Origin of the sequence: Serratia sp. BNK-4, from assembly GCF_048685115.1 — a bacterium.
GTDB classification, from domain to species: domain Bacteria; phylum Pseudomonadota; class Gammaproteobacteria; order Enterobacterales; family Enterobacteriaceae; genus Serratia; species Serratia bockelmannii.
This window is the reverse complement of record NZ_JBLQTM010000001.1, coordinates 4,933,434-5,047,276: the sequence shown is the minus strand read 5'-3', so window position 1 is coordinate 5,047,276 and position 113,843 is coordinate 4,933,434. Positions and strand designations below refer to the sequence as shown.

At 60.7% G+C, this 113,843-nt stretch carries 98 protein-coding genes, 4 tRNA genes and 1 other RNA gene (2 of these 103 cut by a window edge); 30 read left to right on the top strand and 73 right to left on the bottom strand.

Features of this window, described 5'->3' with window-relative positions; translation table 11 throughout:
• A protein-coding gene (locus ACMGGW_RS23925) for a dienelactone hydrolase family protein (RefSeq protein ID WP_025304915.1) crosses the window boundary here: on the top strand, window positions 1-738 show its 3' portion. It extends 90 nt beyond the left edge of the window; only the last 738 of its 828 coding nucleotides appear in the window; its start codon lies beyond the left edge, outside the window; it ends in the stop codon at window positions 736-738.
• A gap of 84 nt (window positions 739-822) precedes the next feature.
• Here the strand turns inward: ACMGGW_RS23925 and metE are convergent, their stop codons facing one another.
• The gene (metE, locus tag ACMGGW_RS23920; protein WP_072070321.1) at window positions 823-3,111 is read right to left on the bottom strand and encodes a 5-methyltetrahydropteroyltriglutamate--homocysteine S-methyltransferase; all 2,289 of its coding nucleotides are present in this window, start codon (window positions 3,109-3,111) and stop codon (window positions 823-825) included.
• A 90-nt stretch (window positions 3,112-3,201) separates the two neighbouring features.
• Between metE and metR the strand changes: the two genes are divergently transcribed.
• Complete coding sequence (metR, locus tag ACMGGW_RS23915; protein WP_016929455.1) at window positions 3,202-4,146, top strand: HTH-type transcriptional regulator MetR; 945 nt, start codon at window positions 3,202-3,204, stop codon at window positions 4,144-4,146.
• A gap of 15 nt (window positions 4,147-4,161) precedes the next feature.
• Here metR and ACMGGW_RS23910 read toward each other — a convergent pair whose 3' ends face one another.
• Window positions 4,162-5,022: a carboxylate/amino acid/amine transporter gene (locus tag ACMGGW_RS23910; RefSeq protein ID WP_025304913.1), complete on the bottom strand. Its 861-nt coding sequence runs from the start codon at window positions 5,020-5,022 to the stop codon at window positions 4,162-4,164.
• Between the two features lie 151 nt (window positions 5,023-5,173).
• On the opposite strand from ACMGGW_RS23910, the gene ACMGGW_RS23905 reads away from it, so the two are divergent.
• Window positions 5,174-5,503: a hypothetical protein gene (locus ACMGGW_RS23905; RefSeq protein ID WP_043137515.1), complete on the top strand. Its 330-nt coding sequence runs from the start codon at window positions 5,174-5,176 to the stop codon at window positions 5,501-5,503.
• Here ACMGGW_RS23905 and ACMGGW_RS23900 read toward each other — a convergent pair.
• The 12 genes from ACMGGW_RS23900 to ACMGGW_RS23845 all read right to left on the bottom strand — a co-directional run bounded on the left by ACMGGW_RS23900 (window position 5,484) and on the right by ACMGGW_RS23845 (window position 17,769).
• Complete coding sequence (locus tag ACMGGW_RS23900) at window positions 5,484-6,440, bottom strand: AEC family transporter (RefSeq protein ID WP_025304911.1); 957 nt, start codon at window positions 6,438-6,440, stop codon at window positions 5,484-5,486. The two genes, ACMGGW_RS23905 and ACMGGW_RS23900, sit on opposite strands and share 20 nt — an antisense overlap.
• Window positions 6,441-6,500: 60 nt before the next feature.
• Window positions 6,501-7,238 (bottom strand): glycerophosphodiester phosphodiesterase, encoded by a 738-nt coding sequence (gene ugpQ, locus ACMGGW_RS23895; protein ID WP_025304910.1) that lies wholly within the window; start codon window positions 7,236-7,238, stop codon window positions 6,501-6,503.
• Window positions 7,238-8,308, bottom strand: a complete 1,071-nt coding sequence (locus ACMGGW_RS23890) for a sn-glycerol-3-phosphate import ATP-binding protein UgpC (protein WP_043137521.1) — start codon at window positions 8,306-8,308, stop codon at window positions 7,238-7,240. The genes ugpQ and ACMGGW_RS23890 overlap by 1 nt, the downstream gene beginning before the upstream one ends.
• Window positions 8,309-8,313: 5 nt before the next feature.
• Entirely contained in the window at window positions 8,314-9,159 is an 846-nt protein-coding gene (gene ugpE / locus ACMGGW_RS23885; protein ID WP_025304908.1) for a sn-glycerol-3-phosphate ABC transporter permease UgpE, read from the bottom strand.
• Window positions 9,156-10,043, bottom strand: coding sequence for a sn-glycerol-3-phosphate ABC transporter permease UgpA (gene ugpA / locus ACMGGW_RS23880; protein ID WP_015376293.1), 888 nt, complete (start codon window positions 10,041-10,043; stop codon window positions 9,156-9,158). Before ugpA ends, ugpE begins: the two co-directional genes overlap by 4 nt.
• 78 nt (window positions 10,044-10,121) lie before the next feature.
• Window positions 10,122-11,441 (bottom strand): sn-glycerol-3-phosphate ABC transporter substrate-binding protein UgpB, encoded by a 1,320-nt coding sequence (gene ugpB / locus ACMGGW_RS23875; RefSeq protein ID WP_049209367.1) that lies wholly within the window; start codon window positions 11,439-11,441, stop codon window positions 10,122-10,124.
• Between the two features lie 187 nt (window positions 11,442-11,628).
• On the bottom strand, window positions 11,629-12,816 hold the full coding sequence (locus ACMGGW_RS23870; protein WP_025304906.1) for a PLP-dependent aminotransferase family protein: 1,188 nt from the start codon (window positions 12,814-12,816) through the stop codon (window positions 11,629-11,631).
• A gap of 43 nt (window positions 12,817-12,859) precedes the next feature.
• Window positions 12,860-13,561, bottom strand: a complete 702-nt coding sequence (gene livF, locus ACMGGW_RS23865) for a high-affinity branched-chain amino acid ABC transporter ATP-binding protein LivF (RefSeq protein WP_025304905.1) — start codon at window positions 13,559-13,561, stop codon at window positions 12,860-12,862.
• A 1-nt stretch (window position 13,562) separates the two neighbouring features.
• A complete protein-coding gene (livG, locus tag ACMGGW_RS23860) occupies window positions 13,563-14,333 on the bottom strand; it encodes a high-affinity branched-chain amino acid ABC transporter ATP-binding protein LivG (RefSeq protein WP_025304904.1) in 771 nt (256 codons plus the stop codon).
• Window positions 14,330-15,613, bottom strand: a complete 1,284-nt coding sequence (locus tag ACMGGW_RS23855) for a high-affinity branched-chain amino acid ABC transporter permease LivM (RefSeq protein WP_025304903.1) — start codon at window positions 15,611-15,613, stop codon at window positions 14,330-14,332. Before ACMGGW_RS23855 ends, livG begins: the two co-directional genes overlap by 4 nt.
• Window positions 15,610-16,536 carry a high-affinity branched-chain amino acid ABC transporter permease LivH gene (gene livH, locus ACMGGW_RS23850; protein ID WP_015376290.1) on the bottom strand — a complete coding sequence of 309 codons (927 nt, stop codon included), beginning with the start codon at window positions 16,534-16,536 and terminating at the stop codon, window positions 15,610-15,612. Before livH ends, ACMGGW_RS23855 begins: the two co-directional genes overlap by 4 nt.
• Window positions 16,537-16,653: 117 nt before the next feature.
• Window positions 16,654-17,769, bottom strand: coding sequence for a branched-chain amino acid ABC transporter substrate-binding protein (locus ACMGGW_RS23845; RefSeq protein ID WP_004934358.1), 1,116 nt, complete (start codon window positions 17,767-17,769; stop codon window positions 16,654-16,656).
• A gap of 405 nt (window positions 17,770-18,174) precedes the next feature.
• Between ACMGGW_RS23845 and panM the strand changes: the two genes are divergently transcribed.
• From panM to ACMGGW_RS23830, 3 genes are read left to right on the top strand one after another with little or no spacing between them, the layout of a single operon-like run.
• Window positions 18,175-18,567, top strand: coding sequence for an aspartate 1-decarboxylase autocleavage activator PanM (panM, locus tag ACMGGW_RS23840; protein ID WP_049209366.1), 393 nt, complete (start codon window positions 18,175-18,177; stop codon window positions 18,565-18,567).
• Window positions 18,564-19,781 (top strand): DUF3142 domain-containing protein, encoded by a 1,218-nt coding sequence (locus ACMGGW_RS23835; RefSeq protein WP_149570521.1) that lies wholly within the window; start codon window positions 18,564-18,566, stop codon window positions 19,779-19,781. Before panM ends, ACMGGW_RS23835 begins: the two co-directional genes overlap by 4 nt.
• A 43-nt stretch (window positions 19,782-19,824) precedes the next feature.
• Complete coding sequence (locus ACMGGW_RS23830) at window positions 19,825-21,837, top strand: hypothetical protein (RefSeq protein ID WP_420279540.1); 2,013 nt, start codon at window positions 19,825-19,827, stop codon at window positions 21,835-21,837.
• Window positions 21,838-21,901: 64 nt separating this feature from the next.
• On the opposite strand, the gene rpoH is transcribed toward ACMGGW_RS23830, so the two are convergent.
• From rpoH to ftsY, 4 genes are all read right to left on the bottom strand, one after another.
• Window positions 21,902-22,759, bottom strand: coding sequence for an RNA polymerase sigma factor RpoH (rpoH, locus tag ACMGGW_RS23825; RefSeq protein WP_004934345.1), 858 nt, complete (start codon window positions 22,757-22,759; stop codon window positions 21,902-21,904).
• Window positions 22,760-23,076: 317 nt separating this feature from the next.
• Window positions 23,077-24,030, bottom strand: a complete 954-nt coding sequence (gene ftsX, locus ACMGGW_RS23820; protein WP_025304898.1) for a permease-like cell division protein FtsX — start codon at window positions 24,028-24,030, stop codon at window positions 23,077-23,079.
• Window positions 24,020-24,691, bottom strand: a complete 672-nt coding sequence (gene ftsE, locus ACMGGW_RS23815) for a cell division ATP-binding protein FtsE (protein WP_004934337.1) — start codon at window positions 24,689-24,691, stop codon at window positions 24,020-24,022. The genes ftsX and ftsE overlap by 11 nt, the downstream gene beginning before the upstream one ends.
• Before the next feature lie 5 nt (window positions 24,692-24,696).
• Window positions 24,697-26,277 carry a signal recognition particle-docking protein FtsY gene (gene ftsY, locus ACMGGW_RS23810; RefSeq protein ID WP_148123041.1) on the bottom strand — a complete coding sequence of 527 codons (1,581 nt, stop codon included), beginning with the start codon at window positions 26,275-26,277 and terminating at the stop codon, window positions 24,697-24,699.
• A 242-nt stretch (window positions 26,278-26,519) separates the two neighbouring features.
• Here ftsY and rsmD point away from each other — a divergent pair, with 242 nt between their 5' ends.
• A complete protein-coding gene (rsmD, locus tag ACMGGW_RS23805; protein ID WP_025304896.1) occupies window positions 26,520-27,140 on the top strand; it encodes a 16S rRNA (guanine(966)-N(2))-methyltransferase in 621 nt (206 codons plus the stop codon).
• The gene (locus tag ACMGGW_RS23800; protein WP_004934327.1) at window positions 27,130-27,402 is read left to right on the top strand and encodes a DUF1145 family protein; all 273 of its coding nucleotides are present in this window, start codon (window positions 27,130-27,132) and stop codon (window positions 27,400-27,402) included. Before rsmD ends, ACMGGW_RS23800 begins: the two co-directional genes overlap by 11 nt.
• 3 nt (window positions 27,403-27,405) lie before the next feature.
• On the opposite strand, the gene ACMGGW_RS23795 is transcribed toward ACMGGW_RS23800, so the two are convergent.
• Window positions 27,406-27,762: a DUF2500 domain-containing protein gene (locus ACMGGW_RS23795; RefSeq protein WP_025304895.1), complete on the bottom strand. Its 357-nt coding sequence runs from the start codon at window positions 27,760-27,762 to the stop codon at window positions 27,406-27,408.
• Between the two features lie 159 nt (window positions 27,763-27,921).
• On the opposite strand from ACMGGW_RS23795, the gene ACMGGW_RS23790 reads away from it, so the two are divergent.
• On the top strand, window positions 27,922-28,548 hold the full coding sequence (locus tag ACMGGW_RS23790; RefSeq protein ID WP_148123040.1) for a lysoplasmalogenase: 627 nt from the start codon (window positions 27,922-27,924) through the stop codon (window positions 28,546-28,548).
• Window positions 28,549-28,588: 40 nt separating this feature from the next.
• On the opposite strand, the gene ACMGGW_RS23785 is transcribed toward ACMGGW_RS23790, so the two are convergent.
• Together ACMGGW_RS23785 and ACMGGW_RS23780 are read right to left on the bottom strand one after the other, a co-directional pair.
• The gene (locus tag ACMGGW_RS23785) at window positions 28,589-28,966 is read right to left on the bottom strand and encodes an AprI/Inh family metalloprotease inhibitor (protein WP_025304893.1); all 378 of its coding nucleotides are present in this window, start codon (window positions 28,964-28,966) and stop codon (window positions 28,589-28,591) included.
• 54 nt (window positions 28,967-29,020) lie between these two features.
• Entirely contained in the window at window positions 29,021-30,484 is a 1,464-nt protein-coding gene (locus ACMGGW_RS23780; RefSeq protein WP_025304892.1) for a serralysin family metalloprotease, read from the bottom strand.
• A 682-nt stretch (window positions 30,485-31,166) separates the two neighbouring features.
• Here ACMGGW_RS23780 and ACMGGW_RS23775 point away from each other — a divergent pair.
• Window positions 31,167-33,485 (top strand): zinc/cadmium/mercury/lead-transporting ATPase, encoded by a 2,319-nt coding sequence (locus ACMGGW_RS23775; RefSeq protein WP_148123039.1) that lies wholly within the window; start codon window positions 31,167-31,169, stop codon window positions 33,483-33,485.
• Window positions 33,486-33,565: 80 nt separating this feature from the next.
• Here ACMGGW_RS23775 and tusA read toward each other — a convergent pair whose 3' ends face one another.
• A complete protein-coding gene (gene tusA, locus ACMGGW_RS23770) occupies window positions 33,566-33,811 on the bottom strand; it encodes a sulfurtransferase TusA (RefSeq protein WP_025304890.1) in 246 nt (81 codons plus the stop codon).
• 219 nt (window positions 33,812-34,030) lie between these two features.
• On the opposite strand from tusA, the gene ACMGGW_RS23765 reads away from it, so the two are divergent.
• The 3 genes from ACMGGW_RS23765 to ACMGGW_RS23755 all read left to right on the top strand — a co-directional run bounded on the left by ACMGGW_RS23765 (window position 34,031) and on the right by ACMGGW_RS23755 (window position 35,809).
• Window positions 34,031-34,690 (top strand): 7-cyano-7-deazaguanine/7-aminomethyl-7-deazaguanine transporter, encoded by a 660-nt coding sequence (locus ACMGGW_RS23765; protein WP_025304889.1) that lies wholly within the window; start codon window positions 34,031-34,033, stop codon window positions 34,688-34,690.
• Between the two features lie 40 nt (window positions 34,691-34,730).
• Window positions 34,731-35,165, top strand: a complete 435-nt coding sequence (locus tag ACMGGW_RS23760) for a GNAT family N-acetyltransferase (RefSeq protein WP_420279536.1) — start codon at window positions 34,731-34,733, stop codon at window positions 35,163-35,165.
• 80 nt (window positions 35,166-35,245) lie between these two features.
• On the top strand, window positions 35,246-35,809 hold the full coding sequence (locus ACMGGW_RS23755; RefSeq protein ID WP_025304887.1) for a DcrB family lipoprotein: 564 nt from the start codon (window positions 35,246-35,248) through the stop codon (window positions 35,807-35,809).
• 35 nt (window positions 35,810-35,844) lie between these two features.
• On the opposite strand, the gene glpC is transcribed toward ACMGGW_RS23755, so the two are convergent.
• Genes glpC through glpA form a run of 3 tightly spaced genes read right to left on the bottom strand, consistent with a single transcriptional unit; the run spans window position 35,845 to window position 39,948 of the window.
• Window positions 35,845-37,044: an anaerobic glycerol-3-phosphate dehydrogenase subunit GlpC gene (gene glpC, locus ACMGGW_RS23750; protein WP_043142203.1), complete on the bottom strand. Its 1,200-nt coding sequence runs from the start codon at window positions 37,042-37,044 to the stop codon at window positions 35,845-35,847.
• A complete protein-coding gene (glpB, locus tag ACMGGW_RS23745) occupies window positions 37,041-38,309 on the bottom strand; it encodes a glycerol-3-phosphate dehydrogenase subunit GlpB (protein ID WP_197832522.1) in 1,269 nt (422 codons plus the stop codon). The genes glpC and glpB overlap by 4 nt, the downstream gene beginning before the upstream one ends.
• The gene (gene glpA / locus ACMGGW_RS23740; protein ID WP_025304884.1) at window positions 38,299-39,948 is read right to left on the bottom strand and encodes an anaerobic glycerol-3-phosphate dehydrogenase subunit A; all 1,650 of its coding nucleotides are present in this window, start codon (window positions 39,946-39,948) and stop codon (window positions 38,299-38,301) included. Before glpA ends, glpB begins: the two co-directional genes overlap by 11 nt.
• A 364-nt stretch (window positions 39,949-40,312) precedes the next feature.
• Here glpA and glpT point away from each other — a divergent pair, with 364 nt between their 5' ends.
• Entirely contained in the window at window positions 40,313-41,668 is a 1,356-nt protein-coding gene (glpT, locus tag ACMGGW_RS23735; protein ID WP_025304883.1) for a glycerol-3-phosphate transporter, read from the top strand.
• Between the two features lie 82 nt (window positions 41,669-41,750).
• Window positions 41,751-42,830, top strand: a complete 1,080-nt coding sequence (gene glpQ, locus ACMGGW_RS23730; RefSeq protein WP_197832515.1) for a glycerophosphodiester phosphodiesterase — start codon at window positions 41,751-41,753, stop codon at window positions 42,828-42,830.
• Between the two features lie 54 nt (window positions 42,831-42,884).
• Here glpQ and yigL read toward each other — a convergent pair whose 3' ends face one another.
• Complete coding sequence (gene yigL, locus ACMGGW_RS23725) at window positions 42,885-43,682, bottom strand: sugar/pyridoxal phosphate phosphatase YigL (protein ID WP_025304881.1); 798 nt, start codon at window positions 43,680-43,682, stop codon at window positions 42,885-42,887.
• A 4-nt stretch (window positions 43,683-43,686) separates the two neighbouring features.
• Window positions 43,687-44,730: a lysophospholipase L2 gene (gene pldB, locus ACMGGW_RS23720; protein ID WP_043142212.1), complete on the bottom strand. Its 1,044-nt coding sequence runs from the start codon at window positions 44,728-44,730 to the stop codon at window positions 43,687-43,689.
• Window positions 44,731-44,878: 148 nt separating this feature from the next.
• Here pldB and rhtB point away from each other — a divergent pair, with 148 nt between their 5' ends.
• A complete protein-coding gene (gene rhtB / locus ACMGGW_RS23715) occupies window positions 44,879-45,499 on the top strand; it encodes a homoserine/homoserine lactone efflux protein (RefSeq protein ID WP_060434791.1) in 621 nt (206 codons plus the stop codon).
• Between the two features lie 48 nt (window positions 45,500-45,547).
• On the opposite strand, the gene rhtC is transcribed toward rhtB, so the two are convergent.
• The 3 genes from rhtC to pldA are packed head-to-tail and all read right to left on the bottom strand — an operon-like array spanning window position 45,548 to window position 48,935.
• Complete coding sequence (gene rhtC, locus ACMGGW_RS23710) at window positions 45,548-46,168, bottom strand: threonine export protein RhtC (RefSeq protein WP_049203601.1); 621 nt, start codon at window positions 46,166-46,168, stop codon at window positions 45,548-45,550.
• A 12-nt stretch (window positions 46,169-46,180) separates the two neighbouring features.
• Window positions 46,181-48,013 carry an ATP-dependent DNA helicase RecQ gene (gene recQ, locus ACMGGW_RS23705; protein WP_025304878.1) on the bottom strand — a complete coding sequence of 611 codons (1,833 nt, stop codon included), beginning with the start codon at window positions 48,011-48,013 and terminating at the stop codon, window positions 46,181-46,183.
• A 43-nt stretch (window positions 48,014-48,056) separates the two neighbouring features.
• A complete protein-coding gene (gene pldA, locus ACMGGW_RS23700; RefSeq protein ID WP_025304877.1) occupies window positions 48,057-48,935 on the bottom strand; it encodes a phospholipase A in 879 nt (292 codons plus the stop codon).
• Between the two features lie 203 nt (window positions 48,936-49,138).
• Between pldA and ACMGGW_RS23695 the strand changes: the two genes are divergently transcribed.
• Entirely contained in the window at window positions 49,139-49,609 is a 471-nt protein-coding gene (locus ACMGGW_RS23695; protein ID WP_016929489.1) for a thioesterase family protein, read from the top strand.
• Window positions 49,610-49,675: 66 nt separating this feature from the next.
• On the top strand, window positions 49,676-50,563 hold the full coding sequence (rarD, locus tag ACMGGW_RS23690) for an EamA family transporter RarD (RefSeq protein ID WP_025304876.1): 888 nt from the start codon (window positions 49,676-49,678) through the stop codon (window positions 50,561-50,563).
• A 16-nt stretch (window positions 50,564-50,579) separates the two neighbouring features.
• Here the strand turns inward: rarD and corA are convergent, their stop codons facing one another.
• Entirely contained in the window at window positions 50,580-51,530 is a 951-nt protein-coding gene (corA, locus tag ACMGGW_RS23685) for a magnesium/cobalt transporter CorA (protein WP_004934262.1), read from the bottom strand.
• A 444-nt stretch (window positions 51,531-51,974) separates the two neighbouring features.
• Here corA and ACMGGW_RS23680 point away from each other — a divergent pair, with 444 nt between their 5' ends.
• A complete protein-coding gene (locus ACMGGW_RS23680; protein ID WP_004934257.1) occupies window positions 51,975-52,448 on the top strand; it encodes a WbuC family cupin fold metalloprotein in 474 nt (157 codons plus the stop codon).
• A 45-nt stretch (window positions 52,449-52,493) separates the two neighbouring features.
• On the opposite strand, the gene uvrD is transcribed toward ACMGGW_RS23680, so the two are convergent.
• The 6 genes from uvrD to lptM all read right to left on the bottom strand — a co-directional run bounded on the left by uvrD (window position 52,494) and on the right by lptM (window position 58,171).
• Complete coding sequence (uvrD, locus tag ACMGGW_RS23675) at window positions 52,494-54,656, bottom strand: DNA helicase II (protein ID WP_025304874.1); 2,163 nt, start codon at window positions 54,654-54,656, stop codon at window positions 52,494-52,496.
• Between the two features lie 78 nt (window positions 54,657-54,734).
• On the bottom strand, window positions 54,735-55,451 hold the full coding sequence (gene yigB / locus ACMGGW_RS23670; protein WP_025304873.1) for a 5-amino-6-(5-phospho-D-ribitylamino)uracil phosphatase YigB: 717 nt from the start codon (window positions 55,449-55,451) through the stop codon (window positions 54,735-54,737).
• On the bottom strand, window positions 55,451-56,362 hold the full coding sequence (xerC, locus tag ACMGGW_RS23665; protein ID WP_021504817.1) for a tyrosine recombinase XerC: 912 nt from the start codon (window positions 56,360-56,362) through the stop codon (window positions 55,451-55,453). The genes yigB and xerC overlap by 1 nt, the downstream gene beginning before the upstream one ends.
• Window positions 56,359-57,072 (bottom strand): DUF484 domain-containing protein, encoded by a 714-nt coding sequence (locus tag ACMGGW_RS23660; protein WP_025304872.1) that lies wholly within the window; start codon window positions 57,070-57,072, stop codon window positions 56,359-56,361. The genes xerC and ACMGGW_RS23660 overlap by 4 nt, the downstream gene beginning before the upstream one ends.
• Window positions 57,069-57,893: a diaminopimelate epimerase gene (dapF, locus tag ACMGGW_RS23655; RefSeq protein WP_025304871.1), complete on the bottom strand. Its 825-nt coding sequence runs from the start codon at window positions 57,891-57,893 to the stop codon at window positions 57,069-57,071. Before dapF ends, ACMGGW_RS23660 begins: the two co-directional genes overlap by 4 nt.
• A 71-nt stretch (window positions 57,894-57,964) precedes the next feature.
• Entirely contained in the window at window positions 57,965-58,171 is a 207-nt protein-coding gene (gene lptM / locus ACMGGW_RS23650; RefSeq protein WP_004934241.1) for an LPS translocon maturation chaperone LptM, read from the bottom strand.
• 78 nt (window positions 58,172-58,249) lie between these two features.
• On the opposite strand from lptM, the gene cyaY reads away from it, so the two are divergent.
• A complete protein-coding gene (gene cyaY / locus ACMGGW_RS23645) occupies window positions 58,250-58,570 on the top strand; it encodes an iron donor protein CyaY (RefSeq protein WP_025304870.1) in 321 nt (106 codons plus the stop codon).
• Between the two features lie 36 nt (window positions 58,571-58,606).
• On the opposite strand, the gene ACMGGW_RS23640 is transcribed toward cyaY, so the two are convergent.
• A complete protein-coding gene (locus ACMGGW_RS23640) occupies window positions 58,607-61,159 on the bottom strand; it encodes a class I adenylate cyclase (protein ID WP_019452546.1) in 2,553 nt (850 codons plus the stop codon).
• Window positions 61,160-61,475: 316 nt separating this feature from the next.
• On the opposite strand from ACMGGW_RS23640, the gene hemC reads away from it, so the two are divergent.
• From hemC to hemY, 4 genes are read left to right on the top strand one after another with little or no spacing between them, the layout of a single operon-like run.
• Entirely contained in the window at window positions 61,476-62,417 is a 942-nt protein-coding gene (gene hemC / locus ACMGGW_RS23635) for a hydroxymethylbilane synthase (RefSeq protein WP_041037210.1), read from the top strand.
• Complete coding sequence (gene hemD, locus ACMGGW_RS23630; RefSeq protein ID WP_049209355.1) at window positions 62,414-63,154, top strand: uroporphyrinogen-III synthase; 741 nt, start codon at window positions 62,414-62,416, stop codon at window positions 63,152-63,154. Before hemC ends, hemD begins: the two co-directional genes overlap by 4 nt.
• A gap of 22 nt (window positions 63,155-63,176) precedes the next feature.
• Window positions 63,177-64,301, top strand: coding sequence for a uroporphyrinogen-III C-methyltransferase (gene hemX, locus ACMGGW_RS23625; protein WP_016929498.1), 1,125 nt, complete (start codon window positions 63,177-63,179; stop codon window positions 64,299-64,301).
• A gap of 3 nt (window positions 64,302-64,304) precedes the next feature.
• Window positions 64,305-65,501 carry a protoheme IX biogenesis protein HemY gene (hemY, locus tag ACMGGW_RS23620; protein ID WP_004934228.1) on the top strand — a complete coding sequence of 399 codons (1,197 nt, stop codon included), beginning with the start codon at window positions 64,305-64,307 and terminating at the stop codon, window positions 65,499-65,501.
• 704 nt (window positions 65,502-66,205) lie between these two features.
• Here the strand turns inward: hemY and ACMGGW_RS23615 are convergent.
• From ACMGGW_RS23615 to trxA, 20 genes are all read right to left on the bottom strand, one after another.
• Window positions 66,206-66,334: non-coding RNA, RtT sRNA (locus ACMGGW_RS23615), on the bottom strand.
• 35 nt (window positions 66,335-66,369) lie between these two features.
• Window positions 66,370-66,446, bottom strand: a tRNA-Pro gene (locus ACMGGW_RS23610).
• Window positions 66,447-66,520: 74 nt separating this feature from the next.
• Window positions 66,521-66,607: transfer RNA gene (locus tag ACMGGW_RS23605), tRNA-Leu, on the bottom strand.
• A 41-nt stretch (window positions 66,608-66,648) separates the two neighbouring features.
• Window positions 66,649-66,724 (bottom strand) — tRNA-His (locus tag ACMGGW_RS23600).
• 63 nt (window positions 66,725-66,787) lie between these two features.
• Window positions 66,788-66,864: transfer RNA gene (locus ACMGGW_RS23595), tRNA-Arg, on the bottom strand.
• Window positions 66,865-66,999: 135 nt separating this feature from the next.
• Window positions 67,000-68,403 (bottom strand): bifunctional threonine/serine APC transporter ThrP, encoded by a 1,404-nt coding sequence (thrP, locus tag ACMGGW_RS23590; RefSeq protein ID WP_025304867.1) that lies wholly within the window; start codon window positions 68,401-68,403, stop codon window positions 67,000-67,002.
• 366 nt (window positions 68,404-68,769) lie between these two features.
• Window positions 68,770-69,510 (bottom strand): lipopolysaccharide N-acetylmannosaminouronosyltransferase, encoded by a 741-nt coding sequence (wecG, locus tag ACMGGW_RS23585; RefSeq protein ID WP_025304866.1) that lies wholly within the window; start codon window positions 69,508-69,510, stop codon window positions 68,770-68,772.
• A 14-nt stretch (window positions 69,511-69,524) separates the two neighbouring features.
• On the bottom strand, window positions 69,525-70,892 hold the full coding sequence (wzyE, locus tag ACMGGW_RS23580; protein WP_049295057.1) for an ECA oligosaccharide polymerase: 1,368 nt from the start codon (window positions 70,890-70,892) through the stop codon (window positions 69,525-69,527).
• On the bottom strand, window positions 70,889-71,974 hold the full coding sequence (locus ACMGGW_RS23575) for a TDP-N-acetylfucosamine:lipid II N-acetylfucosaminyltransferase (protein WP_141997004.1): 1,086 nt from the start codon (window positions 71,972-71,974) through the stop codon (window positions 70,889-70,891). Before ACMGGW_RS23575 ends, wzyE begins: the two co-directional genes overlap by 4 nt.
• Window positions 71,971-73,221: a lipid III flippase WzxE gene (wzxE, locus tag ACMGGW_RS23570; RefSeq protein ID WP_025304863.1), complete on the bottom strand. Its 1,251-nt coding sequence runs from the start codon at window positions 73,219-73,221 to the stop codon at window positions 71,971-71,973. Before wzxE ends, ACMGGW_RS23575 begins: the two co-directional genes overlap by 4 nt.
• Window position 73,222: 1 nt before the next feature.
• Complete coding sequence (gene rffA, locus ACMGGW_RS23565) at window positions 73,223-74,353, bottom strand: dTDP-4-amino-4,6-dideoxygalactose transaminase (protein ID WP_049203642.1); 1,131 nt, start codon at window positions 74,351-74,353, stop codon at window positions 73,223-73,225.
• Complete coding sequence (gene rffC / locus ACMGGW_RS23560) at window positions 74,340-75,071, bottom strand: dTDP-4-amino-4,6-dideoxy-D-galactose acyltransferase (RefSeq protein ID WP_043142245.1); 732 nt, start codon at window positions 75,069-75,071, stop codon at window positions 74,340-74,342. The genes rffA and rffC overlap by 14 nt, the downstream gene beginning before the upstream one ends.
• Window positions 75,049-75,930 (bottom strand): glucose-1-phosphate thymidylyltransferase RfbA, encoded by an 882-nt coding sequence (gene rfbA / locus ACMGGW_RS23555; RefSeq protein WP_043142249.1) that lies wholly within the window; start codon window positions 75,928-75,930, stop codon window positions 75,049-75,051. The genes rffC and rfbA overlap by 23 nt, the downstream gene beginning before the upstream one ends.
• A 48-nt stretch (window positions 75,931-75,978) precedes the next feature.
• Window positions 75,979-77,052 carry a dTDP-glucose 4,6-dehydratase gene (rffG, locus tag ACMGGW_RS23550; protein WP_197832514.1) on the bottom strand — a complete coding sequence of 358 codons (1,074 nt, stop codon included), beginning with the start codon at window positions 77,050-77,052 and terminating at the stop codon, window positions 75,979-75,981.
• On the bottom strand, window positions 77,043-78,305 hold the full coding sequence (gene wecC, locus ACMGGW_RS23545) for a UDP-N-acetyl-D-mannosamine dehydrogenase (protein ID WP_049203647.1): 1,263 nt from the start codon (window positions 78,303-78,305) through the stop codon (window positions 77,043-77,045). The genes rffG and wecC overlap by 10 nt, the downstream gene beginning before the upstream one ends.
• Entirely contained in the window at window positions 78,302-79,432 is a 1,131-nt protein-coding gene (gene wecB / locus ACMGGW_RS23540; protein WP_043142254.1) for a non-hydrolyzing UDP-N-acetylglucosamine 2-epimerase, read from the bottom strand. Before wecB ends, wecC begins: the two co-directional genes overlap by 4 nt.
• 86 nt (window positions 79,433-79,518) lie before the next feature.
• On the bottom strand, window positions 79,519-80,571 hold the full coding sequence (wzzE, locus tag ACMGGW_RS23535) for an ECA polysaccharide chain length modulation protein (protein ID WP_033631474.1): 1,053 nt from the start codon (window positions 80,569-80,571) through the stop codon (window positions 79,519-79,521).
• A gap of 27 nt (window positions 80,572-80,598) precedes the next feature.
• On the bottom strand, window positions 80,599-81,696 hold the full coding sequence (wecA, locus tag ACMGGW_RS23530) for a UDP-N-acetylglucosamine--undecaprenyl-phosphate N-acetylglucosaminephosphotransferase (RefSeq protein ID WP_025304855.1): 1,098 nt from the start codon (window positions 81,694-81,696) through the stop codon (window positions 80,599-80,601).
• 296 nt (window positions 81,697-81,992) lie between these two features.
• Window positions 81,993-83,252 (bottom strand): transcription termination factor Rho, encoded by a 1,260-nt coding sequence (gene rho / locus ACMGGW_RS23525; protein ID WP_004934188.1) that lies wholly within the window; start codon window positions 83,250-83,252, stop codon window positions 81,993-81,995.
• A 400-nt stretch (window positions 83,253-83,652) separates the two neighbouring features.
• The gene (gene trxA / locus ACMGGW_RS23520; RefSeq protein WP_025304854.1) at window positions 83,653-83,979 is read right to left on the bottom strand and encodes a thioredoxin TrxA; all 327 of its coding nucleotides are present in this window, start codon (window positions 83,977-83,979) and stop codon (window positions 83,653-83,655) included.
• Window positions 83,980-84,110: 131 nt separating this feature from the next.
• Between trxA and rhlB the strand changes: the two genes are divergently transcribed.
• Both rhlB and ppx read left to right on the top strand, forming a co-directional pair.
• The gene (gene rhlB, locus ACMGGW_RS23515; RefSeq protein WP_025304853.1) at window positions 84,111-85,397 is read left to right on the top strand and encodes an ATP-dependent RNA helicase RhlB; all 1,287 of its coding nucleotides are present in this window, start codon (window positions 84,111-84,113) and stop codon (window positions 85,395-85,397) included.
• A gap of 5 nt (window positions 85,398-85,402) precedes the next feature.
• Complete coding sequence (gene ppx / locus ACMGGW_RS23510) at window positions 85,403-86,899, top strand: exopolyphosphatase (RefSeq protein WP_043142260.1); 1,497 nt, start codon at window positions 85,403-85,405, stop codon at window positions 86,897-86,899.
• Window positions 86,900-86,931: 32 nt separating this feature from the next.
• Here ppx and rep read toward each other — a convergent pair whose 3' ends face one another.
• Window positions 86,932-88,956, bottom strand: a complete 2,025-nt coding sequence (gene rep, locus ACMGGW_RS23505) for a DNA helicase Rep (protein ID WP_043142264.1) — start codon at window positions 88,954-88,956, stop codon at window positions 86,932-86,934.
• Between the two features lie 109 nt (window positions 88,957-89,065).
• Here rep and ppiC point away from each other — a divergent pair, with 109 nt between their 5' ends.
• A complete protein-coding gene (gene ppiC / locus ACMGGW_RS23500; RefSeq protein WP_004934175.1) occupies window positions 89,066-89,347 on the top strand; it encodes a peptidylprolyl isomerase PpiC in 282 nt (93 codons plus the stop codon).
• Window positions 89,348-89,373: 26 nt separating this feature from the next.
• Here ppiC and ACMGGW_RS23495 read toward each other — a convergent pair whose 3' ends face one another.
• The 9 genes from ACMGGW_RS23495 to bcsR form a co-directional block, all read right to left on the bottom strand.
• Window positions 89,374-90,876 carry a M16 family metallopeptidase gene (locus ACMGGW_RS23495; RefSeq protein ID WP_025304850.1) on the bottom strand — a complete coding sequence of 501 codons (1,503 nt, stop codon included), beginning with the start codon at window positions 90,874-90,876 and terminating at the stop codon, window positions 89,374-89,376.
• A gap of 260 nt (window positions 90,877-91,136) precedes the next feature.
• On the bottom strand, window positions 91,137-92,423 hold the full coding sequence (locus ACMGGW_RS23490; protein WP_016929514.1) for a dicarboxylate/amino acid:cation symporter: 1,287 nt from the start codon (window positions 92,421-92,423) through the stop codon (window positions 91,137-91,139).
• Window positions 92,424-92,696: 273 nt separating this feature from the next.
• Window positions 92,697-94,703 (bottom strand): biofilm formation regulator HmsP, encoded by a 2,007-nt coding sequence (gene hmsP / locus ACMGGW_RS23485; RefSeq protein WP_025304849.1) that lies wholly within the window; start codon window positions 94,701-94,703, stop codon window positions 92,697-92,699.
• A 228-nt stretch (window positions 94,704-94,931) separates the two neighbouring features.
• Window positions 94,932-98,405 (bottom strand): cellulose synthase complex outer membrane protein BcsC, encoded by a 3,474-nt coding sequence (gene bcsC / locus ACMGGW_RS23480; protein ID WP_197832513.1) that lies wholly within the window; start codon window positions 98,403-98,405, stop codon window positions 94,932-94,934.
• Window positions 98,387-99,499, bottom strand: coding sequence for a cellulose synthase complex periplasmic endoglucanase BcsZ (gene bcsZ / locus ACMGGW_RS23475; RefSeq protein ID WP_025304847.1), 1,113 nt, complete (start codon window positions 99,497-99,499; stop codon window positions 98,387-98,389). Before bcsZ ends, bcsC begins: the two co-directional genes overlap by 19 nt.
• A 5-nt stretch (window positions 99,500-99,504) precedes the next feature.
• Window positions 99,505-101,811 (bottom strand): cellulose biosynthesis cyclic di-GMP-binding regulatory protein BcsB, encoded by a 2,307-nt coding sequence (bcsB, locus tag ACMGGW_RS23470; RefSeq protein ID WP_197832512.1) that lies wholly within the window; start codon window positions 101,809-101,811, stop codon window positions 99,505-99,507.
• Between the two features lie 62 nt (window positions 101,812-101,873).
• Window positions 101,874-104,477 (bottom strand): UDP-forming cellulose synthase catalytic subunit, encoded by a 2,604-nt coding sequence (gene bcsA, locus ACMGGW_RS23465; RefSeq protein WP_060434820.1) that lies wholly within the window; start codon window positions 104,475-104,477, stop codon window positions 101,874-101,876.
• Window positions 104,474-105,214, bottom strand: coding sequence for a cellulose biosynthesis protein BcsQ (bcsQ, locus tag ACMGGW_RS23460; RefSeq protein WP_025304844.1), 741 nt, complete (start codon window positions 105,212-105,214; stop codon window positions 104,474-104,476). Before bcsQ ends, bcsA begins: the two co-directional genes overlap by 4 nt.
• A gap of 3 nt (window positions 105,215-105,217) precedes the next feature.
• Window positions 105,218-105,409: a cellulose biosynthesis protein BcsR gene (bcsR, locus tag ACMGGW_RS23455; protein WP_025304843.1), complete on the bottom strand. Its 192-nt coding sequence runs from the start codon at window positions 105,407-105,409 to the stop codon at window positions 105,218-105,220.
• Window positions 105,410-105,598: 189 nt separating this feature from the next.
• On the opposite strand from bcsR, the gene bcsE reads away from it, so the two are divergent.
• From bcsE to bcsG, 3 genes are read left to right on the top strand one after another with little or no spacing between them, the layout of a single operon-like run.
• Window positions 105,599-107,167, top strand: a complete 1,569-nt coding sequence (gene bcsE, locus ACMGGW_RS23450; protein WP_197832511.1) for a cellulose biosynthesis protein BcsE — start codon at window positions 105,599-105,601, stop codon at window positions 107,165-107,167.
• Window positions 107,154-107,357: a cellulose biosynthesis protein BcsF gene (bcsF, locus tag ACMGGW_RS23445; protein WP_004934139.1), complete on the top strand. Its 204-nt coding sequence runs from the start codon at window positions 107,154-107,156 to the stop codon at window positions 107,355-107,357. Before bcsE ends, bcsF begins: the two co-directional genes overlap by 14 nt.
• On the top strand, window positions 107,354-109,009 hold the full coding sequence (gene bcsG / locus ACMGGW_RS23440; protein WP_049209226.1) for a cellulose biosynthesis protein BcsG: 1,656 nt from the start codon (window positions 107,354-107,356) through the stop codon (window positions 109,007-109,009). Before bcsF ends, bcsG begins: the two co-directional genes overlap by 4 nt.
• Before the next feature lie 298 nt (window positions 109,010-109,307).
• Here the strand turns inward: bcsG and dppF are convergent, their stop codons facing one another.
• The 5 genes from dppF to dppA all read right to left on the bottom strand — a co-directional run.
• Window positions 109,308-110,297: a dipeptide ABC transporter ATP-binding subunit DppF gene (gene dppF / locus ACMGGW_RS23435; protein ID WP_015376237.1), complete on the bottom strand. Its 990-nt coding sequence runs from the start codon at window positions 110,295-110,297 to the stop codon at window positions 109,308-109,310.
• Complete coding sequence (gene dppD / locus ACMGGW_RS23430) at window positions 110,294-111,274, bottom strand: dipeptide ABC transporter ATP-binding protein (protein ID WP_004934132.1); 981 nt, start codon at window positions 111,272-111,274, stop codon at window positions 110,294-110,296. Before dppD ends, dppF begins: the two co-directional genes overlap by 4 nt.
• Before the next feature lie 15 nt (window positions 111,275-111,289).
• Window positions 111,290-112,192, bottom strand: a complete 903-nt coding sequence (gene dppC, locus ACMGGW_RS23425) for a dipeptide ABC transporter permease DppC (protein WP_025304838.1) — start codon at window positions 112,190-112,192, stop codon at window positions 111,290-111,292.
• Between the two features lie 11 nt (window positions 112,193-112,203).
• On the bottom strand, window positions 112,204-113,223 hold the full coding sequence (gene dppB / locus ACMGGW_RS23420; RefSeq protein ID WP_038630050.1) for a dipeptide ABC transporter permease DppB: 1,020 nt from the start codon (window positions 113,221-113,223) through the stop codon (window positions 112,204-112,206).
• 170 nt (window positions 113,224-113,393) lie between these two features.
• A protein-coding gene (dppA, locus tag ACMGGW_RS23415; RefSeq protein WP_025304836.1) for a dipeptide ABC transporter periplasmic-binding protein DppA crosses the window boundary here: on the bottom strand, window positions 113,394-113,843 show its final stretch. It continues 1,158 nt past the right edge of the window; only the last 450 of its 1,608 coding nucleotides appear in the window; the start codon falls outside the window, past its right edge; the stop codon is at window positions 113,394-113,396.

The window sequence follows — 113,843 nt, the reverse complement described above, 5'->3', positions numbered from 1 at the left end:
GACGAACAGGGCATTCACGCCGGGCAAACGACCATCCCTTCTCAGGGCGACGCGCTGCCGGCCTATGTCGCCAAACCCGCCGACCATAACGGCCCCTTCCCCATCGTGCTGGTGGTACAGGAAATCTTCGGCGTCCATGAGCACATTCAGGATCTGTGCCGTCGCCTGGCCAAGCAGGGCTATCTGGCAATCGCGCCCGAGCTCTATTTCCGTCAGGGCGACGCCAACGACTACACCGATATCGGCGAACTGTTCCAGCAGTTGGTGACCAAGGTGCCGGATCGTCAGGTGCTGTCGGATCTGGATCACGCCGCGCACTGGGCTATCCGCCACGGCGGCGACGCCGGCAAGCTGGCGATCACCGGTTTCTGCTGGGGCGGCCGCATTACCTGGCTGTACGCGGCGCACAACCCGCAGTTGAAGGCGGCGGTCGCCTGGTACGGCAAACTGGTCGGCGAGAAAACGCTGAATTCACCGAAGCATCCGGTCGATGTCGCCACCCACCTGTCAACGCCGGTGCTGGGGCTGTATGGCGGGCAGGACAGCGGCATTCCGCTGGAGACGGTGGAAACCATGCGTCAGGCGATCCGCGCCGCCAACGCCGAGGCCGAAATCGTGGTATATCCTGGCGTCGGACACGCATTCAACGCCGACTATCGCCCCAGCTACAACGCCGAAGCGGCGGAGGACGGCTGGCAGCGCATGCTGGCGTGGTTCGCCCAGCACGGCGTCAAATAATTTCCCGCGCATAAAAAAGGGCGCCGAAGCGCCCAATCATCACACCAGTAAATCTATAAGCGGCGGTTTACCCGCCGCACGGCATCACGCGTGCTCGCGTAGGCGCTGCGCCGCCAATACCATGTTGGCCAGCGACTGCCGGGTTTCCGGCCAGCCACGGGTTTTCAGGCCGCAATCCGGATTGACCCACAGACGTTCCGCCGGGATGTTCTGCGCCGCTTTACGCAGCAACGCTTCAATCCATTCCACGCTCGGCACGTTCGGCGAGTGGATATCGTAGACACCCGGCCCGATTTCGTTCGGGTATTCGAACTCTTTGAAGGCTTCCAGCAGATCCATATCGGAACGCGAGGTCTCGATAGTGATCACATCGGCGTCCAGCGCGGCGATGGAGTCCATGATGTCGTTGAACTCGCAGTAACACATGTGGGTGTGGATCTGGGTGTCATCCTGCGCCACGGCGGCATTCAGTTTGAAGGCGTCCACCGCCCAATTCAGGTAGGCGGCCCAGTCGGATTGGCGCAGCGGCAGCCCCTCGCGCAGCGCAGGCTCGTCGATCTGGATGATGCCGATACCGGCTTTTTCCAGATCTTCCACCTCGTCGCGCAGCGCCAGCGCAATCTGCTTGGCGATCACTTCGCGGGTCACGTCTTCACGCGGGAACGACCAGCACAGGATGGTCACCGGCCCGGTCAACATGCCTTTTACCGGCTTGTCGGTCAGCGACTGGGCGAATTTGGCCCATTCGACGGTGATGGCTTCCGGGCGGCTGACGTCACCGATGATGACCGGCGGCTTCACGCAGCGGGAGCCGTAGCTCTGCACCCAGCCATTCTGGGTAAACACGAAGCCGTCCAGGTTCTCGCCGAAATATTCCACCATGTCATTGCGCTCGGCTTCACCGTGCACCAGTACGTCAAGCCCGAGGCGTTCCTGCTCGACGATCGCCTGTTTGATGTGCTCACCGATGCTGGTGCGGTAGTTGTTGCCGTCCAAACGGCCCTGTTTGAAGTCCAGACGCAGGCCGCGGATCTCGGTGGTCTGCGGGAACGAACCGATGGTGGTGGTCGGCCAGGCCGGCAGGTTGAAACGCTCGCGCTGCGCCCTGGCGCGCTCGGCGTAAGCGCTGTGGCGTTCGCTGTCCTGCGCGGTGATCGCGGCCAGCCGGCGCTCAACCTGTGGGTTATGCACGCGGCTCGACTGACGGCGGGCGCGGATCGGCGCGCTGTAGGCGTCCAGTTCAGCCTGTTTCGTCGTGTCAGGCGCGTTCAGCGCCGAGCTTAATAGCGCCAGCTCGGCGCATTTTTGCAGCGCGAAGGCGAACCAGCTTTTCACTTCTTCGTCCAGACGGCTTTCCACGCTCAGGTCGATCGGACTGTGCAGCAGTGAACAGGAGGAGCCAATCCACAGCGGGCGGGTGCCCACCAGCGGCTGCAGACGTTCAAACCAGCGGCTCAGATCGGCGCGCCAAACGTTGCGGCCGTTGATCACCCCCAGCGACAGCAGCCAGTCTTGCGGCAATGCGGCGCTCAGCGTGGCGATATCGTCATGACCGGCGACCAGATCGACATGCAGCCCCTGCACCGGCAGCGTGCGAATGGTGTCGAGGTTGTGGCCTACGCTGTCGAAATACGTGGTCAACAGCAGCTTCACCTGCCCCTGCAGCGCGTCGTAAGCCGGTTTGAACGCGTCCAGCCAGGCTTGCGGCAGCTCCAGCACCAGTGCAGGCTCGTCAATTTGCACCCACTCGACGCCGCGCTTCGCCAGCTCGGCCAGCACCTGCTGGTAAACCGGCAGGATCTCTTTCAGCAGCGACAGGCGGTCGAACGGCTCGCCCTTCACTTTCCCTAACCACAGATAAGTCACCGGGCCAAGCAGCACCGGCTTGATGCGATGGCCGAGCGCCAGCGCTTCATCCACTTCGTCCAACAGCTGAGTCCAGCCCAGTTTGAACTGCTGGCCTTGCTGGAATTCGGGCACCATGTAGTGATAGTTGGTGTTAAACCATTTGGTCATTTCCGCCGCGGCCGCCGGCTCGCCGGTCGGTGCGCGGCCACGGCCGATGCGGAACAGCGTGTCCAGGTCGATCGAGCCATCCGCATTCTGATGGCGCGCCGGCACGTTGCCCAGCAGCAGGCTGGTGGTCAACACATGATCGTACCAGGCGAAATCGCCGACCGGCACCAAATCCACCCCGGCCTGCTGTTGCTGTTGCCAATGACGAGCGCGCAGCTCGCGGCCAACCGCCAACAGCTCTTCCTGCGTTGAGTTGCCGGCCCAGTAGCTTTCCTGAGCTTTTTTCAGCTCACGTCGTAGCCCAACGCGAGGAAAACCCAGTGTGTGATTCAAAATTGCCATCGTCATATTCCCCATTTAGCCGTCCAGATGTTTACACATCCATAATCAGCAGGTACTGTATTAACCACAAGCGCAATTTATTCACTGTCAATGTGAAGGACTCTCATGATCGAACTGAAACATTTACGGACGCTGCAGGCCCTGCGCAACAGCGGTTCGCTGGCGGGGGCGGCGGCCCAACTTCACCAGACGCAGTCTGCCCTGTCGCACCAGTTCAGCGATCTTGAGCAACGTCTGGGCTTCAAGCTGTTCGTGCGCAAGAGCCAGCCCTTGCGCTTCACCGCCCAGGGCGAGATCCTGCTGCAGCTGGCGGAGCAGGTCCTCCCGCAGATCCAACAGGCGCTGCAGGCCTGCCACGAGCCGCATCAGACCACGCTGCGCATCGCCATCGAATGCCACAGCTGCATTCAGTGGCTGACGCCGGCGCTGGACAACTTCCGCCAGCGTTTCCCGCAGGTGGTGATGGACTTCACCTCCGGCGTCACTTTCGATCCGCAGCCGGCCCTGCAACAGGGCGAGCTGGATCTGGTGATGACGTCGGATATTCTGCCGCGCAGCGGCCTGCACTATTCGCCGATGTTCGATTTCGAGGTGCGTCTGGTGCTGGCGCCGGATCATCCGCTCGCCGGCAAGCCGCACATCGAGCCGGAAGACTTGAGCGATGAAACACTGTTGATTTACCCGGTGCAGCGCCAACGGCTGGATATCTGGCGGCATTTCCTGCAGCCGGCGGGCGTCAACCCGGCATTGAAGAACGTCGATAACACGCTGCTGCTGATCCAGATGGTATCGGCGCGGATGGGGATTGCGGCGCTGCCGCACTGGGTGGTGGAGAGTTTCGAACGGCAGGGGCTGGTGGTGACCAAAACCCTGGGTGACGGCCTGTGGAGCCGCCTGTACGCCGCCGTGCGCGACGGTGAACAGCGCCAGGCGGTGACCGAAGCCTTTATCCGCTCGGCCCGCCAGCACGCCTGCGATCATCTGCCGTTCGTGCGCGACGCCGCACGCCCTGGCGCGACCGGCGCCAAAGCGTTGGCGGCCGGCGTATAAACTGCCGGCCCCCGTTTAGCCGAGCTGCTTCGGCGCCACCCAGCGTCGATGCACCCACAGTGAAGCGACGATCACCGCCCCGCCGATGATAAAGCTCGGCCAGTGCGGCTGCTGCTGCCAGATGGCCAGATTGACCAGCAGCCCGGCCGGCACATGCATGTTGTTCATGATGCCGAGCGTGCCGGCATCGACCTGCGTCGCGCCATAGTTCCACATGAAGTAACCCAGTCCCGACGCCACCACGCCCAGCCAGATCAGCACGCCCCACTGCAGGTTGGTGGTTGGCAGCTGCTGCGGGTTACCCCACAGGAACCAGGCCACCACCGCCACCACCGCCGCCCCCAGGTAGAACCAGGAAAAGGCGGTGTGCTGCGGCAAGGGGTGCACTTCCATCAGGCGCTTATAGCCGACCATGCCGATGGCGAAGCTGATATTCGCCGCCTGCACCAACAGCAGCCCCCACCAGAAGTGTTCACTCAGTTGGTGATAGCGAATGATCGCCGCGCCCAGCACCGCCAGCAGCGCGCTGAAGACGTAGCCCCAACGCAGGCGTCGGCCGCTCAGCAAATCGTAGATCAACGTGATATACAACGGCGTCAACACGGTGAACAGCAGGAATTCGGGTACCGTCAGGTAGAGATAGGCGCGGAAGCTGAACAGGTACATGATGCCCAGCTGGAAGGCGCCCACCAGCATATACAGCAGGATCACCTTGAGTTTGATGTTGCGCCAACGCAGAAACGGCAGAAACACCAGCGCCGCCAGCCCGATGCGCACCAGCGCCGAGAATCCGCTGTCGACGTGGCCCGCCAGGTACTCGCCAATCAGGCTGAAAGAAAATGCCCACAGAATGGTGGTTATAACCAAAAGCAGCACGATGGGTTCACCCTAAAAAGACCGAAAGGGCGATTGTAACGGAAGATGGACGCCTAAGGGGATGAAAGGCAGTTTACATCTGAACAAAAGACAAACTACCGGCAAAATTTCACCGTTGGGTTAGGCTTAATAGAAAGGCGAGGTAACCATCATGAAAACGTCTCACATTCTGTTCGCTCTGCTGTTGCTGCCTGGGTTGGCGGCGGCGGCCAACGGCGTAACCGACCTGCGCTCACAGCAGCAGTTACTCAACCAAAACAACCAGCAAGCGCAGCAACAGCGCCTGTTGAACAACCGGCAGATGGATCAACGCCGCCTGCAGCAACAGCGGCAGTTCGACAATCAGCGGCAACAGCTGATGCAAACCACGCCGAACGGCGGGCAACTGCTGCCTAACGGCAATCAGCCGCGCGATCCGTTCAATCGCACCGCGCCGGCGGTGCCACAGGCGCCGATGCCGGCTACGCCCTCACGCCCATAACGGTGAGGATCAGCGGCGTGGTGATCGCCGCCAGCACGGTAGACATCACCAGGCTGGTGGCGGCCGGGCCGGTGAGCGTATTGAACTGGCGCGACATCAGGTAGACGTTCACCCCCACCGCCATCGATCCAAGTAGCACAACAACGCGGGTTTCCATCGGCGGCAGATCCATCATCCAGGCCAGCAGCCAAATCACTAGCGGCTGCACCAGCAACTTCAGCACGCAGATGGCGCTGCTCAGCTGCCAGCCTTCGCTGATGCGGTACTCGGCAAGCCCCATGCCAAGCACCACCAGCGACAGCGGCGCCGCCACCTGGCCGAGCATGCTGACCGGTCGATCGACGAAGTCCGGCAGCGGCAAGCCGGTCAGGCTAAACAGCGTGCCGGACAAAATGCCGACGATCAGCGGGTTGGTCAGCACGCTGCGCGCGGTTTTAGCGAAACCACTCAACGTCGGCGAGCCGTTGCGCGCCCATTCGATCGACACCGTCACCAGCGTCCACAGGATCAGGCCGTTGAACACCAGCACCAGCGCCACCGACGGGATCGCCGCCTGCCCCAGCATTACGCTGGCGATAGGTAAACCGAGCATCACGTTATTGGAGAAAATACCGCCTAACGCAAACACCGATCCGGCGACGCCATCCAACCGGAAGAGGTGCCGGGCGACCAGGCGGCCAAGCACAAATACGATCAGGCAACTGCCAAAGAACGCGATCAGCAGCCGGGCGTCGACCGCCGGGCGCTGCGAGAAGTCGCACATCATGCGAAACAGCATGGCGGGCAAGGCGAGGGAAAACACGAAGCGCGTCAGGCCATCGGTGATGCTGGAGGGCCATTTCCCCCAGCGAATCAGCCCATAACCCAATGCGATCAGGACGAACAGCGGTAAAGACAGCACGATCTGGTGCCACAGTGACAGGATAAAGCCAGGCATCGCATTCCTTCCGGTGGTGCGGCGGCAAGGCTTGTCGTCGCGGGATTCATCGGCGCCGGATTAAAAAGCCGGGCCAATCAAATCTATCCGGTCGGTGCAAATGCAGTCAACGCCCCAGTCGAGCAGCAGGCGCGCGCGATCCGGTTGGTTGACGGTATACACCAAAATACGCAGCCCGGCGTCTTTCAACGCTTTCACCCGCTCGGCGGTCAGCGCTTTGTGGTCGATATGCAGCGAGACGCAGTCCAGACGCTCCGTCAGCTCGCGCCAGTTGTCGTCCCAGGCCTCCAGCAGCAAGCCGCGCGGCAAATCCGGCACGGTGCGCTGCGCCGCCGCCAGCGCTTCTACCGAGAAGGAAGAAAGCAGCGGATCGGTCTGCCCTTGCCACAGCAACCGCGCCGCCAGCGCCACCACCCGGCCGGTTTCATCGTCGCTGCCGGTGGTCGGTTTGATCTCGATATTGGCCATCAGGCCGTGTTCCCGGCAGCGTTCCGCCACCTCCGACAGCAGCGGCAACCGTTCGCCCTTGAAGGCCGAGCTGTACCAGTTGCCGGCGTCCAGCTGCACCAGTTTGTCCCACGGCAGCTCGCCCGCCACGCCCCAACCGTTGCTGGTGCGATCCAGCGTGTCGTCGTGCAGCAGGAAAATTTGCCCGTCCTGCGCCAGCTTGGCGTCGAACTCGATCATCTTGTGGCCGTGGCGCGCGCCGACGTCGATCGCCGCCAGGGTATTTTCCGGCGCCAGAGAACCGCCGCCGCGGTGGGCGACAATATGAGGGTAAGGCCAGGGTCTTGTCATCAATCCATCCGTAATCCGCTGTGGGTGTCAAAGAAGTGCAGCGCCTGAGCAGGCAGCTGCAAATATAGCGTACTGCCCGCCGTCGGCAAGGTTTCATGCGACAGCCGCGCGATCACCCCGTGACCGCCCCACTGGCCGTGCGCCAGATTGTCGGCTCCCAGCAGTTCCAGCGTCTGCAGCTGCAGCGGCACGCCCTGGCCTTGCGCCACCAATTGAATATGCTCCGGCCGAATACCCAGCGTCAACGGCCGCCCCGCCCACTGCGGCTTGGCCGCCGGCAGCGGCAGCGTCATGCCGTCCGCCAACAGCAGCTGGCCGCCGTCGGCGCTCAGGGTGCCGGGCAGCAGGTTCATCGCCGGCGAGCCGATAAAGCCGGCGACGAACAGCGAAGCCGGCCGTTGGTACACTTCACTCGGGGTGCCGATCTGCTCTGCCACGCCCTTATTCATCACGATCACCCGCTGCGCCAGCGTCATCGCCTCCACCTGGTCGTGAGTCACGTACAGGCTGGTGGTTTTCAGACGGCGGTGCAGCTGTTGCAGCTCCAGGCGCATCTGCACCCGCAGCTTGGCGTCCAGGTTGGACAGCGGCTCATCGAACAGGAATACCGCCGGTTCGCGCACGATGGCGCGCCCCATCGCCACCCGCTGGCGCTGGCCGCCGGAAAGTTCGCGCGGTTTGCGCTTGAGCAGCGGCTCCAGCTCCAGGATGCGCGCCGCTTCCTCCACCCGCTGGCGGATATGCTCCTTGCCGAAACCGCGGATCTTGAGGCCGTAAGCCATGTTGTCGTACACGCTCATGTGCGGATAGAGCGCGTAGTTCTGGAACACCATCGCGATGCCGCGATCCTTGGGCTCCAGATCGGTCACGCGCCGGGTATCGATATAGATATCGCCGCTGGTAGTGCGCTCCAGCCCGGCCACCATACGCAGCAGCGTAGATTTGCCGCAGCCGGACGGGCCGACCATCACGATGAATTCACCGTCCGCCACGTCGAGGTCGATCTGTTTGATCACCGGCGTTTTACCGTCGTAAGACTTGGTGACCGCCTGTAGTTTTAATCCTGCCATCGTCGTTATTTCTCGCTATCAACCAGACCGCGCACAAACCAGCGCTGCATCAGAAGCACCACCGCCAGCGGTGGCAATAAAGTTAGAATCATCGCCGCCATCACCTGGTTCCACTGGGTCGGCGCGCCGGAAGTGGAGATCATGCTCTTGATGCCCGCCACCGCGGTGCCCATCGAAGCGTCGCTGGTGATCAGGATCGGCCACAGATATTGGTTCCAACCGTAGATAAAGGTGATGACAAACAGCGCCGCCAGATTGGTTTTCGACAGCGGCAGCACGATGTCCCAGAAGAAACGCATCGGCCCGGCGCCGTCGATGCGCGCCGCCTCCAGCAGCTCATCCGGCAGCGTCATGAAGAACTGGCGCAGCAGGAAGGTAGCGGTGGCCGAGGCCATCAGCGGCAGCGTCAGGCCGGTATAGCTGTCCAGCAGGTTGAGGTTGGAGATCACCTCCACCGTCGGGAAAATGCGCACTTCCACCGGCAACATCAGGGTGAGGAAAATCAGCCAGAAAAACAGGCTGCGCAGCGGGAAACGGAAATACACGATGGCGTAAGCCGACAGTACCGACACCGCGATTTTGCCGCAGGTGATCGCCAACGCCATGATCACGCTGTTGAGCAGCAGCAGCGAGAACGGCACCTTGAGGTTGCCCACGCCGCCCTGCCAGATATTGCGAATGTTCTCCCACAGGTGGCCGCCGGGCACCAGCGTCATCGGCACCTGAAACACCTGTTTGTCATCCAGCGTGGCGGCGACAAAGGCCACGTACAGCGGGAACAGCACCACCAGCACGCCGATAACCAGCATCACATGGCTGAAGATGTCCAGCCCGCGTCGATTCTCAATCATTGATAGCGCACCTTACGTTCAACGAAGCGGAACTGGATCACCGTCAGGCCGATCACCAGCAGCATCAGGATCACCGACTGTGCGGCGGAGCTGGAGAGATCCAGCCCGGCAAAGCCTTCGCGGTAGATCTTGTAGATCAACGTGGTGGTGGACTGCACCGGCCCGCCGCCGGTGGCGGCGTCGATCACCGGGAAGGTATCGAAGAAGGCGTACACCAGATTGACCACCAGCAGGAAGAAGCTCACCGGCGCGATCAGCGGCAGCACCAGATGGAAGAAGCGCCGCACCGGGCCGGCGCCATCGATGGCTGCCGCTTCCACCAGCGAACGCGGGATAGACTGCAGCGCCGCGAGGAAAAACAGGAAGTTATAGCTTATCTGCTGCCATACCGAGGCCAGCACCACCAGGAACATCGCCTGGCCGCTGTTTTGCGCATGGTTCCAGTTATAGCCCAGCCCGTTGAGGAAATGGGTGATCAGCCCCAGGCCGGGGTTGAACAGAAAGATCCACAATACCGCCGCCACCGCCGGCGCCACCGCGTAGGGCAGGATCATCAGCGTGCGATAGAGGCGGCTGCCGCGCAGCACGTAGTCCACCAGCGCGGCGAAGAACAGCGAAACCGCCAGCCCGATGCCCGCCACCAGGAAGCTGAAGATCAGCGTGGTGTAGAACGAGTCGAGGTAGTAAGGATCCTGGAACAGCTGTTTAAAGTTATCCAGCCCGACAAACTGGCTGGATAGGCCGAACGGATCGAGGCTCTGCACCGAATACCACAGCGCTTCGCCGGCGGGCCATAAAAAGAAGACGGCGGTAATCAGCAGCTGCGGCAGCACCAACGCATAGGGCAACCAGCTGCAGCCGAAACCGGGACGGGAAGATGACATAGCAGTTAAACCATTGATCGGGTAAGGAAGGATCGGCGTGAAGATGCGAGCCCGGTCTGTCGGGCTCGCGACGCAGGGTTACTTGGTCGATGCTTCGAAGCGGCGCAGCAGCACGTCACCGCGCTGTACGGCGGCGTCCAACGCCTGCTGTGGCGTTTTCTTGCCGGTCCACACGCCTTCCAGCTCCTCATCCACCACGCTGCGGATCTGTGGCATGTTGCCCAGGCGCAGGCCCTTGGTGAACGGCAACGGCGGCTTGTTCAGCATCTGGCGAGTGGCGACGTCGGCACCCGGGTTCTTGTCGTAGAAGCCCTGCTGCTTGGTCAGATCGTAAGCCGCGGTGGTGATCGGCAGATAGCCGGTCTTCTGGTGCCATTCGGCGGCGATTTCCGGCTGCGCCAGGTACTGCAGGAACTCGGCCACGCCCTTGTAGGTGGCGGCGTCTTTGCCGTTCATCACCCACAGACTGGCCCCGCCGATGATGGCGTTCTGCGGCGCGTTTTTCGCGTCGGCGTCGTACGGCATCATGCCGACGCCGTAGTTGAATTTGGCGTAGTGCTTGATGTCCGCCAGCGAACCGGAAGAGGCGGTGGTGATGGCGCAGTCGCCGTTATAGAACTTCTCGGTGGATTCGTCTTTGCGGCCAAAGTAGGTAAAGTCGCCCTTCTTGTTCATCGCCTCCAGCAGCGCGATGTGCTTGACCTGCAGCGGTTGGTTGAACTCCAGCTTGGCGTTGGTGCCGCCGAAACCGTTGTTTTCACTGGCGAACGGCACGCCGTGCCAAGCGCTGAAGTTCTCCAGCTGGATCCAACCCTGCCAGCCGCTGGCGTAGCCGCACTTCATGCCGGCCTCACGCAGCTTGGCGGTATCCGCCGCCAGCTCCTGCCAGGTTTTCGGCGGCTGGTCCGGGTTTAGGCCGGCCTTTTTGAAGGCATCTTTGTTGTAGTACAGCACCGGCGTGGAGCTGTTGAACGGCTGCGACAGCAGATGTCCGCTCTTGTTGTCGGTGTAATAGCCGGCCACCGTCGGCACGAACACCGACTCGTCGAAGTTGATGCCGGCCTCTTTAAACACTTCATAGACCGGTTTGATGGCTTTGCTGGCCATCATGGTGGCGGTGCCCACCTCGTAAACCTGCAGGATCGCCGGCGCCTTGCCGGAGCGGTAAGCAGCGATGCCCGCCGCCAGGCTCTGTTCGTAGTTGCCTTTATAAACCGGCACAATCTTGACGTCGCTGTGCGACTGATTGAAGCGATCCGCCAGGGAATCCACTTCCTTACCCAGTTCACCTTCCATTGAATGCCAGAACGGGATTTCTGTCGCCGCCAGCGCCTGAGTGCTGACCGCCAGGGTCAACGCGACGCACAGCGTGGTTTTGCGAATAGCGTAGGTGAGCATGCCTAACTCCTGAAAAAGCTGGTGTAAAAGCGCGTGAGCGAAAAGAATCAGTTTTTTGTTCGGAAGCTAACATGCCATGCGCGGATGACAGAAAAATAACCGTTATATGACAGCCACATGACGGCAAGGTGAAGTGAAGATGGCGGTTTGATGTCGGCGGCGGGCATGGGCTCCGCCGCCGCGAGGATTACAGCGAACGGCGCAGGCGCGCCACCGCTTCTTGCATCTGCTGCTCGGTGGCGGTGGCGAACGACAGGCGGAAGGTTGAACGATCCGGGTTGTCGGAGAAGAAGTATTCCCCCGGCACGAACACCACACCCTGCTGCAAGGTCGTGTTCAGCCATTCGGTGGCGTTGAACGGCTGGCGGAAGCGCGCCCACAGGAACATGCCGCCCTTCGGCTTATCGAAGGTGATGTAGTCGCCCAGCTCCTGCTCCACCAAACCGGCCAGGATCTCGCCCTTTTGCTTGTAAGCGGCGCGGATCTTGTCGATCTGCGCCGGCAGGCGATCCAGGCCGAGATAGCATTCGACGATGCTCTGCGACAACGCGCTGGCGTGCAGATCCGCCGCCTGTTTGATGATCGCCACTTTGTGCAGCAGGAACGGCGGCAGGATCGCCCAGCCCAAGCGCAGGCCCGGCGCCAGGATCTTGGAGAAGGTCGAGGTATAGATGATGTGGTCAGTGTTGCCCAGCACCTGCTGTGACACCTGATGCAGCGTCGGGTGGCGCTCTTCGGTGAAACGCAATTCGCCGTACGGATCGTCTTCGATGATCAGGAAGTTATGTTCAGCAGCCAGCTTCACCAGCAGTTCACGGCGCGCGGCGCTGAGGGTGATGCCGCTGGGGTTGCCGAAGTTCGGCACCACGTACACGCCCTTGATGCGCTGGGTTTTCAGCAGCTCGGCCAGCTCTTCCACCACCATGCCGTCGCTGTCGGACGAGACCGACATGATGTTGGCCTCCGCCAGCTCCAGCGTTTGCAGCGCCGCCAGGTAGGTCGGGCGCTCCACCACGAACACATCGCCTGGGTTGACGATGGCGCGCATCACCAAATCCAGAGCCTGCTGAGAGCCGGCGGTGACCATTACCTCTTCCGCGCCAGCGGTGACGCCGCGCTCGGCGCACAGCGCGCAAATACGCTCACGCAGCAGCGGGCTGCCTTCGGTCAGGCCATACTGGAACGCGCTTTTCGGCTGTTCGGTGATCGCCTGCTGGGTGGCGATGCTCAATCCTTCGAAATCGAACAGCGCATCAGAGGGGATGCCGCCCGCCAGCGAAATGACGTGTTCCATCTTGCTGTGCTTAAGCAATTCACGGATGGCCGAACTTTTTACGTTAACGATGCGCTGCGCGAGTAACCCTTCTGTCTTCATTTCTTCTTCTCGTACCTGATTATTTTAATTCGTAGGGGGCGGATTAACCGCCCAGATACGCCGACCTCACTGCTTCGTTGGCTAACAATGCAGCCCCCGTATCTTCCAACACCACGCGGCCGTTTTCCAGCACATAACCGCGGTCCGCCAATTTCAGCGCCTGATTGGCGTTTTGCTCCACCAGGAAGATGGTCATGCCCTCTTCCCGCAGTTGCTGAATGATGTCGAAAATCTGCTGGATAATGATCGGCGCCAGCCCCAGCGAGGGCTCGTCGAGCAGCAGCAGCTTCGGCTGACTCATCAGCGCGCGGCCGATGGCCAACATCTGCTGTTCGCCGCCGGACATGGTGCCGGCACGCTGGCTTCGGCGCTCCAGCAGGCGCGGGAACAGCGTGAACACCCGTTCAATGCGCTGTTGATACTGCTGGCGATCGGCGAAGAAGCCGCCCATCGCCAGGTTTTCTTCCACCGTCATGCGCGAGAAGACGCGCCGCCCTTCCGGCACGATCGCCACCGCTTCGCGCATGATGCGCGAGGTTTGCCACTGGGTGATGTCCTGGTCCTGAAAGACGATGCTGCCTTCGCTGGCGCGCGGTTCGCCGCACAAGGTGCCGAGCAACGTGGTTTTACCGGCGCCGTTGGCGCCGATTAACGTCACGATTTCGCCCTGACTTATCGTGAGACTGACCTGATGCAGCGCCTGAATTTTGCCGTAATGGGCGGATACCTGATTGAATGACAACATATTATTCTTCGCCCAAATAAGCCCGGATCACGTCCGGGTTGTTGCGGATCTCCGCCGGTGTGCCCTGCGCCAGCGGCGTGCCCTGATTCACCACGTAAATGCGGTCGGAAATGCCCATCACCAGCTTCATGTCGTGCTCGATCAGCAACACCGAGACCTTATGCCGATCGCGCAGCTCGACGATCAGGTGATCCAGCTCGTCGGTCTCTTTCGGGTTGAGGCCGGCGGCCGGTTCGTCCAGCATCAGCAGCTCCGGCCGGGTCACCATGCAGCGGGCGATCTCCAGCCGCCGCTGCTGCCCGTAGGCCAGGTTGCCCGCCGAACGGTTGGCCATCTCCAGCAGGCCGACGCGCTCCAGCCACTCCGCCGCACGCGCCAGCGCCTCAGCTTCGGCGCGGCGGAAGGCCGGAGTTTTCAGCAGCCCGGCGAACACGCCGCTTTTCAGGTGCTGATGCTGCGCCACCAGCAGGTTCTCAATCACCGTCATTTCACGGAACAGCCGCACATGCTGGAAGGTGCGCACCACGCCCATGCGGGCGATGGCCTGCCCCGCCAACCCTTCCAGGTGGCGATCGCGCAATTTGATGGTGCCGCCGGTCGGGCGGTAAAAACCGGTCAGGCAGTTGAACACCGTGGTCTTACCGGCGCCGTTGGGGCCGATCAGCGACACGATTTCGCCTTCGTTCAGCGTCAGCGCCACATTGTTGACCGCCAGTAGCCCGCCGAAACGCATCGACAGGCCCTCTACCTGCAGTAAAGGTTGAACGCTCATGCCTGTTCCCCCTTGCCCGCGTGAATGTCCGCCGCCTGCAGCTTCAACTGCGGCCGTTTCATCGGCAACAGCCCCTGCGGCCGCCAAATCATCATCAGCACCATCAGCGCACCCAGCAGCAACATGCTGTACTCATTCAGATCGCGCATCAGCTCGCGCGACACCACCAGCAGGATTGCCGCCAGAATGACCGCGAACTGCGAGCCCATGCCCCCCAGTACGACGATCGCCAACACGAAGGCCGACTCGACGAAGGTGAAGGATTCCGGGCTGACGAACCCCTGGCGCGCGGCAAACAGCGTGCCGGCAAACCCGGCGAAAGCGGCGCTGATGGTAAAGGCGGTCAGCTTGATGCGCGTCGGGCTGAGGCCCAGCGAGCGGCAGGCGATCTCGTCTTCGCGCAGCGCTTCCCAGGCGCGCCCGAGCGGCATGCGCAGCAGGCGGTTGATGACGAACAGCGTCAGCACCACCAGCAGCAGCGCCACCAGGTACAGGAATACGATGCGATCGCTCGGATCGTATTTCAGGCCGAAGAAGTTATGGAAGGTATCCCAGCCGCCGTCGCGCAGGCTGCGGTTGAACTCCAGGCCGAAGAAGGTCGGTTTCGGGATCTGGCTGATGCCGTTCGGCCCGCCGGTGATCTCGGTATTGTTCAGCAGCAGGATGCGCACGATTTCGCCGAAGCCGAGCGTCACGATCGCCAGATAGTCGCCGCGCAGCCGCAGCACCGGGAAACCGAGCAGGAAGCCGAAAGCGGCGGTGACGATACCCGCCAGCGGCAGGCTCTCCCAAAAGCCGAGGCCGTAATAGTGATTCAGCAGCGCATAGGTGTAGGCGCCGATGGCGTAGAAACCGCCGTAGCCGAGCACCAGCAGACCGGACAAGCCCACCACCACGTTGAGGCCGAGGCCCAGCATCACGTAGATCAGCGTCAGGGTGGCAATATCCACCGTGCCGCGCGAGACCAGGAACGGCCAGGCGACCGCCGCGACGATGAGCAAAGCCGCCAGCAGCTTTTGCCGCGGCGTGGTGCCGTCGAAGCTCGGCAGCACGAACGCCGGGCCGGAGACTTTTTTCAATCCCTGCTGCAGCAGCGGGCGCAACAGCTGGAAGAAAAAGACGATGACGCAGCCGATGCCGATCCACATCCAGCGCACTTCCGCCGCGCCGTGCACCACCAGCTTGGTGCCGTCCAGGCTGAGCTGCATGCCCATCAGGAACGACGCCATCACGAACAGCACCGCCGTGGCGATCAGCGCATTGAGCAGATTGAGTTTCATACTTTCTCAACCTCCGGACGCCCGAGGATGCCGGTCGGCATGATCAGCAGCACCACGATCAGCAGCGCGAACGACACCACGTCTTTGTATTCGGTGCTCAGGTAGGCAGAGGTCAGCGCTTCCGCCACGCCCAGTACCAGGCCGCCAATCATCGCACCGGGAATGCTGCCGATGCCGCCCAGAACCGCGGCGGTGAAGGCTTTCATACCGGCCATAAACCCGATGTAAGGGTTGATGACGCCGTAGAACTGGCCGAGCAACACCCCGGCCACCGCCGCCATCACCGCTCCGATAACGAAGGTCAGCGAGATCACCCGGTCGGTGTTGATGCCCAGCAGGCTGGCCATCTTCAGATCTTCCGCACAGGCGCGGCAGGCGCGGCCCATGCGTGAATAGCGGATAAACAGCGTCAGCGCCAGCATCGCCAGGAAGGTCACGAGCCAGATGGTCAGCTGCATGGTGCTGATGGTGGCGGCGAAGCCGTTGCTTTCTCCCAGCACCCACTGGCCGGTCACTAGGCTAGGCAGCGCCAGATCGCGTGAGCCCTGCGTCAGGCTGACGTAGTTTTGCAGGAATATCGACATGCCGATGGCCGAGATCAGCGCAATCAGGCGCTTGGAGTTGCGCACCGGCTTGTAGGCCACCCGTTCGATGCTCCAGCCGTAGGCACTGGCGATAACGATCGAGACCAGGAACGCGGCGCCGATCAGCAGCCAACCGACGTCGATGCCGAGCATCATCAGGGCGGCGATAACGATAAAGGAGACATAGCTGCCGATCATGTACACCTCGCCGTGGGCGAAGTTGATCATGCCGATGATGCCGTAAACCATGGTGTAACCGATGGCGATCAATGCATAGGTGCTGCCCAACGTTAAGCCGTTGAACATCTGCTGCAGAAAATAGAGGAGTTGCTCTGACATACTCTGAACCCTTGGCTGCGAACCCCGCCGGCGCAGAACCGGCGGGTAAAGGGAGACGGGGCCGGCAAGCCGACCCGCCGGGCGCAGCGGGCTGCGCCCCACCCTAATCATTATGGCTTATTTGATCGGTGTGGACGTGCCGTTGGCATGCCATTCGAACACGCCGAACTCGAAGCCTTTCAGATCGCCCTTGTCATCCCAGGTCAGCGGCCCCATCACGGTGTCCACCGGCTTGCCGGTTTTCAGATCCTTGACGATGTCCGCCGGCTCCTGGCTGCCGCTGCGCTCCATGCCGGTGGTCAGCGACTGCAGCGCAGCATAGGTGGTCCAGACGAACGGGCCGGTCGGATCCAGCTTCTTGGCTTTCAGCGCATCGACGATCGGCTGGTTAGCAGGCACCTGATCGTAGCGTTTCGGCAGCGTCACCAGCATGCCTTCCGAGGCGGCGCCGGCGATGTTGGACAGCGAGGAGTTGCCCACGCCTTCCGGCCCCATGAAGCGAGTGGTCAACCCGGCCTGCTTGGCCTGACGCAGGATCTGGCCCATTTCCGGGTAGTAACCGCCGAAGTACACGAAGTCGATATTTTCTTTCTTCAGGCGCGCCACCAGGGTGGAGAAGTCTTTGTCGCCGGCGGTGATGCCTTCGAACATCGCCACTTCGGTGCCCTGTTTTTTCAGGCTGTCGCGCACCGAGCGCGCCAGGCCTTCGCCGTATTGCTGCTTGTCGTGCACCACGGCGATGCGCTTCGGCTTGATGTCGCTGAGGATGTATTTGGCGGCGGTCGGGCCCTGATCCGAATCCAGGCCGGTGGTGCGCAGGATCATCTTGTAGCCACGGGTAGTCAGATCCGCGTTGGTGGCCGCCGGGGTAATCATGATCACGCCTTCGTCTTCATAGATATCGGACGCCGGCTGGGTGGATGAGGAGCACAGGTGGCCGATCACGTAGCGAATACCGTCGTTGATCACCTTGTTGGCGACCGCAACTGCCTGTTTCGGGTCGCAGGCGTCGTCGTATTCCACGCCGACCAGCTTGTCGCCCTTGATGCCGCCCTTGGCGTTGATGTCGGCAATCGCCTGGCGCGCGCCGGTAAACTCCATGTCGCCATACTGCGCGACCGGGCCGGACATTGCCCCGACGATCGCCACCTTGATGTCTTTCGCCATGGCCGCCTGGCTCATGGCCATCGCAATACAACCCGCCAGCAGTGCCTTACCTGTTGTTAATTTCATCCGCAAATCCCCATCTGTCGTTGTGAACGTACCTGTTGTGTTTGCCTGCGCCCGATCGTTATTGACCGCTTTTGTTATAAGTAATAATGATTTAGGCGTTTTGTCGGCATTATTTTCTAATAAGACTTTATTTTTCATGCCATTAAACAGGAATTTTCTTCTGCAAATCAACTTCATCTGGCAGAAACAAGCGGTGTAAACAGGATAAAATTCGAATTAAATCTGCGCTCTTTACCTTTAGGCGTAGTGCGTTGTGCTGGTTAACAATCCGTTTACTAACTATTTACTCGGAAAATGCCCCGTGCAAAAAACATATTGCACAGTAATCGTACAGAAAAACTTACACAACGCTCTGCACAAGATCTATTACACTGTCGACATCATTTAGCTGCGCGGAAATTCTGCATGAAACTGACCATCGAGCGCCTAACCGCGCTGTCCCCGCAAGACCTTATCGACCTCGGTAAAATTTGGCCGCACCAGCAGCCGGAACAGTGGCAAGGCTGGCTGAGCGACGGCAAGGCGCTGTTTGCCGCCCGCTTCAACGAGCGTCTGCTGGGTGCGGTGAAAATTGCGCTGCAGGACGACCGCGCCGAACTACAGGATCTGCTGGTACGCGAAGTGACGCGCCGCCGCGGCGTCGGTCTTTATCTGGTGCAGGATGCACAGCGTCAGCTGCCGCAGGTCGCCCACTGGCAGCTGTCGACCGCCGGCCTGGCGCCGCGTGAACGTGGGGAAGTCGATAACTTCATGCGCGCCTGCGGCTTCGCGCCGCAGGGCGATCTCTGGCAAAAATGAAGCGCCGGCTGGCGGCGCTGGTCTTGATTGCGCTGGGGTTGGCGGCCTGGTTCGCCGGGCGCCAGCAGGCGCAGCGCCTGGCCTCAGGCTGGGATCAGCAGGTTTATGTCTGGCAGCGAGTTTGGACGCCGCAGCACGCCGATGCGCTGGCGAGCAGCCGCGATCTGTTCGCCAAGCTGCGGGTGCTGGCGTTGCAGGTGCATCCGCGTGAAGGCTGGCGGGAAATCCCGGCCGATCTCAGCCTGCTGAAGCAGGACGGCCGCCCACTCTGGCTGGTAGCCCGCCTCGACGGCCAACTGCCGCAGCTGGATCAAGAGGCCATTATCCAGCGCCTGCTGGCGCTCACCCAGCGCTGGCAGGCGGCCGGGCTGCCCGTCACCGGCATCGAGATCGATCATGATGCCGCCACCGCCCGCCTGCCGGACTACCAACGCTTTCTGCAGCGGCTGCGCCAACGGCTGCCCGCCGCTTTGCAACTCGGCATCACCGCCCTGCCGGCCTGGATCGGCTCACCCAACCTGCCCGGCGTACTGCAACAGGCCGACAGTTCCGTCCTGCAGGTGCACGCGGTGCTCTCGCCACAGCAGGGGCTGTTTGACGGCCCGCTGGCGCTGCGCTGGGTGCGGCAGTACGCTGCCGTCACACCGAAGCCGTTTCGCGTCGCGCTGCCGGCCTACGGCATGGCGTTGTTGGGTTTTGATGCGCAAGGCGCGCAGGTGGAGAGCGAATCCTCGCTGCGCGTGGCGGGCAACGGGCGCGAGCTGACGGTCGCGCCGCAGCAGATCGCCGATTTTCTGCAAACGCTGGCGCAGCAAACGCCGCCCCGGCTACGCGGCATTCTCTGGTTCCGACTGCCGCTGGCGGACGATCGGCGCGCCTGGTCGCTCGCCACGCTGCGAGCGGTGATCGAGCGCCGGCCGCTGAACGTCGACTGGCAGGTAAAATTTAGGCCTCAGCCACAGCAAAACGGGCTGTATGATCTGATAATTCACAACAACGGGCCGGTGGACGCCCCGCTGCCGCAAGAGGTGGTCATCCGCGCCGACGACTGCCTGGCGGCGGACGCGGTCGGCCACTACCGGCTGGAATCCGCACCGCAACAGCAACGCTTTATTCGCATCAGCAGCGACCAACTGCGCGCCGGGCAATCCCGGCCGTTGGGTTGGCTGCGCTGCCAACAACTGACGCCAGGAGGCACCCTTGTCACACCTTGATTCGCGCGCGGCACGGAACACCCGCCGCCTTCTTCCGCTGGCCATGCTGATCGGCGTCGCACTGCCGCTGAGCGGCTATGCCTGCGGCCCGGATTTCCCTAACCGGCTGCTGATCGACCGCAACGGCACCCTGCTGTATATGCCGGAGGGCAATTTCGCCTTCGAAGCCGGCCGGCTGGTGCCGATGGATAAACAGTTGCCGCACTGGCAAGCCCCGCCGCCGCCGATGCCGCCGAAACCGATGCCGCAATCGCCGGAAACGATCGCGATCGGTAAAATGCGCGCCGCCAAAACGGTGGAAGAGGCTGACGCCGTCAATGCGCAGGGGTTGTCCAACGCCGCGCGTCTCTATCAACTGGGCGCCGTGGCTTTCGCCAGCCACGATCCGCGCGCCACAGACTATTTCCAGCAGGTGCTGAAGCTACCGGCCGCCGAGCAGGGCGACTGGGGACTGCGGGCGCAGTATTCGCTTGGCCGCGTCCTGATGGCTGACCACGGTACACCGGTGAATGAATCCGGTGAAGCGGTTCCCGCCGCCGAGCATCCGCCTAAAGCCGAACTTGAACAGGCGCTGACGGCATTCCAGCAGGTGATCGACCGGGTGAAAAGCGGCGCTGCCGATCCCGATCAGTTGGCGCTGAGCAGCCTTGGGCAGCAGGCGCGCATCCACCTGTGGCTGGGTGACGTCGCCCCCGCCGCCCACCTCTATGCGCAACAGGCGGCGCAGGGCGATCCGAGCGGCGGGCAGTCGCTGCAGTACGTCTCCAGCCTCCTGGTCAACCCCGACCATTTGGACACGCTGAAACAGATTATCGGCGATCCGTTGATCCAGCAGTTGGTGACCATTGAGCTGTTCGCGCGCAGCGGCAACCTGCAAATGGCGGATACCGACGGCAACGGCCGCTCCGCCCAGATCATCAGCCAGATCCTGACGCTGCTGGACGGCTCAGTGAAAAGCGGCTTCGCCGGCAGCGATCGGCTGGCGGCGTTGGCTTACCGTTCGGGGCAGTACCCGATGGCGGCGAGCCTGCTGAAAAACGCCGGCGACAGCGGCCTGGCGTGGTGGCTGCGCGCGAAAATGGCGCTGCGCGACGGCGACGTGAAAGCCGCCACTGCCGCCTACGCCAAGGCGGCAAGCGCGTTCCCCGCCGACGAAAGCTGGGGTGAACAACGCAACGCCGACTTCGTCGCAGAAACCATCGTGCCCGAGTGCCGGGTGGCCGGCGAACAGGCCATCCTGGCGCTGAACCGCGGCGACTATCTGCAGGCGATGGACCTGCTGTATCGCGGCAAAGCGCTCTACTGGGCCGACGTGGCCGACGTGGCGGAGCGGGTGCTGACCGTCGATGAGTTGAAAGGCTTTGTCGATAAGCACGCCCCGGCGCCGACGACGCCGCTCAAGCCGGTTAATCCGGACGACTACGGCGGCCAGCAGATCACGCCGGAAGTGCAGCTGCGCGAACTGCTGGCGCGGCGGCTGATGCGCGTCGGACGAGCGCCGGAAGCGCTGGCCTATTTCGATATCCCCAACTACCGGCAAGCGGCGCAGCAGTTCGCCGACGAACTGAAGGCGGCCAAGGACAAATCCGCCGCGCCGCTGACGCGCGCGCAGGCTTACTATCGCGCCGCCAACCTGCTGCGCGCCCAGGGGCTGGAGTTTACCGGGTATGAGATGACGCCGGATTACGCCATCTATGGCGCCGGCTATTCCTATCTGGGGGATGCGTTCGATACTCGCGAGCTGAAGCATAAAAGCTGGATCGACAGCGCAGAAGCGGCGCGCGCCAAGGCGGCGCTACCGGAGGAAGACAACCGTTTCCTGCACTATCGCTGGCAGGCGGTGGGGCTGGCGCAACAGGCGGCCGATCTGCTGCCGCCGAAGAGCCAGGCCTATGCCGCCGTGCTATGTAACGCTGCCAGCTGGGTTATCAAGCGTGATGCCAAAACCGGCCGTGCGCTTTATCAGCGCTATATCAACACCGGCACCCGTTATCCGTGGGCGGCGAAATTCGGCTACGGCTGCCCGGCGCCGGACTTCACCGCCGTGGCGCCATAACGCCGAATTTCAGGCACTAAAAAGCCCGGCTTGCCGGGCTTTTTTTATCGAATCTCGCATCGACTCAGGCTTCGATCGCCATTTTGAGTTTCTTCATGGCGTTCTTTTCCAGCTGACGCACGCGTTCGGCGGAAACGCCGTACTGATCGGCCAGCTCCTGCAGCGTCGATTTGTTGTCATCATCCAGCCAACGGGCGCGGATGATATGCTGGCTGCGCTCGTCCAGACCTTCCAGCGCATAGGCCAGTTTGTCTGCGGCGTTGCTTTCCCAGTTATCTTCCTCGATGCCTTCGGCGAAGTCCGAGCTTTTGTCCTGCAGGTACAGCACCGGCGCCATCGACTGGCCATCGCGGGCCTCGTCGTCCGGAGTCGGATCGAACGTCATGTCCTGCGCCGCCATGCGAGATTCCATCTCGCGCACGTCTTTGCTGGTTACGCCCAGCTCGCGGGCCACCAGTTCCACTTCGTCCTGGTTGAACCAGCCCAAACGCTGTTTGGTTTTGCGCAGGTTAAAGAACAGCTTGCGCTGCGCTTTGGTGGTCGCCACTTTCACGATGCGCCAGTTGCGCAATACGTACTCGTGGATTTCCGCCTTAATCCAATGCACCGCAAAGGAAACCAGACGCACGCCGACTTCAGGGTTGAAGCGGCGAACGGCTTTCATCAGGCCGATATTGCCTTCCTGAATCAGATCCGCCTGCGGCAGACCATAGCCTGAATAGTTGCGGGCAATATGAGCGACAAAGCGCAGGTGAGACAGGATGAGCTGCTTAGCGGCATCCAGATCGCCCTGATAATGCAGCCGTTCAGCCAGCTCCCGCTCTTCCTCTGCCGTCAGCATCGGATAGGCGTTGGCTGCCCGGATATAGGCTTCCAAGCTACCTTGGGGTACTAAGGCTAAAGTTTGCATTTCTTTGGTCATTCAAACCCTCTCTATGAGAATACAAAATCATGCAGGTGATTATTACAGCGGGGAAATGATTGATTCTACGGCAGTTGCTGAAGCAAAAGCGGTTCCACACGCCGGGCACCTTAACATTTGCTGCAATTTTTGACCGTACTCCGCCCTATAAGTTCACCCTTTTTTGCAAGCATTGTTGCTGACAATACGTGACGAGGGTGCAGGCCGATAGGGAATTTGTGCGCTAAGAAGAGAGGGATGGTGCTGACTTCGCTTGAGGTCACTCTTCTCCCGCAACGCGATCAAAAGCAGCAGGAGAAGAGTATACCAAAAAAATCTTACTGTGGTGTAAATCGGCGTAAATGTTGCACCGTCGCCAGCCAGGCGGCGATCCAGCCGATCATCGCGGAGATGATCAGCAGCAGCAGCGCCTCATCCCAGCCCAGCCCGTGCAGAGTGAAGGTGGTGCCGAATACCTTGGCGACCCCGACGACCACCGACTCCAGCTGCCACACCAGCGCGCCGGAGAGCACCAGCGACAGCAGCGCGCCGGCAAAGCCCAGCATCGCCCCGCCGTTGAGGAACGGCCGCAGAATAAAGCCGTCGGTAGCGCCGATCAGCTTCATCACGTTGATGGTGTCGCGACGGCTGAAGATGCTCAGACGCACGCTGTTGCCGATCACCAGGAACACCGCCACGATCATCAGCACGCCGATGATCGCCGCGATCTGGCCCGCCAGCCCGGTCAGCGCCGCCAGGCGGGCAAACCAGCTGTCATCCATACGCACTTCTTCCACGCCCTGCACCGCCGCTACGCGATCGCGCAGGGTGTTGAGGGTGTCCGAACTCTGGAAGCTCATCTTCGGCGTGACGATCGCCACCGCCGGCAACGGGTTCTCTTCCAGCATGTCCAGCGCGCCGCCAAAGCCCGACCAGTTACGGAACTCGCCGCGCGCTTCTTCACGCGACAGGTAGTTCACCTTCTCCACGCCGGCTTCCGCCTTGATGGCGTCGAGCACTTTCAGCGCCGCGTCGTCATCGAGCGATTTATCCAGGTAGACCGTCAGTTGCGGCGTCGGGTACCACTGGCTGGCCGCGGTGCTGACGTTTTTCCACACGATGTAGCACACGCTCGGCAGCGTCAGGGAAATGGCGATCACCATCACCGTCAGCAGCGTCGCCAACGGCTGGCGCAGCATGTCTTTGATGGCGTTCATCCAGGCATAACGCCACTGTTCGCGCCAGCCGCCGCGCAGCGCCTTGCTCTTGGCGGTTTTTGCGTTATTGGCCATGGTGAGCGCCCCCCTGCATGCGGCCCTGGCTCAGCGTCAGGATGCGGTAATTGCGACGGGCGATAAGCCCGGTGTCGTGCGTCGCCATCAGTACGGTCACGCCGACGCGGTTGAATTCTTCAAACAGGCGCAGAATGCCTTCCGACAGCGCATCATCCAGGTTACCGGTCGGTTCATCCGCCAGCAGCACCGCCGGCTTGTTCACCACCGCGCGGGCGATGCCCACGCGCTGCTGCTCACCGCCGGACAGCTGAATCGGGAAGTTTTTCGCTTTATCCAGCAAACCGACTTTGTCCAACGCGGCGGAAACGCGGCGGCGGATATCTTCGGTGCTGGCGCCGGCGATGATCAGCGGCATCGCCACGTTGTCATACACCGTGCGATCCAGCAGCAGGTGGTGATCCTGGAAGATCATGCCGATCTGCCGACGCAGGAACGGCACCTCGCGGTTTTTCAAACGGCTGATGTCGTGCCCGCCAAACCAGATGTGGCCGGCGCTGGGCCGTTCGATACCGCAAATCAGTTTCAGCAGGGTACTTTTCCCCGCGCCGGAATGGCCGGTCAGAAACGCCATTTCCGCCGGGCGCAGATGGAAATCAACCCCCTGCAGCGCTTGCCGTCCGCCCAGATAAGCTTTACTGACCTGTTCAAAGCGAATCATCCGTATTAATCCTCTCGGGCAAAAAGTGCCTCAATAAAATCGTCAGCCTTAAACGGCCGCAAATCTTCGATGCCTTCCCCGACGCCGATATAGCGGATCGGGATACCGAACTGATCGGCGATGGCGAAGATCACCCCGCCCTTGGCGGTACCGTCCAGTTTAGTCAGCGTGATGCCGGTTAAGCCCACGGCCTCATTAAATAATTTCGCCTGACTGACCGCATTCTGGCCGGTGCTGGCATCGAGCGTCAGCATAACCTCATGGGGGGCCTGGTCGTCCAGTTTTTTCATGACGCGGACGATCTTCTTCAGCTCTTCCATCAGGTGCGATTTATTCTGCAGACGGCCGGCGGTATCGGCGATCAACACATCGATGCCGCGCGCCTTGGCGGCCTGCACCGCATCGAAGATCACCGAAGCGGAATCCGCGCCGGTATGCTGCGCCACCACCGGAATGCGGTTGCGTTCACCCCACACCTGCAGCTGCTCCACCGCGGCGGCGCGGAAGGTATCCCCCGCCGCCAGCATCACCGACTTGCCTTCCGCCTGGAATTGACGCGCCAGCTTGCCGATGGTGGTGGTTTTACCCACGCCGTTCACGCCGACCATCAGGATGACATACGGGGTTTTCCCGCTGACATCCAGCGGCTGATCGACCTTGGCCAGAATTTCGGACATTTCCTCCTTCAGCTTGCCGTACAGCGCTTCAGCGTCTTTCAGCTGCTTGCGGCTGGCGTGCTGAGTCAGGGAGGTGATGATCTTGCGCGTGGTCTCCACGCCGACGTCGGCGATCAGTAGCTGTTCTTCCAGCTCGTCGAACAGGTCGTCGTCGATCTTTTTACCGCGGAACAGCCCCATAAAGCCGGAACCGAGGTTTTGTTTGGTCTTCAGCAGGCTGCGCTTCAGGCGGGCGAAGAAGCCTTCTTTGGTCGGCCTTTCCTGTTCTTGCGCCGCGGCCGGCACCACAGGTTCAAGCGGCGCTTCTTCCGGCTCCGGTTCAGGTTCGACGATTGGCTCGGGTTCAACGACCGGCTCGGGTTCAACGACCGGCTCAGGTTCGACGACCGGCTCGGGTTCAACCACCGGCTCGGGTTCGACGACCGGCTCAGGTTCGACGACCGGCTCGGACTCAACCACCGGCTCGGGCTCAACCACCGGCTCAGGCTCGACCACCGGCTCAGGCTCGACCACCGGCTCAGGTTCGACGACCGGCTCAGGCTCGACGACCGGCTCAGGTTCAACCACCGGTTGCTGCTGCGCCACCACTTGCTCGGTGACGCTGACGATCTCTTCAGCCAACGCTTGCGGCGCCGCCGGATGTTCAGCCGCCGCCGGCAGGTTTTCCGCGATTTGCTCGCCGGCCTGACCGTTATCCCACTCCCCCGGGGTGTCGACGGAGGCGGCAGGTTCAGATTCCTGGGCGGGGAGCTTGTCATCCAGCTTGACGGCGGCCGGTTCAGCCGGCGTCTCCGCGGCCTGAGGTTCCGCCTGCTCTACCGGCTGCTCAGGTTGCTGTTGCTCTTCTTCCTTTTCCTTCTGGCCAAAGCCCAGCCAGGAGAAAAACCCACGTTTCTTATCTTTTGCCATGTTATGACTCTACTCCGTACCGAAGGCTCGCTTACCCTACATACCTGAAGGATATATGCTGACAATAATCCGCCGAGTCTATCACTTTCCCTCGCGCAGCAACACGCATCCGGCATGCTTTCCGGTGTGAAATCAGACAACAACGTTTTACCGTTCCCCCCGACGCCCGTCACCGGTAGAATAGGGACAACTTTTCGTTAACCTCTGCGGCCCCGCGCCGCAAAAGAAATCAAACAACGCTTATGACAAGACTCTCGCCACGGGCCGCGGCCAAAAAGCCGCCCCAGGCCGCAGCCGGACAGATCCGCATCATCGGCGGCCAATGGCGCGGCCGCAAACTCCCGGTGCCAAACAGCCCGGGGCTGCGCCCCACCACCGATCGGGTGCGTGAAACCCTGTTCAACTGGCTGGCGCCGGTGATTCAGGGCGCGCGCTGCCTGGACTGCTTCGCCGGCAGTGGCGCATTAGGGCTGGAAGCGCTATCGCGCTATGCCGGCAGCGCCACGCTGCTGGAATTCGAACGGCCGGTGGCTCAGCAACTGGAAAAAAATCTGGCGCTGCTGCAGGGCAAAGGGGTGGTTATCAACACCAACGCGCTGAGCTGGCTGGCGGGCGACGGTCAACCGTTTGACGTGGTGTTCCTCGATCCGCCGTTTCGCAAAGGCCTGCTGGCGGAGACCGTCTTGTTGCTGGAGCAGCGTGGCTGGCTGGCCGACGAGGCATGGATCTATGTAGAAGCCGAGGCGGAAAGCGCCGCGGCGGACGTGCCTGCCAGCTGGCAGTTGCACCGGGAGAAGGTCGCCGGTCAGGTGGCTTATCGCCTTTATCTTCGTTCGAAAGAGAAAACCGACCATGCTGATTAATCTGGGCCGCCTGCTGATGCTGTGCGTATGGGGCTTCCTGCTCTCTAACCTGTTCCATCCGTTTCCCAAGCCGCTGAAGTATTTCATCGACGTGGCGCTGTTTTTTATGGTGGTGATGCACGGCCTGCAGCTGGTGCTGTTGAAATCCACCCAGCCGAAGGATCAGCCGATCAGCTACTGGCAAGAGGCCAAGATCTTTATCTTTGGCGTGTTTGAGCTGCTGGCCTGGCAAAAGAAACAGCCGCCCATCAAGAAAAAGTGACCGCTACGGCTGAACGGTGAACGAGACGAAGCGCGTGCCCTGCATGTTTAACGTGCCGTGCGCGCCTTTTTCTATCGGGTTGTACTGCCATTGCTTCAGCCGCAGCGTAATGTCTTCACCGCCCTGGTTCGGGCTGAACACCACCTCGTAATACATCGGCTCGTTGACCAACGGCTCGCGCTGCGGCGCACGGGTCTTGGCGACCGGGAAGCTCCGCTTGTCGCTCACCGTCACCTGCAGACTGCGCATCGGCGCACGATCGTTTTCCGCCTCCTGCTGGCGCTGTTTGAAGTAGCGTTGCGTGGCCAGCACGGCGATCAACGCAATGACGGCGACAAAAAATAACGGTGGCTTACTCATCGGTTTCCCATTTCCTTCACGGCCAAATCGGCGTAAACATAGCATTCTCAAGAAAGCATTGTCGATCGTCGGCAGGCTACCTACACTGAAATAAGAAGTGACATGGGTGACAGTTTGGAGCCGGTGGTTGCGGCTCCCTCCTACATAAGGATGACATCAATGAGTTGGCCGTTCCTTGCCGTATTCTTTTCCGGTTGGCTGTTCGTCGACGCCTCTTACCGCGGGCCGCGCTGGCAGCGTTGGGTGTTCAAACCCGTCACGCTGTTGCTGCTGTTGCTGCTTGCCTGGCAGGCGCCGGTGCTCAGCGCGGCGGGTTATCTGATCGTACTCGGCCTGCTGACGACGCTGATCGGCGATGCGCTGCTCCTGCTGCCGCGCGAGCGAGTGCTGTACGCCATCGGCGCCTTTTTCCTGTCCCACTTGCTGTACACCCTGAGTTTCGCCAGCCAGATGACGTTCAGTCTGTTCTGGCCGCTGCCGCTGGCGCTGCTGGCGATCGGTGCATTGCTGCTAGCCACCCTTTGGACCCGGCTGGAAGAGATGCGCTGGCCAATCGTCACCTACGTGGCGATGACGCTGCTGATGGTCTGGCTGGCAGGCGAGCAATATTTCCTGCGCAGCACCGATTTCGGCTTCTCGCTGCTGGCCGGCACCTCGCTGCTGCTGCTGGCCAACGTGGTTTGGCTGCTCAACCGTTACCGCTTCACCTTCCGCGCGGCGGACGCCATCGTGGCTTTCTGTTACTTTTCCGGCCACTTCCTGATCGTGCGTTCGCTCTACCTGTAGAGACCTGCCGCGGGTTCGGCGCGCCGAACCCGTTTCTTCATCAAGCCAGCGCTTTCAACGTCAGGGCATCACCCGCACCCAGCTGATTGCGGTACAGATCGCCGTCGCGCGAGAAGAACGCCAGCGTGCTGCCATCCGCCTGCAGCAGGGCGATGCCGTCCGGCGCCGGGCGCCAGCCCACCACCTCGGCCGCAAATACGCTTTGCAGACAACGCTGCCGATCCACCAGCTGGTAGCCGTTGGTCTCGCTTTGCTCATTGGCCAGAAACTCGATTTGGCATTGCCTTTCGCTGTCGGCTACCTGCCATTGCCCCGCCAGCGACTGCGCGGTCGGCAGCGCCAGACTGCCGGCCATCACCGCACTCGTCACCATCATGCCTCCCGCCGCCAGGGCGGCGCGCGTTAAAGTACCTTTCATACCGGCTCCCACATCACGCCCGGCCGAGACTGCGCCGGGCGCTCCGTTGCTGCGTTACACGATAAAGTCAGTGGCGACGTCTACCTGACCGACGATTTTCACCAGGAAGTCCGGCGCCTGATGCCCCCCGATGTTCACCGACAAATCGGTCACGTTGTTGGACGCGTTGTAGCTCAGCAGCGCTTCACCGGCCGCGCCGCTGAAGTGATCGACGAAGTGAATGAAGTCGCTGCTCTGCGCCTCTTTGTTGAAGAACGACAGATCAATCTTGTCGATCCCTTTCTGGAAGTCGCGGATCCAGTCTGAAGCGCCCGGGGCGGAATCGCTGGCGGCAGAGAACACGAAGATGTCTTTACCGGCACCGCCCCACAGCTCATCCGCCCCGCCGCCGCCGAACAGCACGTCGTTACCCGCGCCGCCTTTCAGCACGTTATTGGCCGCGTTGCCGACGATCACGTCGTTGCCGGAACCGCCAATGGCGTTCTCAATGGTCACACCGGCGGCGATCGACACGTTGCCCTTCAGGCCGCCCACGTCGGAGAACGACTTCTCGTTCAGGTTGATGCGTTGGTTAGCGGTGTAACCGGAGAAATCGAAGGTATCGTTGCCGCCCGCATCCCAGGCCGCAAAGATCACTTTTTGCGAGTTGCTGGTGGTGCTGAGGAAGTCACGACCGGTGTTGGAGTTAAAGCCGTACACGGTGTCGCCGGTGCGGGTCGACAGGTTGGCGCCATACAGGTGCTGAATGGCGGCAATGTCATCCAGCAGCGGAGCCGCGGCGTAATGACCGCCGTTGTCGCCACCGGTATTGGTTTCACTCCAGTAGCTCATCAGGCTGAACTGACGAGTATCTTCCGCGTAAGTGACGTCGCGGTAGGTCGGGTTGCCTTCACCGGCGTTGTAATCGCCCGGGTGGCTCAGGCCCAGTGCATGGCCAATTTCATGGGTGAACGTCTGGCGGCCGTAGTCTTCGGTCGCCGGATGCTTGACGTTGGACTGATTGACGTTGTACCAGGTCTGGCCCCCCAGATCCTGGCCCTGCCAAATGGTGTTCGGCAGGAAGGCGTAGGCCTGGGTGCCGTAATCATAGTGGCCGGGGCGATCCTGGCTGTAGTTGCCGAAGGTGATATTGGCCTTTTGTCCGGCCGCCACTTCGGTGAAGGTGATATTGGCGACGTCGGCCCAGGACTGCAGCGACAGCTTAGCCTGCTGCTGCTGTTCCGCGCTGAACTTGCTCAGCCCGGTGTCGCCGGCGACGTTAGTGGAAGAGAACTTATAATCCGGGAAGGAGAAGGTTAATTTGATCGGCTGGCCAAATACCTTGTATCCGTTCCAGGTTTGGTTCTCGCGGGTAATAAACAGCCCAGCTTGCTCGTTAGAAAATGAATCCTTGCCATTAATCTGAATCCCGTTACCCCGCTCATGATAATGCAGCAGGTCGTCTACAGCATCGTAACCGGTTGTCGCGGCCGCGAGGCTGGATTCAGTAATTTCAATTGCCTTTTTAGTAGATTGCATTGGTTCGATTCCACTCATTACCTGATTGATATCAATCAGACAGATAGACATAACCTCCCCGTAAGCCACGGTTAATGAACCTCAAGCTTGCTGGAAGGGGCTTATGCGCCGTTACCGGCAGTGTGTTAGGTAGAATTAATGCATATATATCAGCAAATAAGATCACCATTAAAAATGGTAATCGATTCCAATTATAGGCAGGACCGTAAAACTGCACATAAAATAATCAACCATTTATTATCGCAACGAAAGTTTGTTATGCTGCTTTTTAGGCTTCTTTACAAAGCAAACGAAACTTGATGAGGATAAGTTGGCACCAAACTTCAATAGCAACGCGGCCTGCAGACTCAAGCGAATCATGCTGGCTTTACTTAGGGGGAAAGGTAAATTTTGCTAAAGCGTTATAGATTAATAACTCTTTATTATTAGGTCGGGCGATTTTTTAGTTTCTATAGGAATATTATTTTCTTATTTAAACTAACGGCAGCGAGCCTTTTCGCCCAAATAGGGGATAAGAAAAGCCGATATATTTAAATTCGCATTATTCATTATTGAATGAATCCCCCTTTTCTACGCCCGAACGCCGTTAGCAATAATTCTCATCCGGCGCTTGACTCTGGAGTGGACTCCAGGGTGTAGAGTCAGCTGAGCAAACCCGTTTAACAGCCCGAAGGGGGACGTTATGCACAATCAGCAAAACCATAATCATCAGGAACATCACCACGCCGAAGGCGGGTGCGGCTGCAACCACAGCCACAGCAAAACGCAGCATGGCTGCAGCAGTGAGCCGAAAAGCGCAGCCGTACAGGCCGAACACGCCCACCATCATCACGATCATGGCGATAGCGGCTGCTGCGCCAGCGCGCCCGACGATCCGGACGAGGAAAGCGACAGGCTGGCCGCCGCTCCCCCTTCCGGCAGCCAACGTTTCAGCTGGAAAGTCACCGGTATGGACTGCCCCAGCTGCGCCAAGAAAATCGAAAATGCCGTCACCGCGCTCCCCGGCGTTGACAGCGCACGCGTATTGTTCGCCACTGAAAAACTGGTGGTCGACGCACAGTCCGATCTCAGCCTGCGGATCCAGGACGCGGTCGCCCAGGCCGGTTTTACCCTGCTCGGCACTCAGACCGCCAAAGATGCCGCGCCAAAAGCCTCGCGCTTCGGCGAATTTGCGCCGCTGCTGTTGTTAACTACCCTGATGGTGGTCAGCTGGGTGCTGGATCGGATTAACCCGGAGCTGGGTCGCATCGCCTTTATCGCCACCACGCTGGTCGGGTTGGCGCCGGTCGCCGCCAAGGCGCTACGTCTGATTCGCTCCGGCACGCCGTTCGCCATCGAAACGCTGATGAGCGTGGCGGCCATCGGCGCGCTGTTTATTGGCGCCACCGCCGAGGCGGCGATGGTGCTGCTGCTGTTTATGGTCGGCGAGCTGCTGGAATCCTACGCCGCCAACCGTGCGCGGCGCGGGGTGAAGGCGCTGATGGAGCTGGTGCCGGAAGATGCGCTGCTGCTGCAAGGCACGGAACGCAAACGCGTGCCGGTCGCCAGCCTGCGCCCTGGCGATGTGATTGAAATCGCGCCCGGCGGGCGCCTGCCGGCCGACGCCGAGCTGCTCAATCCGTTCGCCAGCTTTGACGAAAGCGCCCTGACCGGCGAATCGGTGCCGGTCGAGCGTCAACAAGGGGAAAAAGTGGCCGCCGGCAGCCTGTCCGTCGATCAGGCGGCACAGATGAAGGTGATTTCCGAGCCCGGCAAAAATGCCATCGACCGCATTTTGCAGCTGATTGAAGAGGCCGAAGAACGCCGCGCGCCGATCGAACGCTTCCTCGATCGCTTCAGCCGCTATTACACCCCAGCCATCATGCTGCTGGCCGTCGCGGTGATCCTGGTACCGCCACTGCTGTTCTCGCAGCCGTGGGAGACCTGGATCTATCGCGGCCTGACGCTGCTGCTGATCGGCTGTCCATGCGCGCTGGTGATCTCGACGCCGGCGGCCATCACATCCGGGCTGGCGGCCGCCACGCGGCGCGGCGCGCTGATTAAAGGCGGCGCGGCGCTGGAGCAACTGGGCCAGATTCAAACCATCGCCTTCGATAAAACCGGCACCCTGACCGAAGGCAAGCCGACGGTCACCGACGTGCTGCCCATCGGCGCGCTGACCGAACAACGGCTGTTGCAGCTTGCCGCCGCGGTAGAGGCCGGTTCACATCACCCGCTGGCGCAAGCGATCATCAACCGCGCCGCCGCAAGCGGGGCTGAGCTGCCGCTGGCGCAGGCGCGCCGCGCGCTGGCCGGCGTCGGTGTGGAAGGGATCGTGGACGGCAAGACCGTGCTGATCAGTGCGCCGGGCAAGCTGGCGCCGGGCCTGCTCGCCACACAATGGCAGAGCCAGGTAGACAAGCTGGAAAACGCCGGTAAAACGGCGGTGGTGGTGCTGGAAGACGGCGCGCCCATCGGCTTGCTGGCGCTGCGTGATACGCTACGCAGCGACGCCAAACAGGCGATAGCCGAACTGAACGCGCTGGGTATTCGCGGCGTGATGCTGACCGGGGATAACCCGCGCGCCGCCGCAGCGATCGCCGGCGAGCTGGGCCTCGACTATCGTGCCGGTCTGTTGCCGGAAGATAAGGTCAGCGCGGTCACCGAACTGAGCGAACTGCGCCCGACGGCGATGATCGGCGACGGCATCAACGACGCCCCGGCGATGAAAGCCTCCAACATCGGCATCGCCATGGGCAGCGGCACCGACGTGGCGCTGGAGACCGCCGACGCCGCCCTGACCCACAACCGACTGGTGGGCGTCGCGGAAATGATCCGCATCTCGCGCGCCACCCACGCCAATATCCGGCAAAACATCACCATCGCGCTGGGGTTGAAAGGGGTCTTCCTGATCACCAGCCTGCTGGGGTTAACCGGGCTGTGGCTGGCGGTGCTGGCCGACTCCGGCGCCACCGCGCTGGTCACCGCCAACGCGCTGCGGCTGTTGAGAAAGCGCAGCTAAGCTCTGAAACAAACACGGGCGCGGCATACCGCGCCCGTTGTCATTTGGGGGAAGGAACTTTTAACTCGGCCGCGCCGCCGTTATACGCCTTTACGCAGCAGATAACGGTATGGCGCCTGCTCGGTCTCCTGCGCCACCAGCGTATGCTCCATAAAGCGGCAGAACCCCGGGATATCGCGGGTGGTAGCCGGATCGTCGGCAATAATCAGCAGCGTTTCGCCGTTGTCCATATGGCGCACGGTTTTACGCACCATCATCACCGGTTCTGGGCAACGCAGCCCCAGCGCGTCGAGCGTCTGGTCTGCCTGGGCAAATAAGTCAGTCATGCAATTTTTCTCGTTCAAAACGATCGGCGAACGCTCGCCGCATCTCATTAGCGCCTAGTTTACGCCGGTAGTTTTTCTGCGCAAGATGCGTTAACGTTTGCGTTAAATTTAACCATTGCATTGGTTGCGCAAACGCGTATCATGCCGCCGCGCAGCGTTTTTTGCTGTTTTGACAAGACACACTGGGTTCCCTCACCCCACTGCTAAAAAGGCTACAACATGTATTCGTTTACCGCACAGCAGCGCTTCACGGCGTTGGTCTGGCTTTCGCTGTTTCATATCGCCATCATTACCTCCAGCAACTACCTGGTGCAGCTGCCGATCACCGTTTTCGGCTTCCATACCACCTGGGGCGCCTTTACCTTCCCGTTTATCTTCCTGGCGACCGATCTGACCGTGCGCATCTTCGGCGCGCCGCTGGCGCGACGTATTATCCTGGCGGTGATGGTGCCGGCGCTGTTCATCTCTTATGTGATCTCCACCGTCACCTATCAGGGAGAATGGCAGGGCTTCGCGGCGCTGAGCAGTTTTAACCTGTTCGTGGCGCGCATCGCCGTGGCCAGCTTTATGGCCTATGTGCTCGGCCAGATCCTCGACGTACACGTCTTTAACCGTCTGCGCCAACGCAGCGCCTGGTGGGTGGCGCCGGCGGCGGCGATGTTCCTCGGCAACATCAGCGATACGCTGGCGTTCTTCTTCATCGCCTTCTACAAGAGCAGCGATCCCTTCATGGCCAACAACTGGGTGGAGATTGCGCTGGTGGATTACAGCTTCAAGGTGATGATCTGCCTGCTGTTCTTCTTGCCGATGTACGGCGTGTTGCTGAACATGCTGCTCAAACGCATCGCGGCGCGCAGCGGCAGCCTGCAGCCGAGCTGAGCCATGCTATTCTGGGCGGCCTTATCCTTGGAGGCCGCTCATGACCCCAATCGTCCGCACCACCACGCTCGAAGAAATCCACCGCCTTTATCAACGCATCCCCGAATTCGGCGGCCTGCATAGCCTGGCCGATCTGCAGCAGCGTATCGGCACCGCCCCCGCCAGCCTGTTGATCGCCGAGATAGACGGGCAGCCGGCCGGTTTCAAACTCGGTTATCAACGGCAGGAAACGGTGTTTTACAGCTGGCTGGCTGGCGTGCTGCCGGCATTCCGTCGCCACGGCGTGGCGCAGGCCTTGTTGGCCGAACAGGAACGCTGGGCTCGGGCGCAGGGCTATCGCCAACTGACGGTCAAAACCCGTAACCGGTTCCGCGCCATGCTGACGATGCTGCTCACCCACCACTATCAGATTGTTCAACTGGAAAAGAAAGGCGAAGTGGCTGATTATCGGCTATTACTGGAAAAAAACTTGTGACAACATCTGCCTTGCATTTCAACCTGGAATAGGTTGCGATACGACAGTGAATCCCTACCGGAAAGGAAGAAGGAAGCCCGATGCGTAAAGTAGCGAAATTGATGGGTATCAGCCTGCTGGCGCTTGGCCTCGCGGCCTGCGACGGCAACACCAAAGACACCAAGGCAGCGCCAGACGGCGCGGCGGCCAGCGCGCCGGCCGGGCAGCAGGTAAGCCTGCTGGACGGTAAACTGGCGTTCACCCTGCCGGTCGGCATGGCGGATCAGAGCGGCAAGCTGGGCAACCAGGCCAACAACATGCATGTTTACGCAGACAGCACCGGCCAGCGCGCGGTGATCGTCATCTTGGGCGACAAGACCGCCGACAGCCTGGAGACTCTGGCCAAACGCCTGGAGAATACCCAGCGCGCGCGTGACGCCAACCTGCAGGTGATCACCAACAAGGCGCTCGACGTCAACGGCGTGCCGCTGCGTCAGTTGGACAGTATCATCACCAGCGGCGGTGAAAAGGCTTATTCTTCCGTCCTGATCGGCTCGCTGAACAACAACATGCTGACCATTCAGGTGACGCTGCCGGCGGACAATCAGCAGCAGGCGCAGACCGAAGCCGAAGGCATCATCTCCACCCTGAAGCTGAAGCAGTAATCCCACAGAGGGCCGGTTTGCCGGCCCTTTCGTTTTTATACCAGCGCCTGCGCCAGCAGGGTGATCGGATGTTCGCAGCGCTTGCTGGTGGACATTTCTATCTGCCATTTGCAGGTTTCGCAGTCGGTCACCACCAGATCCACCCCGCTCTCTTCTATCTGCCGGAACAGCGGCGCGCCGATGCCTTGCGACGTGGCGTAGTTCTCCGATTTGAACCCGTAGGTGCCGGCGATGCCGCAGCACTGCGAATCCAGCACCACCAGCTCCAGCCCCGGTATCTGCCGCAGCAGCTCCAGGGTGTAGGCGGTCCAGCCCATCTTCTCCATATGGCAAGGCGTGTGATAAGCCACCCGCAGCGGCGTGCGCTTGAGCGGCAGGCTGCGCCCCTGATTGATCAGGCGATAGAGATAGCGCGTCGCCAGCTCCACCCGATCGCGCACCGCAGTGGTGTCTACGTCCAGCAGATGAGGGTATTCGTCACGCAGGGTGAAGGTGCAGCTCGATGAGGTCGCCACCACCGGAATGCCGCGCTCCAGCACCGTTTCCTGCAGCGATTCGGCATTGACCCTGGCCTGCTTTTTAGCCTGCTCGATAAACCCGTTGGCGATCAGCGGCACGCCGCAGCATTTCTCGCGTTTCAGCAGCTGCACGCCGATATCCAGCGCGTTGAACACCCGGACCAAATCCTTGCCCAGCTGCGGGTGGTTATAGTTGACGAAGCAACCGTGGAAGAATGCCACCTGCTCAGCGTAACGCTGCTGAGCCTGCGCCTGTTGCCGGTACCAGCGGCGGAAGGTGCCGAAGGAATATTTCGGCAGCTCACGACGGTGATCGATCTTCAGCGCCTTGTCCAGCAGCTTGCGCACCGGTTTCAACCCGGTGGCGGCGTTGACGATCGGCGCAAACGGCGTCGACAGCGATCCCATGATATCGGTATGGCTGAGTATGGCATCGCGCAGCGTCGGCTTGCTCTGGGCGAAGTCGGCGCGGGCGCGTTGAATAATGTCGCCGATTTTGACGTCGGACGGGCAGGCCACTTCACAACGTTTGCAGTTGGTGCAGTATTTCAGCGCTTCGTCGTACAGCGCCGGGTCTTTCAGCCGCAGCCGCTCGCCGTCCGGCCCCGCCTGTTTCGGCCCCGGGTAGAGCGGGTTCACTTTGGCGACCGGGCAGTAAGTGGTGCAGACGGTGCATTTGATGCAGCTTTCAAAGCTGTGGTCCCGATGCAGGCTCATACGTTCTCCTCCGCGGCGATCTGCTGCGCGACGTGCAGCGCGCCGATCAATGACACGCCGGCGCCGCAGCCCTGCTGCAGCGGATCGTAGCCACCGGCGACCGCGCCGATGGCGTACAGGTTGTCGAACGGCACTCCCTGCTTCATCGCCCGCAGCCTGCCGTCGGTACGCACGCCGAACTGCAGGTAAGGCTGCGGCGCGAACAGCTCGCGTCGGCTCCAGTCGGCGCGATCCGCCCGGCTGTGTACGTCCAGCCCAAAGATCGGCTCACGCACCCGGTCGAAATCGGCCACCAGCCCATTGCTGAAGAAGCTGCCGCTGGCCAGCACCACCTGCTGCGCTCGCAGCGGAATATCGCCGTGGTTGCGGGTGTACAAACCGATGATGCGGCCGGCCTCGCTCTCGGCGCGCAGCACGCTGTCGCCGGGCATGAAAATGCCGCCCAGCTGCTGAAAACGCCGCCGCAGCGCCTGATGCAAGCGCATGCCGGGCACCGAAGGCGGCAACGTCGGCAGCAGTCGGATCGGTTTGCCGACCGCATCCTGCAACACCGCCAGCGACGCATCGTCCTCCAGGCCCAGACAGGCCGGCAGGAAGAGCGCCTCGGCCTCGCCCGCCAGCCGCCGCAGCTCTTCGGCCATCGGCGGCAGGCTTTCCATCAAATCCAGTACCCGGGCGATGTTCACCGCGCGGAACTCACTGGGGTTATTGCGCAATCTGTCCAGCGCCGGCATGTGCAGATAGGCCACGTCCGTCTGCACGCCGAGCTCGCGGCTCAGGGAATCGGCGGCCATCTGCGGCTGGAAGTCGAGGAACCCTTCGATGCCGATCACCGCGATGCGCCGCCACGGCAGTTGGCCGGTCAGCGGCAGCGTCGGGATCGCCTGCGGGCTGAGCCAGGTGGCGCGGCGCGTGCCCAGCGGCGTAATGCGCAGATGGTTATTGGTTCCCTCCCCCTGCAGGTTCAACCCGCAGCGCGCCAGCAGCCGCTGTGCGGCAGCGGACAGCGCCGCCACCCGGCCGGGCCCGATCAGGGCATACGGATGCTGCGGCGCCTGCTGCGCCAGCTGCGGCAACGCCGCCAGCGGCATCTCGACCGGCGTGCCGTCCGGCAATCTCGCCAACAGGTCGAGCGAGCCGGAGGAGAAGTAGAGCGCGCTCTGGCCAGAACTGACCACCGCGCAGCGCTTGCCCTGTTCGGCCACGGCAATGGCGCAGCTCAGGCCCGCCAGACCGCCGCCAATCACCACGACGTCAAATCGCATCATCTGCCTCCTGCTCCTGGTCGGCCTGGGCTTCAAGCCCGCATAATCCCTGGTAAACCCAGCTGGTAAATTCGCTCTCGCGCAGCGCATCGCCCCAGGCGATCGGCCGTACGCCTTTCCAGCGTTCGTTGAGGAACTGCGACAGCTGCGCGATGGATTGCTGCGGCGTGCTGACGTTAAAGCGCGTCAGCAGCCCGGCGGCGCGGCAGGCGCAGAGTTCGCCCTGGCAGGTGCCCATGCCGACGCGGGTGCGGCGGCGCAGATCCACCAGGTTATTGACGGTCAGCGAATTGACCGCATAACGCACTTCCCCGGCGGTCACCGCCTCGCATTCGCACACCAGGCTGGTGTCGAGCCGATCGGCCGCCGGCACCTGGCTGGCGCGATCGCCGTGGCGGTAAATCGCCGAACCACGGATGCTGGCGGGCAGTGAAACCACGCTGCGCACCGTTTCCTCCGCCGACTGGCGGGATCCGGGCAACGCGTCCTGCGCGGTGGTGCACGGACGGTTTACGCCAAGCTTTTCGCACACCTTGTCGGTGGCCCACTCCGCCATCAGGCGGTAGGTCATCAGCTTGCCGCCGGTGATGGTGATAAACCCTTCCAGCCCGTCGCGGGCGGCGTGATCGAGCAGCACGATGCCGCGGCTGACGTTGCGCCCGCTGGGATCGTCGTCGCTGGCGACCAGCGGCCGCACCCCGGCATAGGCGCGCAGAATACGGGTCTGCGCCAGGGTGGGCGCCAACAGCGCCCCCTCGCGGATCAGAATGTCCACCTCCTGCGGGGTCACCAGCATGTTGTCAATTTGGTCGTAGTCGATATGGGTCGAGGTGGTGCCGATCAGCGAGATGGTGTCGCCCGGCACCAGGATGTCGGCGTCCGCCGGTTTGCGACAGCGGTTGATCACCATGTTGTTGATGCGATGGCCGAGGATCAGCAGCGCCCCCTTGGCCGGGAACATGCGAATGCGTAAATCGGCATATTCGGCGATCTGCTGGCCCCAGATACCGGCGGCGTTGACCACCACCGACGCGTGCAGCTCATAGCGCCGCTGATTCTGATGGTCGTAAACGCGCACGCCCGTTACCCGATCGCCGCTGCGCAACAATCCCACCACCTGGTGGTAGGTCAGGATCTGCGCACCGTGCTCGCGCGCGTCCAACATGTTGGCGGCGGTCAGCCGGAAGGGATCGACGGTGCCGTCCGGTACGCGCACCGCGCCGATCAGCGCCGGGTTAGCCGCCGGCTCCAACCGCAGCGCCAGCTGCGGGTCGATCGCTTCGGCGTCGATGTCGGCCTGGCGACAGGCCGCGATAAACTGCTGCTGATAGTCCAGCGAGTCTTGCGGCAAGGTGATGAACAGCCCGTCGGTACGCTCGATACAGTGATGCGCGATGCGTTTCAGGATGCGGTTTTCTTCGATGCACTCGCGCGCCGACTCGCCGTCGGTCACCGCATAGCGCGCGCCGCTGTGCAATAAACCGTGGTTGCGGCCGGTGGCGCCGGTGGCGATGTCGTGGCGCTCCAGCAAAATGCATCGCAGGCCGCGCCGCGCACAGTCGCGGGCAATGCCTGCGCCGGTGGCGCCGCCGCCGATGATGATCACATCCGTTTCGCCGCCGTCAAAATAGCTGCTCATGTCGCTCCCTCAGGATCGGTAGTTATGAGCCTATTGAGCCACGGTTATTGGGGTCTTTGTTTGATAAGGAACAATAACGAACATAAAACGAAATAAAAATGACCACAAAAAACCATCAATGTGATCATAATCACGATTTTTGGACGTTTTTCTATTTCATAACGTTAACGAATCGCTCAAAATCCGCCGTGGTTTCATGAAAGTGTAACAATTGCGCCATTCGTCACAGCGACACCAGGCGTATTTGATGACAATGGCGCTCGTTATGGAACACAAAAACACCACATTCGATATCCGCTCAATCATCAAATGAACGTAAAAGGTCATATTGATGTGATAACAGATAAAGCCATCGGAGGCGCTCATGTTGAGTATTTTTAAGCCAGCCGCACACATCGCCCGTGTGCCGAGCGATAAGGTAGATCCGCTCTACCGTAAGCTGCGCTGGCAAATTTTCCTGGGGATCTTCTTCGGTTACGCCGCCTACTATCTGGTGCGTAAGAACTTCACCCTGGCCATGCCTTACCTGATCGAACAAGGCTTCAGCCGCGGCGACCTCGGCTTCGCGCTGTCGGGCATCTCTATCGCCTACGGCTTCTCCAAATTCATCATGGGTTCGGTCTCTGACCGTTCCAACCCGCGGGTGTTCCTGCCTGCCGGCCTGATCCTGGCGGCGGCGGTGATGTTGTTCATGGGCTTCGTACCGTGGGCAACTTCCAGCATCGCGGTGATGTTCGTTCTGCTGTTCCTGTGCGGCTGGTTCCAGGGCATGGGTTGGCCGCCGTGCGGCCGCACCATGGTGCACTGGTGGTCGCAGAAAGAACGCGGTGGCATCGTCTCCATCTGGAACTGCGCCCACAACGTGGGTGGCGGCCTGCCGCCGCTGCTGTTCCTGCTGGGCATGGCCTGGTTCAACGACTGGCACGCGGCGCTGTACATGCCGGCCTTCGGCGCCATCCTGGTGGCCCTGATCGCCTTCGCCCTGATGCGCGATACCCCGCAATCCTGCGGCCTGCCGCCGATTGAAGAGTACAAAAACGACTACCCGGACGACTACAGCGAAAAAGACGAAGAAGAGCTGACCGCCAAGCAGATCTTCATGCAGTACATCCTGCCGAACAAGCTGTTGTGGTACATCGCTGTCGCCAACGTGTTCGTCTACCTGCTGCGTTACGGCATTCTGGACTGGTCACCGACCTACCTGAAAGAAGTGAAGCACTTCGCGCTGGACAAGTCTTCCTGGGCCTACTTCCTGTATGAATACGCCGGTATCCCGGGCACCCTGCTGTGCGGCTGGATGTCGGACAAAGTGTTCAAAGGCAACCGCGGCGCCACCGGCGTGTTCTTCATGACGCTGGTGACCATCGCCACCGTGGTGTTCTGGATGAACCCGGCCGGTAACCCGACCGTGGACATGATCTGTATGCTGGTCATCGGCTTCCTGATCTACGGCCCGGTGATGCTGATCGGCCTGCACGCGCTGGAGCTGGCGCCGAAGAAAGCCGCCGGCACCGCCGCGGGCTTCACCGGCCTGTTCGGCTACCTGGGCGGCTCGGTTGCGGCCAGCGCCATCGTCGGTTACACCGTAGACTTCTTCGGTTGGGACGGCGGCTTCATGGTGATGATCGGCGGCGGCGTGCTGGCGGTTATCCTGCTGCTGCTGACCATGCTGAACGAGAAGAAACACCACGCGGAAATCGCTGCCGGCAAGCGCGGCTAACCGTCACACGACTTTTGCATGATTTAAAGGCCGCCCTGCGGCCTTTTTACTACCCTGCCCCCAACAACACGGAGAAAACGGAATGCGGATTCAAGTCAAAGCCCTGCTGACAGGGATCATTCTCGCCACCTCAATGGTCAGCGCCGCCCAGGCGGCGGACAAAGTGGTGATCGCCCACCGCGGCGCCAGCGGCTACCTGCCGGAACACACTCTGCCGGCGAAGGCAATGGCCTACGCGCAGGGCGCCGATTACCTCGAACAAGATCTGGTGATGACCAAGGACAACGAGCTGGTGGTGCTGCACGACCATTACCTCGATCGCGTCACCGACGTCGCCGAACGTTTCCCGAACCGCGCACGCAAAGACGGCCGTTATTACGCCATCGACTTTACGCTGGCGGAGATCAAATCGCTGAAGTTCACCGAAGGCTTTGACATCGAAAACGGCAAGAAGGTACAGGGCTACCCTGGCCGCTTCCCGATGGGCAAATCCGACTTCCGCGTCCACACCTTCCAGGAAGAGATCGAGTTCGTGCAGGGTCTGAACCATTCGACCGGCAAAAACATCGGCATCTATCCTGAAATCAAAGCGCCTTGGTTCCACAAGCAGGAAGGCAAAGACATCTCCAGCAAAGTGCTGGCGGTGCTCAAGCAGTACGGCTACACCGGCAAGAACGACAACGTCTACCTGCAGTGCTTCGACGCCAACGAGCTCAAGCGCATCAAGAACGAGCTGGAGCCGAAGCTGGGCATGGATCTGAAGCTGGTGCAGCTGATCGCCTATAACGACTGGCAGGAAACCTACGAGCAGAAAGCCGACGGCAAGTGGGTAGAATACGACTACGACTGGATGTTCAAACCGGGTGCGATGAAGAAAATCGCTCAGTATGCCGACGGTATCGGGCCGGACTACCACATGCTGGTGGTGGCGGATCAATCCAAGCCGGGCCACATCGTGCTGACCGACATGGTGAAAGAAGCGCATGCCAGCAAGCTGGCGGTGCATCCGTTCACCATCCGCGCCGATGCGCTGCCGAAGTACGTGACCGACGTAAACCAGCTGTATGACGTGATTTACAACCAGGCCGGCGTCGACGGCGTGTTCACCGACTTCCCGGACAAGGGCGTGCAATTCCTGCAGAAGCAGGGCCAGCACAAGTAATGCCAAGGGCGCCGCAAGGCGCCCTTATTATTTCAGAGAAACGGCCTGGTTATCTCAGAGGAACATCTTGCGCAGGTAGTGCGGCACCGCGTTATCGACATTGGAGCCGATCACTTCCAGCTCCGGCAGCATATCCTTCAGGCGCTGATGCGCGTCGCGCATGATGCAGCCCTTGCCGGCCATCGACAGCATCTCCAGATCGTTCATACCGTCGCCGAAGGCGATGCACTCTTGCAGCGTATAGCCGATGATCTTGGCCACTTCTTCCAGCGCATGCCCTTTCGACACGCCGCCCGCCATCACTTCCAGACAGGTCGGGAACGAGAAGCTGACGTTGACCCGATCGCCCCAGCGCGCGTTGATGGCGTCTTCCACCTGCAGCAACCGCTCATGATCTTCACAGGTAAAGTAAACCTTGCAGACGCCGTCGGTTTCCAGCAGGCCCGGCTCAAACAGCTGATATTTGAATACCGACTCCTGGAAGAACTCTTCCTGCTCCGGGCTTTCGCGGTTGATGAACCAGTCATCGTTACGGTAGACGTTGGTGGTTATCTCCGGATCGTCGTGCAGCATGCCGTACAGATCGCGGGCGATATCCTCGTCCAGGTTGTGGCTGAAGATCAGCTCGCCGGCCGTGTTGTGCACCCGCGCGCCGTTGGAGGTGATCATAAAGGCGCTGATCTCCAGACTGTCGCGGATCTGCGCCACGTCGATGTGGTGGCGGCCGGTGGCGAACACGAAATGCACGCCGCGCTGGGTCAGCAACTTCAGCGTTTCTTTGGCGTACGGCGACAGGGTATGGTCGGGAGACAGCAGCGTGCCATCTAAATCGGAAGCGACGACGTGATACATAGCGTTATGTTCTAACCTCTGATGGAGTTGTCGGCGGCAGCGCGCCACCTAAGTGTTGAGCAAAGAAGCGCAGGATTGCGTTCAGTGCTTCGGCGCGCATCGCGTCCCGCTCGAACAGGATCTCATGGCGTGCGCCGTTGATAACCCACGGAAGCCCCCCTTCGCAAGGGCGCCCCGCGTCTGACAGAGCCTGACAAAAAGCCTGGTGCGAACGGTTGTCAACCACCCGTTCCTCACCGGCTTGCAAAAGCAACAGCGGCGTTGTTATCTCCCCGGCCTGCGCGATAATCTGCCGGCCGGCGCGGATGCTCTCCCGCACCCAATGGTAGGTCGGTCCGCCCACCTGCAGCTCGGGGTAATCGGCGTAATAGCGCAGGCTACGCCGGTAGCGTTCGCGGCTGTGGGTCAACACGTTGACCACATAAGGCAGCGGCCGCCACTGGCCGGTGCCCACCGCGTAGTAGTCGCGGATCGCCGGACGGGTCTCCGCCCAGTCGAGGATGCGGTCGGCCAGCCAGCCCGGCATCGGCAACTGGATGCCGAACATCGGCGCGCAAAACGCCGCCGCATCGAACGCCTGCGGCCGGCGTTGCAGGAACTGCGCCAGGATCGCGCCGCCCATCGAATGCGCCAGCGCGAAGCGCTGCCGGTAACCGCGCGACTCGACTTCGCGCTGCCAAAGCTGCTCGAAATCGTCCACGTAGTCGGCGAAGTTTACCACATGACCGCGGTGCGTATCCGCCAGTAAACGCCCGGAACGCCCTTGGCCACGATGATCGACGATCACCACGTCGTAACCGCAGTGGAACAGATCGTAGGCCACCTCGGGGTATTTCACGTAGCTTTCGATGCGGCCGGGGCTGACCACCACCACGCGCTGATGCCGCGCGGAACTGAAACGCACAAAGCGGATCGGCACGCCGTCCACGCCGCTGAACTCGCCTTCTTCGCGCTGCCGCCAGAAATCCAGCAGCGGCCCGGTGGCGAAGGCAGCGAACTGCGTTTCACGCGTTAACCAGTCATCGGAGCTGAGAGTGAACGAGGTCATCGAGAGCGTTTTCCCTGTGGGGCCGGCGGAAAAATGTGACCGCTGGCACAAGAAATCATACTAGCGTATTGTGATTCAATTCTGACAAAAAACGGCGCCGCCTCGGCGCATTGTGGCACAAAACGACACTTTCAGGGAGCCGAGAACCATGACCTTGGACTGGTGGTTAACCTACCTGCTGACCACGCTTATCCTTAGCCTGTCCCCTGGATCCGGCGCCATCAACACCATGAGCACCGGCATCAGCCACGGCTATCGCGGCGCCGCCGCGTCAATCGCCGGCCTGCAGGTCGGGTTGAGCGCGCACATCGTGCTGGTGGGCATCGGTCTCGGCGCGCTGATTTCTCAATCATTGCTGGCGTTCGAACTGCTGAAATGGTTGGGCGCCGCCTACCTGGTGTGGCTCGGCATCCAGCAATGGCGCGCCGCTGGCGCGCTGGATCTGCATGCGCTGGCGGGCAGCATGCCGCGCCGCCGTCTGTTCCGCCGCGCGGTGCTGGTCAACCTGACCAACCCGAAAAGCATCGTGTTCCTCGCCGCGCTGTTCCCGCAGTTCATCTTGCCCAATCAACCGCAGGCCGAGCAGTACCTGGTGCTCGGCGTCACCACCGTGGTGGTGGATATTCTGGTGATGATCGGTTACGCCACCCTGGCGACGCGCATCGCCGGCTGGCTGAAAACGCCGCGCCAGATGCAGCTGCTTAACCGGGTGTTCGGTTCACTGTTCATTTTGGTGGCGGGGCTGCTGGCGACCGCCCGCAAAGCCTGACAAAAAAGGCCGGGCATCGCTGCTCGGCCTTGGGCATCTCACCGCCGGTCAGCGGGTAAAGATCAGGTGTAACCCGAAGCCGGTGAACAGCACGCCCGCCACCCCGTCGATCCACTTGGCCAACCGCTGATAGCCGCGGCGCATCGCCGGCAGCGCGAACACCACCGCCACCAGGCTGAACCAGACGAAGGTCTCGGCAACGATCAGCAAGAACAGCCCCCAGCGCGCGCCGGCGCCGACGCTGTCACCGACGAACAGCGAGAACACGCTGCCGAAATAGATCACCGCTTTCGGGTTGGACAGGTTGGTCAGGAAGCCGCGAATAAAGCTGCGCCCGGCCTTCGGCAACGCCACCTGGGCCTCCGCCGCCGGAGCAGCTTGCTGCGCCCGCGCGGAACGCAGCAGTTGCCACCCCATCCAGCACAGGTAAATGCCGCCGCCGACCATGATGACCTGATGCAGCCAGGCCATCTTCTGCAGGATCAGATGCAGCCCCATCAACGCCACGCCGGCCCAAACCACGATGCCGAGCGAAATGCCGACCACGCCCATCATCGCCTCACGGCGCGAACGGCTGGCGGCGGTTTGCGACACGAAAAAGAAGTCCGGCCCCGGGCTCATCAGCGCAATCAGATGCACCAGCGCCACGGTGAGAAACAGCATCAGCATGATTTATCGCCCTCAGTCTTCATCATTGTCGAGATGGTCGCGGATCATCGCCATAAAGGGCGCGCCGAAACGCTCCAGTTTGCGCTGGCCGACGCCGTTGACGCTCAGCAGATCGCCGGCCTTGATCGGCATCTGTTCGGCCATTTCCAGCAGCGTGGCGTCGTTGAACACCACGTAAGGCGGGATGTTTTCTTCGTCGGCGATCGATTTGCGCAGTTTGCGCAGCTTGGCGAACAGCTTGCGATCGTAATTGCCGCCGTAGGATTTCTGGTTGGCGCTGCTGCGCGACTTCAGGCTCTGAATACGCGGCACCGCCAGCTGCAGCGCCACCTCGCCGCGCAACACCGGACGCGCCGCCTCGGTCAATTGTAGCGCCGAGTGCATGGCGATGTTTTGGGTGATAAAGCCCAGATGGATCAGCTGACGCAGCACGCTGGTCCAGTGTTCGGTGGTTTGATCGCGGCCGATGCCGTACACCGGCAGCTTGTCGTGACCGTATTCACGAATGCGTTGGTTGTTGGAGCCGCGCAGCACTTCCACGATGTACCCGAGGCCAAAGCGCTGGCCGACGCGGTACACGCAGGACAGCGCCTTGCGCGCGTCCTCCAGCCCGTCGTAGCGCTTGGGCGGATCGAGGCAGATGTCGCAGTTGCCGCAGTTCTCGTGCTTGCCTTCGCCGAAGTAGTTGAGCAACACCAGGCGGCGGCAGGTTTGCGCCTCGGCGAACGCGCCCATGGCGTTCAGCTTGTGGCGTTCGATGTCCAGCTGCTGCCCGGCGGGTTTCTCCTCCAGGCAGCGGCGCAGCCAGGCCATGTCGGCCGGATCGTACAGCAGGATGGCTTCGGCCGGCAGGCCGTCACGCCCGGCTCGGCCGGTCTCCTGATAATAGGATTCGATATTGCGCGGGATGTCGAAATGCACCACGAAGCGCACGTTGGGTTTGTTGATGCCCATGCCGAAGGCGACGGTGGCCACCACCACCTGCAGATCGTCGCGCTGGAACGCTTCCTGCACCTGCGCGCGGCGATCGTTGTCCAGCCCGGCGTGGTAGGCACCGACGCTCAGCCCGCGGCTTTGCAGGCGCGCAGCGGTGTCTTCCACCTTGGCGCGGCTGTTGCAATAAATAATGCCGCTCTTACCGCGCTGATCCTGCACGAAGCGCCACAGCTGGTCGAGCGGTTTGAATTTTTCCACCAGCGTGTAGCGGATGTTCGGCCGGTCGAAGCTGCTGACCTGCACCAGCGGATCCTGCAGCGACAGCAGACGCACGATATCGCCGCGGGTGGACTCGTCGGCGGTGGCGGTCAACGCGATCACCGGCATCGACGGGAAGCGCTGTTTCAGTTGGCCCAGCGCGCGATATTCCGGCCGGAAGTCATGGCCCCACTGCGAGATGCAGTGCGCCTCATCCACCGCCAGCATTGCCGGCGGGCAGTGGTCGAGCAGGTTGAGGAAGCTTTCCATCATCAGCCGTTCCGGCGCGATGTACAGCATCTTGATGTTACCGTTGCGGCAACCGGCCATGACGTCCAGCTGCTCCTCGCGGGTTTGCGTCGAGTTATAGCAGGCGGCGGAAACGCCGTAGGCCAACAGTTGGTCGACCTGGTCCTTCATCAGCGAGATCAGAGGGGAAACGACCAGCGTCAGGCCGTCCATCACCAGCGCCGGGATTTGGTAGCACAACGACTTGCCGCCGCCGGTCGGCATCACCACCAGGCAATCCTGCCCGCCGATCGCGGCGTTGATAATCGTTTGCTGCCCCGGACGGAATTGCTGGTAGCCAAAGGTATCGCGCAATACCTGCTCGGCCAGCAACTCTCTGTTAATCACTGCTGCGGTTGACACACACTTCCCCATTTTTTCATCGGTACACACCCAGCGGGTATGATTACATAATATCGTTCAGCATGACACCAACGCCCACCCGTGTCTGCCGGAAGTTATAGTCGATCAGCGATTCGCCGTAGCCGCTGAATACCTGGGTATAGAAACGCACGTTGCGGGTGATCGGATAGCTCCAGCCCAGCTCCGCGCCGCCGTAGCCGCTGTTCCAGTTATAGTGGCTGTCGACGCTGAACACGCTGTCGCCCCAGGCGTAACCGACCTTCAACCGGTAGTATCCCATGTATTTGGTGATGTCCGGGTTGTCGTCGTTGCTCGAGCTCTCCGAGAAGCGGAACCAGGGCTTGAGATCCACCTGCCAGTTGCCGTTTTGCGCCATCAGCCGCGCATAGCCGCGATTCCAGCTGCGCGACGTCGGATCCGAGCGGCCGTTAGACTGATGGTTAACGCCGATTTCAACATCGCGCAGCGTCCAACCGGCAAAACGGTAATCGGTCGCCCACCCCACGAACAGCTGCGGCTCGTAGTTGGTTTCGCGGAACGGCGAAGACTCGCCGCGGTTGGACAATTGCCACCAGGAGCGCTGAGTATAAGACGCGCCGAGCACCGAGTTGTCGCCGGCAATGCCCCGCCACAGAGGAAACGCCAGGCTAAGTTGGTATTTCACCTCGTCCTTGCGCGCCTTGTCGCCCCAGTTGTACGTCTTGATGGCCTCTTTGTTGATATCACTGGTGTCGGTGTACAGCAGATAATTGGGATCGTAAGGATACAGCGTGAACGGATTCTCGTGCTCCTGCAGCAGGTTGGCGATAATGCTGCCGCGCACCGCCGGCTTATCGTGAATCTGCTGCTCTTTGGCTTCCTCAGCCAATGCCAGCGCCGGCATCAGCAGCGTGGCGGAAACGATCCCTGACAAAATGCGCATAACCTCTCCTCACTCCAACGAAAAAGGGCAAGCCCGGAAAAAATCAGGCCATTTTACACACAAAGGGCGTTTTACCGCAGCGCAGGCCGGTTTTATTGGAATAGTCTGGAAAGCAACAAAGGTTAAGCATAAAATCAACATCTCATTAACCTGGACTGACCAGTTAGCTCCCTTAAAACGCAAAAGAAAAATGGAAACCCGCTATGTCGACCACACCACTGACCCTGGAAGCCGCCCGCCGCAAGATCGGCGAAATCTTTGTCTACCACATGCCGTTCAACCGCGAGCTTGGCCTGGAGCTGCGCCGCTTCGACGATGACTACGTCGAGCTGAGCTTCACCAACCAGCGCAAGCTGGTGGGCAACGCCGCACAGGAAATTCTGCACGGCGGCGTGATCGCCGCGGTGCTCGACGTCGCCGCCGGGCTGGCTTGCGCCGGCGGCGTGCTGACGCGCCTGGAGCCGCTGATCGAAGAAGAGATCGCCGCCAAACTGTCGCGCATGGGCACCATCGATCTGCGCGTCGACTATCTGCGCCCCGGCCGCGGTGAACACTTCGTCGCCTCCGCCAGCGTGCTGCGCAGCGGCAACAAGGTCGCCGTGGCGCGCGTAGAACTGCATAACCACGACGGCCTGCATATCGCGACCGCCACCGCCACCTATCTGGTCGGCTGATGATTGTGTGCGGTGAGCGTCTTCAGTACACTCACCGCATCTTAAGTTCCCCACCAGAGTGACGTCATGGACGCAAAGCAAACGCGTCAGGGCATTTTCTTCGCCCTGGCCGCCTATTTTATGTGGGGCATTGCCCCGGCCTATTTCAAACTGATCCAGCAAGTGTCCGCGGACGAGATCCTCACCCACCGGATCATCTGGTCGTTTTTCTTCATGCTGGCGCTTATCACGCTGGGCCGCAACTGGCCTAAAGTGCGCGCCGCCTGCCAAAACCGCAAACGACTGCTGCTGCTGGCGGTCACCGCGCTGTTGATCGGCGGCAACTGGCTGCTGTTCATCTGGGCGGTGAACAATCACCATATGCTGGAAGCCAGCCTGGGCTACTTCATCAACCCGCTGGTTAACGTGCTGCTGGGGATGCTGTTTCTCGGCGAGCGCTTTCGTCGCATGCAGTGGGTGGCGGTGGCGCTGGCATTCACCGGGGTGCTGGTGCAGCTCTGGCAGTTCGGCTCGTTGCCGATCATTGGTCTGGGGCTGGCGTTCAGCTTCGCTTTCTACGGCCTGCTACGCAAGAAAATCGCCATCGACGCCCAGACCGGCATGCTGATTGAGACGCTATGGCTGCTGCCGGTGGCGGCCGCCTATCTGTTCCTGTTCGCCGACAGCCCCACCAGCCACCTGAGCGCCAACCCGTGGTCGCTGAACCTGCTGCTGGTCGCCGCCGGCATCGTCACCACCGTACCGCTGCTGTGCTTCACCGCGGCGGCTACCCGGCTGCGCCTGTCGACGCTCGGTTTCTTCCAGTATCTCGGCCCGACGCTGATGTTCCTGCTGGCGGTCACCTTCTACGGTGAGACCATCGGCCAGGACAAGCTGGTGACCTTCGGCTTTATCTGGGCGGCGCTGATCCTGTTCACCCTCGACGCGCTCTACACCCAACGCAAGCTGCGCTAAGCCCGGCGCCGCCGGGTTACAGCCAGTTTTTGCGCTTGAAGTACAGGTAAGGGGCCAGGCCGGCCAGGATCATCAGCGTGATGGCGCCCGGGTAGCCGAACGACCATTTCAGTTCCGGCATGAATTCGAAGTTCATGCCGTAGCTGGAGGCCACTAGCGTAGGCGGCAGGAATACCACCGACACCACCGAGAAGATCTTGATGATGCGGTTCTGTTCGATATTGATGAAGCCCATCGCCGCCTGCATCAGGAAGTTCACCTTCTGGAACAGCGATTCGTTGTGCGGCAGCAGGGATTCGATGTCGCGCAGCACTTCACGCGCCTGCTCCAGCTGGCCGGTCGGCAAACGCGCCTTGCGCACCAGGAAGTTGAGCGCGCGCTGGGTATCCATCAGACACAAACGCACCTTCCAGCCGATATCTTCCAGCTCCGCCAGCGTCGACAGCGCGGCGTCGTATTCGTCGCCCTGATGCCCTTCCATGATCACCCGGCTGAGCTGTTCCAGATCGCTGTAGATGTTCTCTATCTCGTCCGCCAGCTGTTCAATCTTGGTTTCGAACAAATCCAGCAGCAGTTCGTAGGCGTTGCCTTCGAGCATGGTCTGGTTGCGGGCGCGCATGCGGTACAGGCGAAACGCCGGCAGTTCACGCTCGCGCAGGGTATACAGGCGGCCGTCGCGGATGGTGAAGGCCACCGTGGAGTTGCCGGCGTGATCTTCCGCATCTTCGAAGTAGAAGAAGGAGTGGATATGCAGACCGTCTTCGTCTTCGAAGAAACGGGCGGAGGCTTCGATATCGTCCAATTCGGGACGCGTCGCCAGGCTTTGTCCCAGCTCATTCTGCACGCGCTCACGCTCGCCCTCTTCCGGCTCGACCAGATCAACCCACAGCGATGACGTGAGATCATCCGAGTCGTCCAGTTCCAGACGGGACAAGCGGCGGTTATCTAATTTAAAAGCGCTCAGCATGTGCCAAAACTCCGTGAAGGTAACGGGTGCGGACAACGCGTTGAAGCACAGAAACAGAGGGGATGCGTATCACCGATTGTTTCAGACCATGAAGAGATCTGACTCATAGCGACACTTTGCGGGGTCGCCGACAACCACGAAGGCTATCAGCAAAAACGGAGAGCCTTAGAAGTTATACCTGCGGCGCAGGTCAGTGAGCCAGTATCTACTGGGTGTGTCCAAGGCGTCTGTCCTCAATGATAATAGTGCGCGCATGTTACGCCGAGAGGAAAAAGCCTGTCAACACGTTAGGCGGGATAATTGCGCAACAAATCATCACGATGATCAATGGTAAAAATGGCGCTTAAACCGTGCTGAAAAAGTCGCGGCGATCGCTTACCGCCACCAAGAATGTTGTTAAGATGACGTCACCCTAATGGTACGACAAGCATGCGGATTTAAATGATGAAACAGATTACCGCCCATGAACTGACCGCGATGAGCGAACAGGCCGCCAGCGTGGCCCGCCTGCGCGCGCACCGCACCTTACACGAAGAGTTGAGCGACCCGGTGCAACGCCTGGCGATCGCCATGGAGCCCGGCACCTATATCCGCCCGCATCGCCACCCGCAAACCTGGGAGCTGCTGACGCCGCTGCGCGGTCGTTTTGTGGTGCTGCAGTTCAACGATGACGGCGTCGTCACGCAGCGCACCCTGCTCGGCGAAGAAACCAAAGTGCTGGAGATGCCGGCATTTACCTGGCATGCGGTGCTGTCGGTCGATGCCGGCGGCGTGGTGTTCGAAGTGAAGCAGGGCCCGTATCAGGCGCTGACCGAAGAGGACTGCATGCCGTGGGCGCCGCAGGAAGGCGGCGAAGGCACCGAAGCGGTGATGCGCTGGTATGCCACCGCGCAAGTCGGCGATCGCTACCCTCACTGATGATGAACGATTGCAGGGGCCTGCCCCTGCAACTTCCCCCTCGCTTTATACCGTTTCCAGGCGAGCGTATGCCGCCACCAACCACTTGATGCCCTCGCCGGGGAAAGCGATCTGCAGCCGGCTGTGCTCGCCGCTGCCTTCCAGATTGACGATGGTGCCTTCGCCAAACTTGGGATGGCGCACGCGCTGGCCCAGCTTATAGCCGGTATCGTTCTCACTGATTGGCGTGCCCATGCGACGGTGATTGACCGGGCGCGATACGCTGGCGCGCAGGCGCACTTCTTCCACGCACTCTTCCGGCAGTTCGCCGATAAAGCGCGACGGCCGATGATAAACCTCTTTGCCGTACAGACGGCGCGTTTCCGCATAGGTCAGCGTCAGCTTCTGCATGGCGCGCGTTACGCCCACATAGGCCAGACGGCGCTCCTCTTCCAGGCGGCCGCCTTCATCCAGCGACATCTGGCTCGGGAACATGCCTTCTTCCATGCCGACGATAAACACCAGCGGGAACTCCAAGCCCTTGGCCGAGTGCAGGGTCATCAGCTGCACCGCGTCCTGATAGGCGTCGGCCTGGCCTTCGCCCGCTTCCAGCGCCGCATGCGACAGGAACGCCTGCAGCGGCATCAGATCCTGATCTTCTTCCTGATAGCTGAACTGACGCGTCGCCGTCACCAGTTCCTCAAGGTTTTCGATACGCGCCTGCCCCTTTTCGCCCTTTTCCTGCTCATACATGATGAACAGCCCGGAGTCGCGGATCACCCGGTCGGTCTGCACGTGCAGCGGCATGTCAGCGGTTTCATGCGCCAGCGACTCCACCAGTTCGATAAAGCGCTGCAGCGCCGACGCGGCGCGGCCGGCCAACACTTTGTCCTGCATCAGCTCGCGCGTCGCCTGCCACAGCGTCAGCTGGCGATCGCGCGCCGCCTGGCGCACCACGTCGAGGGTGCGATCGCCGATGCCGCGCGTCGGGGTGTTGACCACGCGCTCGAAGGCCGCATCGTCGTTGCGGTTGGAAATGAGGCGCAGGTAAGCCAGCGCATCCTTGATTTCCTGGCGTTCGAAGAAGCGCTGGCCACCGTAGATGCGGTACGGCATCGCCGTCTGCAGCAGCGCCTCTTCCAGCACGCGCGACTGGGCGTTGCTGCGGTACAGGATGGCGCAGTCGTTCAGCGCGCCGCCGTTGTCTTGCCAGGTCTTGATGCGGTTGACCACGAAGCGCGCTTCGTCGAGTTCGTTGAAGGCGCAGTAGAGGGAAATCGGCTCGCCTTCGCCGCCTTCGGTCCACAGATTTTTGCCCATGCGCCCGTCGTTGTTGGCGATCAGGGTGTTGGCCGCTTTCAGGATGTTGCTGGTGGAACGGTAGTTCTGCTCCAGGCGGATGGTTTCCGCGCCGGGGAAATCCTTCAGGAAGCGCTGGATGTTTTCCACCTGCGCGCCGCGCCAGCCGTAGATCGACTGGTCATCGTCGCCGACGATCATCACGTTGCTGTTGCCGCCCGCCAGCAGGCGGATCCAGGCGTACTGGATGCTGTTGGTATCCTGGAATTCGTCCACCAGCACGTTGGTGAAACGCTCGCGGTAGTGGTTGAGGATATGCGGCTTGTTCAGCCACAGTTCGTGCGCGCGCAGCAGCAGCTCGGCGAAATCCACCAGCCCGGCGCGATCGCAGGCTTCCTGATAGGCCTGATAGATGCGCAGCCAGGTGGCCTCTACCGGGTTGTTGTAGGTCTCAACGTGCTGTGGGCGCAGGCCCTCGTCTTTCTTGCCGTTGATGTACCACATCGCCTGACGCGGCGGCCACTGCTTCTCGTCAACGTTCAGCGCCTTGATGATGCGCTTGAGCAACCGCAGCTGGTCGTCGCTGTCGAGGATCTGGAAATCCTGCGGCAAGTTGGCCTCCAGGTGGTGGGCGCGCAACAGGCGGTGCGCCAAGCCGTGGAAGGTGCCGATCCACATGCCGCCCTGGCTGGTACCGATCAGATGTTCGATACGGTGGCGCATTTCCGCCGCCGCCTTGTTGGTGAAGGTCACCGCCATGATCGAATACGGTGAGCAGTTCTCCACCGACAGCAGCCAGGCGATGCGGTGCACCAGCACCCGCGTCTTGCCGCTGCCCGCTCCGGCCAGAACCAACAGGTTGCTGCGCGGCGCCGCCACGGCTTCACGTTGTTTTTCATTCAGGCTGTCGAGCAGATCGGAGACGTCCATAGGCACCACTAATGGTTAAGGGAAAACCCGCCGGCGACGGGTTTTTCACTGGAAATTTATACAGAGTTCTGGCAGGGATTATAACAATGCTGTCAGCGATGCCAACTGCGAAATCTCAATATGCGGCAGCAGGCGGCTGTCGGCGGCCTGCATCAGGCAGCGTTGCCGATCGTTGATCCAACAGGCCTGCAGCCCCGCGCGCAGCGCGCCGGCCACGTCGGTGGTCAGATCGTCGCCCACGTGCAGGATCTGCTCGGGCGCCACGCCCAGCCGCTCAACGGCCAGGTGGTACATGTCCTGATACGGCTTGGCGCGCCCGTCCGGCCCGGAGCGCAACACGAACTGGAAATAACCGTCCAGGCCGCACAGAGACGGATCGACGTTGCCGTTGGTGATCGCCACCAGCGGGTAGCGCGCGGCCAACGCCTTCAGCGTGGCGTGGGTCGCTTCCGGCACCTCGATGCGGCTGCGCCACAGCGCGAAGTTCTGCATCGCCGCATCGGCCCCGATCGCCGCTTCGGCGTCGCGCAGCCCCTGCCGGCTCAGCGCCAGATGAATAGCGCGCCAGCGCCACTGGGTGACGTCATGGTAGATCTCCGGTTCCTGCTCGCGCAGCTCCTGACGCAGGCGATGAAAATCCGCCGACTGAAAGCTGCTCAGGCCGGGGTGGTAACTCTGCAGGAAGGCCACCGATTGTTGTTCGGTTTGCCGGATCACCGGACGGTTATCATACAGCGTGTCGTCCAGATCGAAAGTCAGCGCCGCCAGCGGGCGCAGCGGGCGATAAAAATGCATCAGGATTTCCCCCGTTTGGCACGCGGATGCGCGGCATCGTACACGTTCGCCAGGTGTTGAAAGTCGAGGTGGGTATAAATTTGCGTGGTGGTCAGGTTGGCGTGGCCGAGCAGCTCCTGCACCGCGCGCAGATCGCCGCTGGACTCCAGCATGTGGGTGGCGAAGGAGTGGCGCAGCTTGTGCGGGTGAATATGGCTGTTAACGCCCTGTTTCACGCCCCACTCGGCGAAGCGTTTTTGCACGTTGCGCGTCGAGATGCGCCGCCCCTGATTGGACAGGAACATGGCATCGTCCTGCGGCCCAAACAGATCGCGCATTGCCAGCCAGTGTTCCAGCCAGGTGACGGCGGTGCGCCCGATCGGCAATTTACGCTCTTTGCTGCCTTTCCCCATCACCCACACCTCGCCGGCGGCCATATCGACATGGCGGCAATCCAGCCCCACCAGCTCGGAGAGGCGCAGGCCGGCGCCGTACATCACCTCCAGCATGGCGCGATCGCGCACCGCCAGCGGATCGTTGAGATCGATCTCCAGCAGTTGGTTCATTTCATCGACATCGATATTTTTAGGCAGATGGCGGCCGCTGCGCGGCGTGCGGATGCCCTTGGCGGGGTTGGCGTGCAGCACGCCCTGGCTGACCAGCCAATCGAGGAAGCTACGCAACGAAGAGAGCCGCAGCGCCAGGCTGGCGGACTGCAGACCGGCGCGTTTGCTGCGCGCCGCCAGCATGCGCACCCGGGCGGCGTCCAGCGCTGCCCAGTCGGTGACGCCGATCTCCTGCGCCAGGCGCATCAGCGCCGCCAGCTGGCGTGAATAGCTGAGCTGCGTCAGCGGGCTGAGTTGCCGTTCTACCTTGAGATAACGCAGAAACGCGTCCACCGGCTGCTGCAGGCTGGGCGCAATCGGCGTCATGCTCGTTCTATCCAGCGTTCCAGCAGCGCCGGCAGCATGCGCGCCAGTTGATTGAGCATCACCGTGCCCATGCCCTGCTGATAGTGTTGCGTATCGCGGCTGCTGAAGATCACCATGCCCAGCTCGCCGTCGTCGCCCAGCATCGACAGCGCCACCGAGCCAATCTGGCCGATCTGTTTGGCCTGCGGCAACAGCAGCAGCAGCTCGGGGCCGTTCAGGCCGCCGAGGTAGTGTTGTTCGCTGCCCAGACGCTGAATGCGGAACGGCTCGAACGCCGAACGCGTCAGCGCCAGGTGGGTGAAATCGGAAGGCGCGCCGATATTCCAGCGCTCGGCGAACAGCCGAACCGTGGCACCGGCCAAACCGAAGCCGCGCGCCCAGCGCTGCAGCCGGTTGAGCATGTCCTGCAGGCTGTCGGCGGTGGCCAAATCGGCCTGCAGGTGCAGCAACCGGGCGAACAGCCCTTCGTTGGCGCTGGCCTGCTCCATCAACAGCGTGATCTCTTCTTCCAACCGTTCGATGTGATTGCGCTGGCGGGCCAGGTGCCATTCCACCAGCGAAACGGTGCCGCGCACCGGGTGCGGCACGCGCATCTGCTCAACCTGGCGCGCGTTGCGAATAAAGAAATCCGGGTTCTGCAGCAGGTACTGCATCACGGTGTCGTCATCCAGCGCCAGGCCGGCGACGCTCTGTTCTTCTACGCTTTTCATAGATGAATAAATCCGTCATAGACATGGGTTGCCGGACCGGTCATAAACAGCGGATTGCCCGGCCCTTTCCAGCGAATATGCAGGCTGCCGCCCGGCAGTTCTACATGCACCTCTTCTGACAGCAATTCCTGTTGGATCCCCACCGCCACCGCCGCACAGGCGCCGCTGCCACAGGCCTGCGTTTCACCAGCGCCGCGTTCATAAACGCGCAGCTTGATGTGATCGCGGCTCACCACCTGCATAAAGCCGATGTTGGCCCGTTCCGGGAAGCGTTCATGCCCTTCCAGCACCGGCCCAAGCAGCTCCACCTTGGCAGTTGTTACATCGTCCACCTGCAAAACACAATGCGGGTTACCCATCGACACCACGCCGCACAGCACGGTATGTTCCGCCGCGCGCATGATGTAGGTCTTTTCAGCCTTAGTGGCGCGGAACGGCACCGCCTGCGGGTCGAAATTCGGTTCGCCCATGTTGACGCACACCAGATCGTCGTCGGTGACGCTGAGCACCATGCGCCCGGTTTGGGTGCTGACACGGATGTCGCGTTTGTTGGTCAGCCCTTTCAGCCGCACGAAACGCGCGAAGCAACGCGCGCCGTTGCCGCACTGCGCCACTTCGCTGCCGTCGGCGTTAAAAATTCGGTAGTGAAAATCCAGTTCGGGATCGTAAGGCGGTTCTACCACCAGCATCTGGTCAAAGCCGACGCCCAGGTGCCGATCGGCCAACCGGCGGATCAGCTCAGGTGAAAAATAGACATTCTGTGTAACGGCATCGACCACCATAAAGTCGTTGCCCAGACCGTGCATTTTGGAGAACTGCATATCATACTCCGCTATCTGGACGCGCTATCCGTCTTGATGTTGCGGTGGCGCTCGCTACCGCAAACCGGGGTTTACTGGTCAACCATCGACGGTTTTTGCTGAGAGCCAGACTGCTCCTGCTGGTTCTTTTGCACCTGATCGCCCGTTTGCACCGGCGGCTTGGCCGGTTTCTGGCTGGCGGGATCGGCAGGCGGGAAGTAAAGCGGGCCTTTCAGACCGCAGCCGGCGAGGCCGGTAACCAGAACTGCCATCAGCGCATAGCGTAGTTGTTTTTTCATTTGCATTAATGCCTGTAATTCATGCGTCCAAGGTCTCTATAATCGCAGGTGGATCATGAAAAGCAATAGGAATTGAATATGAACGACAGTGAGTTTCACCAGTTGGCCGACCAGCTGATGCTGAATATTGAAGAGACACTGGACGATTTTGACGGCGATGCGGATATCGATTACGAAACCAATGGCGGCGTAATGACGCTGAGCTTCGAAAACGGCACCAAAATCGTCATCAACCGCCAGGAGCCGCTGCACCAGGTGTGGCTCGCCACCAAGGCCGGCGGTTATCACTTCAACTACCGCGACGGCGTTTGGCTATGCGATCGCAGCGGGCAGCCGTTTTATCAGCTGCTCAGCGAAGCGGCCAGCACGCAGGCCGGCGAGGAACTGCATTTTTCCTGAGGCTAAGCAGGGCTCGGCAACCGAGCCCTTGCGGCGTCAATGCAGCTGGAACTGCTGTTTCAGCGGCTGAGCGGCGCCGTCGGCCACCGTCACGCACAGGCTGGACAGCACGTTGCTGCGGAACGGGATCACCTGCGTGCGCCCGTCGAGTTGCACGATCTGATAGAACTGCGGCAAATTGAAGTTGATGAAGCTGGAGCCGTAGGTGAAGCGATCGTGCGACGAGGAGTAGAAGCGGCTGACGTCGCGCACCAGCTCCTCTTTACTGCCCTCGCAGTGGTGATACACCTCCACCCGATTCGACTCATCCAGAATATAGATGTTGAAGCCCTTGTCGTCTGAGGTGTCTTCGAAGAAGAACTGGATGATCCCCTCGCTGGCGAAGCCGTCCACCACCGGCGGCAGATGCACCTGATCGGTTTCCACCTTGATAGACAGGCCGTGCAGCTTGTTGTTGGAGATGGCGCCGTAAAACTCCACCGCATTCTCCAGCTTTTGCACCGACACGCTCAGGCGCTCGAAGAACAGCCCCCAAGTCTGCCCGGCAACGCGCACCGCCTTGAAGCGGCCGGGTTCCAGCCGGGTACTGGACAGGCGCAGCTCGATGCACTCCGACACCAGCTGCTGGATACGGGTGCGGATCAGGCCGCGCAGGTGCTGGCTGTAGCAGAACACTTCCACCGACTCCGGCGGCGCGGCGTCCTGGTGCATTTTGCCGAGAATGGTCTTCAGCGCTTCCAGCACCGACTGCTCGCCGCTGAAATGCAGGGTACGCACTTCGTTCCAGGAGTTGCGATACAGCAGATCGATACTGCCCACCAAACACTGCTGCTGCTGGCCGAAGCTGAACACGTCCAGTTTGCGGAAATCGAAGTGCACCACCTGATTGCGGAAGGCGGCGGTCGGATCGTTTTCCAGATTGACGATGATGGCCAGATGGCGAATTTCGCACGGGCTGTACAGCGCTTTCGGCGTCGGCGCCGGCAGGCGCAGCGGGAAGTGATGAGAAACGTCGGCCACCAGCTCCTGCAGCTTGGCGGTGTCGCACAGGTTGCCGCTCTTGATGTGCAGGCGGGTCTGCGGCGTTAGCAGGCCGTTGAAATAGGCCCAGGCCACCAGCTTGTTCAGGTAGCGGTTATATTCCAGCGGCTGATGGCTGACGATCGAATCCATAGCCGGTGCCTGATTATACAGGTACCAGCCGGTGCGGTTGGCGCGGCCAACCGGCACGTGAATAAAGGTTAAATCGTTTTCCGACAGGTCCGGTGAGATCTGCGGGTTCACCAGCGTCACCTTGCCGGGCAGCGCTTCGAACGCCGCGTACAGTTTGCGGGTCAGCACGCCGATATCCTGCGGGCTGGCGCTGACGCTGAGGTTGTTGCGGCGAGCGAAACGGATCAGGTTGCGGTAGCTTTGCATCATCGCATCGAGCAGTTCGTTATGCGCTTCGCGCACCCGCTCGATTTTCCAGTTGGCGCGGTTATCCAGCATCGCCAGACGCTCTTCGCTCCAGCCCCACTCGCTGACCAATTGGCTGAGGATCTCGCGTCGCCAGCCGACGCAGGCCTTGGCCAGCGACAGCTTTTCACATACTTTCAGGTAAAAACAGCGGCGGGCCAGATCGAGGCGGGTGGTGTCGTTGATGTCGGTCAGGTAGCGGGTCACGCGCTCAAGCATCATGCAGTAGGCATCAAGCCCGAAGCTGACGATCTCACCCTGATGCAGCCGGTGTTTGATGTCCGTCGCCAGCAGTTGGGTATTGGGGTATTCCCAGGAATAGGCTTCCAGCAGCAGGGTCTTCAGCACCGCCTTGTAAGGCGAATCGATGCTCTTGTACAGCTGCCACAGGCTGGCGCCGAAGTACTCTTCCGCCGACAGCGAACTCAGGCCACCGAGATCCAGCCACTCGTTCGGCGTCAGCGCACCCTGCGCGTACAGCGACAGCACGTATTCATCGTAGTGCGCTTCTTCTTCGCCCGGTACCATGTTCCACAGGATGCGTTTGCCAGCCAGGCGCACAGCGGTGCGATAGAATTCATCGAGCAACAGGATGTGCTGCGTCGAGCCGCAGTCTTCGCCACCCAGGCTGCCGCTTTCATTATGGCGGAAGCGGTTTTCGTCGATCAGGAAGAAGCTGACCTCCACCCCCATCGAGGCGGCCCACTTCTCAAGCAGGCTGCATTTTTGCTGCAAACGGGTGCGTTCTTCGTTGTCCAGCCAGGACTGGTGGCAGACCCAGATGTCGAGATCCGAGCTGCAGCTTTGGCCGATAGACGAGGTGCTGCCCATCGAGTAGACGCCGGTGATCGGCAGCTCGCCGCTGGCCGGCTTGTCAAACGGGCTGCCCCATTTGTCTTCTAAATCGTTCAGGTAATCTTGTTGAGTTTCATCAGGCGTGTAGAGGCAAATGCCATGGGGAACGTTACCGTTCAGGTAACCCGGCATCAGCGGGTGGTGGTGGTGCAGTAAGGTGGGCAGCAGACTGTATACCCGTTGAAACGCGGGCTTCATAGCCGCTAGGGCGCGATCGACGCGTAGCTGATTGATCGCATCCAGTCTCTGCTTCAATGTCTCGATGTAGAGGTACAAGACGTCTCGCCTGATTATCCCGGTGTTTAGAAAAAAACCCGTATTCCATAAGTGCCGTTAGTGTAAGAAGAATATTTGGCGACTTATTGCTGGAAACGTGATCAATTTAACACCTTGCTGATTGACCGTAAAGGAGGTAACGCTTCACAATTATTGTAGCGCTTCCCTAAACGATTTACCCGCAGTGTTAACTGCCCCAAAGCACATCACACGTCCCTTTGATTCCGTTGTCCTTTTTCCGCCTCCGGCTTCTTGCACTGACAGTATTGGCTCTCAGTGGTAGGATGGATGGCGAAATATAAAAACGGTAACAAGCATGTTAGACAAAATTATTCGAATTGCCACCCGACAAAGCCCGCTTGCACTCTGGCAAGCACATTATGTGCAGCAACGTCTGATGGCCAGCCATCCCGGCCTGCAGGTCGAGTTGGTGCCGATGGTGACGCGCGGCGACGTTATTCTGGATACGCCGCTGGCGAAAGTCGGCGGTAAAGGCCTGTTTGTTAAAGAACTCGAGCTCGCGCTGCTGGAAGGCCGCGCCGACATCGCCGTGCACTCGATGAAAGACGTGCCGGTCGATTTCCCTGCCGGCCTCGGTTTGACCACCATTTGCGAACGCGAAGATCCGCGCGACGCTTTTGTTTCCAATCGTTTCGCCTCGCTCGATCAGCTGCCGCAGGGCAGCGTGGTCGGCACCTCCAGCCTGCGCCGCCAGTGCCAACTGCGCGAACGCCGCCCGGACCTGATCGTACGCGACCTGCGCGGCAACGTCGGCACTCGCCTGGCCAAGCTGGACAACGGCGACTACGACGCGATTATTCTGGCGGTGGCCGGCCTGAAGCGCCTGGGGCTGGAGCAACGCATCCGCAGCCCGCTGAGCGCCGAAGAGTGCCTGCCGGCGGTCGGCCAGGGTGCGGTCGGCATTGAATGCCGTCTCGACGACAGCGTCACCCGCGCGCTGCTGGCGCCGCTGAACCATGCGGCCACCGAAACCCGCGTGCGCGCCGAGCGGGCGATGAACACCCGCCTGGAAGGCGGCTGCCAGGTGCCGATCGGCAGCTATGCCGAACTGGATGGCGACAGCCTGTGGCTGCGCGCCCTGGTCGGCGCGCCGGACGGCAGCCAGATGGTGCGCGGCGAACGCCGCGGCCCGGCCGCCGAAGCCGAACGGATGGGCGTTGAGCTGGCGGAAGAGCTGCTGGCGCGCGGCGCGCGCGAGATCCTGCGCGAAGTTTATCAGGGAAATCCGCCGGCATGACGATCCTGGTAACCCGCCCATCGCCTTCGGGAGAGCAGTTAGTGAGCCGGCTGCGCGCACTCGGCCGGGTTGCCTATCATGCACCGCTGATCGACTTCGCCCCCGGCAGCGATCTGCCGCAGCTGCCGCAGGCGTTGCAGCAGTTGAACGCCGGCGATCTGGTATTCGTGCTGTCGCAGCATTCGGTGAACTATGCCGACTCGGTCATCGGCCGCGCCGGACTGAGCTGGCCCGCTCACCTGGCCTATTACGCCATTGGCCGTACCACCGGGCTGGCGCTGCACCGCATCAGCAGTTTGCCGGTGGAATACCCGCGCGAACGCGAGATCAGCGAAACGCTGCTGCTGCTGCCGGCGCTGCAGAAACTGGCGGGCAAACGCGCGCTGATTTTACGCGGCAACGGCGGCCGCGAGTTGCTGGGCACAACGCTGAGCGAGCGCGGCGCCGACGTCAGCTATTATGAATGCTATCAACGCAGCCCGGTGCACTACGACGGCAGCGAGCAAAGCGCCCACTGGCAGCGTGCCGGTGTGGATACGCTGGTGGTGACCAGCGGTGAAATGTTACAACAGCTCTATACTTTAGTTCCTGATTACTATCGTTCTTCATGGCTGCTGCGTTGCCGCCTGGTAGTAGTGAGCGAACGCCTGGCTACCCTCGCCCGGGATTTGGGCTGGCGTACGATTCGGGTAGCTGACAACGCCGATAATGACGCGCTGATCCGCGCGCTACAATAATCTGACTATGGGATGTGCCACTATGACGGAACAAAATACCCCAGCCGCCCCGGTTGAAGAGCCAACCACCGCGGTTGAGAGCTCCCAGCAGCCAGCCGCTGCCAGCCGCAAAGGCAAGAACACCGGCCCGGTGCTCGGCGCGATCGCTATCGTGCTGGTCATCGCCCTCGGCGCGGGCGGCTATTACCACACGCACAAGCAGGCGCAACAGCTGATCGCCGCCAATCAGGCGCTGCAGCAGCAGCTTGAAGGCGTGAAGCAGAGCCAACAGCAGGAAAGAAATGCGCTGGAAGGCCTGCTGCAGCAGCAGGGTAAAACCCTGGACGCCGCCGATCGCGAGCAGGCGAATCTGGCGCGTCAACTGAGCGAGCTGCAGGAAAAAGTGGCGACCATCTCCGGCAGCGACGCCAAAACCTGGCTGCTGGCGCAGGCCGATTTCCTGGTGAAAATGGCCGGCCGCAAGCTGTGGAGCGATCAAGACGTGACCAGCGCCGCCGCGTTGCTGAAAAGCGCCGACGCCAGCCTGGCGGACATGAACGATCCTAGCCTGCTCGACGTGCGCCGCGCCATTACCGAAGACATCAGCACGCTTTCTACGCTGACCCAGGTCGATTACGACGGCATCATCCTCAAGGTCAATCAGCTGTCCAACCAGGTGGATAACCTGCGCCTGGCCGATAACGACACCGACGAAGCGCCGATGGATCAAAACAGCAGCGAGCTCTCCGGCTCGATCGGCGAATGGCGGCAGAACCTGGCCAAGAGCTGGCGCAATTTCATGGCTGACTTCATCACCATCCGCCGTCGCGATACCAGCGCCGAACCGCTGCTGGCGCCGAACCAGGACATCTACCTGCGCGAAAATATCCGTTCGCGCCTGCTGGTGGCCGCACAGGCCATCCCACGCCACCAGAACGAGACCTACAAGCAATCGCTGGAAACCGTCTCCACCTGGGTGCGCGCCTATTTCGACACCACCGATCCGGCGACCAAGGCTTTCCTGGAAGAGCTGGATAACCTGAGCCAACAGTCGATCTCGATGGACGTGCCGGATCAGCTGAAAAGCCAGCCGCTGCTCGAAAAAGTGATGCAGACCCGGGTGCGCAACCTGATGACCCAGTCCCCTGCCGCTCACCAGGAGGGTTAAGCCATGTTACGCGTGCTATTTCTGTTCCTGGTGGTGATCGCCAGCGTGGTGCTCGGGCCGATGTTGGCCGGGCATCAGGGCTACGTGCTGATCCAGACCGATAACTACAATATCGAAACCAGCGTCACCGGCCTGGTGATCATGTTGGTGCTGCTGTTCGTGGTGCTGCTGGCGATCGAGTGGATCCTGCGCCGCATCTTCCGTACCGGCGCCCGCACGCGCGGTTGGTTTATCGGCCGCAAGCGCACCCGCGCGCGCCAGCAAACCAAAGCCGCGCTGATCAAACTGGCGGAAGGCGACTATAAGCAGGTTGAGAAGCTGATGACGCGCAACGCCGATCACGCTGAACAGCCGGTGGTGAACTACCTGCTGGCCGCCGAGGCCGCGCAGCAACGCGGCGATGACTTCCGTACCAATCAATATCTGGAACGCGCCGCCGAAGCCGCCGACACCGATCAGCTGCCGGTGGATATCACCCGGGTTCGCATCCAGCTGGCGCAGGGCGAGAACCACGCCGCGCGCCACGGCGTCGATCGCCTGCTGAACCAGGCGCCGCGCCATCCGGAAGTGCTGCGCCTGGCGGAACAAGCCTATCTGCGCACCGGCGCCTACGCGTCGCTGCTGGAAGTGCTGCCGTCGATGCGTAAAATCGAACTGCACAGCGAAGAGCAGCTGCAGGCGTTGCAGCAGCAGGCTTACATCGGTCTGATGAATCAGGCGATGGCGGACGAAGGCAGTGAAGGCCTGAAGCGCTGGTGGAAAGATCAGAGCCGCAAGACGCGTCACGAGGTGCCGCTGCAAATCGCGATGGTGGAACACCTGATCGAATGCAACGACCACGAGCTGGCGCAGGAGATTGTGCTCGACAGCCTGAAGCGCCAATACGACGAGCGCCTGGTGCTGTTGCTGCCGCGGCTGAAGTCCGGCAACCCCGAGCAGCTTGAGAAAGCGCTGCGTCAGCAGATGAAACAACACGGCGCGACGCCGCTGTTAAACAGCACGCTGGGGCAACTGCTGATGAAGCACGGCGAGTGGCAGCAAGCGGCCGACGCCTTCCGCGAAGCGCTGAAACAGCGTCCGGACGCCTACGATTACGCCTGGCTGGCCGATACGCTGGAGAAACTGCATCGTTCGGATGAAGCGGCGCAGATGCGGCGTGAGGGGCTGATGTTGACGCTGAAACAGAACGGCGGCGAATAACGCCCTGCCCGAGAGAGAAGAGCGCGGCCCCGATGCCGCGCTTTTTTTTTGCTCAGGGTTTTTCTGTGGCGCAAAAAAAACACTTGCCGTATGGCAAGTGTATAAAGAAGCAATCAGGTCTAGGACAACAGGGGCGGTGCCTCACTCAACGTTCTGCCCTGAGCGTGATGACGGGTTAGTCATCGTTCTCGTGGGCGATAGGCACCCTAAATCGGCTCTGCGTCATTCCCAGGGTTTATGAAGCCTAAGGCGAACATAAGAGGTGGAATGAGCATCTACGCTATAGATATAGCATTTGGCGTGCCAACTTTTATATTGAGTCCATCCCCATAAGAAAATAGAATTCAAGATATTGAAAATATTGATTTTTATTTAATTCCATCCTTTGCGTTGCAAACCACTTCCTGGCATTCCTTGCCAGCGGCCGTTATCAGGATGTCGCCTCAAAACGACGACTTAAGCCAAAGCCAACTTTATCTTTTTAAATCAATGAATTATTTGTCTCAACCTGACGACAGCGCTGGATGGCGTTGTCGCTGAAAACCAACACGCTTGCCAGCAGAGACAAAATGCCCATCCTTCGATACGCAAAAAACCGCGCATTGCTGCACGGGCTTGTCGGTATTAGCTTCGTCATGCTGAGAAAACTTGCTCTCATAAACGGCAGATGTAAAAAAACCGACTTGCGTCGGTTTCTTTGAAAGTGGTCGGCGAGAGAGGATTACGCGCATCGTTGATGCGCGCCCTGCGGGCCGTTGCTAAAGCAACGTTGTCTCGCTTCGCGAGGCTCGAACCTCCTGCGGAGGTACTCATCCTCATAAACCGCAGACGAAAAAAAACCTGCTTTAAAAAGCAGGTTTTTCGAATGTGGTCGGCGAGAGAGGATTCGAACCTCCGACCCACTGGTCCCAAACCAGTTGCGCTACCAAGCTGCGCTACTCGCCGATTTGTGTTGCTCATACTACTCGATTTATCAGACCGTTGTCCATATAAATCTTATATTTATCAGATATTTTGCGTGGTGCGAAGAGAGGGACTTGAACCCTCACGTCCGTAAGAACACTAACACCTGAAGCTAGCGCGTCTACCAATTCCGCCACCTTCGCACTGTCACAAAATACTGCTAAATCTTCACTTCGTTAGGAAGTGGGGTGGCTAATGGGACTCGAACCCACGACAACTGGAATCACAATCCAGGGCTCTACCAACTGAGCTATAGCCACCATTACTACTTCTTCTTACTCACGCGGTAATATTACCACCGCAGCTCCTGCGCACAAACTTAATGGCGCGCCCGACAGGATTCGAACCTGAGACCTCTGCCTCCGGAGGGCAGCGCTCTATCCAGCTGAGCTACGGGCGCGTAGCGCCGTTGCGGGAGGGGATACTACGGATTTACGCCAATCCTGTCTAGTGCTTTTTCGCAGAAATGTTGCGTTTGATTACGCTTTGCTCACTCCTGCGCAGGAAAGCGCACTCCGTAGCCCCTTTTCACCGTTTATTGCCGCGTTTCTACCCGATTTTCAGCCGGATGATGTTTCTTATGCATACCGAAAGCGAAGTAGCACAGGCTGACGCCGGCTAAGAAAATCGCCCCGACCAGCAGGGAAATTCGCGTATCTGGGTTGATTCCCATGCCGACCAACACGCAAACCAGAAAAGCGATGGTCAGATAGTTCACATACGGGAACATGATCGACTTAAAGCTGTGGGTTTTGATCGCTTCCTTATGGGCACGGCGGAAATAGAGCTGGCTTATCAGCACCACGAACCACGGCACCATGCCCGGCAGCACGCTGGCGCTGTAGACATACACGAACACCTGCTCCGGATTCGGGATAATGTAGTTCAGCGCGGACCCCACCAACAGACAGGCGATGGTGACGGCGATGCAGTTCACCGGCACACCGCTGGCGGAAAGCTTGGTCAACGCCGCCGGCAGTTGGCGGTTCTTGGCCAGGGCGTACAGCATGCGGCCGCCGCTGTACATGCCGCTGTTGCAACCGGAGAGCGCGGCGGTCAGCACCACAAAGTTGATAATGCCGGCGGCGGCGACGATGCCGATCTTGGCGAAGGTCAGCACAAACGGGCTGCCGGTGGTGCCGATGCCGTTCCACGGGAAGATGGTCACGATGACGAAGATTGCGCCGACATAGAAGATCAGGATGCGCCACAGGATATTGTTGATCGCGCGTTTCAGCGTCACCTGCGGGTTCTTGGCTTCCCCGGCGGTGATGCCTACCAGCTCAACCCCCTGATAGGACGCCACCACGATGCACAGCGCAAACAGGAAGCCTTTCCAGCCACCGGCAAAGAAACCGCCGTGCGCCGTCAGATTGGCGAAACCGATAGGCTCACCGCCGTTGCCGAAACCGAAGAAGATCACCCCCAGCCCCACCAGAATCATCACGATGATGGTGGTGACCTTGATCATGGCGAACCAGAACTCCAGCTCACCGTACAGGCGCACCGCCGCCAGGTTGGCCAGCGCCACCATCGCCACGGCGATCAGTGCAGGCACCCACTGCGGTATTTCCGGGAACCAGAACTGCACATACACCCCGATGGCGGTGATCTCAGAAATACCAACGGCGATCCACATAAACCAGTAACCCCAGGCGGTCAGGTAACCGAAGTAGGGATTCATGTACTTATGCGCGTAAACGGCAAACGACCCGGCGACCGGCTCGAGGAACAGCATCTCCCCCATCGAACGCATAATGAAAAACACGAACAGCCCGGCGATGATGTAAGCCAGCAGCACCGACGGCCCGGCCCATTTCAGCGTACTGGCCGAACCCATAAACAGGCCGACGCCGATGGTGCCCCCCAGAGCGATAAGCTCGATGTGCCGGGCCTCAAGGCCCCGGTGTAGCCCTTGCGGTTTCTCTTTGTGTGCCATAAATCCTCAATAATTTTTCTCGGGTTGTGTTTGCCTGCCGGCCGCTGCCGGTCGTTATTGTCATTATTAAAAGAATAAATCATCCCCTGCCGTTCGGGTTGGCATCAACGGGTAGTCGGAGCGAAGTTACCGTGAGAAGAACATCGTTCAGCGCTGTCGCATCAGGCTTCAGCGGCCGGGGATAATTTCCGGGCGGTATCGTTTCGCATTTCGCCGCTATAAGCAAACCGCAATTTAAAACTTTATGGAATAAATGCGGCTGCGTTTAGGGCTGGGGGTTATAGATATGCGGGAGAAACGTGCAAAAGCAGATTATTGGTACAGCAGACCGGAGCGGAACAGCACTTTCCGCCCCGGATGTAGAGGTTACATCTTGCCGCTGTAGTAGTAGCCGACAAACTTCAACAGCTTCAACTGCCGGCCGATGCGGCTGGGCTGGCTGAGCAGGCGGTAGAGCCACTCCAGACCGAGGTTCTGCCACACCTTGGGCGCACGCTTCACGTGGCCGGTAAAGACGTCGTAGGTGCCGCCCACGCCCATGTACAGCGCCTGCGGATGCACCTTGCGGCAGTCGCGCATCAGGATCTCCTGCTTCGGCGATCCCATCGCCACCGTCACGATAGCGGCACCGCTGGCGCGAATACGCTCGAACAGCGCCTCACGTTGCTCCGGTTTGAAATAGCCATCCTGGCTACCCACCAGGTTGACATTCCACTGGCTGCGCAGCTTTTGCTCGGTTTCCGCCAGCACCTCCGGCTTGCCGCCGACCAGGAAGACCGGCGTGCCTTCACGACCGGCGCGCTGCATCAAGGCTTCCCACAGATCGGCGCCCGCAACGCGCGAAACGTCCGCCGCCGGGTATTTGCGGCGAATCGAGCGCACCATGCTGATGCCGTCGGCGTACTTGTACTCCGCCTCATCCAGCAACGCATGCAGCGCCGGGTCCTCTTCCGCCTTCAGGATCTTTTCCGCGTTCATGGCCACCAGCGTGCCCTGTTTGACCCGGCCGCCGTCGAACAGAAAGTCCATGCAGTGCGCCATATCGCGAAAGCCCCACAGGCTGAAACCGCGCAGCTCATACTGCGGCACCGAAATCTTTGTTTCCATCGTTCTCATTACCCTTACAAAAGACCGTCCGCCCGTGGGGGAGAGGCCAGCGCGCGGGCGCGCGTCACTCTGGCCTTGATCAGCCCGGCGGTATCGAACAGCCAATACAGCAACTTCGCCAGCACCAGACAGGCGCCGAAAATAATGCAGAAGAACACCACGCGCGACACGAATGAATCCACCCCTTCGCGCGCCAACACAATCATGTTGAACACCGCGCCGAAGCAGAATCCTTGCAGGATAGCCGCCTTATAGCGGTTCGGCTCGGTTTTGCCCAACTCATACAGCCAGTCGAACCACTTGATGATCATGCCCACCAGAATCGCGCCGAGCGGGATAAACAGCGCGCCGCCCATCACCACCAGCGAACCGATCAGCGTCGGGGATATCGCCAGCCCGGAGTGGTTGTTCAGCACTTCCCAGGTGAAATAGTTGGCCGAGTTCAGCACCACGTCCGGCCGGCCCGGCCATAGCCACGTTGGGATAAAGACGTAGAAATCACGCAAGATCGGCGCCAGGCCCTGGAAATCGATCTTGTCGTAATTTTGCAGCAGCAGCGCCAGGTTTTCCCACGGCGAGAAAGTATCGCGGGTCAGATAAAGGAAGGTATAAAACGCTTCCGCGCCGCTGACGTCCAGGCTGTAGCGCTTCAACGCCAGCCAGAACATGCCGACCACACCGAATATGCCCGCCGCCGCCAACATCCACAGCGTGATCCAGCCGCGCACGATACCGATAAACAGGAACAGCGCGAAGGCGATGATGATATTGGCGCGGGTGCCGCCGACGATGACGTAGGTCAGAATGCCGAACGCCACCGTCGCCACCAGGAACAAGAACCAGGCGCGCAGATCCTGCCGCAGGAAATAGACCACCAGCATCGCCGGAATGAAGAAGTAGAAGAACCGTTTGAGCGCCACGCCGGACACGTCGCTGGAGAAGATCTGGCTGTAGGAATTGAGCTTGAACAGCAGGAAGCCGTTCTGCATGAAGAAGATACCCACGGTCCCGATCGCCACCAGGGCCAGAAGCACCCAGGTCATATGGGTTTCCACCCGGTTCATGGTGAACAGCGCCACACGCGGCTGAGAGCGGCGCTTGCGCAGCCGGGTCTTGTAGGTGACGTAATAGATGGCGTAAAACGCCGTCGCCGACAGCAAGGCGTACAGCAGAAACTCCACCGGTACCACCTCGACGTCAAACTGAAACACCAGCAGACAGGTCAGCGGGAAGCCGAAATAAAACGTCAGCAAATACAGCAGCGAGAAGAAGACGTTGAAGTTAAAGCGCACGCGCCGAAACTCCTGGTAGGTCAGCGTCAGAATAAACGTCAGGCTGACCAGGTAGACGACGAACAGGCCGCCGAATTGCGCCAACGTCATGAGTGCTCTCCCGCCGCCAGCGCCAGAGCTTGCTGCCAGCCGTCGACATAGTTCGGATTGAAGAAGGCGATCGCCTGTTTATCTACCGCCGCCAGCTGACGCTGCGCTTCGCGCACTACCGCCTCGTCGAGAGAATCGCCGTAGAACAATACTGGCAGGTGCTGTTCCGCCAAGTCCTGCCAGAACGGGTTTTGCCGGCTGAGCACGAAAGGTACGCCAAACTGAATCAGCAGGCACAGGGTGCCTATCCCCTGCTGGCGATTGAAAATGAAATAGCCGAGATCGCAGGCGCGCAGGATGTTGAGATAGTCTTCAAATGCCACCTGCTGCGTGAGCAGCTGCAGATTTTTCTCGCCGAACAGCGGCAATCCGGCGGCACGCACCTGCTCGATGTAAGCGTCGTTATTGGCCGGATAGCCCATCGGCAGGATCACGCGCACGTCGGCGCCGAACTGCTGATGGATCGCCTGCAGTGCTTCGATATGCCGATTGCTGCGATCGCCGGAGTTGCCCACCAGAATCGTCATCGGCCCGGCCAGATTTTTCTCGACGTGAACGTCGGTCAGCGCCGGATCCATGCGGGTCGGGAAGTACAGCAGCGAGGCAGGTACCCGCGCATGGCGCTGCTGGTAGTGAATCACGTCGCCGCGGGTAGCAAATACATTCCCCACCCGCCCCTGGGCAATGCGGCGCAGCAGATAAAACAGCCTGAATTTCCAGCTGGTGGCGTCTTCGTACAGATCGGCGCCCCAAATATGCCAACTGACCTGACGTGCCTTGATCTTGCCGCTCAGCAGCGCCAGCCACAGCCCCGGATTAAACTGGCCGTGCAGGAAGAAGCGTGCAGCGCGATCGGCCTGGGCGCGGGCGATCACCGCCGCCGCCAGGCTTTTCTTATCGGCGTAAGGCTCAATATTCAGGGCGGGGAAATCCCCCAGTGCCGCCACATCCTTGGCCGCCACCATAAAATGCCGCGTCTGCTCAGCCGGCAGACGCGGCGCCAGCACGTCGTTGAAGAAGCGCAGCACCGTCTGGTTATGATGCGGGATATCGGATCCCAGAACGTGAATCAGTATGGTCATACTCGTCTACGATAAATAAGAAACACGCAGCTACAGAGCGCGAAATACACGATGTAGGTTGCCATATAGGCCTGAGCCGCACCCAGCGCGCCGTGCTGCGGGATCAGCCAGTGCGAGAACAGCGTCAGCAGCAGAAACTGGCTGACTTCCGTCAGGATATAAAAGCGCAGCGACGCTTTAGCGATCACCAAATAGCCGAACACATAAGCCCCGACTTTCAGCACGTCGCCCACCAGTTGCCAGGCAAACAGATCGCGCATGGCGACGAATTTATCCGAGAACAGCAGCCAGATAGCGAAATCGCGCAGCACCCAGACCGTAAAGCTCGCTGCCGCTACCGCCGGCAGCACGAATTTCAGCGAGCGCACGATCTCCCGCGAGATGGCGCCCTTGTCCGTCAGCCGCGACAGCGTCGGCAGCAGATAGACGGTAAACGAGGCGGTGATAAACTGCAGATAGGCATCGGAAATGCTGCTGACGCCTTGCCAGATCCCCACCTCATCCCAGCCGTAATGCGCGGCCAGCAGGTTTCGCATCATGACGTAGGCCACCGGCAGCGTCACCGAGGTGATCAACGCCATGACGGTGAATTTGCCGAGGTTACCGGCCACCCGTTTGTCCCAGCGCAGCGCCAAATAGCGCAGCGGCAGCGTTTTGCGCCGCCACAACATCAGCCCGGCCGGCAGCACCACCAACGCCGGCACCAGCGCCAGCCCCGCCAGCGCGCCTTCATAGCCACCCAGCTTGAAGCACAGGTAATATGCCACCACGCCGATCAGGCTGCCGCCGATCACCGCCAGCGCATTGCCCATCGCGTCGCGATAGCCTTTCAGCACCGCCATGAACAGGTTGGCGTAGGCGATGCCCATCTGAATGAAAGCGACGGCGCGCACCACGCCGACGTAATCGGCATGCCCGAACAGCCCGATGCTGATCGGTTCGGCGGCGAACAGAAACACCAGCGCCAGCAAGGTCGAAAAGCCCAGCACGATGCTCGACGCGGTACCGACCGCCAGGCGCAAACGCTGCGGATCCTGATGGTACTCCGCAACGTATTTGGTTATACCGTTAAAAATACCCGCGCCGGACAGCACGCCCAGCACGGTGATCAACTGGCGAAAGTTACCCGCCTGCCCCACGCCGCTGGGGCCAAACGCTACCGCCAGCAGTTTCACCACCAAGAGCCCCACGCCAATTTTGATCAGCGTGGAGCCGGCGGTCCATATCGATGCTTTTGCCAACGACATATCAGGCAAAGAAGCTCAGGATGGTATTGATTACCGTACGCTGATTGACATCAGACATATTGTAGAACAGCGGCAAGCGCACCAGACGCGCACTTTCCTGCGTGGTGTAACGATCTTCGCCGGCAAAGCGGCCAAACTGTTCGCCGGCCGGGCAGTCATGCAGCGGGATATAGTGGAACACGGCCATGATTTCGGCTTCCTTCAGGTAGTCGATAAAGGCCGTGCGCTCTTCGATATCACGCAGCTTGATATAGAACATGTGCGCGTTATGCACGCAGTCGGCTGGGATGCTCGGCAGTTCGATGCGGCCGGCCTTTGCCAACGACAGGAAGCTGTCGTAGTACTTCTGCCACAGTGCCAAACGGCGCTGGTTGATGCGTTCCGCCACTTCCAGCTGGCCCCACAGGTAAGCGGCCTGCAGGTCAGACATCAAATAGCTGGAACCGATGTCGCGCCAGGTATATTTATCGACCTGGCCACGGAAGAACTGGCTGCGGTTGGTGCCTTTCTCGCGGATGACTTCCGCCCGATCGATCAGGGCCGGATCGTTCACCAGCGTCGCGCCGCCTTCGCCGCCGGCGGTGTAGTTTTTGGTTTCATGGAAGCTGAAGCAGCCGATATGGCCAATGGTGCCCAATGCCTTGCCTTTGTAGGTCGACATCACACCCTGCGCGGCGTCTTCCACCACGAACAGGTTATATTTCTTCGCCAGCGCCATGATGGTATCCATCTCGCAGGCAACGCCGGCATAGTGCACTGGCACAATCGCGCGGGTTTTATCGGTGATCGCCGCTTCGATTTTGGTTTCGTCGATGTTCATGGTGTCCGGCCGCAGGTCGACGAACACCACTTTGGCACCGCGCAGCACAAAGGCGTTGGCGGTTGAAACGAAGGTAAAGCTCGGCATGATCACTTCGTCACCCGGCTGAATATCCAGCAGGATGGCGGCCATTTCCAACGACGCGGTGCAGGAAGGCGTCAACAACACTTTCGCGCTGCCGAAACGCTGTTCCATCCACTGCTGGCAGCGACGGGTAAAGCCGCCGTCGCCGCACAATTTGCCGCTGCCCATGGCAGCCTGCATATATTCCAGTTCAGTGCCAACAACCGGTGGAGCGTTAAATGGAATCATGTCTACCTCTGTATAACCAGTACGCGGTGCTTTCAATCACGGCACCCTGTCGTTGATAGAGTCGTAATGCGGCGATATTGCCTGTCTGGGTCGCGACCCGCAGGCGCTGCATTCCTTGCCGCCGACATTCGGCCAGCGCCGCAGTCATCAGCCGAGTGCCAATGCCCCGGCCTGATACGCCGGGGAAAGCCGCCAGCAGGCCGATACGCATTTCCTGGCCGCCAATGTCACGCAGGCTGACAAATCCCTCTGGCCGCCCCTGTTCGTCCAGCGCCAACAGGCACTGATGATCGAAGGTGCCCAGAACGGCCTTTTCGATCCACAAAGCATAAAACCGGCCGCTGTCATCAGGTTGATACCAGGGGGTACGAAAGCGGCTGACGGTGAACGCCTGAGCCGCCGCGGTGCGCAATGCCGGGATATCGGCTTCTGCCGCCAGGCGGGACGTCTGGGCGACGAAACCCGGTTCAACCACGTGATCATGCTCAAGAGCCAGAACCAGATCGACCTCGCCCTCAACCAGGCGAAATCCCAAATCAGCCAGACCGTCCGCCAACGCAAGGTGCTGAGCGGGGACTTTGGCCTGCACCAAGGCATAAGCCGCCAGATCGGCTTCGGCAAGCGCCGGAGCCGAGGAGGAGAAGCTGAGTTTCGCGCTGTCTAGCGCGAAAAACTCGCTTTCCCACGCCAAAGGCTCAATAGTGGCGTGGACGCACATGCAGCAGATCCAACAGGTACTTACCGTAACCGGTTTTCGACAAGGCGTTGGCGGCACGTTTGAGTCCCTTGTCATCCAGCCAACCGTTGCGCCAGGCAATTTCCTCTAGACAGGCGATTTTAAAGCCCTGGCGTTTTTCTACCGTCTGCACGAAGCTGCTGGCTTCCAGCAGACTGTCGTGAGTCCCGGTGTCCAACCAGGCGAAACCGCGTCCCAACAGCTCGACGGTCAGTTCACCGCGCTCCAGATACATCTGGTTGATGCTGGTGATTTCCAGCTCGCCGCGCTCAGAAGGCTTCACCTGCTTGGCAAACTCCACCACTTGGCTATCGTAGAAGTACAGACCGGTCACCGCCCAATCGGATTTCGGTTTCTTCGGTTTCTCTTCGATCGACAGCGCACGGAAGTTGCCGTCAAACTCCACGACGCCAAAGCGTTCAGGATCCATGACCTGATAACCGAACACGGTGGCCCCTTCGGTGCGGGCCGCGACGGTTTTTAATTTCGGGCTGAAAGATTGGCCGAAGAAGATGTTATCGCCCAACACCAGGCAGCAAGAATCGCCGTTGATAAACTCCTCGCCGATCAGAAACGCCTGCGCCAGACCTTCAGGCTTAGGCTGCGCAGCGTAGCTGAGATTGACGCCGAACTGTTCGCCGTTACCCAACAAACGTTCGAAGGACGGCAGATCTTCCGGGGTCGAGATGATCAAAATGTCGCGGATCCCCGCCAGCATCAGTACCGACATCGGGTAATAGATCATCGGCTTGTCATAAATCGGCAGCAGTTGCTTGGACACGCCACGAGTGATCGGATGAAGACGCGTACCGGAACCGCCAGCCAGAATAATACCTTTCATACTTACTCCAAAAACCGCCGCGCCGCCGCAGAGCGACGCGGCGTTAAATTAATCTGACAACCCTAAACGCTCGCCGGCATAAGAACCGTCTTGCACCCGGCGCCACCAGGTTTCGTTAGCCAGGTACCAGGCTACCGTCTTGCGAATGCCGCTTTCGAAGGTTTCCTGCGGCCGCCAGCCCAACTCACGATCGATTTTGCTAGCGTCGATGGCATAACGCATGTCGTGGCCCGGGCGATCCTTCACGTAAATGATGAGATCGCGGTAGTTCGCCACGCCTTCTGGTTTGTTTGGCGCCAGTTCCTCCAGCAGATCGCAAATGGTCTGTACCACTTCGATATTCTTGCGCTCGTTGTGGCCACCAATATTGTAAGTTTCGCCCACCACGCCTTCGGTCACGACCTGATAGAGCGCACGCGCGTGATCCTCGACATACAACCAGTCACGCACCTGCGCGCCGTTGCCGTATACCGGCAGCGGTTTGCCGGCTACCGCATTCAGGATCACCAACGGAATTAACTTCTCCGGGAAGTGATAAGGACCGTAGTTATTCGAACAGTTAGTCACGAGGGTCGGCAAACCGTAGGTGCGTAACCAGGCACGCACCAGATGATCGCTCGACGCCTTGGAGGCGGAATACGGACTGCTCGGCGCATAGGGCGTGGTTTCGGTGAACAGATCGTCGGTGCCGTGCAGGTCGCCGTACACTTCGTCGGTGGAGATATGATGGAAACGGAAAGCCAGCTTCTTCTCCGCCGCCAACGGCTGCCAGTAATGGCGCGCCGCTTCCAGCATCGTGTAAGTGCCAACCACGTTAGTGTCGATAAAGGCCGCCGGGCCGTCGATAGAACGATCGACGTGGCTTTCCGCCGCCAGGTGCATCACTACATCCGGTTGATACTGGGCAAATACCCGATCCAACCCGGCGCGATCGCAGATGTCGACCTGCTCAAAAGCATAGCGCTCGCTCTCGGCCACCACCGCCAGCGACTCGAGGTTACCGGCATAGGTCAGCTTATCCACCACCACCACGCTGTCGCCGGTGGCCTCGATGATGTGCCGCACAACTGCGGAGCCAATGAAACCGGCACCACCGGTAACTAAAATACGTTTCAACGCCATACTCCTTTGGTATCAACAACCCATGTTTGTTTTACATCTTCCGGCCGGATGGCCCTGAACTGTTGGTGATCGACCAACATCACGATCACATCGGCCTGCTGCAACGCCTCGGCAATCGGCGTCAACGTCACATGGCCCGCCAGCGACTTCGGCAACTGTTCGACGTTCGGTTCCACCGCCAGCGTTTCGCCGACGTGCCATTCGGCGATCAGGTGCGCCACCTCTACCGCCGGGCTTTCACGCAAATCGTCGATATTCGGCTTGAAGGCCAGGCCGAAACAGGCAATTTTCACCTCGGACGCGCGCTTGTCGGTGGCGGCCAGGCAATCGGCCACCGCCGCTTTCACACGGTCGACCACCCACAGCGGTTTGCCGTCGTTCACCAGGCGTGCGGTGTGGATCAGGCGCGCCTGCTGCGGATTCTGCGCCACGATAAACCACGGATCGACGGCAATGCAGTGACCGCCGACGCCCGGCCCCGGCTGCAGAATATTCACCCGCGGATGGCGGTTTGCCAGGCGGATAAGCTCCCAGACGTTAATCCCCTGCTCGGCGCAAATCAGCGACAGTTCGTTGGCAAAGGCGATATTCACGTCGCGGAAGCTGTTTTCCGTCAGCTTACACATCTCGGCGGTGCGCGAATTGGTGATCACGCATTCGCCCTCGAGGAAAATCTTGTACAGCGCGCTGGCGCGCTCCGAGCACTTCGGCGTCATGCCGCCGATCACGCGGTCGTTTTGAATCAGCTCCACCATCACCTGCCCCGGCAACACGCGCTCCGGGCAGTAGGCGATATTCACGTCCGCCGCTTCACCCGCGTGCTGCGGGAAGCTGAGATCGCTGCGCGCCTGCGCCAACCATTCCGCCATCTGTTCAGTGGCGCCCACCGGCGAAGTGGACTCAAGGATCACCAAATCGCCTTTTTTCAGCACCGGCGCCAGCGATTTCGCCGCCGCTTCGACATAGGCCAGATCCGGCTCGTGATCGCCTTTGAACGGCGTAGGCACTGCGATCAGGAACGCATCGGCCGCCCGTGGTTTGGTCACCGCCTGCAGGAACCCGCCGTCGACGGCGTCCTTGACCACTTTATCCAGATCCGGCTCGACGATGTGGATCGCGCCGCGGTTAATGGTATCTACCGCATGTTGGTTAACATCTACACCCACCACTTTTTTCTTGCGGGAGGCAAACGCCGCCGCCGTTGGCAAGCCGATATAACCCAGGCCGATAACCGAAATAGTGTCAAAACTCATAGTTTCACCTGATGATTCTTTAAAGCTTCGAGGATACGCTGACAGGCATGCCCGTCACCGTACGGGTTGTGCGCCCGACTCATCGCGTGATATTCGCTTTCGTCCGTCAACAGCCGGGTCACCGCTTCAACAATTTTGGCCACGTCGGTGCCGACCAGACGCACCGTGCCCGCATCTACCGCCTCCGGGCGTTCGGTGGTGTCGCGCATCACCAGCACCGGTTTGCCTAACGAGGGCGCCTCTTCCTGAATGCCGCCGGAATCGGTCAGGATCATGTAAGCCTGGGTCATCAAATAGACAAACGGCAGATAATCCTGCGGTTCGATCAGCATGACGTTGTCGATGCCTTTCAAAATGCGATTCACCGGCTCACTGACGTTTGGATTGAGATGCACCGGATACACCACCTGCACTTCCGGGTGATTGCTGGCGATCTCCGCCAGCGCGCTGCAAATCCGCTCAAAGCCGCCGCCAAAGCTTTCGCGGCGATGGCCGGTGACCAAGATCAGTTTCTTGTCGGCGTCGAGGAACGGGTAACGCTGTGCCAGGCCCGCGCGCAGCGCAGCATCACTCATCACGCGGTCGCGCACCCAGAACAGCGCGTCGATTACCGTATTGCCGGTCACGAAAATGCGGTTGTCCGGCAGCAGCTCGCGCAACAGATTCTGGCGCGAGTTCTCGGTTGGCGCGAAATGGTACATCGCCAGATGGCCGGTCAGTTTGCGGTTGGCCTCTTCCGGCCAGGGAGAATACAGATTGCCGGTACGCAGCCCGGCCTCGACATGCCCAACGGGGATGCGTTGATAGAACGCCGCCAGGCTGGTCGCCAGCGTGGTGGTGGTATCGCCGTGCACCAGCACCACGTCCGGTTTGAAGTCTTCCAGCACCCCTTTCAACCCTTCCAGGATGCGACAGGTGATTTCCGTTAGCCCCTGGCCGGGTTTCATGATGTTCAGGTCGTAATCCGGCGTGATCTCAAACAACCGCAATACCTGATCCAACATCTCACGATGCTGTGCCGTTACGCAGACTCTTGCGTCAAAGGCCTCATCCTGGGCCAGTGCATGTACCAGCGGCGCCATTTTAATGGCTTCAGGTCTGGTGCCGAAAACAGTCAACACTTTCACAGCGAATCTCTTTTGGTCGGTTAATCGCAGGCACCGCCTGCGAATGGGGAGCTCACGCGCCCTGCATCAGATTATTATATTATTTTTTAACTACGCGGCCGACGCGCCAAGGCAACACCCGCGCCAACCAAAGCGCCCATCGCGCCCCACAGAATCAGCCAGAATACCCGGCGTGGGCTGTCACGTTTTACCGGCTCTTCCGGCGTGCGCAAATAACGATAGGTCTGGAACTTCTCATCCAACGTCGGGCCAACGTTCAGCGTCGCCAGCATCGCGCGGTTCTGATCGTAATCCAGATCGTAGGTCGGGCCGGAGGCCTGCAGGCCTTCCAGACGTGCCTGCAGCATTGGCCGGCCCAGCAGGAACAGATCCGAATCCGGCAGTTGCTCGGCCGGAGTGTCGGTTTGCGTGCGGCTAATCCCCTGGCTTTCAGCGATTTTCAGCGCCTGCTGCGTGGTATTCAGCTCGCGCTTGTAAACCGACTCTGCCACCGCTTCCTGACGCTTGACCTGCGCCTTCATCGAGGTGGTGCGAGCGGCCCATGCCCCTTGGATCTCTTCGTTCAGGTGCAGAGCAGCACGGTGGCTGGCGAAAGCCACGTATTGACGCAGCAGGCGGTTGGCGTCCGCGGCGGTTTCCGCCGTCAGCTTCACGCCGTCGTTCGGGACTTTTTTGTCGTCACGCGGCGTGAACAGGATGTTGTTGATCAGCTCGTCGAGCAGCGCCGCATCGGCGCGGGCATCCCCTTCCTGACGTTGCTTGTAATAATCACTCTGCAGCCAGAAATCGCGACGCGTATCGTAAGCCGCCAGTTGCATGATGAACTCATTGTACGCTTCATCCGCGATGCTCGGCTGATCGCCCGCCGTCGCCGGCAACGTGCGCACATCCAGATTGCGCAGGAACTGTTGCTGGGAGTAGTAACCGCCCAGCGCATTCACCGTGGGTTTGTCGGTGATTGCGGTCGCGCTCCATTCTTGCTTAACCAGATAAGAGACGATCAGCGCGACCGCCGCGAACAGCACCGCAATGCCGATTATCCACGGTTTGCCGCGCCACAGGGTGCAGCACAGGCCGCGGATATCGAGTTCGTTATCCACCGCCGGGGTATGCTTGTCAGACGTTGTTTCTGGATTCATCACAGCCAAAAAGCCTCTGGTCTCTGGTTAAGGTACTTGCTTGTTATCGCCCGAACGCCGCAGCCGGCGCTTGATACGCTTAATGTACCGCGCAACCCGCCAGGCGCGCTTGATGCAGTAACCGTACAGGAAGAATGCAAGCAAGAATAATGCCAACATAACCCACTCAGGGATAAAAGTCAGGCGTTCGCCGATCACGCCCACCGCCGCCAGCAATGCGGCCGCCAGGGTGATCAATACGAAAGCCTGCCGTGGCGTAAAGCCGGCGCGCATGATCAGGTGGTGAATATGTTGACGATCGGGAGAGAAGGGGCTCATCCCCTTGCGTAAACGACGATACATGATTGCTATCATGTCCATCAGCGGAATAGCGATGATCCACAGCGCAGTCACCGGGTTAATCGAGTGTGCCTTGCCCTGCGAGCTTTGCAACAGCAGCCAAATGGCGGTAAAGCCGATCAGGGTACTGCCGGCATCCCCCATGAACACCTTATAACGGCGGCCGAGGATGCCGAGGTTGAGCAAAATATAGGGAACGATGGTGGCGATCATCGCAAAGCACCAGAACGCCATCTCATGGTGACCGCTCAGGTACAGCAACAGACCCAGCGCGCCGAAGGAAACGCATGACAGCCCACCCAGCAGGCCATCAATACCATCGACCATGTTGAAGGCGTTGATCGCCGCCCATACCGCGAACAGCGTCACCAAATAGCCGAACGGCCCCAGCAACATCTCCCAGTCGCCCAGCACATGGCCGAAGCTGCGCAGATACAGACCGGCGAACACCATCATGGCGATGCCGACCAACGCCTGCACCAGGGCGCGGATCTTAACGCTGATGTCAAAACGATCGTCGAGCGCGCCCACAAACACCAGAATGCCGGCGCAGGTGAGGTAAAGCTTGGCGTGCGCGATAGGCTGTTCGGAGATCCAAAATGCGAAGCACAATCCGGCATAAACGGAAATACCGCCGACCAGAGGAATCAGCCCCTGATGGCGTTTGCGATAATTGGGTTTATCTACCAGACCAATACGTTTTGCCGCCTTGCGGGCAACAAAGAGAAAAGCCAAAGAAAACAGGAAAACAAATAGAATTTCAGTACTCATAGTGAGTAAGTTCACAGTTAACAGATCTCTGTAGAAGATAAGGCAGCTTACCACGGGCAATAGCTTGTGCCATCGGCCCCCGCCACCTTTCGGTCATTTCCTATGACAACGGTGATTCATGCCTATTTTCTTCGCATCGGCTGACAAAACGACAGCAGCAAAGCCGACCGACGCAACGCCGACCGACAAACAAGATGAATTCTCAATAAGTCGAGGAAACAACTTACTTTTCCATTACTGCTACTTATCGTATCCGCCAAAAGCGAAAAACGCCACGACTAGGCGTGGCGTTCAGCGAATTTTTTAACGAATTATGAGCGTTTCATCATATCGAAGAATTCATCGTTGGTTTTAGTCATCGCCAACTTATTAATGAGGAACTCCATCGCGTCAATCTCACCCATCGGGTGAATGATTTTGCGCAGGATCCACATTTTTTGCAGCTCTTCGGAGGTGGTGAGCAGCTCTTCTTTACGGGTACCGGAGCGGTTGTAATCGATCGCCGGGAATACGCGTTTCTCGGCGATTTTACGCGCCAAGTGCAATTCCATGTTGCCGGTACCTTTAAATTCTTCGTAGATCACTTCGTCCATCTTCGAACCGGTATCAACCAGCGCGGTCGCGATGATGGTCAGGCTGCCGCCCTCTTCCACGTTACGTGCCGCACCGAAGAAACGCTTCGGACGATGCAGGGCGTTGGCGTCCACACCACCGGTCAGCACCTTACCGGAAGCCGGTACCACGGTGTTGTAGGCACGCGCCAGACGGGTGATAGAGTCAAGCAGAATGATCACGTCTTTCTTGTGCTCAACCAGGCGTTTGGCCTTCTCGATTACCATTTCGGCCACTTGCACGTGGCGCGAAGCCGGTTCGTCGAAGGTCGATGCGATCACTTCACCTTTCACCAGGCGCTGCATCTCGGTCACTTCTTCCGGACGTTCGTCGATCAGCAGCACCATCAGCACGCAGTCTGGGTGGTTGTAAGCGATACTCTGCGCAATGTTCTGCAGCAGCATGGTTTTACCGGCTTTCGGCGGTGCCACGATCAGGCCACGCTGGCCGCGGCCAATCGGTGCCGCCAGGTCCAGTACGCGCGCCGTCAGGTCTTCGGTCGAGCCGTTGCCGCGCTCCATCCGCAGACGGGAATTGGCGTGCAGCGGCGTCAAGTTCTCGAACAGGATCTTGCTGCGGGCGTTTTCCGGCTTGTCGTAGTTGACTTCGTTGACTTTCAACAGGGCAAAATAGCGCTCGCCTTCTTTTGGCGGACGAATCTTACCGGAAATGGTGTCACCTGTGCGGAGGTTGAAGCGGCGGATTTGGCTAGGGGATACATAGATGTCGTCGGGACCGGCGAGGTAGGAACTGTCTCCAGAGCGGAGGAAACCGAATCCATCCTGCAATATCTCGAGCACGCCGTCGCCGAAGATATCTTCTCCGCTTTTCGCATGTTGCTTCAGAATGGAGAAGATAATGTCCTGCTTGCGCATGCGGGCAAGGTTTTCCAGCCCCATATTTTCGCCGAGAGTAATCAGCTCAGAAACCGGCGTATTCTTTAATTCGGTAAGATTCATAGTGGTGGGTTCTTAAACTCGGGGTATGTCTCGAACTTGTATCGTGAATGGTATGGCAGCGAGATGCGTGCCTGTTTACTGGACGTTCGATCACCGGGCGCAGAGCCGTCGCGGTAAGAAATGGCTTACATCGGGCGCACGCATTGACGGTTGAAGATCGAAGGTACCTTAAAAATGATTTTTGCAAAACCGTTTGATTGCCAAAACACGGGCTGAGTTCAGTTTACTTTCAACGCCAGTGGTTCGACACAGAGTATAGCTTTAGATTCAAACTCTTTAGATTTAAAACTTCGGGCAAGTTCTATATGCAGTGTGGTTAAACTTAACACGCTTCTTGGCAGGCGTCTAGCGGTGAATTGAACATCACCGCCAGGCACCTGATACTGGGCTTCCCGCCCGATTACAGATTCGCGTTCAGGAAATCTTTGAGCTGACCTTTAGACAACGCGCCAACCTTGGTCGCGGCCACTTCACCGTTCTTGAACAGCAACAGCGTAGGGATGCCACGGATACCGTACTTAGGCGCGGTAGCCGGGTTCTGATCGATATTCAGCTTGGTGATGGTCAGTTTGCCTTCGAACTCTTCGGCAATCTCATCCAGAATCGGAGCAATCATCTTGCACGGCCCACACCATTCAGCCCAGAAATCGACCAGGATCGGCCCTTCCGCATTCAGCACATCGGCTTCGAAGCTGCTGTCAGTCAGGTGAATAATTTTATCGCTCATGTTCTACTCCACAGGATTATGTCTACCTTGTTGGTGTAGCATTAACCAACTCAAGGTGATTTTATTGCACCGCGTTTATTTCAACGGATGTGCTTTCGTAAAGCAATAGTTAGCTGATATTCTACCACACTATGAGCAAAACACACTTGACCGAACAGAAGTTTTCCGACTTCGCCCTGCACCCGTTAGTCCTTGAAGCCCTTGAGAAAAAAGGGTTTCACAATTGCACGCCTATCCAGGCGTTAGCATTGCCGCTCACGCTCTCCGGGCGTGACGTTGCAGGTCAGGCGCAAACCGGTACCGGAAAGACGCTGGCGTTTTTGGCGTCTACTTTTCACTATTTGCTGACTCACCCGGCGAAACAGGATCGCCAGACCAATCAGCCGCGCGCCTTGATCATGGCGCCTACGCGTGAACTGGCGGTGCAAATCCACTCCGATGCTGAAGCGCTCTCCCAGAGCACCGGCCTCAAACTGGGCCTGGCCTACGGCGGCGACGGCTACGACAAACAGCTGAAAGTGCTGGAAAGCGGCGTGGACATTCTGATTGGCACCACCGGCCGTTTAATCGATTACACCAAGCAGAACTATGTCGATCTCGGCGCGATGCAGGTTGTCGTGCTGGATGAAGCCGATCGCATGTACGATCTTGGCTTTATCAAAGACATCCGTTGGCTGTTCCGCCGTATGCCTACGGCCGATCAACGCCTGAACATGCTGTTCTCCGCTACCCTGTCCTATCGCGTACGCGAATTGGCCTTTGAGCAGATGAACAACGCCGAATATGTTGAAGTGGAACCGGAACAGAAAACCGGCCACCGCATTAAAGAAGAGCTGTTCTACCCGTCCAACGAAGAAAAAATGCGTCTGCTGCAGACGCTGATCGAAGAAGAGTGGCCGGATCGCGCCATCATCTTCGCCAACACCAAGCACCGCTGCGAAGACATCTGGGGCCATCTGGCCGCCGACGGTCACCGCGTCGGCCTGCTGACCGGTGACGTGGCGCAGAAAAAACGCCTGCGCATCCTCGACGATTTCACCAAGGGCAACCTGGATATCCTGGTCGCCACCGACGTCGCCGCGCGCGGTCTGCACATTCCCGCCGTCACGCACGTCTTCAACTACGATCTGCCTGACGACTGCGAAGACTACGTGCACCGCATCGGCCGTACCGGCCGAGCAGGCGCCAGCGGCCACTCCATCAGCCTGGCGTGTGAAGAGTACGCGCTCAACCTGCCGGCGATCGAGACCTATATCGACCACAGCATTCCGGTGAGCAAGTACAACAGCGATGCGCTGCTGACCGATCTGCCGGCGCCGAAGCGCCTGTCGCGTCCGCGCGGCGGCAACGGCCCACGTCGCAACTCCGCGCCTCGTCGCGGCGGCGCGCCGCGCAGCAACCGTAAACGCCCGAGCTGATCGCCATGCTCAGCTCCAGCACGCTTTATGCTGCCATCGACCTCGGCTCCAACAGCTTCCACATGTTGGTGGTGCGCGAGGTAGCCGGCAGCATTCAGACTCTGGCGCGGATCAAGCGCAAGGTGCGCCTGGCGGCCGGGCTGGATCAGCACAATCACCTGTCGCATGAGGCCATGCAGCGCGGCTGGCAGTGTCTGCGGCTGTTCTCCGAACGCCTGCAGGACATTCCGCGCGAGCAGATCCGCGTCGTCGCCACCGCCACGCTGCGCCTGGCGTCCAACGCCGATGAGTTCCTGCAGGTCGCCGAGCAAATCCTCGGCTGCCCGGTGCAGGTGATCAGCGGCGAAGAAGAGGCACGGCTGATTTATCACGGCGTCGCGCACACCACCGGCGGGCCGGATCAGCGGCTGGTCGTCGACATCGGCGGCGGCAGCACCGAACTGGTCACCGGCACCGGCGCACAGGCATCGCAGCTGTATAGCCTGTCGATGGGCTGCGTTACCTGGCTGGAGCGCTACTTCAGCGACCGCAACCTCGGGCAAGAAAACTTCGAGCGCGCCGAACAGGCCGCGCGCGAAATGGTGCGGCCGATCGCACCGCAGCTGCGCCAGCAAGGTTGGCAGATCTGCGTCGGCGCTTCCGGCACCGTGCAAGCGCTGCAGGAGATCATGGTGGCGCAAGGCATGGATGAACGCATCACCCTGCCCAAGCTGCGCCAGTTGAAACAGCGTGCCATTCAGTGCGGCAAGCTGGAAGAGCTGGAGATCGAAGGGTTGACGCTGGAGCGCGCGCTGGTCTTCCCGAGCGGCCTGTCCATTCTGCTGGCCATTTTCCAGGAGCTCGGCATCGAGAGCATGATGCTGGCCGGCGGAGCGCTGCGTGAAGGCCTGGTTTACGGCATGCTGCATCTGCCGGTGGAGCAGGATATTCGCATCCGCACCATCCGCAACCTGCAGCGCCGTTACCTGATCGATACCGAGCAGGCCGAACGCGTGAGCCAGCTCGCCGCCAATTTCTCGCAGCAGGTCGCCAACGAATGGCAGTTGGACGCACGATGTCGCGAGCTATTGCACAGCGCCAGCCTGATCCACGAACTCGGCCTCAGCGTCGATTTCAAGCAGGCGCCGCAACACGCCGCCTACCTGATCCGCCATCTGGACTTACCCGGCTTTACCCCGGCGCAGAAAAAACTGCTGGCCACCCTGCTGCAAAACCAGAGCAACCCTCTCGACCTGTCGCTGTTGAACCAGCAAAACGCCCTGCCGCCGCGCACCGCGCAGCGTCTGTGCCGCATTTTGCGCCTGGCGATCATCTTCGCCAGCCGCCGCCGCGACGACACGCTGCCGGCGGTGCGTTTACGCGCCAATCAGGACGATGAACTGACGGTGATTTTGCCGCCGGGGTGGCTGGAACAGCATCCGCTGCGCGCCGAGGCGCTGGAGCAGGAAAGCCACTGGCAGAGCTACGTCCACTGGACGCTGCGGTTGGAAGAACAACGTTGAAATGACCAGGGCGCGATGAGCGCCCTGTCTTTTTAATTCCCGCCTTTGGCCTTGGCCAGCTGGGCGCGGATATTGGCCAGATGGCTCTGCCCTTTCTGCATCCGCTCCTGCGGGCTCACCACTTTGCGCTCGGTTTCCCACGCCAAATCGTCCTGCGGCAACTCCAGCAGGAAGCGGCTCGGCTCCGGCCGCACCAGCTCACCGTACTGACGGCGCTCGCGGCACAGGGTGAAGATCAGCTCTTTTTGCGCGCGGGTGATCCCCACATAGGCCAGACGCCGCTCTTCGTCGACATTGTCTTCGTCAATGCTGCTCTGGTGCGGCAGCAGGCCCTCTTCCATGCCCACCAGGAACACGTAAGGGAACTCCAGCCCCTTGGAGGCGTGCAGCGTCATCAGCTGTACCTGATCCAGTTCTTCTTCGCTTTCGCCGCGCTCCATCATGTCGCGCAGGGTGAAGCGCGTCACCACCTGGGTCAGCGTCATCGGCTCGTCCAAATCGTTGCCTTCCAGCATCTCCGTCATCCAACCGAACAGCGTGTTGACGTTCTTCATCCGCATTTCGGCGGCCTTCGGGCTGGTCGAGGTTTCAAACAGCCAGCTTTCATAATCCACGCCGCGGATCAGATCGCGCACCGCCGCCACCGGCTCACGCTCCGCCTGTTGAGCGATGCCGCCCAGCCAATGGGTGAAGCGCTGCAACGATTCCAGCCCGCGCCCGGTCAAGTGCTGGCTCAGCCCCAGATCGAAACTGGCGTGGAATAAACTCTTGTTGCGCTGGTTGGCCCATTCGCCGAGCTTCTGCAGCGTCGCCGGGCCGATCTCGCGCTTGGGGGTATTGACGATGCGCAGGAAGGCGCTGTCGTCCTCCGGGTTGGTCAGCACGCGCAGGTAGGCCAGCAGATCCTTGATCTCGGGGCGCGAGAAGAACGAGGTGCCGCCGGAAATCTTGTACGGAATGCGGTTCTGCATCAGCATCTTTTCAAACACCCGCGACTGGTGGTTGCCGCGGTACAGGATCGCATAGTCGCCGTAGTTGGTCTTTTTCACGAAGTGGTGGGCGATCAGCTCCCCCACCACCCGCTCGGCTTCGTGCTCCTCGTTGTTGGCGGTCACCACTTTCAGCTCTTCGCCATACCCCAGCTCGGAAAACAGCCGTTTTTCAAACACGTGCGGGTTATTGGCGATCAGGATATTGGCCGCCTTCAGAATGCGCTCGCTGGAACGGTAGTTTTGCTCCAGTTTGATCACCTGCAGCGCCGGGAAATCCTCCTTCAGCAGCACCAGGTTCTGCGGCCGCGCGCCGCGCCAGGAGTAGATCGACTGGTCATCGTCACCCACCACGGTAAAGCGCGCGCGGTTGCCCACTAACAGCTTCACCAGCTCGTACTGGCTGGTGTTGGTATCCTGGTATTCATCCACCAGCAGGTAGCGGATGCGCTGCTGCCAGCGTTCGCGCACCTCTTCGTTGCGTTGCAACAGCAGCGTTGGCAACAGGATCAGGTCGTCGAAGTCCAGCACGTTGCACGCCCGCATATGGGCGTGGTACAGGCCGTAGCAGTGGGCGAACAGCTTGTCGCGCTCCGAGCGCGCCAGCTCCGCCGCCCGCTGGGGATCGATCAGGTCGTTTTTCCAGTTGGAGATGGTCGAAATCAGCTGCGCCACCAGCGTTTTATCGCTTTCCAGCCACTTTTCGGTCAGCTCTTTCAACAGCGCCAGCTGATCCTGGTCGTCGAACAGCGAGAAGTTGGATTTCATCCCCAACGCCACGTATTCCCGCTTGATGATCTCCAGCCCCAGGGTATGGAAGGTGGAAATCATCAGCCCGCGCGCCTCTTTGCGCCCCAGGGTTTGCGACACGCGCTCTTTCATCTCGCGCGCGGCCTTGTTGGTAAAGGTCACGGCGGCGATGTGCCGCGCCTGGTAGCCGCAGTGGTGGATCAGGTGGGCTATCTTGTTGGTGATAACGCGCGTCTTGCCGGAACCGGCACCGGCCAACACCAGGCAGGGCCCGGTAACGAATTCGACGGCTTGTTGTTGGCTGGGGTTTAATCGCATGGTGCTGGCTTGCTCGGCTGTAAAACGTGGAAGGGAATTGTAGCAGAAAGCGCCGACGAGATTTAGCGGGTATAATCAGCGCAATTTTCGCATCGACAAAGGCAATACCATGGCAAAAACGGCGTGCGCCCTGCACATTCTGGTAGACAATGAAAAGCTGGCCAACGAGCTGCTGGCCAAGCTGAAGCGCGGCGTCAGCTTCGACACGCTGGCGCGCAAATACTCGAGCTGCCCGTCAAAACGCAACGGCGGCTCGCTGGGCGAGTTCAACAAAGGCGCGATGGTGCCGGCGTTCGATAAAGCGGTGTTCAGCATCCCGCTGCTCAAACCTTACGGCCCGGTCAAAACCCAGTTCGGTTACCACATCATCAAGGTGCTGTACCGCAACTGAGGGGGCCTGAGCCCCCCTGCGGCGAATTACTGCGCGCTGGCGTCCGTCGCCGGCGCTGCCACCGCGGCGTCGGCCGGCTTGGCTTCTTCCGTCACCACCGCCGGCGCCGGCATCATGATGCCGTCATAGGTTTCCTGCAGCTGCTTCATGCTCATTTCCGGCTCGCCCTTCGGCTGCATCAGCACTAGCGTCGCCTCCTGAGAAAGCTGCAGCTTCAGCGCCTGATTCAGCGTCTCCAGCGTCAGGCTGGACAGGAACTCCTGGCGCAGCTTCTGATACAGCTCCGGCGCGATATCCACCACCCCGCTCTGTTGCGAGCGCAGACGCTGGCTCATCAGCACATCGGTGTCGGTACGGGCGTAGGTCGCGAACAGCTTGCTCAGCTGATCGTTTTTCTGCGCCAGCAACGCATCGAATTCTTCTTTCGACAGGCCGTTGTCACGCACGTTGGCCAGCTCGCGGGCAATAAAGCCCAGGCTGCCGTTCAGATTGTTGTTCGGCGTATCCAGATGAATGGCGCACTGCCCTCGTTGATACTGCACGCGGCAGTCAAAGCCCAGATGCAGGCTCTTCTGTTCGCTTTTTTCCAGCGTCTGCTGGAGATGCCAGAACAGCGCCTCGCGGGCGAGATCGCCGCGCCAGTAACGGAGCAGGCTCTGCGAATCGCGAATCGGGTGCCACGGCGAATCCCACATGATCGACAGCGTGTCCTGTTTCACCTGCTCGCTGATCAGGCTCACCGGCTGCTGCGGCAGCGGTGTCAGCGTCGGCATCGGGGCCGGGGTTTCACGTTTGCCTTGCAGCGGCGAGAACGCCTTGTTGATCTGCTCGCCCAGGCTGCGGCTGTCAACCTTGCCGACCACGAACAGCGTCATGGCATCCGGGGTATACCACTGTTGGTAGAATTTCTTCAGCTGCTCGAGGTTGACCGGCCGTTTTGCCGGCTGCGCCGGATCGTGCGCCAGCAGCGTCGAGCCTTTCAGGCGGTAACGCCACCAGACGTCTTGGGTATTAGGCGGGAAAGTGCCGACCGGATTGATGCTGGAATTCATCACCGCATGCACCGTATGCTCGTCGATCGCCAGTTTGCCGGTGGTATCCGCCAGCCAGGCCAGCGCTTCTTTCAGCAGGTCGGGCCGGTTGTTCGGCAGGCTGAGGTTATACATGGTGAAATCATACGAGATGATAGCCGGCGGCAGCGGCCGCTCGTTATCCACGCTCTGCTGCCACAGGGCGCGCAGCTGCGGCGCCGTGAAGCTTTCGCTACGCGCCAACGCCAGCCGCGGCAGCAGATGGGCAAAGCCGGTCTGCTGAGAAGACTCCACCAAAGAGCCGGTATTGACGATCAGCCGCAGTTCAACGCGGTCACTCGGCCGCTGCGGCGTATCGAGAATCTGCCATGAAAACCCGTTGGCCAACGCCCCCTGCTGCCAGGCAGGGTCGGGTTGTAGTGCTTCAGCCTGCACGCTGCTACTGGCTGCAGCCAATAGCAACCCACCAACTATAAGATGAATTCTGGTGCCCTGCATGTGAACCCCTACTTAATGACTATCCAATTTCTTATGCAAATGCGTGTATTCCATTCAATGGAATCATAAAAATACGCCCTGAGTTTCACGGTGGGGCGGAAAGCAGAAAGTGTACCACCGTGTTAGACCGCGCGCCTTTGCGGATGTCACTCATTAGAGTGAAAAATAATGGATTGCGGGGTTTTTAATGCAAAAAATCGTTACGAGGCAGGGGAAGAACCTCACCGGCCGCGGATGCGGCCGGTGATTTACCGCCGATATCAGGCGGAAGGCAGCGTTTTGTCCGCGCCGGTGTTTTTGTTGTTCAGCGTGTCTTTCAGCTGTTTTTCATCCAGCTGGTTACACCATTTTGCCACCACCACGGTCGCCACCCCGTTGCCCACCAAGTTGGTCAACGCACGGGCTTCCGACATGAAGCGGTCGATGCCGAGGATCAGCGCCAGGCCGGCCAGCGGCAGGTGGCCGACGGCGGAGATGGTGGCGGCCAACACGATAAAGCCGCTGCCGGTGACACCCGCCGCCCCTTTGGAGGAGAGCAGCAGCACCACCAGCAGGGTAATCTGATGCATGATGTCCATGTGGGTATTGGTCGCCTGAGCGATAAACACCGCGGCCATGGTCAGGTAGATAGAGGTGCCGTCCAGGTTGAAGGAGTACCCGGTCGGAATAACCAGACCCACCACTGATTTCTTGCAGCCCAGCTTCTCCATTTTATCCAGCATGCGCGGCAGCGCGGATTCGGACGACGAGGTCCCCAGCACGATCAGCAGCTCTTCTTTGATGTAGTTGACGAATTTGAAGATGCTGAAGCCGTTGGCGCGGGCGATGCTGCCCAACACCACCACCACGAACAGGATACAGGTGATATAGAAGCACACGATCAGTTGGCCGAGTTGCACCAGGGTGCCGACACCGTATTTACCGATGGTAAACGCCATAGCGCCGAAGGCCCCCAGCGGCGCCAGGCGCATGATCATGTTGATGATGCCGAAAATCACCCGCGAGAAGCTGTCGATCACGTTGTAGATCAGCTGCCCTTTGTCGCCCAGACGATGCAGGGCGAAGCCGAACAGTACCGCGAACAGCAGCACCTGAAGAATGTTGCCACTGGCGAACGCGCCGATCACGCTGCCGGGGATGATGTCCAGCAGGAACGGAATGATGCCCTGCTGCTGTGCCTGCTCGGCGTAGACCGCCACCGCCTTGGCGTCCAGCGTGCCGGGATCGACGTTCATGCCGGCGCCCGGTTGCACCAGGTTGACGATCACCAGACCGATAATCAGCGCGATGGTGCTGACGATTTCAAAATACAGCAGCGCGATGGCGCCGGTGCGCCCCACCGCCTTCATGCTTTCCATGCCGGCGATGCCGGTCACCACGGTGCAGAAGATCACCGGTGCGATGATCATCTTGATCAGTTTGACGAAGCCATCGCCCAGAGGTTTCATCTCGGCGCCGAGGTCAGGGTAGAAATGGCCAAGCAGGATACCCAGCGTGATCGCCGTCAGTACCTGAAAATAGAGGCTCTTAAAGATCGTTGTTTTCATATGAACATCCTATGGGGGGAAGACACGCACCAGGCAGCAGTCTAAAAATCCAGCCTGTTCATTGCTTGCGCGGAAAATAACACCCACTTAACAACATGGAAATAATTTGTTGCACCCGCCCCTGAGGGTTGATGTGAATTTAAGAGCTGAAACGCGTCAGTCGAGGTGCAAAGCTGAAAATTGCGTAAGCCTTTGTTTGCACTAACGCAAAAGAGGTATATGAAGAATAGCGATTTTCGGACGGGGAAAAGTACCGGAAAGGTCACGCGGCGCTCACGGCGCCGCGCGGCAAAACTCGGCTTCGAACGCTTCGCGCGGCAGCGGCCGGGCGAACAGGAATCCTTGCCCGCTGCGAATGCCGTGCTGCAGCAGCCAGTCGCGCTGCCCGGCGTTTTCCACGCCTTCGGCCATCACCGGTAACGCCAGCACTTCGGAGATCGAACTGACGATACGCGCCATCGCATCGTCGGCCGGCAGCCCCTGAATGAAGCTGCGGTCGATTTTGATCAAATCGATCGGCAGGGATTTCAACCGGTTCAGGTACTCCAGGCTGGAGTAGCCCATGCCGAAGTCATCTAGCGCGATAGACAATCCCAGATCGTGCAGCTCACGCAGCAGCGCCAGCGCGTGGTCGAGATCGTCGATGCGTACCGTCTCGGTGATCTCCAGCAGCAGCTTGCGCGGATCGATCCGATACTGCGCCAGCAGGTTTTTCAGATGCGGAACAAACGCCTCATGTTGCATCTGAATACCGGAAACGTTGACCGCCAGCGGCAGCGCAATGCCGCGTTGCTGCCAGTCCGCCAGGATGCGGCAGGACTCTTCCAACACCCAGTTGCCGAGAGGCACGATCACACCCAGCTCTTCCGCCAGCGGGATAACGTCGGCCGGCAGGGTATAGCTGCCGTCATACTGCTGCCAACGCAGCAGCGCTTCGGCGCCGATCACCTCGTTGGACTGCATGTCGATCTGCGGCTGCAGGAACAGCGTGAAATGCCGCTGCTCGATGCCGTGCAAGATCTCGCTCTCCTGGGTCAACCGCTTCTGCGTGCGTTCCGTCAGGCTGGGCTCGAAGAACAGGATCTGATTTTTTCCTTCGCGGTGCGCGGACATCATCGCCGAGGTGGCGCTGCGCAGCAGCTGTTCCGCACTCTCCCCCTGATTGAGGTAGTGCGCGATGCCGATACTGGCGTTGGGCCGCAGCGCCAAACCTTCCAGCGTCAACGGCGCGTTGATCTCCGCCATGATACGCCGCGCCAGCTGCATGGCGTGGAACGGCCGCTCGATGCCCTTGGCCAGAATGGCGAATTCGGTATTGCTCAGCTGTGCCAGCACGCCGTTTTCGTCGATGCAGCCGCGCAGCTTCTTCGCCAACGCCAGCAGCAACGCTTCACGCATCGCCGGGCTCATCACGCCAGACGCTTCATGCAGCGTCTCGATGCCGATCACCAACAGGTTAAAACGCTCGGGGCGCAGGCTGGAGGCGATATGCTGTTCCAGCAACGCGTTCAGCAACGCCGGATTTGGCAATTCGGTCACCGGGTGGCGGGTGCTCAGGCGGCTCATGTCGGCATGCGCCTTGGCCAACGTCTGTTGATTGCGGTTGTAGTTGCGCACCAGCAGGCCGAGCTCGTCGTCCTGGTGCAGCGCCGGCAGCATCAGTTGGTGATAGGGCGCTTCGTCCTGCGAGATGTTCTCCAGCTCTTTGGCCATCGCGCGCAGCGGGTGCACCATCAACCGGTTCATGCACCAGGTGATGGCCACCGACAGGATCAGCGCCAGCAGCAGGTAGGTCGACAGCATGGTCGACAAAATGCTGAGGATAAACTGGTACATGCGGAACGAATCGGCCTGCAGCACCAGATAGGCCAGCGGCTGCTGGTTGGCCGGCACCCGTTCCAGCGAATAGAGCGGCACGGAAATTTGGATAGGCAGTTCAAACAGCCGGGCGATCAGCGTCGGCACCGGCCGCTCCGGCGGGAAATTGGCGTGCAGCGCCTGAAACTCGTTCGGCAAGACGATATCCGCCCGACTGAGAATGCCGACCGGCAACAGGGTGTTCAGCACCCTTTTGGCTTCCGGCACGTCCATCCGCAGCACCGCTTCCGCCAGCGGCTGGCGCACGGAGTGAGCGATATTCTCCAGTTGCTGGGCGTAGTCATCCCTGCGCTGCTGCACAAAGTGGAATAACTGGATCACGATAAAGATGCAGATCGTGACCAGCGCCACGCCGGACACTGTCGCCATCTGCTTAATCGTTAACGAACGCCTGACCCGCAAACCTGCTCTCCGTGAAATCGGGCTAAAACAAAAAGGGGGCTGACTCTCACCCGCCCCCTCGAACCGGGCTGAGTATACTCGATCATCGGCTGTTTTTATCTGGCTATGCCGCAGGCAAAACCAAGAAAATCGCGGGTTTCAGTCTTTTCCTAAAGCGAACAAACACGACCCGGACACAGGGTAACAAAACTCCCCGGCGTCCGACACTCCGAATCTTTCCCCTTCCGACTACTTAAAGTCGGCGTAAGGCGTCAGCGGCTGCGGCGGCAAATCGAGATCCCCCTGCCAGCCGGCCAGGGAATAGCGCAGATAAATCAACGCGTGGCTCGGCGTATAGTCCTTCGCCTGTTGAATGTCGATGCCGGCGCCGAGCGTCCAGTGCGAACTGAGACGGCGTTCGACGATTGCCCGCAGGGTATAACCGACGCCGCTTGAGGAGCTGCCGTCCTCGACGGCGAACTTATCGGGCAACGAATCCGGGATCAGCCCCTGCAGTGGATAACGGCGCTGGCTGTCGGTTTTGGAATGGGACAGCGAAACCGAACCGCCCAGCTCCCACGACCAGTTCTCGGTGCGCTGACGGTAGTTGACCGGCAGCGACAGAGACAGATATTGCTGCGGGCTGTAATAGCCGCCCTGCCCCAGCGAATAACCACTCAAATCCTTCTGGTAATGCCACAGCATGGTATTGAGCCCGACGCTCAGGCGGCGATTGTCTTCGTTGATCAGCTTGTAGTAGTAACCGGCCATCAACCGCTGCCGCTGGTTGTCCGCCACATTCTTGCCGGTAATCTGGTGCGCGCTGAGATCTGCCCACACGCCGTTCGCCTCGCCGCGATCGTAGCTGGCGCTCAGGCTGACGCCGGTGGCGCGCACGCCGCCCCAGGTGGTACCGGTGTTCGGATCTTTGGCACCGCCGAACGCCAGCAGCGAGCTGGAGATCGGCCGCCGCGAGGCCGCCAGCGTCCAACCGATGTGGTTCCAGTCGCCGCTGTAGGCCAGGCCGCCGGTCCAGTCGACCACCTCAAAGCCCATCGGCGTCGTGCCGATATCGGCGGCCCAGCGATCGTTTTTCCAGCCGGCCGCCACGCTGGTGCCAGTGGTTTTCTGGTGTTCATCGCCGCGGCACCCTTGCGTGTTGCAAGTGCCGAAGGTCTCGTAATAGTGGCCGCTGCCGTCGGTCGAGAAGCGGCCGGCATCCAGCTGCACGGTGTCAGTGCGCAAGAAGGCGCGCCCGTCATACAGCGGCATGTCCACCTGCAGCATGGTGTCGTGCGCGTTGAAGTCGGAAATGCCGCCGGTGCCGCTCGAGCGCCAGTAATCGTGATCGAGCGTGACGTTCACGTCTTGCTGTCGATACAGATCCGCGGCGTCGGAGCGGATGCCGCGTTTCAGCCAGTCGTCGCCCGCGTTATTGCGCGTCAAATAAGTGTAGCTGTCATTATCCTGCGGCAGCGTCGGCGTGATGCCGCCGGCCACCATCGCCTGCCGGAAATCCTGCTGCGCCCGCTCAGGCTGTTGCTGAGCCCGCTCCAGACGGGCGGCATCACGGTAGATCAGCGCCTTGGTCTGCCCGACGGGTTCTGAAGCCGCCGCCGTTTTCAGCCGGCCGAAGAGCGCGTCGGCCTGCTGCGCATCGCCGACCGCACTCCAGGCGTTGGCAACCCGCCGTTGGCTGTTGAGCGAAGCGTCTTGCGGCTGCGGTTCGGTTTTCAGCCGCTGGCGCGCCGCGTCAAGATCTCCCTGCGCCACATAGGCTTCGATCTCGCCCAGCTGCGCATCCGGATTGTTCGGTTCACGGCGTTTCACCCGCTGATAGTCGTCCAGCGCCGCCGCATACTCCCCGCGCGCCAGCGCCCAGTCGGCGAGCAGCAAATCGATGCGCGTGTCCGCCGGCTGCCGGCGCAGATAGGCTTCCGCCGCCGGTTCGTCACCGGCCGCCCGCAGCCCTTCGGCATGCGCGATCGTCGCCTGCATTTTCAGCCGCTGCGCCAGTTCGCGCATGTTGTCGTTCCACTGCGCCGCCGGCAGCGTATTGAGCTGCGCCAGCGCCTGCCTGTCGCGATCGCTGCCGGAAAGATAGAGCGCATAGGCGTAGGTCAGCTGCGGATTGGCGTGCTGGCGCTGCGCCAGCTGCCGGAACAGAGCGTCCGCCTGCTGCGGCTGCCCAGCCTGACGCAGCGCCTGCGCGTAGCGATAGGTCAGCCAGACATCGTCGGGATCCATCGCCTGGGCGCGGCGATAAATTTCCACCGCCTGTTGCCACTGTTGCTGCTGCGCCAGCGTCTCCGCCTGCTGTTTCAACATGTCGAGCCGCAGCCCGTCGAAGGTGCTGCGCAGCTTGGCCTGTTGGCTGCGCGGCAGGCCGCTGAGGTAGGCCAACGCTTTTTCCGGCGACTGCCGTTGATAGATATTCACCAGGCCGCGCAGCGCGCTGCCGTTGCCGGGATCGCGTCGCAGCGCCTGCTGATAAAACCCTTCCGCCGCGGCGTCATCCTTGCTCGCCACCGCCACATCGCCCAGGCCGATAAACGCATCGCCGTCGCTGTCGTCGAGCTGGCGCGCCTGCTGATATTTCTGCCGGGCCAGCGCGAGATTGCCGGCCTTGAGCGCTTTGTCGCCCTCGTCGATCGCCAGCCAGTAGCCGGTGCTTTTGATCAGGCTTTGCCATTTGCCGCTGCCGTAGCCATTCTTGTCGGCGGCCAGCGCCTGGCGGAACAGTTTCAGCGCCTGCGGGCGGTTGCCGGCGCGCGAGTAGGCCTGGCCGAGCGCCCCCAGCACCTCGGCGTCGTTCGGCGCCGCCGCCAACGCCTTTTGCAACTCAGGAATGGCCGCCCGGCTGCCTCCTTTATCCACCTGCGCCAGGCCGCGCACCCGCGCCTGATAAGCCGGATCGGCCAACAGCTTCTGCTGTCTGGCCAGCTCTTCGCGGGCGCGGGTCGCCTGATCGCCGGTGTCGAACACGCCGAGGAAACGGTTGAGCGCCGCCACGCTTTGCGCGTTGACCGGCATCGCTTTGACCTTGTCCAGCCACAGATCGGCGGCATCGCCGCGCCCGGCCGGATCGGCGGCGATCTTCTGCAGCAGTTCATAGGCCTGCGCGTCCTGATTCTGACTGAACAGCATGCGCGCCAGCGACATGCGCAGCGCCACGTTGCCGGAATATTGCTGGTCCAGCGCCTGCAACTGCTTTAACGCCTTCGCCTCCTGCCCCGGCAAACGCGCCACCAGCCGCCAATACTCCACCGCCAGATCGAGCGTCGGCGGCTCGCCGTGGAACAGCGCATCGTACTGCGCCTTGGCCTCCGGCAACCGGCCGGCGGTCGCCATCAGGCGCGCCTGCTGCAGCTTTTGCCGGGTTTCCGGCTGGGTCAGCAGCATGTTCATTTGCGCCTGGCGATAGGCGCTGGACTGCGGCGCGAGGGTTTTCAGCTTGTCCAACTGCTGTTGCGCCAGCGCCATGTTGCCCTGCCGCAGCGCCAAACGCATGCGCGCGGCGATCACGTCCGGGTTATTCGGATCCATCAGCTCGAGCCGGTACAGCGACTGGCGCACCAGATCGTCCTTGTTGCCGGCCTCGCCAATGCGCACCTGCTCCAGCAGCCACTGCTCCGGGGCCACGGCCTCCGCGGCGCGCGCCTGCGGCAGCATCGCCAGGCTCAGCGGAATCAAATTCAGCCAGTTTATTTTGAAGTTGTGCATTGGCCGTCCCACGAGGGTTGCAATTCACCCTGACGATTAAAGCGATAACGTTGTTGATCCCACCCCTGACCGAACAGCGTCAGCGAGGCGCTGAAATAAGCGTCGTCACCCGGCGGATGTTCGCTGATGCGTTGCCGCTGTGTCGCCAGCGCCTCGGCCTGCGTCGCCAACATCGGCAGCATTGAGGCGGAAAAGCCGACCGGACCGTCACCGGTGGTTTTGCCGCTGGCGGTATCGGTTTTCTCCGGCGGCACACCCTGTTTGGCGGTGAGCTGCGCCATCGGCTGGAAGCGTGCGAGCAGCGCCGCCTTATGCTCATCGTCGTCCGCCAGCATGCCGGCCCACAGATAGACCCGAATCGCGTCGTAGCTGCCGACGTTCGGCTTGACGGTATCCGGCTGCCAGCCGGTGCCGACTCGCCACACCACCCAGTCCGGTGAGAAGCCGTGCGGCGCGCTGTCCAGCCACAGCCGCTGATTGACCTGGCGCATCGCGCGCCACGGGCCGTTCAGCGCCGCAAAACGCGCCAGCAGCTGCGGCGGCAGGTAGCTGGGGTTCAGCCGCCAGCGATCTTCCGCCACAAACCCGACTTTGCCCGGCAGCAACATCAGGCCCAGGCCGGGGATGTCGGCCACTTCCTCGCGGCCGATGCGTTGCAGCAGCAGCGTTCCCAGGGTTTGATAACGCCGGCTTTTCCACAGGCGGCCGGCTTCGAGCAGGTTATAAGCGATCCACAGATCGGCATCTGACGCCGAGTTGGCGTCCAGCACCTTCCACTGCTTGTCGTCGCTCTCGCCCCACAGCCAGGCGGGCAAACGGGCGCTGAGATCGCCCGCCGCCAGGTTGTTCTCCGTCCAGGCCAACAGCCGATCGAAGGTCGGCCGGTCGTTGGCCACCAGAGCGAAGAACAGGCCGTAACTCTGTCCCTCGGAGGTGGTGATCTTGTTCGGACTGCTCGGATCGATCACCCGCCCCTGCGGGCTGATGTAGAATTGCTTGTACTGTTGCCAGCCCGGCCACTCGCAGGCCGCCGCCGCGCTGAACGCACACAGCAGCAGCATGCCGAGCGACAAGCGTTGCAGCATCGCGCTCACCGCCGTCAATCCCGATCTTCAGGCGCCAGACGACGCCGGCTGAAGGCCTTCAGGCCGCGCCACAGCATCAGCCCCAGGATCACCACCAGCGCCACCGCGATCACCGCCAGCAGGACCGGATGGGTGGAGAGGGCATACCACAGCCGCTCCCACCACGGCAGGTGGCCGACATAGTAAATATCGCCGACGCGCAGGCTGTTGACCCCTGATTCGCGGATCACCGCCACCGAACCAAACACCGCGGCGCGCTTGCCGCTGTCCAGCAGGGCATTGTTGAGCAGCTCATAGCCGCGCGGGCTGTCCGCCAACAGCGCCACGATGCTGCGCTGGTCGTTGAACGGCGACTGTACGCCGATGATCGCCGACATTGCGCCCTCGGAGCTGACGGTGGTCTTGCTGTCCGGCTTGGTGTCCTCTGCCAGCACTTCCGCACTCGGCAGCGGCGGCTGCCGCGTCGGTTGTTTCACCCAGCTTTGGGTCGCGTCCACCAGCAGGCTGATTTTCTTGTCGTCGCGCAGCGCCTGAGGAATGGTGCCGACCATCAGGATATCGTCGTCACGATCCTTGGCCTGCGACCAGTCGTCGCTCAGCGTAAAGGCCAGCGCCGGATAGCCGGTTTGCGCGCCGATCACACCCAGCGCGTTCAGCAGCGCGCTGACCTGTGCCGGCTGCGGTTTCTGATTCACCAACACCAGCGTTTGCGACAGATCTGCCAGGCGGCTGAACGGGAAGCCGGCGTTGGCGAAGGCGCGCAGGTCCGGCATCGCCATAAAGTGGCGGTAACCGGAGAAATCGATGGTAGACGCGCCGTCGATCACCGCGTGGTTTTGCGTGAAGGAATAGGTTTCGCAGCGCCCTTCCGCGCCGCTGGCCAGCAGCGTGGTGTAGTCAAAGTCAAAGCGCAGCTGGTTGGTAGCCCCCAGCCGCAGCGCCGGGATATTGACGTTCTTGTCGGAGTCGAGCAGCCCCTGCGTCAACGGCAGGCGCAGCAGCTGCGCGCCCTGTTCGTGTTCCGGCACCAGCGAGTACGCCTGCACAAACTGGTTGTTCAGGCTGACGCTCAGCCGCGAACCGTCCTGAATGCGCGGCGCGGTATAGCGGTATTTCAGGTGCATATCGATGCCGGTACTGCGGATCAGGAACAGGTCCGGCGGCAGGTTCATGGTCAGCGAAATTGGGCCAGGCTCGATGCCGCTGGTTTGCAGCTGTTCGGCATATTGCTGCAGCTCGGCGAAGGTCATCGGCCGATCGGTGCGCACCCAGTTCGGCGCGTCGTAAGGCTGGCGCGGCGCGAGCTGCTCCACCTTGTCCACCGTCACGTTCTGGCCACGGAACAGGATGTTGCCCTGCGCGATGCCCTTCACCGCGGTGATCAAATCGTTGTCGTCACGCCCCTGAATCAGCAGCAGTTTGACGTACGGATTGTCGGGGTGGCTGATCATCTCCACCGTCGGGCCGTTGACCGCCGGATAATCGCGCAGGAAATCCGGACGCTGCTGGTTGGTGGCGAACACCACCGCGTGCTGCGCCGGCAGCGCGTTGTACAGTGTCGGGAAAGATTGCCCGCGCCACTGCGCCTTGCTGCCGAACCAGGAGGCCAGAATGCCCGCCGCGCGCTGCTGGGCCAGATCCGGCTGGCCGGCGAACACCATCGGCAGCGTCAGCGGCCGATTATCGCGGCTGTCGAAGAACGGCTCAGGGAAGTGCGACAGCTCATTTTTCACCGGCAGCGTCTGGAAACGCAGCTTCAGCGCGCTGGATTTGCTGACATCGAGCCACAGCGAGGTGCTGGCCGGGTTTTCGCAGATGTTCTGATAATGGCCGACGAACACCAGCCTGACGCGGTTAAAATCGGTGATATAGCGCGGATCGATCGCCATCTGGATGCGATTGGGCTTACCCAACTGCTCCTTGGCGATCGTGGTCACCCCCATCAGCTCGTCGTTCAGGTAGACCTTGACGTGCGACTCCACCGGGATCAGCGCCGGCGACGGCGTGAACTCCATATCGAGCATCGCCTGCGAGACCACCTCATCGCTGCGCACGCCGAATTCGATCTGCCCGTCGGGCCGGGTGCCGCGCAGAACAAAGGTGCCCGGCGGCGGCGCTATCTGCGCAAACGGCAGCGACACGTCGCGCACCGGCGCATTCGGATCCTGCGGCGCGGCGGCCGGCGGTGGCGCGGTCGCCGTATCGGCCGCCGCGGCGATCGGCGGCTGGGCCGCCACGGTCGGCGCGGTGGCGGTTTCGGCCTGCGACAGGGTGCTGATGCCTAAGGCCAGAGCAGTTAACCAGGTTATTTTTCTCGTCATCGTATCATCATCAATGTTGGAGCCTGTTCACCGGGCGAGTGAGCGGGCGGTTGAACTCGCAGCTAACCCACTGTTTCTTGTTGACCCAAGGTCGGATCCCTGCCGACGCCGCGTGGAATAAACGACACGACCCAGGCGGTCAGCGACGTGACTCCGACCAGCAGACCGCGCACCAGCGGCGGCGCGTAATCCGCCATGCGCACATAGCCCCGGAAGCCCAACGCCAGCACGTCGCGCAGGCTTTCGATCGGCCGGTCTTCAGGGAACCCGTCCTGCCACAGCGCCCAGGTATCGGCGCGGGCGAAGGTGCACTGAATGAAATCGATGTGTTCACGGGTAGAGAGACTGACCAGACGCACCCCCACCTTGTTGCCGAAGGCGCGCGTCACCACGCAGGGGAAGCTGTACTCCTGCTGGCCACGCTTGAGCAGCAGCGAGGCTTTGTCGCCGTCTTTCAACGCGTTTTCCACTCGCATCTCAATGCCCACGCCGCCGTCGGAGTAATCGCGCAGCGTGCAGGGGTAGAGGTGGCCGTCGGCACGCGCGATCGCCGCCGGCATGGCGATCTCCACGCGGTGCGCCTGACGCACCTGCTTGGCCTCTACCGCCACCGCCACCGCGCCGCCGAGAATGGTCATGTTGTACAGCACCCACACCAGGCTGATGATCACCGTCATCACCTCGTCCGTCGGGCCATAGGCCAGCCGCCAGGCGCCGAACGCCAGCCCGGCCAGGTTAAGGATCACCAGGAACATATAAGGTCGGGTGATCACCCAGTCTACGTGCTCCTCCTCCACCAGTCCGCCCTTGGCGGTGACGTTGAATTTGCCCTTGTGCGGATTGAACAGCGCCACCGTGGTCGGCCGCGCGATATACCAGGCCAGCACCGTTTCATAGATTTCGCTCCAGAACGAATGGCGGTATTTCCCCTGGATACGCGAGTTGGTCAGGCTGGCGTGGATCATGTGTGGCAGCACATAAAGCGCGATCGCCAGCGCCGGCGCGAAGATGATGTAGGCATGCAGCAGCAAAAACGCCAGCGGTGCGGTGAGGAAGATCAGCCGCGGAATGCCCGACAGGAAGTGCAGCATGGCGTTGGCGTAGCACAGGCGCTGCGCCAGTTTCAGCCCCTTGCCCAGCAGCGGGTTGTCGAGCCGGAAGATCTGCACCATGCCGCGCGCCCAGCGAATGCGCTGGCCGATGTGCGCCGACAGGCTTTCGGTCGCCAGCCCGGCAGCCTGCGGAATGCGGATATAGGCCGAGGTATGCCCGCGCCGGTGCAAACGCAGCGAGGTGTGGGCGTCTTCGGTGACGGTTTCCACCGCGATGCCGCCGATCTCGTCCAGCGCGCTGCGGCGCAAGATGGCACAAGAGCCGCAGAAGAAGGTGGCGTCCCACATGTCGTTGCCGTCCTGCACCAGCCCGTAGAACAAGGTGCCCTCGTTGGGCGTCTGGCGGAAACGCCCCAGGTTGCGCTCGAACGGATCCGGCGAGAAGAAGTGGTGCGGGGTCTGCAGCATCGCCAGCTTTTTGTCTTTGAAGAACCAGCCCATGGTCAGCTGCAGGAAAGAGCGCGTCGGCACGTGGTCGCAGTCGAAAATCGCCACGAACTCGCCGGTGGCCTGCTTCAACGCGTTGTTGATGTTGCCGGCCTTGGCATGTTCGTGGGTCGGCCTGGCGATGTATTTCACCCCCACTTCGGCGGCGAACGCACGGAATTCGGGGCGATTACCGTCATCAAGGATATAGATATTCACCTTTTCCTTCGGCCAGTCGATGCCCAGCGCCGCATAGACGGTCGGCTTCACCACCCCGAGGTCCTCATTGTAAGTCGGCACCATCAAATCGATGGTTGGCCAGGTCGCGCTGTCAGCGGGCAACGGCACCGGCTGGCGATTAAGCGGCCAGATAGTCTGGAAATAGCCCAGCACCAGCACCACCCAGGCGTAGGTTTCCGCCACCAACAGCAACAGACCGCACACCAGGCTAAGTGGATCGTCCCAGTTCAGCGTGGCGGTATAGCGCCACCACAGGTAACGGCAGGAGACGGTCAGCGACAGCACGATCAGCATCAGCGCAGGCAAGCGCCCCGGCACCCGGCGCACCACCATCGCGATCCCCCACAGCAGCACGACGAACACGAATTGCGCCGACAGATCGAACGGTTGCGAGATGCACAGCATGGCGAGGATCGCCGCCAGCACGCCGACCAGAATAAACAGCGCGCGTCGCATGCCGCGGTTCATGCGGCCGAGGCGCTCTACCGAACGCTGTTCCACGCCGGCGTTTTTCAGCCGCTGCGGCAGGCCCTGCAGCCAATCGGCGTAGCGCTGCTGCAGCCGACGCCACCCAGCGAAATAGTCACGCTGCACTGGCGCGCGGCCGCTGCGGAACAGCAGTAGCCACAGGCCCTGCAGCAGATAGCGCAGCGCATCCGCCGGGCGTGGGCGTTCGGCGGACAGATGCGGGAACCAGTAAGCGCGGCCGGTACGCACACGCTGCCAGGCCGGTGATTCAAAGCGCAGCAGCATCCACCCCAGCGCCACCAGCAACGTGGCAAAAAACGCGGTCAGCGCCGACGCGCCGTTGCGGCGATAGCCGCGGTAGCGCGCCTGCACCGCCTGACGCACCGGCGGCACCAGCAGCAGGCTCAGCACCCGGCTCATGGCGCAACACCCCGTTTGAGGTTGATCAGGCACCAGTTGGCCAGCGTCAGCACTTCATCCGCCGCCAGACTCTCGGGGCGGTACTCGCCCAGCGGCTGTTTGACCGCCAGCGCTTCCGCCAGCGCTTCATCGCGGTGGATCACCACCGGCAACAGACCGCTCAGGGTTTGCAGCCACAGCTGATGCAAATCCTGCTGCAGCTGGCTGGCGGAGGAGTAGTGATTGACCAGGAACCGGCAGTCGTTCGGCAGCGTCTGCTGATGGAGCCGTACCTGACAGTTGGCGTCGGGGTTCAACAGCATGAACACGCTGTCGGCTAGCTGCAGCGCCTGCTGCGCCAGAGCGCCGTCCCCGATCGGAACATCCAATAGGATCCAGCGCTGCGGATCGCCGGCGCTCAGTTGGCGCAGGTTGTCGCGCCAGCGTTCGGGCAGCTGCTGACACTGACGCTGCACTTCCAGCCGTTCCGCCGCATTCAGGCGGCCAAACGGCAGAAAATCGAGGTTTTCACAATAACGCAGCGCGCCTTCCTGCCAACCGCCGCCGTCCTGCTCCGCGCGGGCCCAGCCGCGTGCCAGTTCGAACGGCGTGTTGAAATGCAAGCGCAGCAGATTATCCGGCGTGAAATCGATCGCCAACACCGACTCACCCAGCTGCTGCAACGCCCAGGCGAGCGCCGCCGTGACCGACGTCGTCCCCATCCCACCCCGCAGCCCTTGCAGCGCGATCACCGGCATAGATCAATGGCTCCCCGCAGTCTGCGCCAATTCGGCCAACAGTGACCAGCGCGTCATCATGTGCGTTAGCCGCTCCTGCCGCGAAATATCGACATAGCTTAATTTCGGCAATGAAAAAGCCTGGCTGAGCGCCTGCAGGTCATCCTGGCTCTCCCCAGGTGCCGCTGCACGAAAATGGGTAGGTGCGTTATTCATTCTTCCGCCTTGGCGAAAATAGGCTATGTTAATTAACTATAGCAACGATACAAAAAGAGACAGGCAATAAGATGATTCTCAACAAATATTGCCGAATAGCGTCGGATATTTGTTATTGCCAGAGTAAAAATGGCTATCTTTAAATATAAACGCCTTTAGTCGGCTTTCAACGAAAGTAGAACACATCCTATGGCGCACTCTTTTTCTCTAGGCATTCGGCAGATTTGGGAAGAGCTCTCGGTGATGCAGGCTCCGGGGCTCTATTGGATCAATATCGACAGGCAAAGCGACGCCGCGTTGCTGTGTCGCCAGGTGATCGCCGCCCAGCCGGCCACTCACAAAGTCGCCCTGATCTGCAGCGGCGACAAACCCGAAAGCCTGCTGGCCGAGCTGGCTTCGCCCGCTTTGCAAAAGCTGCCGCTGTATCAATTACCAGAGAAAAAAGCCGCGCTGACGCAGCTGAGCGACGATCTGATGCGCGCCCTGCGGCCGCAGAATCGCTTGCTTATCCTGCTGGCCCACGCCAGCCTGTGGCAAACCTTCACCACCGAAGAGCTGCGCGAGTGGACACGTACCCTCGCCGCCTGGCTGCGGCGGCAGGGCTGCACGCTGTTGATCCTCAGCCACGGCGGCGGCATCAATAAGCTTAAAGGGCAGCTCAGCGCACAACATCGTATCCTGAACGGCCTATCCAGCCTGCAATGGCAGCAGGACAGCGCGCAATATCTGGTGAACTGGTGGAGCACCGAAAACGGCATCAACGCCAATCAACTGCTGACGTTGTACGCCGCGCAAGGCGGCTGGCAAGGCGAGGATGAAAATAGTCAACCCTCCCCCACCGCCTTGCGCAGCGACGAAGGTCAGTATCTGGCCGAACGCAGCATTCTGGAGGGTGCGCCACCGCTGTCCGCCAACTGGCAGCTGTTGGACAGCAACGACGAACTGGCGCAGCACGGCATGCTGAGACTCTCGGCAACGTTGATTTTCGCGTTGTATCAAAGCGACCAAATCGATCACCTGGCGCACCAGATCCACACCCTGCGACGCAGCCGCGGCAGCGGCCTGAAAATCGCGGTGCGCGAGATGAGCGCCAGCCTGCGCTACAGCGACGAACGGCTGCTGCTGGCCTGCGGCGCCAATCTGATCGTGCCGCACGTCGCGCCGCTGTCGCGTTTTCTCACCATGCTCGAGGGCATCCAGGGGCAGCGTTTCTCACGCCATGTGCCCGCCGACATCGATGCGTTACTGGCCGGTTTACGCCCGCTGCAGCTCAAAGGCTATATGCGGCCGGAACCGTTCAGCCAGGCGGTGCTTTCGCTGATGGGCAACACGCTGCTGCCCGAGGACGGCAAAGGGGTGATGGTGGCGTTGCGCCCGGCCACCGGCCTGCGCGCCGAACAGGCGATGACCCTGTGCCACCTGCGGCGCTTCGGCGACGTGATGACCGTGGTGCAGGGGCGGCTGGTGTTGTTCCTCTCCACCTGCCGCATCAACGATTTGGATACCGCGCTGAAGTTCATCTTCCGCCTGCCGGTGGATGAAGCCTTCAGCAACCGGGTGGTGTGGCACCAAGACGTCGATATCATTTCGGAAATCAAGCGTATGGCCCAAGGGCGCTGGCAGATTTCGGCCACCGGCACCGCCGGCACCGCGCCGCGCCCCAGCGTGGCGGCGGCCGAGGTGCCCGCAGAACGGCGGCAGCCGGTCGCCTTCACGCTGTCGCTCGGCCCGCAGGAGGAACCGCATGCTGAACCTTAACGACATCGTGCAACTGATCCTGCTGTGCGCGCTGATCTTCATCCCGCTGGGCTACGCCTTTCACCGGCGTTTTCCGCATTTGCGTCAATACTGGCAAAACCTGTTGTTATCGCCGCGCTATTTGAAATCCGCCGGTTTGTGGGTGCGCACTGGCTCCTCATCTCAGATTAAACGTAAGAAGCAGCCATGAATCGAAACTCGAATACGCAATCCGATAACGCTCTGTGGCGCTACTGGCGTGGGCTGGGTGGCTGGAACCTTTATTTTCTGGCTAAATTCGCCCTGCTGTGGTTCGGCTACCTGAATTTCCACGCGCTGCCGAACCTGGTGTTCATGGCGTTTCTGCTGATGCCGATCCCTTCGCAACGCCTGCATCGCTGGCGCCACTACCTCGCCATCCCGATCGGCATCGCCTTGTTCTACCACGACACCTGGCTGCCGGGCATCAACAGCATTCTCAGCCAGGGGTCGCAGCTGGCCGGCTTCAGCGCCCAGTATCTGCTGGAACTGGTCAACCGCTTTATCAACTGGCAGATGATCGGCGCGGCCTTCGTACTGTTTATCGCCTACCTGTTCGTCGCGCAATGGGTGCGCGTCACGGTATTCACCGTGGCGGCGCTGGTGTGGCTCAATATCGTCAACATTGCCGGGCCGGCGGTCTCACTGCTGCCCGCGACCTCCACAGCCTCGGCCGGCAGCGCCAATACGCCGGCCACGGCCGCGCCGGCGGCGGGGGACGCTGCGCCGGCGGACAGCCTGCCGCCGACCAGCGCCAACCTGACGGCCTACCTGAACCAGTTCTACGACCGGGAAAAAGGCCGCGCCACCGCGTTCCCGACCACCTTGCCCGCCGACGCCCAGCCGTTCGATCTGCTGGTGATCAACATCTGTTCGCTGGCCTGGGCCGATATGGACGCGGTCAACCTGCAGAATCATCCGCTGTGGTCGAAGATGGATATCATGTTCGACAGCTTCAATTCGGCCACTGCCTACAGCGGCCCGGCCTCGATACGGTTGCTGCGCGCCAGCTGCGGCCAGCTTTCGCATCATGATTTGTACCAGCCGGTGAACCAGCAGTGTTACCTGTTCGACAACCTGACAAAACTCGGCTTCAAGGAACAGCTGATGCTCGATCACTCCGGGGTATTCGGCAACTACCTGAAAGAGCTGCGTGAACAGGGCGACATGCAGGCGCCGTTAATGTCGCAGGCCGGCATCGGCAACGAGCTGACGTCGTTCGACGGTGAGCCGATTTATAACGATCTCGAATTGCTGACCCGCTGGCTGGATCAGCAGCAAAAAGGCGGCGACGGCCGTACCGCTACCTTCTTCAACGTCATCCCGCTGCACGACGGCAACCGCTTCGTCGGCGCCAACAAGAGCGCCGACTATCAGCCACGCGCGCAGAAGCTGTTCGATCAGCTGAACACCTTCCTCGATCAGCTGGAAAAATCCGGCCGCAAAGTGGTGGTGGTGATCGTGCCGGAACACGGGGCGGCGTTAGTGGGTGACAAGATGCAGATGTCCGGCCTGCGCGATATCCCCAGCCCGAACATCACCCATACGCCGGTCGGCATCAAACTGGTGGGCATGAAGGCGCCGCATCAGGGCAGTCCGCTGCAGATCAAAACGCCGAGCAGCTATCTGGCGCTGTCTGAACTGGTGTCGCGCCTGGTGGACGGCAAGGTCTTCAGCGAATCCAGCGTCGATTGGCAGACACTGACGCAGGGGCTGCCGCAGACCCCGGTCATCTCCGAAAACGACAACGCTATCGTGATGCAATATCAGGGCAAGCCTTACATTCGCCTGAACGGCGGCGACTGGGTGCCTTATCCGCAATAAGCGCGATCTCATCAACCTAAAGCACGCCGCCGGCGTGCTTTTTTATTAGGGTTTTATAATAGAAATGGCGAAACAGCTCGACCGACAGAATGTTATTAACAACAAACCATTGAATTCTATTATTCGATTATTATTTTCATGCGAAGATTCTTAAAAAAATAACGATTTGTCAGAATGACGTTAAGGGAATAATTTAAAAAATGGGTTGTCGCGATCGTTTACTGACTAACCCTTTGATTGAGTAATAAAAAACGCCGGCGTGATGCCGGCGTGAATTTAAGCGATGACGTTCGACGCCTTACGCCCCCGGATGTTCGTCCTGATCGACCGCAAAGCAGGCCACCATCTGCTCACCGTACTGTTTGAGCTGCGGCTGCAGCTGTACGCAGGTGCCAAAAGCGCGGCGGCAGCGGGCATTGAACGCACAGCCCGGCGGCGGATTCATCGGGCTGGGCAGCTCGCCGGTCAATTTGATGCGCTCGCGGCGCATATCCGGGTTTAACCGCGGCGTCGCCGACAGCAGCGCCTGAGTGTACGGATGACGCGGGTTGTTGAAGATCGCCTCTTTGCTGCCCTTTTCCACGCAGCGACCGAGGTACATCACCATCACCTCGTCGGCGATGTGTTCCACCACCGACAGATCGTGCGAGATAAACACATAGGACAGCCCCAGCTCCTGCTGCAGATCCATCATCAGGTTCAGCACCTGCGCGCGCACCGACACGTCCAATGCCGACACCGGTTCATCGGCGATCACCACGTCCGGATTCAGCATCAGCCCGCGGGCAATGGCGATACGCTGGCGCTGGCCGCCGGAGAACATGTGCGGGTAGCGGTCATAATGTTCGGTCTTCAGGCCGACCTTCGCCATCATCTCCAGCGCTTTTTCCCGCCGTTCGGCGGCGCTGAGCGACGTGTTGATCAACAGCGGCTCCTCGAGGATCTGCCCGACCTTCTTGCGCGGGTTGAGCGATCCGTAAGGATTCTGGAACACGATTTGGATCTTCTGGCGTCGCAGTTTCTCGGCCGAGACGTCCGGCTTCAGCAGATCCTGCCCCTGGTAGTACAGCTCGCCGCCGGTCGGCACTTCGATCATCGTCAGCAGGCGGCCGAGCGTCGATTTGCCGCAGCCCGATTCGCCGACCACCGCCAGCGTTTTGCCGCGCTCCAGGGTGAAGGACACACCGTCGAGCGCCTTGACCAGCCGCTCCGGCGCGAACAGGCCCTTTTTCACCGGGTAATGCTTCTTCAGGTCAATCGCCTGCAGTAAAGGTTGATTCTGGCTCATACGGTCGGCCTCCCCGCATCATCCAGCGGTGTGTGACATTTAACCTGACGGCCGGGAATGCTGCGCAGTTCCGGCTCCTCGTTACGGCAGCGCTCATTGGCGTACGGACAACGCGGATTGAGCAGGCAGCCGGTCGGGCGATCGTATTTGCCCGGCACCACGCCCGGCAGCGAAGCCAGCCGCGCCTTGTCGGCAGCGAACTCCGGCAGCGCGCGCAGCAGCGCCTGGGTGTACGGGTGGCGCGGCGCGCGGAAAATCTCCGCCGCCTTGCCGGATTCCACCACCTGGCCGGCGTACATCACGATGATGTGATGCGCGGCTTCCGCCACCAGCGCCAGATCGTGAGTGATCAGCAGCAGCGCCATGTTTTCGCGCTGTTGCAGGTCCAGCAGCAGTTCGATGATCTGCGCCTGGATGGTCACGTCGAGCGCGGTCGTCGGCTCATCGGCGATCAGCAGCTTCGGCCGACAGGCGATGGCCATGGCGATCATCACGCGCTGGCTCATGCCGCCGGAAAGCTGGTGCGGGTATACGTCCAGCCGCGAGGCCGGATCGGGAATGCCCACCTGGGTCAGCAGGTCGATTGCACGCTGGCGGCGAGTGCGGCGATTGCCGCCCTGATGCACCTTCAGCGCCTCCATGATCTGGTAACCGACGGTATAGCACGGGTTCAGGCTGGTCATCGGATCCTGGAAGATCATCGCCACTTCGGAGCCCACCAGCTGGCGGCGCTCCTTTTCGGAGATCTTGCGCAGATCCTGGCCGTTGAACTCCAGCTTGTCGGCCATCACCTTGCCGGGGAAATCGATCAGGCCCATGATCGCCAGCGAACTGACGGATTTGCCGGAGCCGGATTCACCGACGATGCCGACCACCTGACCTTGCTCCACGCTGTAACTGATGCGGTCTACCGCGCGGAACGGGGTGCCTTCGTCACCGAAGTGCACCGAAAGCTTGTCTACATTCAATAACGCCATCTCTCTCGTCCTCTGTTACTGCTTGAGTTTGGGGTCGAGAGCGTCACGCAAACCGTCCCCCATCAGGTTGAATGCCAGCACCGTCAGCAGGATCGCCACGCCGGGGAAGGTCACCACCCACCAGGCACTTTGCGCGAACTGCAGCACGTCGGAGAGCATGGTGCCCCACTCCGGCGTCGGCGGCTGCGCGCCCATGCCCAGAAAGCCGAGCGCGGCCATGTCCAGAATGGCGTTCGAGAAACCGAGAGAAGCCTGCACGATCAAAGGCGCCAGGCAGTTAGGCAGAATATTGACGAACATCTGGCGCAGTGCGCCGGCGCCCGCCACCCGCGATGCGGTGACGTAGTCGCGGTTGACCTCCACCAGCACCGCCGCGCGCGTCAAACGCACATAGTGCGGCAGGGCGACGAAGGTCAGCGCCAGCGAAGCGTTAACGATCGACGGCCCGAATACCGCCACCAGTACCAGTGCCAGCAGCAGGCTCGGCAGAGCCAGCATGATGTCGACGACGCGCATGATAATCGCGTCCACAACGCCGCCGAAGTAACCGGCCAGCAGGCCGAATATCACGCCCATGATCAGCGACAGCACTACCACCAGGCAGCCGACCAACAGCGACAGCCGTGCACCGTACATCAGGCGCGACAGGACGTCGCGGCCCACGTCGTCGGTGCCGAGGATATATTGCCAGCTGCCGCCCTCTTGCCACACCGGCGGCTTGAGCAGAGCATCGCGGAACTGGTCCGCCGGCGCATGCGGCGCCAGCACGCCGGCGCCGAGCGCGATCACCAGCATCAGAACGATATACACCAGGCCGACCACGGCCCCTTTATTGCGCTTGAAATAGTGCCAGAACTCCTGAAACGGGGTCATTGGCTTCGGCGCACCTTTAACTGCAGACTCAGTGATTTGAGACATGAGAGCGCCCCTTATTTCTTGTGGCGAATACGCGGGTTGACCACGCCGTAGAGCACGTCTACCAGCAGGTTAACCAGAATGATCATACAGGCGACCAGCAACACCCCGCCCTGCACCACCGGGTAATCGCGGCGCTGCAGCGCGTCGATCAGCCAGCGGCCCAGCCCCGGCCAGGAGAAGATGGTTTCGGTCAGAATGGCGCCGGCCAGCATGGTGCCGACCTGCAGCCCGATCACCGTCACCACCGGCAGCAGCGCGTTGCGCAGCGCGTGGACGACGATCACCCGCATACGGCTCACGCCCTTGGCGCGGGCGGTGCGAATGTAGTCTTCACCCAACACCTCCAGCATCGAGGAACGGGTCATGCGCACGATCACCGCCAGCGGGATGGTGCCCAGCACGATGGCCGGCAGGATCATGTGCATCACCGCGTCGATAAAGTCGCCCGGCTCGCCCCAGATCAGGGTGTCTATCAGCATAAAGCCGGTCAGCGGCTGGCTGTCGTCAAGGAATACCGTGTCGCTGATGCGCCCCGACACCGGCGTCAGGTTAAGCTGCACCGACACCAGCATGATCAGCATCATGCCCCACCAGAAAATCGGCATCGAATAGCCGGTCAGCGAGATGCCCACCGCAGTATGATCGAAGACCGAGCCACGTTTGACCGCCGCCAGCACCCCGACCGGGATGCCTACCAGCACCGCGAAAAGCATCGCGCAGAAGCCCAGCTCCAGCGTGGCCTGAAAGCGCGGAACGAACTCGCTCCAGACGGAGATGCGGCTTTTGAGTGAGGTGCCCAGATCGCCGTGCAGCACGTTGGACACGTAGGAGAAATATTGTTGATAAAGCGGCTTGTCCAGCCCCATTTCCGCCATCAGCTGCGCGTGGCGCTCGGCGGAGATACCGCGTTCCCCGGCCATGATGGTCACCGGGTCGCCGGGGATCATATGGACGAATGCAAAAGTCAGCAATGTAATGCCGATAAACGTTGGGATAACTAACCCCAAACGTCGGAGTATGAACTGCAACATATCCCGAACTCTCTGTATCAATGCCCGGCAGCTCATCGTCCGCCAGGCTTATTAACGCTCACATGCCTTTGAACGATTCGACGGCCATACGCCGGAGACTGGTCAGCAGGGGCGCAAACCTGTTGCGCCCCTGCAAGTCCATTCGTGCGTCTCCGGTAAAGCGGTCGAAATCAGTCTACAGAGACATTCTCGAAGTGATGCTTACCGAGCGGATCCACGACGTAGCCTTTCACTTCCTTACGCACAGGCTCGTACACGGTGGAGTGTGCGACAATCAGCGCCGGAGCCTGATCGTGCATCACCACCTGCGCCTGTTTGTACAGTTCGATGCGCTTGTCGTGGTTGGATTCGGCGCGCGCCGGTTGAATCAGATCTTCAAACGGCTTGTAGCACCAGCGGGAGTAGTTGGAGCCGTCTTTCGCCGCCGCGCAGCTGAACAGCGTGGCGAAGAAGTTATCCGGATCCCCGTTGTCGCCGGTCCAGCCCATCATCACCGTCTGGTGCTCGCCCGCTTTGGCGCGCTTGAGGTATTCACCCCACTCATAGGTCACGATTTTGGCTTTCACGCCGATCTTGGCCCAGTCGGCCTGGATCATTTCCGCCATGCGGCGTGCGTTCGG

What these genes read in the sequence shown, in the direction of transcription:
- hemC (WP_041037210.1), top strand. Translation starts at nt 61,476, where the DNA reads ATGTTAGACAAAATTATTCGAATTGCCACCCGACAAAGCCCGCTTGCA.
- ACMGGW_RS23660 (WP_025304872.1), bottom strand. Translation starts at nt 57,072, where the DNA reads ATGAAAAGCGTAGAAGAACAGAGCGTCGCCGGCCTGGCGCTGGATGAC.
- glpQ (WP_197832515.1), top strand. Translation starts at nt 41,751, where the DNA reads ATGCGGATTCAAGTCAAAGCCCTGCTGACAGGGATCATTCTCGCCACC.
- dppC (WP_025304838.1), bottom strand. Translation starts at nt 112,192, where the DNA reads ATGTCTCAAATCACTGAGTCTGCAGTTAAAGGTGCGCCGAAGCCAATG.
- trxA (WP_025304854.1), bottom strand. Translation starts at nt 83,979, where the DNA reads ATGAGCGATAAAATTATTCACCTGACTGACAGCAGCTTCGAAGCCGAT.
- rffC (WP_043142245.1), bottom strand. Translation starts at nt 75,071, where the DNA reads ATGTGCGTCCACGCCACTATTGAGCCTTTGGCGTGGGAAAGCGAGTTT.
- ftsX (WP_025304898.1), bottom strand. Translation starts at nt 24,030, where the DNA reads ATGGCCAATAACGCAAAAACCGCCAAGAGCAAGGCGCTGCGCGGCGGC.
- rho (WP_004934188.1), bottom strand. Translation starts at nt 83,252, where the DNA reads ATGAATCTTACCGAATTAAAGAATACGCCGGTTTCTGAGCTGATTACT.
- rffG (WP_197832514.1), bottom strand. Translation starts at nt 77,052, where the DNA reads ATGGCGTTGAAACGTATTTTAGTTACCGGTGGTGCCGGTTTCATTGGC.
- corA (WP_004934262.1), bottom strand. Translation starts at nt 51,530, where the DNA reads ATGCTGAGCGCTTTTAAATTAGATAACCGCCGCTTGTCCCGTCTGGAA.
- rpoH (WP_004934345.1), bottom strand. Translation starts at nt 22,759, where the DNA reads ATGACCAAAGAAATGCAAACTTTAGCCTTAGTACCCCAAGGTAGCTTG.
- ACMGGW_RS23490 (WP_016929514.1), bottom strand. Translation starts at nt 92,423, where the DNA reads ATGAAAACAACGATCTTTAAGAGCCTCTATTTTCAGGTACTGACGGCG.
- ppx (WP_043142260.1), top strand. Translation starts at nt 85,403, where the DNA reads ATGCTCAGCTCCAGCACGCTTTATGCTGCCATCGACCTCGGCTCCAAC.
- rhtB (WP_060434791.1), top strand. Translation starts at nt 44,879, where the DNA reads ATGACCTTGGACTGGTGGTTAACCTACCTGCTGACCACGCTTATCCTT.
- glpC (WP_043142203.1), bottom strand. Translation starts at nt 37,044, where the DNA reads ATGAGCCTGCATCGGGACCACAGCTTTGAAAGCTGCATCAAATGCACC.
- wzxE (WP_025304863.1), bottom strand. Translation starts at nt 73,221, where the DNA reads ATGTCGTTGGCAAAAGCATCGATATGGACCGCCGGCTCCACGCTGATC.
- wecG (WP_025304866.1), bottom strand. Translation starts at nt 69,510, where the DNA reads ATGGAAACAAAGATTTCGGTGCCGCAGTATGAGCTGCGCGGTTTCAGC.
- lptM (WP_004934241.1), bottom strand. Translation starts at nt 58,171, where the DNA reads ATGAAAAAACAACTACGCTATGCGCTGATGGCAGTTCTGGTTACCGGC.
- ACMGGW_RS23800 (WP_004934327.1), top strand. Translation starts at nt 27,130, where the DNA reads ATGCTGATTAATCTGGGCCGCCTGCTGATGCTGTGCGTATGGGGCTTC.
- ftsY (WP_148123041.1), bottom strand. Translation starts at nt 26,277, where the DNA reads ATGGCAAAAGATAAGAAACGTGGGTTTTTCTCCTGGCTGGGCTTTGGC.
- metE (WP_072070321.1), bottom strand. Translation starts at nt 3,111, where the DNA reads ATGGGGAATATGACGATGGCAATTTTGAATCACACACTGGGTTTTCCT.
- ACMGGW_RS23775 (WP_148123039.1), top strand. Translation starts at nt 31,167, where the DNA reads ATGCACAATCAGCAAAACCATAATCATCAGGAACATCACCACGCCGAA.
- rffA (WP_049203642.1), bottom strand. Translation starts at nt 74,353, where the DNA reads ATGATTCCATTTAACGCTCCACCGGTTGTTGGCACTGAACTGGAATAT.
- ppiC (WP_004934175.1), top strand. Translation starts at nt 89,066, where the DNA reads ATGGCAAAAACGGCGTGCGCCCTGCACATTCTGGTAGACAATGAAAAG.
- ugpA (WP_015376293.1), bottom strand. Translation starts at nt 10,043, where the DNA reads ATGTCATCTTCCCGTCCCGGTTTCGGCTGCAGCTGGTTGCCCTATGCG.
- wecC (WP_049203647.1), bottom strand. Translation starts at nt 78,305, where the DNA reads ATGAGTTTTGACACTATTTCGGTTATCGGCCTGGGTTATATCGGCTTG.
- hemX (WP_016929498.1), top strand. Translation starts at nt 63,177, where the DNA reads ATGACGGAACAAAATACCCCAGCCGCCCCGGTTGAAGAGCCAACCACC.
- ugpE (WP_025304908.1), bottom strand. Translation starts at nt 9,159, where the DNA reads ATGATTGAGAATCGACGCGGGCTGGACATCTTCAGCCATGTGATGCTG.
- ugpB (WP_049209367.1), bottom strand. Translation starts at nt 11,441, where the DNA reads ATGCTCACCTACGCTATTCGCAAAACCACGCTGTGCGTCGCGTTGACC.
- ACMGGW_RS23575 (WP_141997004.1), bottom strand. Translation starts at nt 71,974, where the DNA reads ATGACCATACTGATTCACGTTCTGGGATCCGATATCCCGCATCATAAC.
- rhlB (WP_025304853.1), top strand. Translation starts at nt 84,111, where the DNA reads ATGAGCAAAACACACTTGACCGAACAGAAGTTTTCCGACTTCGCCCTG.
- ACMGGW_RS23680 (WP_004934257.1), top strand. Translation starts at nt 51,975, where the DNA reads ATGAAACAGATTACCGCCCATGAACTGACCGCGATGAGCGAACAGGCC.
- pldA (WP_025304877.1), bottom strand. Translation starts at nt 48,935, where the DNA reads ATGCGCATTTTGTCAGGGATCGTTTCCGCCACGCTGCTGATGCCGGCG.
- bcsG (WP_049209226.1), top strand. Translation starts at nt 107,354, where the DNA reads ATGAATCGAAACTCGAATACGCAATCCGATAACGCTCTGTGGCGCTAC.
- bcsF (WP_004934139.1), top strand. Translation starts at nt 107,154, where the DNA reads ATGCTGAACCTTAACGACATCGTGCAACTGATCCTGCTGTGCGCGCTG.
- ACMGGW_RS23780 (WP_025304892.1), bottom strand. Translation starts at nt 30,484, where the DNA reads ATGCAATCTACTAAAAAGGCAATTGAAATTACTGAATCCAGCCTCGCG.
- ACMGGW_RS23830 (WP_420279540.1), top strand. Translation starts at nt 19,825, where the DNA reads ATGCTGATCGGCGTCGCACTGCCGCTGAGCGGCTATGCCTGCGGCCCG.
- ACMGGW_RS23785 (WP_025304893.1), bottom strand. Translation starts at nt 28,966, where the DNA reads ATGAAAGGTACTTTAACGCGCGCCGCCCTGGCGGCGGGAGGCATGATG.
- thrP (WP_025304867.1), bottom strand. Translation starts at nt 68,403, where the DNA reads ATGGCACACAAAGAGAAACCGCAAGGGCTACACCGGGGCCTTGAGGCC.
- ACMGGW_RS23695 (WP_016929489.1), top strand. Translation starts at nt 49,139, where the DNA reads ATGTCGACCACACCACTGACCCTGGAAGCCGCCCGCCGCAAGATCGGC.
- bcsQ (WP_025304844.1), bottom strand. Translation starts at nt 105,214, where the DNA reads ATGCCGGTGATCGCGCTGCAAGGGCTGCGGGGTGGGATGGGGACGACG.
- bcsE (WP_197832511.1), top strand. Translation starts at nt 105,599, where the DNA reads ATGGCGCACTCTTTTTCTCTAGGCATTCGGCAGATTTGGGAAGAGCTC.
- bcsR (WP_025304843.1), bottom strand. Translation starts at nt 105,409, where the DNA reads ATGAATAACGCACCTACCCATTTTCGTGCAGCGGCACCTGGGGAGAGC.
- ACMGGW_RS23890 (WP_043137521.1), bottom strand. Translation starts at nt 8,308, where the DNA reads ATGGCAGGATTAAAACTACAGGCGGTCACCAAGTCTTACGACGGTAAA.
- ACMGGW_RS23755 (WP_025304887.1), top strand. Translation starts at nt 35,246, where the DNA reads ATGCGTAAAGTAGCGAAATTGATGGGTATCAGCCTGCTGGCGCTTGGC.
- uvrD (WP_025304874.1), bottom strand. Translation starts at nt 54,656, where the DNA reads ATGGACGTCTCCGATCTGCTCGACAGCCTGAATGAAAAACAACGTGAA.
- dapF (WP_025304871.1), bottom strand. Translation starts at nt 57,893, where the DNA reads ATGCAGTTCTCCAAAATGCACGGTCTGGGCAACGACTTTATGGTGGTC.
- ACMGGW_RS23760 (WP_420279536.1), top strand. Translation starts at nt 34,731, where the DNA reads ATGACCCCAATCGTCCGCACCACCACGCTCGAAGAAATCCACCGCCTT.
- hemY (WP_004934228.1), top strand. Translation starts at nt 64,305, where the DNA reads ATGTTACGCGTGCTATTTCTGTTCCTGGTGGTGATCGCCAGCGTGGTG.
- ACMGGW_RS23900 (WP_025304911.1), bottom strand. Translation starts at nt 6,440, where the DNA reads ATGCCTGGCTTTATCCTGTCACTGTGGCACCAGATCGTGCTGTCTTTA.
- rarD (WP_025304876.1), top strand. Translation starts at nt 49,676, where the DNA reads ATGGACGCAAAGCAAACGCGTCAGGGCATTTTCTTCGCCCTGGCCGCC.
- livG (WP_025304904.1), bottom strand. Translation starts at nt 14,333, where the DNA reads ATGAGCGTTCAACCTTTACTGCAGGTAGAGGGCCTGTCGATGCGTTTC.
- ACMGGW_RS23845 (WP_004934358.1), bottom strand. Translation starts at nt 17,769, where the DNA reads ATGAAATTAACAACAGGTAAGGCACTGCTGGCGGGTTGTATTGCGATG.
- rsmD (WP_025304896.1), top strand. Translation starts at nt 26,520, where the DNA reads ATGACAAGACTCTCGCCACGGGCCGCGGCCAAAAAGCCGCCCCAGGCC.
- panM (WP_049209366.1), top strand. Translation starts at nt 18,175, where the DNA reads ATGAAACTGACCATCGAGCGCCTAACCGCGCTGTCCCCGCAAGACCTT.
- ACMGGW_RS23905 (WP_043137515.1), top strand. Translation starts at nt 5,174, where the DNA reads ATGAAAACGTCTCACATTCTGTTCGCTCTGCTGTTGCTGCCTGGGTTG.
- rfbA (WP_043142249.1), bottom strand. Translation starts at nt 75,930, where the DNA reads ATGAAAGGTATTATTCTGGCTGGCGGTTCCGGTACGCGTCTTCATCCG.
- bcsC (WP_197832513.1), bottom strand. Translation starts at nt 98,405, where the DNA reads ATGCACAACTTCAAAATAAACTGGCTGAATTTGATTCCGCTGAGCCTG.
- glpB (WP_197832522.1), bottom strand. Translation starts at nt 38,309, where the DNA reads ATGCGATTTGACGTCGTGGTGATTGGCGGCGGTCTGGCGGGCCTGAGC.
- wzzE (WP_033631474.1), bottom strand. Translation starts at nt 80,571, where the DNA reads ATGAATCCAGAAACAACGTCTGACAAGCATACCCCGGCGGTGGATAAC.
- ACMGGW_RS23835 (WP_149570521.1), top strand. Translation starts at nt 18,564, where the DNA reads ATGAAGCGCCGGCTGGCGGCGCTGGTCTTGATTGCGCTGGGGTTGGCG.
- ACMGGW_RS23795 (WP_025304895.1), bottom strand. Translation starts at nt 27,762, where the DNA reads ATGAGTAAGCCACCGTTATTTTTTGTCGCCGTCATTGCGTTGATCGCC.
- dppD (WP_004934132.1), bottom strand. Translation starts at nt 111,274, where the DNA reads ATGGCGTTATTGAATGTAGACAAGCTTTCGGTGCACTTCGGTGACGAA.
- ACMGGW_RS23870 (WP_025304906.1), bottom strand. Translation starts at nt 12,816, where the DNA reads ATGAAGACAGAAGGGTTACTCGCGCAGCGCATCGTTAACGTAAAAAGT.
- livH (WP_015376290.1), bottom strand. Translation starts at nt 16,536, where the DNA reads ATGTCAGAGCAACTCCTCTATTTTCTGCAGCAGATGTTCAACGGCTTA.
- metR (WP_016929455.1), top strand. Translation starts at nt 3,202, where the DNA reads ATGATCGAACTGAAACATTTACGGACGCTGCAGGCCCTGCGCAACAGC.
- yigB (WP_025304873.1), bottom strand. Translation starts at nt 55,451, where the DNA reads ATGCATTTTTATCGCCCGCTGCGCCCGCTGGCGGCGCTGACTTTCGAT.
- ACMGGW_RS23765 (WP_025304889.1), top strand. Translation starts at nt 34,031, where the DNA reads ATGTATTCGTTTACCGCACAGCAGCGCTTCACGGCGTTGGTCTGGCTT.
- ftsE (WP_004934337.1), bottom strand. Translation starts at nt 24,691, where the DNA reads ATGATTCGCTTTGAACAGGTCAGTAAAGCTTATCTGGGCGGACGGCAA.
- dppF (WP_015376237.1), bottom strand. Translation starts at nt 110,297, where the DNA reads ATGAGCCAGAATCAACCTTTACTGCAGGCGATTGACCTGAAGAAGCAT.
- yigL (WP_025304881.1), bottom strand. Translation starts at nt 43,682, where the DNA reads ATGTATCACGTCGTCGCTTCCGATTTAGATGGCACGCTGCTGTCTCCC.
- bcsA (WP_060434820.1), bottom strand. Translation starts at nt 104,477, where the DNA reads ATGAGCCGGGTGCTGAGCCTGCTGCTGGTGCCGCCGGTGCGTCAGGCG.
- bcsB (WP_197832512.1), bottom strand. Translation starts at nt 101,811, where the DNA reads ATGACGAGAAAAATAACCTGGTTAACTGCTCTGGCCTTAGGCATCAGC.
- ugpQ (WP_025304910.1), bottom strand. Translation starts at nt 7,238, where the DNA reads ATGACAAGACCCTGGCCTTACCCTCATATTGTCGCCCACCGCGGCGGC.
- pldB (WP_043142212.1), bottom strand. Translation starts at nt 44,730, where the DNA reads ATGACCTCGTTCACTCTCAGCTCCGATGACTGGTTAACGCGTGAAACG.
- wzyE (WP_049295057.1), bottom strand. Translation starts at nt 70,892, where the DNA reads ATGACGTTGGCGCAATTCGGCGGCCTGTTCGTCGTCTACCTGGTCAGC.
- livF (WP_025304905.1), bottom strand. Translation starts at nt 13,561, where the DNA reads ATGTTGTCATTCAATCAGGTATCCGCCCATTACGGCAAAATTCAGGCG.
- tusA (WP_025304890.1), bottom strand. Translation starts at nt 33,811, where the DNA reads ATGACTGACTTATTTGCCCAGGCAGACCAGACGCTCGACGCGCTGGGG.
- ACMGGW_RS23495 (WP_025304850.1), bottom strand. Translation starts at nt 90,876, where the DNA reads ATGCAGGGCACCAGAATTCATCTTATAGTTGGTGGGTTGCTATTGGCT.
- ACMGGW_RS23790 (WP_148123040.1), top strand. Translation starts at nt 27,922, where the DNA reads ATGAGTTGGCCGTTCCTTGCCGTATTCTTTTCCGGTTGGCTGTTCGTC.
- rep (WP_043142264.1), bottom strand. Translation starts at nt 88,956, where the DNA reads ATGCGATTAAACCCCAGCCAACAACAAGCCGTCGAATTCGTTACCGGG.
- hemD (WP_049209355.1), top strand. Translation starts at nt 62,414, where the DNA reads ATGACGATCCTGGTAACCCGCCCATCGCCTTCGGGAGAGCAGTTAGTG.
- xerC (WP_021504817.1), bottom strand. Translation starts at nt 56,362, where the DNA reads ATGACGCCGATTGCGCCCAGCCTGCAGCAGCCGGTGGACGCGTTTCTG.
- cyaY (WP_025304870.1), top strand. Translation starts at nt 58,250, where the DNA reads ATGAACGACAGTGAGTTTCACCAGTTGGCCGACCAGCTGATGCTGAAT.
- glpT (WP_025304883.1), top strand. Translation starts at nt 40,313, where the DNA reads ATGTTGAGTATTTTTAAGCCAGCCGCACACATCGCCCGTGTGCCGAGC.
- rhtC (WP_049203601.1), bottom strand. Translation starts at nt 46,168, where the DNA reads ATGCTGATGCTGTTTCTCACCGTGGCGCTGGTGCATCTGATTGCGCTG.
- ACMGGW_RS23855 (WP_025304903.1), bottom strand. Translation starts at nt 15,613, where the DNA reads ATGAAACTCAATCTGCTCAATGCGCTGATCGCCACGGCGGTGCTGTTC.
- dppB (WP_038630050.1), bottom strand. Translation starts at nt 113,223, where the DNA reads ATGTTGCAGTTCATACTCCGACGTTTGGGGTTAGTTATCCCAACGTTT.
- glpA (WP_025304884.1), bottom strand. Translation starts at nt 39,948, where the DNA reads ATGAGCAGCTATTTTGACGGCGGCGAAACGGATGTGATCATCATCGGC.